This is a genomic window from Mycobacterium sp. JS623 (assembly GCF_000328565.1).
Taxonomy (GTDB): domain Bacteria; phylum Actinomycetota; class Actinomycetes; order Mycobacteriales; family Mycobacteriaceae; genus Mycobacterium.
The window spans coordinates 5,392,699-5,508,041 of sequence record NC_019966.1 but is presented as its reverse complement, the minus strand read 5'-3'; the positions used below and the strand labels follow the sequence as shown (position 1 = coordinate 5,508,041).

At 65.0% G+C, this 115,343-nt stretch carries 89 protein-coding genes, 3 pseudogenes and 1 riboswitch (2 of these 93 only partly in view); of the genes and pseudogenes, 57 read left to right on the top strand and 35 right to left on the bottom strand.

Going from position 1 to position 115,343, the window contains the following annotated elements; genetic code table 11:
• The 3 genes in view from MYCSM_RS26670 to MYCSM_RS26660 are tightly spaced (at most 2 nt apart) and all read left to right on the top strand, a layout consistent with a single transcriptional unit that may run on beyond the window.
• Window positions 1–388: the final stretch of an MCE family protein gene (locus tag MYCSM_RS26670; protein WP_015309287.1), read on the top strand. The gene continues 935 nt to the left of window position 1, outside the view; only the last 388 of its 1,323 coding nucleotides appear in the window; the start codon falls outside the window, past its left edge; its stop codon occupies window positions 386–388.
• Entirely contained in the window at window positions 385–1,506 is a 1,122-nt protein-coding gene (locus MYCSM_RS26665; protein WP_041312726.1) for an MCE family protein, read from the top strand. Before MYCSM_RS26670 ends, MYCSM_RS26665 begins: the two co-directional genes overlap by 4 nt.
• Window positions 1,507–1,508: 2 nt before the next feature.
• Window positions 1,509–2,927 carry an MCE family protein gene (locus MYCSM_RS26660; RefSeq protein ID WP_041315054.1) on the top strand — a complete coding sequence of 473 codons (1,419 nt, stop codon included), beginning with the start codon at window positions 1,509–1,511 and terminating at the stop codon, window positions 2,925–2,927.
• Window positions 2,928–2,996: 69 nt separating this feature from the next.
• Here MYCSM_RS26660 and MYCSM_RS26655 read toward each other — a convergent pair whose 3' ends face one another.
• Window positions 2,997–3,446, bottom strand: coding sequence for a nuclear transport factor 2 family protein (locus tag MYCSM_RS26655; protein WP_015309284.1), 450 nt, complete (start codon window positions 3,444–3,446; stop codon window positions 2,997–2,999).
• Between the two features lie 61 nt (window positions 3,447–3,507).
• Between MYCSM_RS26655 and MYCSM_RS26650 the strand changes: the two genes are divergently transcribed.
• From MYCSM_RS26650 to MYCSM_RS26625, 6 genes are all read left to right on the top strand, one after another.
• A complete protein-coding gene (locus tag MYCSM_RS26650) occupies window positions 3,508–3,954 on the top strand; it encodes an SRPBCC family protein (RefSeq protein ID WP_015309283.1) in 447 nt (148 codons plus the stop codon).
• A 115-nt stretch (window positions 3,955–4,069) separates the two neighbouring features.
• Window positions 4,070–6,640, top strand: coding sequence for a helix-turn-helix transcriptional regulator (locus MYCSM_RS26645; RefSeq protein WP_015309282.1), 2,571 nt, complete (start codon window positions 4,070–4,072; stop codon window positions 6,638–6,640).
• Between the two features lie 91 nt (window positions 6,641–6,731).
• Window positions 6,732–6,950, top strand: a complete 219-nt coding sequence (locus MYCSM_RS26640) for a hypothetical protein (protein ID WP_015309281.1) — start codon at window positions 6,732–6,734, stop codon at window positions 6,948–6,950.
• A 784-nt stretch (window positions 6,951–7,734) separates the two neighbouring features.
• Window positions 7,735–8,148, top strand: coding sequence for an ABC transporter ATP-binding protein (locus MYCSM_RS38925; RefSeq protein WP_335337518.1), 414 nt, complete (start codon window positions 7,735–7,737; stop codon window positions 8,146–8,148).
• 37 nt (window positions 8,149–8,185) lie between these two features.
• Window positions 8,186–8,665 (top strand): hypothetical protein, encoded by a 480-nt coding sequence (locus tag MYCSM_RS38920; protein ID WP_335337499.1) that lies wholly within the window; start codon window positions 8,186–8,188, stop codon window positions 8,663–8,665.
• A gap of 10 nt (window positions 8,666–8,675) precedes the next feature.
• A complete protein-coding gene (locus MYCSM_RS26625; RefSeq protein ID WP_015309279.1) occupies window positions 8,676–9,068 on the top strand; it encodes a hypothetical protein in 393 nt (130 codons plus the stop codon).
• A gap of 106 nt (window positions 9,069–9,174) precedes the next feature.
• Here the strand turns inward: MYCSM_RS26625 and MYCSM_RS26620 are convergent, their stop codons facing one another.
• From MYCSM_RS26620 to MYCSM_RS26605, 4 genes are read right to left on the bottom strand one after another with little or no spacing between them, the layout of a single operon-like run.
• Window positions 9,175–12,357 carry an AAA family ATPase gene (locus MYCSM_RS26620; protein ID WP_015309278.1) on the bottom strand — a complete coding sequence of 1,061 codons (3,183 nt, stop codon included), beginning with the start codon at window positions 12,355–12,357 and terminating at the stop codon, window positions 9,175–9,177.
• Window positions 12,354–15,536: an AAA family ATPase gene (locus tag MYCSM_RS26615; protein ID WP_015309277.1), complete on the bottom strand. Its 3,183-nt coding sequence runs from the start codon at window positions 15,534–15,536 to the stop codon at window positions 12,354–12,356. Before MYCSM_RS26615 ends, MYCSM_RS26620 begins: the two co-directional genes overlap by 4 nt.
• The gene (locus tag MYCSM_RS26610; RefSeq protein ID WP_015309276.1) at window positions 15,533–18,718 is read right to left on the bottom strand and encodes an AAA family ATPase; all 3,186 of its coding nucleotides are present in this window, start codon (window positions 18,716–18,718) and stop codon (window positions 15,533–15,535) included. Before MYCSM_RS26610 ends, MYCSM_RS26615 begins: the two co-directional genes overlap by 4 nt.
• Window positions 18,715–21,909 carry an ATP-binding protein gene (locus MYCSM_RS26605; protein WP_015309275.1) on the bottom strand — a complete coding sequence of 1,065 codons (3,195 nt, stop codon included), beginning with the start codon at window positions 21,907–21,909 and terminating at the stop codon, window positions 18,715–18,717. The genes MYCSM_RS26610 and MYCSM_RS26605 overlap by 4 nt, the downstream gene beginning before the upstream one ends.
• Window positions 21,910–22,056: 147 nt before the next feature.
• On the opposite strand from MYCSM_RS26605, the pseudogene MYCSM_RS26600 reads away from it, so the two are divergent.
• The 11 genes and pseudogenes from MYCSM_RS26600 to MYCSM_RS26555 all read left to right on the top strand — a co-directional run.
• Window positions 22,057–22,531 (top strand): annotated as a pseudogene (locus MYCSM_RS26600) (CoA transferase); the annotation flags it as partial.
• A gap of 302 nt (window positions 22,532–22,833) precedes the next feature.
• Window positions 22,834–23,022, top strand: coding sequence for a hypothetical protein (locus MYCSM_RS26595; RefSeq protein ID WP_015309274.1), 189 nt, complete (start codon window positions 22,834–22,836; stop codon window positions 23,020–23,022).
• A 51-nt stretch (window positions 23,023–23,073) separates the two neighbouring features.
• Window positions 23,074–25,608: pseudogene (locus MYCSM_RS39150) on the top strand (type I polyketide synthase); the annotation flags it as partial.
• Window positions 25,606–30,558 (top strand): SDR family NAD(P)-dependent oxidoreductase, encoded by a 4,953-nt coding sequence (locus MYCSM_RS26590; RefSeq protein WP_442928544.1) that lies wholly within the window; start codon window positions 25,606–25,608, stop codon window positions 30,556–30,558. The pseudogene MYCSM_RS39150 and the gene MYCSM_RS26590, both read left to right, overlap by 3 nt.
• A complete protein-coding gene (locus tag MYCSM_RS26585; RefSeq protein WP_015309272.1) occupies window positions 30,551–36,226 on the top strand; it encodes an amino acid adenylation domain-containing protein in 5,676 nt (1,891 codons plus the stop codon). Before MYCSM_RS26590 ends, MYCSM_RS26585 begins: the two co-directional genes overlap by 8 nt.
• Window positions 36,223–37,443, top strand: a complete 1,221-nt coding sequence (locus MYCSM_RS26580) for an FAD-dependent monooxygenase (protein WP_015309271.1) — start codon at window positions 36,223–36,225, stop codon at window positions 37,441–37,443. Before MYCSM_RS26585 ends, MYCSM_RS26580 begins: the two co-directional genes overlap by 4 nt.
• A 59-nt stretch (window positions 37,444–37,502) precedes the next feature.
• A complete protein-coding gene (locus MYCSM_RS26575; RefSeq protein ID WP_198344970.1) occupies window positions 37,503–39,758 on the top strand; it encodes an MMPL family transporter in 2,256 nt (751 codons plus the stop codon).
• On the top strand, window positions 39,746–40,696 hold the full coding sequence (locus tag MYCSM_RS26570) for an SDR family NAD(P)-dependent oxidoreductase (protein ID WP_015309269.1): 951 nt from the start codon (window positions 39,746–39,748) through the stop codon (window positions 40,694–40,696). Before MYCSM_RS26575 ends, MYCSM_RS26570 begins: the two co-directional genes overlap by 13 nt.
• Before the next feature lie 110 nt (window positions 40,697–40,806).
• A complete protein-coding gene (locus tag MYCSM_RS26565; protein ID WP_198344969.1) occupies window positions 40,807–42,183 on the top strand; it encodes a cytochrome P450 in 1,377 nt (458 codons plus the stop codon).
• A 39-nt stretch (window positions 42,184–42,222) separates the two neighbouring features.
• Entirely contained in the window at window positions 42,223–43,017 is a 795-nt protein-coding gene (locus MYCSM_RS26560) for a phthiotriol/phenolphthiotriol dimycocerosates methyltransferase (RefSeq protein WP_232425668.1), read from the top strand.
• Complete coding sequence (locus tag MYCSM_RS26555; protein WP_015309266.1) at window positions 43,014–44,549, top strand: flavin-containing monooxygenase; 1,536 nt, start codon at window positions 43,014–43,016, stop codon at window positions 44,547–44,549. Before MYCSM_RS26560 ends, MYCSM_RS26555 begins: the two co-directional genes overlap by 4 nt.
• 14 nt (window positions 44,550–44,563) lie before the next feature.
• On the opposite strand, the gene MYCSM_RS26550 is transcribed toward MYCSM_RS26555, so the two are convergent.
• Window positions 44,564–45,304 carry a methyltransferase domain-containing protein gene (locus MYCSM_RS26550; protein ID WP_083906349.1) on the bottom strand — a complete coding sequence of 247 codons (741 nt, stop codon included), beginning with the start codon at window positions 45,302–45,304 and terminating at the stop codon, window positions 44,564–44,566.
• Window positions 45,305–45,994: 690 nt separating this feature from the next.
• A complete protein-coding gene (locus MYCSM_RS26545; protein WP_051073948.1) occupies window positions 45,995–49,207 on the bottom strand; it encodes an adenylate/guanylate cyclase domain-containing protein in 3,213 nt (1,070 codons plus the stop codon).
• 124 nt (window positions 49,208–49,331) lie between these two features.
• Here MYCSM_RS26545 and MYCSM_RS26540 point away from each other — a divergent pair, with 124 nt between their 5' ends.
• The 4 genes from MYCSM_RS26540 to MYCSM_RS35365 all read left to right on the top strand — a co-directional run bounded on the left by MYCSM_RS26540 (window position 49,332) and on the right by MYCSM_RS35365 (window position 53,874).
• Complete coding sequence (locus tag MYCSM_RS26540; RefSeq protein ID WP_015309263.1) at window positions 49,332–50,411, top strand: CaiB/BaiF CoA transferase family protein; 1,080 nt, start codon at window positions 49,332–49,334, stop codon at window positions 50,409–50,411.
• A 59-nt stretch (window positions 50,412–50,470) separates the two neighbouring features.
• Entirely contained in the window at window positions 50,471–50,914 is a 444-nt protein-coding gene (locus tag MYCSM_RS26535; RefSeq protein WP_015309262.1) for an SRPBCC family protein, read from the top strand.
• A gap of 10 nt (window positions 50,915–50,924) precedes the next feature.
• The gene (locus MYCSM_RS26530; protein ID WP_015309261.1) at window positions 50,925–51,383 is read left to right on the top strand and encodes an SRPBCC family protein; all 459 of its coding nucleotides are present in this window, start codon (window positions 50,925–50,927) and stop codon (window positions 51,381–51,383) included.
• An 847-nt stretch (window positions 51,384–52,230) separates the two neighbouring features.
• Complete coding sequence (locus MYCSM_RS35365) at window positions 52,231–53,874, top strand: PE-PPE domain-containing protein (RefSeq protein WP_157681400.1); 1,644 nt, start codon at window positions 52,231–52,233, stop codon at window positions 53,872–53,874.
• 107 nt (window positions 53,875–53,981) lie between these two features.
• Here the strand turns inward: MYCSM_RS35365 and MYCSM_RS26520 are convergent, their stop codons facing one another.
• On the bottom strand, window positions 53,982–55,154 hold the full coding sequence (locus tag MYCSM_RS26520; RefSeq protein WP_015309259.1) for a pyridoxal phosphate-dependent aminotransferase: 1,173 nt from the start codon (window positions 55,152–55,154) through the stop codon (window positions 53,982–53,984).
• Window positions 55,155–55,256: 102 nt separating this feature from the next.
• On the opposite strand from MYCSM_RS26520, the gene MYCSM_RS26515 reads away from it, so the two are divergent.
• The 3 genes from MYCSM_RS26515 to MYCSM_RS26505 all read left to right on the top strand — a co-directional run bounded on the left by MYCSM_RS26515 (window position 55,257) and on the right by MYCSM_RS26505 (window position 60,031).
• A complete protein-coding gene (locus tag MYCSM_RS26515; RefSeq protein ID WP_015307294.1) occupies window positions 55,257–56,465 on the top strand; it encodes an IS30 family transposase in 1,209 nt (402 codons plus the stop codon).
• A gap of 182 nt (window positions 56,466–56,647) precedes the next feature.
• Window positions 56,648–57,859: an acetyl-CoA C-acetyltransferase gene (locus MYCSM_RS26510; RefSeq protein WP_015309258.1), complete on the top strand. Its 1,212-nt coding sequence runs from the start codon at window positions 56,648–56,650 to the stop codon at window positions 57,857–57,859.
• A gap of 9 nt (window positions 57,860–57,868) precedes the next feature.
• Window positions 57,869–60,031: a 3-hydroxyacyl-CoA dehydrogenase NAD-binding domain-containing protein gene (locus tag MYCSM_RS26505; protein ID WP_015309257.1), complete on the top strand. Its 2,163-nt coding sequence runs from the start codon at window positions 57,869–57,871 to the stop codon at window positions 60,029–60,031.
• Between the two features lie 162 nt (window positions 60,032–60,193).
• Here the strand turns inward: MYCSM_RS26505 and MYCSM_RS38460 are convergent, their stop codons facing one another.
• Entirely contained in the window at window positions 60,194–61,216 is a 1,023-nt protein-coding gene (locus tag MYCSM_RS38460) for an esterase/lipase family protein (protein WP_232425666.1), read from the bottom strand.
• A 148-nt stretch (window positions 61,217–61,364) separates the two neighbouring features.
• On the opposite strand from MYCSM_RS38460, the gene MYCSM_RS38455 reads away from it, so the two are divergent.
• Window positions 61,365–61,811, top strand: coding sequence for a hypothetical protein (locus MYCSM_RS38455; protein WP_041312717.1), 447 nt, complete (start codon window positions 61,365–61,367; stop codon window positions 61,809–61,811).
• Between the two features lie 102 nt (window positions 61,812–61,913).
• Here the strand turns inward: MYCSM_RS38455 and MYCSM_RS26490 are convergent, their stop codons facing one another.
• Window positions 61,914–63,266 (bottom strand): glycoside hydrolase family 27 protein, encoded by a 1,353-nt coding sequence (locus MYCSM_RS26490; RefSeq protein WP_015309255.1) that lies wholly within the window; start codon window positions 63,264–63,266, stop codon window positions 61,914–61,916.
• Window positions 63,267–63,441: 175 nt separating this feature from the next.
• Here MYCSM_RS26490 and MYCSM_RS26485 point away from each other — a divergent pair, with 175 nt between their 5' ends.
• Window positions 63,442–64,941 (top strand): class I adenylate-forming enzyme family protein, encoded by a 1,500-nt coding sequence (locus MYCSM_RS26485; protein ID WP_015309254.1) that lies wholly within the window; start codon window positions 63,442–63,444, stop codon window positions 64,939–64,941.
• On the opposite strand, the gene MYCSM_RS26480 is transcribed toward MYCSM_RS26485, so the two are convergent.
• From MYCSM_RS26480 to MYCSM_RS26465, 4 genes are all read right to left on the bottom strand, one after another.
• Entirely contained in the window at window positions 64,892–65,509 is a 618-nt protein-coding gene (locus MYCSM_RS26480) for a class I SAM-dependent methyltransferase (protein ID WP_015309253.1), read from the bottom strand. The two genes, MYCSM_RS26485 and MYCSM_RS26480, sit on opposite strands and share 50 nt — an antisense overlap.
• 4 nt (window positions 65,510–65,513) lie before the next feature.
• Window positions 65,514–65,939, bottom strand: coding sequence for a pyridoxamine 5'-phosphate oxidase family protein (locus MYCSM_RS26475; RefSeq protein WP_015309252.1), 426 nt, complete (start codon window positions 65,937–65,939; stop codon window positions 65,514–65,516).
• A gap of 47 nt (window positions 65,940–65,986) precedes the next feature.
• Window positions 65,987–66,208: a hypothetical protein gene (locus tag MYCSM_RS26470; RefSeq protein ID WP_015309251.1), complete on the bottom strand. Its 222-nt coding sequence runs from the start codon at window positions 66,206–66,208 to the stop codon at window positions 65,987–65,989.
• A 109-nt stretch (window positions 66,209–66,317) separates the two neighbouring features.
• Window positions 66,318–67,682, bottom strand: coding sequence for a phenylacetate--CoA ligase family protein (locus MYCSM_RS26465; RefSeq protein ID WP_015309250.1), 1,365 nt, complete (start codon window positions 67,680–67,682; stop codon window positions 66,318–66,320).
• Between the two features lie 264 nt (window positions 67,683–67,946).
• Here MYCSM_RS26465 and MYCSM_RS26460 point away from each other — a divergent pair, with 264 nt between their 5' ends.
• From MYCSM_RS26460 to MYCSM_RS26445, 4 genes are all read left to right on the top strand, one after another.
• The gene (locus MYCSM_RS26460) at window positions 67,947–68,936 is read left to right on the top strand and encodes an LLM class F420-dependent oxidoreductase (RefSeq protein ID WP_041315030.1); all 990 of its coding nucleotides are present in this window, start codon (window positions 67,947–67,949) and stop codon (window positions 68,934–68,936) included.
• Window positions 68,937–68,998: 62 nt separating this feature from the next.
• Entirely contained in the window at window positions 68,999–70,036 is a 1,038-nt protein-coding gene (locus tag MYCSM_RS38450) for a type VII secretion target (protein ID WP_015309248.1), read from the top strand.
• A gap of 9 nt (window positions 70,037–70,045) precedes the next feature.
• Window positions 70,046–70,474, top strand: a complete 429-nt coding sequence (locus tag MYCSM_RS26450) for a hypothetical protein (RefSeq protein WP_015309247.1) — start codon at window positions 70,046–70,048, stop codon at window positions 70,472–70,474.
• A 245-nt stretch (window positions 70,475–70,719) separates the two neighbouring features.
• Window positions 70,720–71,052: a hypothetical protein gene (locus MYCSM_RS26445; protein WP_015309246.1), complete on the top strand. Its 333-nt coding sequence runs from the start codon at window positions 70,720–70,722 to the stop codon at window positions 71,050–71,052.
• Between the two features lie 46 nt (window positions 71,053–71,098).
• On the opposite strand, the gene MYCSM_RS26440 is transcribed toward MYCSM_RS26445, so the two are convergent.
• Window positions 71,099–71,920 carry an NAD(P)H-binding protein gene (locus MYCSM_RS26440; RefSeq protein ID WP_015309245.1) on the bottom strand — a complete coding sequence of 274 codons (822 nt, stop codon included), beginning with the start codon at window positions 71,918–71,920 and terminating at the stop codon, window positions 71,099–71,101.
• Between the two features lie 85 nt (window positions 71,921–72,005).
• Between MYCSM_RS26440 and MYCSM_RS26435 the strand changes: the two genes are divergently transcribed.
• The gene (locus MYCSM_RS26435) at window positions 72,006–72,350 is read left to right on the top strand and encodes a cupin domain-containing protein (RefSeq protein WP_015309244.1); all 345 of its coding nucleotides are present in this window, start codon (window positions 72,006–72,008) and stop codon (window positions 72,348–72,350) included.
• On the opposite strand, the gene MYCSM_RS36260 is transcribed toward MYCSM_RS26435, so the two are convergent.
• Genes MYCSM_RS36260 through MYCSM_RS26420 form a run of 4 tightly spaced genes read right to left on the bottom strand, consistent with a single transcriptional unit; the run spans window position 72,347 to window position 77,929 of the window.
• Window positions 72,347–72,496 (bottom strand): hypothetical protein, encoded by a 150-nt coding sequence (locus MYCSM_RS36260; RefSeq protein ID WP_015309243.1) that lies wholly within the window; start codon window positions 72,494–72,496, stop codon window positions 72,347–72,349. The two genes, MYCSM_RS26435 and MYCSM_RS36260, sit on opposite strands and share 4 nt — an antisense overlap.
• The gene (locus tag MYCSM_RS26430; protein WP_015309242.1) at window positions 72,493–74,142 is read right to left on the bottom strand and encodes a DNA repair helicase XPB; all 1,650 of its coding nucleotides are present in this window, start codon (window positions 74,140–74,142) and stop codon (window positions 72,493–72,495) included. Before MYCSM_RS26430 ends, MYCSM_RS36260 begins: the two co-directional genes overlap by 4 nt.
• A 37-nt stretch (window positions 74,143–74,179) precedes the next feature.
• Window positions 74,180–75,625 (bottom strand): alpha/beta hydrolase, encoded by a 1,446-nt coding sequence (locus MYCSM_RS26425; RefSeq protein ID WP_015309241.1) that lies wholly within the window; start codon window positions 75,623–75,625, stop codon window positions 74,180–74,182.
• Between the two features lie 48 nt (window positions 75,626–75,673).
• A complete protein-coding gene (locus MYCSM_RS26420; RefSeq protein WP_015309240.1) occupies window positions 75,674–77,929 on the bottom strand; it encodes a helicase-associated domain-containing protein in 2,256 nt (751 codons plus the stop codon).
• A gap of 65 nt (window positions 77,930–77,994) precedes the next feature.
• Between MYCSM_RS26420 and MYCSM_RS26415 the strand changes: the two genes are divergently transcribed.
• From MYCSM_RS26415 to MYCSM_RS26400, 4 genes are read left to right on the top strand one after another with little or no spacing between them, the layout of a single operon-like run.
• Complete coding sequence (locus MYCSM_RS26415) at window positions 77,995–78,186, top strand: hypothetical protein (protein WP_015309239.1); 192 nt, start codon at window positions 77,995–77,997, stop codon at window positions 78,184–78,186.
• A gap of 56 nt (window positions 78,187–78,242) precedes the next feature.
• Window positions 78,243–78,668, top strand: a complete 426-nt coding sequence (moaC, locus tag MYCSM_RS26410) for a cyclic pyranopterin monophosphate synthase MoaC (protein WP_015309238.1) — start codon at window positions 78,243–78,245, stop codon at window positions 78,666–78,668.
• A gap of 25 nt (window positions 78,669–78,693) precedes the next feature.
• A complete protein-coding gene (locus MYCSM_RS26405) occupies window positions 78,694–79,176 on the top strand; it encodes a MogA/MoaB family molybdenum cofactor biosynthesis protein (protein WP_015309237.1) in 483 nt (160 codons plus the stop codon).
• Window positions 79,173–79,601: a molybdenum cofactor biosynthesis protein MoaE gene (locus tag MYCSM_RS26400; RefSeq protein WP_015309236.1), complete on the top strand. Its 429-nt coding sequence runs from the start codon at window positions 79,173–79,175 to the stop codon at window positions 79,599–79,601. Before MYCSM_RS26405 ends, MYCSM_RS26400 begins: the two co-directional genes overlap by 4 nt.
• A 4-nt stretch (window positions 79,602–79,605) precedes the next feature.
• Here the strand turns inward: MYCSM_RS26400 and MYCSM_RS26395 are convergent, their stop codons facing one another.
• The 4 genes from MYCSM_RS26395 to MYCSM_RS26380 all read right to left on the bottom strand — a co-directional run bounded on the left by MYCSM_RS26395 (window position 79,606) and on the right by MYCSM_RS26380 (window position 82,984).
• Window positions 79,606–80,832, bottom strand: coding sequence for a transglycosylase family protein (locus MYCSM_RS26395; RefSeq protein WP_015309235.1), 1,227 nt, complete (start codon window positions 80,830–80,832; stop codon window positions 79,606–79,608).
• A 9-nt stretch (window positions 80,833–80,841) separates the two neighbouring features.
• Window positions 80,842–81,017: riboswitch (cyclic di-AMP (ydaO/yuaA leader) on the bottom strand.
• 248 nt (window positions 81,018–81,265) lie between these two features.
• Window positions 81,266–81,520: a MoaD/ThiS family protein gene (locus tag MYCSM_RS26390; protein ID WP_015309234.1), complete on the bottom strand. Its 255-nt coding sequence runs from the start codon at window positions 81,518–81,520 to the stop codon at window positions 81,266–81,268.
• 1 nt (window position 81,521) lies between these two features.
• Entirely contained in the window at window positions 81,522–82,583 is a 1,062-nt protein-coding gene (moaA, locus tag MYCSM_RS26385) for a GTP 3',8-cyclase MoaA (protein ID WP_015309233.1), read from the bottom strand.
• Window positions 82,580–82,984, bottom strand: coding sequence for a YccF domain-containing protein (locus MYCSM_RS26380; protein WP_015309232.1), 405 nt, complete (start codon window positions 82,982–82,984; stop codon window positions 82,580–82,582). The genes moaA and MYCSM_RS26380 overlap by 4 nt, the downstream gene beginning before the upstream one ends.
• A gap of 156 nt (window positions 82,985–83,140) precedes the next feature.
• Between MYCSM_RS26380 and MYCSM_RS26375 the strand changes: the two genes are divergently transcribed.
• Window positions 83,141–83,551, top strand: a complete 411-nt coding sequence (locus tag MYCSM_RS26375) for a cold-shock protein (RefSeq protein WP_041312711.1) — start codon at window positions 83,141–83,143, stop codon at window positions 83,549–83,551.
• Between the two features lie 29 nt (window positions 83,552–83,580).
• Window positions 83,581–84,585 (top strand): glutathione S-transferase family protein, encoded by a 1,005-nt coding sequence (locus MYCSM_RS26370; protein ID WP_015309230.1) that lies wholly within the window; start codon window positions 83,581–83,583, stop codon window positions 84,583–84,585.
• Here MYCSM_RS26370 and MYCSM_RS26365 read toward each other — a convergent pair.
• Window positions 84,582–85,064, bottom strand: coding sequence for a DUF2771 domain-containing protein (locus tag MYCSM_RS26365; RefSeq protein WP_015309229.1), 483 nt, complete (start codon window positions 85,062–85,064; stop codon window positions 84,582–84,584). The genes MYCSM_RS26370 and MYCSM_RS26365 overlap by 4 nt on opposite strands.
• The gene (locus MYCSM_RS26360; RefSeq protein ID WP_232425664.1) at window positions 85,061–86,659 is read right to left on the bottom strand and encodes an MFS transporter; all 1,599 of its coding nucleotides are present in this window, start codon (window positions 86,657–86,659) and stop codon (window positions 85,061–85,063) included. Before MYCSM_RS26360 ends, MYCSM_RS26365 begins: the two co-directional genes overlap by 4 nt.
• A 183-nt stretch (window positions 86,660–86,842) precedes the next feature.
• On the opposite strand from MYCSM_RS26360, the gene MYCSM_RS26355 reads away from it, so the two are divergent.
• Window positions 86,843–87,607, top strand: coding sequence for a DUF3027 domain-containing protein (locus MYCSM_RS26355; RefSeq protein ID WP_015309227.1), 765 nt, complete (start codon window positions 86,843–86,845; stop codon window positions 87,605–87,607).
• Here the strand turns inward: MYCSM_RS26355 and MYCSM_RS26350 are convergent.
• Both MYCSM_RS26350 and MYCSM_RS26345 read right to left on the bottom strand, forming a co-directional pair.
• Window positions 87,604–88,058: pseudogene (locus tag MYCSM_RS26350) on the bottom strand (SRPBCC family protein). The gene MYCSM_RS26355 and the pseudogene MYCSM_RS26350 overlap by 4 nt on opposite strands.
• 21 nt (window positions 88,059–88,079) lie before the next feature.
• Entirely contained in the window at window positions 88,080–88,319 is a 240-nt protein-coding gene (locus MYCSM_RS26345) for a DUF2530 domain-containing protein (protein WP_015309226.1), read from the bottom strand.
• Window positions 88,320–88,407: 88 nt separating this feature from the next.
• Between MYCSM_RS26345 and MYCSM_RS26340 the strand changes: the two genes are divergently transcribed.
• From MYCSM_RS26340 to MYCSM_RS26325, 4 genes are all read left to right on the top strand, one after another.
• A complete protein-coding gene (locus tag MYCSM_RS26340) occupies window positions 88,408–88,839 on the top strand; it encodes a MarR family winged helix-turn-helix transcriptional regulator (protein WP_015309225.1) in 432 nt (143 codons plus the stop codon).
• Window positions 88,836–89,654, top strand: coding sequence for a TrmH family RNA methyltransferase (locus MYCSM_RS26335; protein WP_015309224.1), 819 nt, complete (start codon window positions 88,836–88,838; stop codon window positions 89,652–89,654). The genes MYCSM_RS26340 and MYCSM_RS26335 overlap by 4 nt, the downstream gene beginning before the upstream one ends.
• Before the next feature lie 75 nt (window positions 89,655–89,729).
• Window positions 89,730–92,348 (top strand): LuxR C-terminal-related transcriptional regulator, encoded by a 2,619-nt coding sequence (locus MYCSM_RS26330; protein ID WP_041312706.1) that lies wholly within the window; start codon window positions 89,730–89,732, stop codon window positions 92,346–92,348.
• Window positions 92,349–92,399: 51 nt separating this feature from the next.
• Window positions 92,400–92,654, top strand: coding sequence for a DUF2537 domain-containing protein (locus tag MYCSM_RS26325; protein ID WP_083906432.1), 255 nt, complete (start codon window positions 92,400–92,402; stop codon window positions 92,652–92,654).
• Here the strand turns inward: MYCSM_RS26325 and MYCSM_RS26320 are convergent.
• The 3 genes from MYCSM_RS26320 to serC form a co-directional block, all read right to left on the bottom strand.
• A complete protein-coding gene (locus MYCSM_RS26320) occupies window positions 92,644–93,447 on the bottom strand; it encodes a TIGR03620 family F420-dependent LLM class oxidoreductase (RefSeq protein WP_015309221.1) in 804 nt (267 codons plus the stop codon). The two genes, MYCSM_RS26325 and MYCSM_RS26320, sit on opposite strands and share 11 nt — an antisense overlap.
• A gap of 42 nt (window positions 93,448–93,489) precedes the next feature.
• Complete coding sequence (gene sepH / locus MYCSM_RS26315) at window positions 93,490–94,272, bottom strand: septation protein SepH (RefSeq protein WP_015309220.1); 783 nt, start codon at window positions 94,270–94,272, stop codon at window positions 93,490–93,492.
• A gap of 89 nt (window positions 94,273–94,361) precedes the next feature.
• Window positions 94,362–95,474, bottom strand: coding sequence for a phosphoserine transaminase (gene serC / locus MYCSM_RS26310; RefSeq protein ID WP_015309219.1), 1,113 nt, complete (start codon window positions 95,472–95,474; stop codon window positions 94,362–94,364).
• Window positions 95,475–95,621: 147 nt separating this feature from the next.
• On the opposite strand from serC, the gene MYCSM_RS26305 reads away from it, so the two are divergent.
• From MYCSM_RS26305 to MYCSM_RS26285, 5 genes are all read left to right on the top strand, one after another.
• Window positions 95,622–96,146 carry a CAP domain-containing protein gene (locus MYCSM_RS26305; RefSeq protein ID WP_015309218.1) on the top strand — a complete coding sequence of 175 codons (525 nt, stop codon included), beginning with the start codon at window positions 95,622–95,624 and terminating at the stop codon, window positions 96,144–96,146.
• A 212-nt stretch (window positions 96,147–96,358) separates the two neighbouring features.
• Entirely contained in the window at window positions 96,359–97,375 is a 1,017-nt protein-coding gene (locus MYCSM_RS26300; protein ID WP_015309217.1) for an AurF N-oxygenase family protein, read from the top strand.
• A gap of 7 nt (window positions 97,376–97,382) precedes the next feature.
• Window positions 97,383–99,038 (top strand): FAD-dependent oxidoreductase, encoded by a 1,656-nt coding sequence (locus tag MYCSM_RS26295; RefSeq protein WP_015309216.1) that lies wholly within the window; start codon window positions 97,383–97,385, stop codon window positions 99,036–99,038.
• A 109-nt stretch (window positions 99,039–99,147) separates the two neighbouring features.
• Entirely contained in the window at window positions 99,148–99,888 is a 741-nt protein-coding gene (locus MYCSM_RS26290) for an LpqN/LpqT family lipoprotein (RefSeq protein ID WP_015309215.1), read from the top strand.
• Window positions 99,889–99,905: 17 nt separating this feature from the next.
• Window positions 99,906–100,307 (top strand): hypothetical protein, encoded by a 402-nt coding sequence (locus MYCSM_RS26285; protein ID WP_015309214.1) that lies wholly within the window; start codon window positions 99,906–99,908, stop codon window positions 100,305–100,307.
• Here the strand turns inward: MYCSM_RS26285 and MYCSM_RS26280 are convergent.
• From MYCSM_RS26280 to MYCSM_RS26260, 5 genes are all read right to left on the bottom strand, one after another.
• Complete coding sequence (locus tag MYCSM_RS26280) at window positions 100,297–103,311, bottom strand: AfsR/SARP family transcriptional regulator (protein WP_015309213.1); 3,015 nt, start codon at window positions 103,309–103,311, stop codon at window positions 100,297–100,299. The two genes, MYCSM_RS26285 and MYCSM_RS26280, sit on opposite strands and share 11 nt — an antisense overlap.
• A 171-nt stretch (window positions 103,312–103,482) precedes the next feature.
• Window positions 103,483–103,785: a TM2 domain-containing protein gene (locus MYCSM_RS36255; protein ID WP_232425663.1), complete on the bottom strand. Its 303-nt coding sequence runs from the start codon at window positions 103,783–103,785 to the stop codon at window positions 103,483–103,485.
• A gap of 98 nt (window positions 103,786–103,883) precedes the next feature.
• Window positions 103,884–104,333: a VOC family protein gene (locus tag MYCSM_RS26270; protein WP_041315013.1), complete on the bottom strand. Its 450-nt coding sequence runs from the start codon at window positions 104,331–104,333 to the stop codon at window positions 103,884–103,886.
• A 40-nt stretch (window positions 104,334–104,373) separates the two neighbouring features.
• Entirely contained in the window at window positions 104,374–104,988 is a 615-nt protein-coding gene (locus MYCSM_RS26265) for a maleylpyruvate isomerase N-terminal domain-containing protein (protein ID WP_015309210.1), read from the bottom strand.
• Complete coding sequence (locus tag MYCSM_RS26260; RefSeq protein ID WP_015309209.1) at window positions 104,985–106,112, bottom strand: citrate synthase 2; 1,128 nt, start codon at window positions 106,110–106,112, stop codon at window positions 104,985–104,987. The genes MYCSM_RS26265 and MYCSM_RS26260 overlap by 4 nt, the downstream gene beginning before the upstream one ends.
• Window positions 106,113–106,228: 116 nt before the next feature.
• On the opposite strand from MYCSM_RS26260, the gene pdxH reads away from it, so the two are divergent.
• The 7 genes from pdxH to MYCSM_RS26225 form a co-directional block, all read left to right on the top strand.
• On the top strand, window positions 106,229–106,885 hold the full coding sequence (gene pdxH / locus MYCSM_RS26255; protein WP_015309208.1) for a pyridoxamine 5'-phosphate oxidase: 657 nt from the start codon (window positions 106,229–106,231) through the stop codon (window positions 106,883–106,885).
• Window positions 106,885–108,177, top strand: coding sequence for an MFS transporter (locus tag MYCSM_RS26250; protein ID WP_015309207.1), 1,293 nt, complete (start codon window positions 106,885–106,887; stop codon window positions 108,175–108,177). Before pdxH ends, MYCSM_RS26250 begins: the two co-directional genes overlap by 1 nt.
• A 60-nt stretch (window positions 108,178–108,237) precedes the next feature.
• Window positions 108,238–108,900, top strand: coding sequence for a TetR family transcriptional regulator (locus tag MYCSM_RS26245; RefSeq protein WP_015309206.1), 663 nt, complete (start codon window positions 108,238–108,240; stop codon window positions 108,898–108,900).
• A gap of 95 nt (window positions 108,901–108,995) precedes the next feature.
• Window positions 108,996–110,303 carry a citrate synthase gene (locus MYCSM_RS26240; protein ID WP_015309205.1) on the top strand — a complete coding sequence of 436 codons (1,308 nt, stop codon included), beginning with the start codon at window positions 108,996–108,998 and terminating at the stop codon, window positions 110,301–110,303.
• A 140-nt stretch (window positions 110,304–110,443) separates the two neighbouring features.
• A complete protein-coding gene (locus tag MYCSM_RS26235) occupies window positions 110,444–111,898 on the top strand; it encodes a DHA2 family efflux MFS transporter permease subunit (RefSeq protein ID WP_015309204.1) in 1,455 nt (484 codons plus the stop codon).
• Window positions 111,888–112,307: a MarR family winged helix-turn-helix transcriptional regulator gene (locus MYCSM_RS26230; protein ID WP_015309203.1), complete on the top strand. Its 420-nt coding sequence runs from the start codon at window positions 111,888–111,890 to the stop codon at window positions 112,305–112,307. The genes MYCSM_RS26235 and MYCSM_RS26230 overlap by 11 nt, the downstream gene beginning before the upstream one ends.
• 48 nt (window positions 112,308–112,355) lie before the next feature.
• A protein-coding gene (locus tag MYCSM_RS26225; protein WP_015309202.1) for an adenylate/guanylate cyclase domain-containing protein crosses the window boundary here: on the top strand, window positions 112,356–115,343 show its 5' portion. 153 nt of this gene lie beyond the right edge of the window; 2,988 of the gene's 3,141 nt are visible here — the first part of the coding sequence; its start codon is at window positions 112,356–112,358; the stop codon falls past the right edge of the window.

Sequence of the window (115,343 nt, the reverse complement as noted above, 5' to 3'; positions counted from 1 at the left end):
CTTGGCACCGGTCAACTTCGCCGACACCGTCCAATTCATCTGCAGCGCAATCCAGGCCGCGTCGCGAGAGAACTGGGAGAGATCGTCGAAGCTGTGCGTCCAGTATCTCGCGCCGATCATCAAGAACCGCCAGTACAACTTCCCGCCGCTCGGCACCAACCCGTTCGTGGGTGCCTCGGCGCGGCCGAACGAGATCACCTACAGCGAAGACCGTCTGAATCCGCACTTGCCACCGCAGACCCCGCCAGGTGTCCCAGTACCGGCAAACAACCCGGCAGAACCACTGGCGGCAGAAGCGGCCATCGGAGACCTGCCGCCGGAGGCGATGCCCACCGACCCCTCCGAGGGCTTGCAGGGCCTGATGGTGCCGCCTGGGGGTTCTCCGTGAGGCGCATGCTGACCGCGGCGCTGATCGTCGCCTGCCTGTCCGCGATTCCTGGCTGTGAGTGGCGCGGACTCAACTCATTGTCCCTGCCGGGGACCGAAGGCTCCGGCGACGGCTCGTACACCATCCAAGCGCAGCTACCTGATGTCGTTGTGATTCAACAGAACACCCGGGTGCGGGTCGCAGATGTCAACGTCGGCAACGTCACCAAGATCGAGGTGCAGGACTGGCATGCGCTGGTGACCATGCGCATCAACAAAGATGTCCATCTGCCTGCGAACAGCACCGCGAAGATCGGGCAGACCAGCTTGCTGGGGTCCATGCACATCGAACTGGCTCCGCCCACCGACGAGGCGCCGCAGGGTGAGCTCAAGAACGGTTCGGTGATTCCGCTCGCCAGAGCCGATACCTATCCGACCACCGAGCAGACGTTGGCGTCGGTGTCGGTTCTGCTCAACGGCGGCGGGCTTGGTCAGCTTCAGGAGATCAACCAGTCGTTCGCCAAGGCCCTGGCCGGCCGTGAGAACGACATGCGCAGCCTGCTGAATCAGTTGGACACCTTCATCTCTCAGCTCAACGCCCAGACCGACGACATCATCGCGGCCACTGAACATCTCAACTCGTTGGCCGGGCAGGTCGCCGCGAAGGATCAGACTGTCGACAGGGCGCTCACCACGATCCCGCAGGCGCTGGCGGTGCTGTCGGATTCACGCACCAAGTTGGCCAATGCGATCGACGCGCTCGGCAAGTTCAGCGCGATCGCCACGTCGACGGTGAACCAGACCAAGGCATCGTTCGTGAACAACCTGCGCAACATGGCGCCGGTATTCAGGGAACTGGCCAACGCCGGGCCCGCGCTCACGAAGGGGCTGGACTTCCTATCTACGTACCCGTGGGTGAAGAGCACGCTCGCCAACTGGTTCCGCGGCGACTTCGCCAACATCACCCTCGTCATCGACCTGACGCTGAGCCGGATCGACAGCAGCTTGTTCACCGGAACGCGCTGGGAAGGTGATCTCACCGACCTCGAAATTCAATGGGGCCGCACCATCGGGCAGATGCCCAGCCCGTACACCGCGGGCAATCCGCTGATCGCGCCATATCGGTGGGGGGCGTACTAGTGCTGCGGCGTCTGACTCGGCAGGTATGGATACAACTGGCGACCATGGCGGCAATCACCGTCATCGCCGTCGGCGTGATGGCGTTCGGTTTCGTGAAAGTCCCCGCGTTGTTCGGGATCGGGCGATACACGGTGACGGTCGACCTGCCCGCGTCGGGTGGTTTGTACCCGACGTCCGTGGTGACTTATCGCGGCACCGAGATCGGCAGGGTCAAGTCGATCGAGACGACCCGCGACGGCGTTCAAGCGGTCCTGACACTCAACTCCGACACTCCGGTTCCGTCAGACGTTTCCGCGGCGGTCCACAGCCGCTCCGCCGTCGGTGAACAGTTCCTCGAACTGACCCCGAAGTCCGCCAACTCACAGAAGCTACGCGACGGCGATGTCATTCCCGTTGGCAGGGTGCAGATTCCGGCCGATATCGGAAACCTGCTCGACGCGACGAACAGGGCACTGCAGGCGATTCCGCCAGACAATCTGCGGACGGTCGTCGACGAAGCGGATAAGGCCGTTGGCGGTCTGGGGCCTGAGCTGTCGCGCATCGTGGACGGATCGACGGCGCTGGCAATCGAGAGCGGGAAGTCTGTCGATCAAATCAGCCAGCTGATCGATCAGTCTCCGCCTGTGTTGAATTCTCAAGTGCAGACGGCGGATTCGATCGCGACGTGGGCGCAGCGGATGGCGTCGATCACGCGCCAATTCAAGGCACAGGACGCGGCGTTCGCTGATCTACTCAACGTCGGAAGCCCTGCGCTGGAAGAAGGCAGGGCGCTGTTCGACCGGGTGGCGCCCGCGCTGCCGGTCCTGCTCGCGAATCTGGTCAGCCTCGGCGATATCGCGGTGACTTACCGCAACGACCTCGAGCAATTGCTGGTGCTTTTCCCGCAGGGCACCGCGGTCATGTCGGCGATCGCCGTCGCCGATTCCGGTGTCAAACAGGCGTATCGGGGCATCTACCTCGACTTCAACCTGAACCTCAACCTGCCGCCGCCTTGCAACACTGGTTTCCTGCCCGTGCGGCAGCAGCGATCGCCCTCGGACCAGGATTATCCCGAGCGGCCCGCCGGCGAGTTGTACTGCCGCATTCCACAGGATTCGGACATGAATGTTCGTGGCGTGCGCAATATTCCGTGCGAGACGGAACCGGACAAGCGCGCGCCTACGGTGGAGTTGTGCGAAAGCGACGAGCAGTATGTCCCGCTCAACGACGGCCTCAACTGGAAGGGTGACCCCAACGCGACGCTGTCGGGTCAGGGCATACCGCAGTACGCGCCACCGCCACAGCCACCGGTGGCCGCCGTTCCGTATGACCCCGCGACGGGTGACTACATCGGTCCGGACGGAAAGCGTTACACGCGGTCCGATTTGGCGCACCCGGGCAACAAGACGTGGCAGTCGATGCTGATGCCGCCATCACCCTAGCGCTTGCCCTTGCATTCACTCTGCGCTATGGGCGGTGCGTACTCGCGCTTTGTCGCCCTCCGCGCAGAGTCAATGAATTTTAGCCATCGTCGAGTCGGGTGCGCTCCAGTCGGTCGACACGAAGCGGTGGCGGATCAGCCAGTCGTCGCTGACAGGCACGAACACGTCGCGATACCGGCCGTAGTGATCGAGGCCGATCTCGGTGACGACCGTGAAGTAGCAGGTGATCCGCGCCTCGTCCGGTTGTACGTCGGTGAACCGGATGTTCGTCACGTTGTGGCGCACGATGCGCTTGACACGCGGTGTTTGCGCGGGCGTGTTCGGGGCTGAGACGACCCCGCCGAGCAGCTCGACGATCGCGGCGCGACCACGCACCGGGTCGCTGCCGCGCAGCTCGAGCTCGCCGTCCTCGCAGAAAGTTTCGGCGAGCTCGTCGAGGCGCGCCCCGTCACCCGACCAGTTGTAGCGGGCCAGTGTGTCCCTGATGCGTTCGCGCGCCACCAGCTCCCAAAGCTCCATGTGTCGAACGGTAAACCTGGGGGCACCCCCGCCCGAAGGGTAGGGGGACTATGGTCGCGCCATGGCTACCAGCGATTCCCGTGAAGTTGTGATCGAGGCCAGTCCGGAGGAGATTCTCGACGTGATCGCCGACGTCGAATCGACGCCGACGTGGTCCCCGCAGTACCAGAGCTGCGAGATTCTGAACGCTTACGACGATGGGAGACCACGCCAGGTCAAGATGAAAATCAAGACGGCGGGCATCAGCGACGAGCAGGTGGTCGAGTACACGTGGACAGCGAACAAAGTGAGCTGGACGCTCGTCAGCGCCGGCCAGTTGAAGGCTCAGGACGCGTCCTACACGCTGATCCCCGACGGGGAAAAGACCAAGGTCGAATTCGACATCACCGTCGACCTGTCGGTGCCGCTGCCGGGGTTCATTCTCAAGCGGGCGATGAAGGGTGGCGTGGAAACCGCCACCGACGGCCTGCGCAAGCAGGTGCTCAAGGTCAAAAAGGGTGGCAGGTAGTTCCCTGCGCACCTGTCTAGCAGCGAACTATCCGCTTTTCACGTCCCGCCGCTAGCTGGGCTCCTAGGCTTCTTGCGTGCGCTTGTCGTGGCCGTTAATTGGACGGACGGAGGAGATGGGGGCCGTCGAGGCCGCCATCTCGTCATCGACTGTCTCCGGCATTCTGGTTTGCGGATCTGCAGGCGTCGGGAAGAGTCGGATCGCCCGTGAGGCGTTGTCGGCTGCGGCTTCGGAAGGCTACGAGACCCGCTGGACGGTAGGCACCGCTTCAGCGCGGGACATTCCGCTCGGGGCGTTTACTGCGTGGGCACCATCGGGCGTCACGGACACGATTCAATTGCTGCAAGGCGTCATCGAGTCGCTGACTTCCACGTCTGCATCCAAAGCGGTAGTCCTGGGCGTCGATGACGTCCATCTGCTCGACGACCTTTCGACGTTCGTCGTGCATCAGATTGTGCAGCGCGGGTCGGCGAAGGTGATACTCACTGCTCGGGACACTGCGCCGATTCCGGTGGCCATACGGGAGCTATGGAAAGCCGGCCAGTTCGACAGGCTCGACCTAAAGCAATTGTCGCTCGACGAAACTTCTGCGTTGCTGTCAGCAGCGTTGGGCGGTTCGGTGGATTCGGTTGCTGCCGAGCGGCTTTGGAGGCTAACCCGAGGAAACGTCCTTTATCTGCGCAACATCGTCGAGCAAGAAGTTGCCGACGGCAGAATCGCGCGCGAAGACGGGCTGTGGCGGTGGATTGGTGATCCGATTATGCCGCCCGGGCTGGTTGAGCTGATCGAGTCCCGTATCGGTGACTTGCCGGCGCCGGTCAGCGATGTGATCGATGTGCTGGCTGTCGCGGAACCGATCGACCTCGCGGCGTTGACCCGGATCACCGACAGGGCAGCAGTCGAGGAAGCCGAAATCCGCGACTTAATCACGGTTGAACCGGCAGGTGCAGGCATCGAAGTGCGGGTGGCGCATCCGCTTTACGGCCAGGTGCGCCGCAGACGAGTGGCGCACACCCGGCTACGACGGTTACGGGGATTGGTCGCCACCGAACTCGCCGCATCCGCTGAGCATGACGAGATCCGAGTCATCGTCCGCCGCGCGACGTTGAGTCTGGACTCCGACCTTGCACCCGATGCCGACCTGCTGGTCCGCGCAGCGCATGGTGCCGTATGGCTCGGGGACCTCTCGCTCGCGGATCGACTAGCGGAAGCGGCACAACGCGCCGGCGCGGGACCAGAACCGAACTTTGTTCGCGCACACGCGTTGTCATGGTCAGGAAGGGGCGAGGATGCCGAGGCGGTCTTCGCGGACATCGACACCAGTCGGTTGACCGATCACGAGCGTGCCAGGTTCGCGTTCCTGCGGTGCAGCAACATGCTGTGGGCGCTCGGTGATCCGGCGCGCGCGAAAGAACTGATAGACGATGCATCGCGTTACACCCCGCCGCGCGCACGTGGGTACATCGACGCGTTCCTTACCATCTACTGGTTCGCAATGGATCAGCCGCAGACTGCCATTCAGGCTTCGAAATCTCTTGCGTTGACGGATATTCCGGTCGTTGGCGCCGAAATCGCATGGGTGCTTGCACAGATATCCGCTGACGCGGGGACCACCACCGAAGCCCTGGCTGACGCCAAAGCGGGCCATGGTGTCGCGGCTCGCACTCTCGACGCTCCACACATGAGATTCAACATCGCCGACGCCGAGATAGGAGCGCTGCTGCTTTCTGGCCGAGTTGCCGATGCCCTCGAAGTTGCCGAACGAACGCAGCAGCAGGCGGCCAATCTTCCCGGCGCCGCCCAACTCCTCGGTGCTGCCATAGCCGGCCGGGCAGCGCTTGGCGCGGGGGATCTGCACAGCGCATGCTCGTTGCTCGAGCACGCAGCCGACGGACTGTCGGCAACCCATCCCGGCGGCTTTGGTTACCGCTATCGCATACCTCATGCGACAGCACTCGCCGTTCGCGGACTGACTGACGAGGCGGCCGCCGTACTGGCCGCGCTCGAGAACGTGCCGCGCCGATTCCGTTCACTGGACCACGAGATGAGCCTCGCCCGAGCGTGGGTGGCCGCGGGTCAAGGCGCGGTCAGCGAAGCCATCAATACACTGCTGTCGGCTGCCGAGAGAGCCAAGGAATCGGGTCGATTCGCGGCAGAAGTGCTGTGTCTGCAAACCGCCACCCAGTTCGGCGACCGCACCACGGCACCCCGGCTGCGGCAACTCGAATCGATCGTCGAAGGCCCACGTGCCGGCTTGGCGGCGCGCTTCGCTGAGGCCCTTCGTGAGGGTAGTCCCGCTGACTTATTCTCCGTGTCAATGGAATTCGAGCGGATGGGCGATCTCGTCGCCGCGGTGGATTCGGCCGCCCACGCCGCCCTCGCGTATCGGCGCCAAGACAAGCGAGGATCGGCACTGAAATGCTCCGCACGTGCAGACGAACTTGCAGCCAAATCCGGCGCGTGCACACCGGCACTTCGTCAGGCGAGCGAAAGTTTGCCGCTCACCGACCGAGAAGCCGAAGTCGTGATGCTCATCGGCGAGGGATTATCGAACCGCGCCGTCGCGGAGCGACTGACCCTTTCGATCCGAACCGTCGAGAGTCACATCTACCGGGCAATGATGAAGACCGGAACCACCAGCCGCGACGAACTCGCCGCCCTGATGCCGCGGGTGCGAACAGAGTGAAGTACGCCCGCGCGGGCGTTCGTTGTCGCGTTGACGATTTCAGTATCGGCCTACTGAGTCGACTCGACGACAACAGACGCATGCTGGTCCGATGGACAATGAACTCAGCGAGCGTGAGCGTGCGTTACGCCGGCTGCCGTTACCGTATGCGCTGGCATTGAGGTGCCGCGACGCAGGCGTCGCGAGAGACGAGATCTCCCAGTACGTCAAAGTCGAGCAAGCTGCCCTGGACGGCTTCTTCCGCATCGCCGAGGCCAAACTCCTTGCGGTGCAAAAGACACTAAGCGGTGGCGCCAACACCCGTCGCTGATTCGAAGCGGCCGCCCTGTCTGTTCGGCTCGCCGGAGTGGCACGGGCAGATCAACCGTCAGACCAGGTTTCCGGCGGTAACGGGGAGTCGTCGGTATACGGCAACCGAAGACGGAACGCCCAACACGGGACCGCTCTGTCACTGAAAATCGCATTTCGCGCGCCGCCCACATCCGGATTGGGCGGGCCGCGGCAGTCTGAGCTGGGCAAGTAGGTACTCGCAACGATGACTAGGTACCTCTGCGCCGAGATCGGTCGAGATTGCAGTGGTGCGGTACTGCGGGCGTCGAAACTGACGCGGCTGATGATTAATCGGTCACAACGTCAGAAGAGGGGGCCCAAAGTGTCCGATCTAGATACGGCAGCCGCCCATCAGCCGGCATTGACCGAAAAGCGCGAGCAGGTTGAGGCAGAGGTGACTCAGCCACTCGTTGTCATCACAGAGCAACAACTTGCATTCAGCACGGCGGCGGCTGTGCCATTGCCGATGACGAAGCCCAGGCGTGGGCTGATTGACGCCGTGCGCGCGCTGTTTGCGCGTTCGTCTCAGGTCGCACAGCCGACGGCGGAACATGTTCCACCCCGGTTCTATCCACCGCGGCGCGACGAGTTTCTCGAGGACGCTGCCATGGAACGTGAAATGCACAGACTATGACCGCGGTTGCCTCGGCACCGATTGACGTGCTGCGGCTCGAAGGCGTCACCAAGAAATACCGCACGGGCGACGAGGAGGTGCAGGTCCTTCCGACTTCGACTTCACTTTGAAGGCAGGCGAATTCGTCGTCGTGACCGGTCCGTCGGGGGCCGGCAATTCGACCCTTCTTCATATTGCGGGCGGCCTGGACGCGCCGGATTCCGGTCGCGTGGCCGTGGCCGGTCGAAACGTGTGGACAATGAGCACCGGCGCGCGCGCCGCATTGCGGCGGCGCAAACTCGGATTCGTTTTCCAATTCTTCAATCTGGTTCCGATGTTGACGGCGGTGGAGAACGTGTCGTTGCCGCTGGTGCTCGACGGGGTTGCGGCCCGAAAAGCAGACGCGCGCGCCGAGGAGCTACTGCAACGGGTGGGGCTCGGCGACCGCGTCCGGCACCGGCCGGCTGAACGTTCCGGGGGACAGATGCAGCGGGTTGCCGTGGCGCGCGCTGGTGGCCCAGCCGGCAATCGTCCTCGCCGACGAACCAACCGGAAACCTGGATAGCCACTTGTCGACCGAGGTCTTGGGACACTTGCGTTCGTTGTCAAACGAAGAGAACACGGCGGTCGTCATGGTGACCCACGACCGGGACGCGGCGAGTTACGGCACCCGCGAGCTGCATCTCGTCGACGGGCGTGCGGTCGATGCGGAAGCCGTCCCCCTACTGCGTGCCGATGTTCAGCGCTACGCGCTGTTGTTCGGTATCTCTGCGGCGGTACTCGCCGAAAGCACCAGCCTGGCCATCGGATCACAGAGCATGCAGCTGCTCGGCGCCAACCAGGTTGCAGCGCAGAAGGCCGACCGGCTGCCCGCGTCCCTGCTGATCGCCACTCAATCGGTACTCGATCAGCGCGACGGCCAGTCGCCGACGCTACCTTCCATTTGGTTGTCGGCGCGGCTGAGGGACGCAGCGTATCGTCCCGGTGGCGGTCGACGATCTCTTCAGGAACGTTGTCCCGCCTTGTCATTGGCGTTACGCCGGGGGATGGTAGAGCCGAGGGCTATACGAGCCGACCGGTGAGAACAACTGGATGTGGCGGGGCTTGGGCGAAGGCGAAGTTGGCCTGAGCGAGGTGGCCGCGAGCCGGCTAGGAGTGGCCACGGGCGACTCGGTCGAGCTGACTACCGTCGACGGACCGAAGCGATACCGGGTGGCCGGCACCTTTCGTCCGCGGATGATCAATGACACCGCAGTGGGGGATATCGTCCTGGTCTCCGAAGCGTTGGCGCGCAAGGATTGGCCAGCCGTCCGCGATCAGGGTGCGGTGGCCTATCCGTCGAGCGACGAAGCGACCGCTCAGAGTGCCGACTTCCTCAACATCGGCGCTGGATTATCGGTGTACGACGACAAAGAGTGGTACGCGGCGGCCACGAGTGGGATCAGCCGCACCAGAACCGATTTTGCGGGCGATGACTCGGCCTGAATCCAGGCCCACTCGCAACAGGAGATCCATGTCACCGCACTCGGCACGGAATTTGGCATTGGCCCGCAGCTCGGTACCGCATGGCCCGCACGCCACGCCACCGCCGTCATGCCGAGTCGCCCTCGAGCATCGCGTTGGCCGAATCGATGTGTCCTTCGTAGCTAAGCGATTCCGCCATCGTGCGATAGCGACTCGCCAAGTCTCGGTACGCGACTTTGTCGCCGTGCGCCCCTGCTAGCAGCGCGCGTAGCCGCAGCAGTGTGATCTCGAGCATCGCCGAACTTTGATCGGCATGTAAGGCCGCCACCCAGTCGATCATCACTTGGGCTTCGGCAAGGTCACGCTCGCCGCCGCGCTCGAGCAGCGTCTCGACGAAAAGTCCAGTGCCGCAAACGCCATACCCGACTCGTCCTGCTCGGTGCAGATCGGCTACGGATTTGCGCATCACCGATATGGCAGCGTCACGGTCGCCGCACCTGGCTTTCTCGCGGGACATCACCAGGTCGGTAACGGGGACCAGGGAGGGTGCTTGTTCGCGCTGCCACTCGCGGGCGCGCGCCATCAGCTCCAGCCCGCGGTCCCGGTCGGCGGCGGCCTCCTGATACAGCAGCAAGCCGCCCAACCCGTACTCGGCATAGAACACTGCGTGGTCGTTGCACGCGCTTAGGGCAGTCTGTACCGTCGCCTCGATCTCATGAAGCATGGCGTCATCGGGCCGAAGCACCCCGTAGAGGACCCCACCGTAGGACCAGGTCAGGACAAGCGCGAGGGTTGCCGGGTCGCTGTTTCGGGCCATCGAGACGGCGTCGTGGAGGTCCTGTTGCCATCCGCGACGACCCAGCCACCACTTAGCAATGCCGCGAAATGTCAACGCGACCGCCAGCGGTGATCCGATGCCGAAGCCGGCGCCGGTGGCGCGGTCACCGGCGGCCAGGTCGACGACGGCCTGCGACCACCGCAAGAGCTCATCGAATTCACCGGCCTCGAACTTCATGGCGAACGCAACGAATGCCAATCCGATGGTCAAGGTCGGTTCGCCGATCGATTCGAGAAGGGCGATCTGTTCTGATGCCAGTCGCGACCCCTCACGCGTGCGCTGAGCGAAGAGGAGCTCGGTGACGAGCCCGCCCATGCCGATGGCCAGCGAAACCTTGTCCCCGGCCGCGCCGCATAACTCCCGCAGCTCGTCGAAGCGGCCTTGGCTTTGTTGAATCGCTTGGTGGCCTTGCCAGTCGGTGGCGCACAGCATGGTGCGGGGGGCGATGCGCATTGACAATTGGCCAGGGTCGTCGTTGGGCAGCGCGTCGGCGATGCGGCGTGCTCGCTCCCAGCTGAGTCTGGCGGCGCGGACATCGCGGTTGGTTGACCAGGCACCGGCGCGCATGTGCCAGTCGTAGGCCGTGTGCAGCTCGCTGGCAGCCTCGAGATGTTCCGCGATTAGCGCCGCGTTCTCGTCCACCGACCCCGGGTCGCACTGTTGCATCGCGGCGGCCAGGCGCCGGTGCAGCTCGGCGCGATCGGATTTCAGCTGCGATTCGTAGGCCACCGCGCGAATCAGGGGGTGTCTGAAGGTGTATTCGGCATTCGGAGTGAACCGCACCTGATCAATCAGCTCGGTGGTGAGCAATTCCTCGACCGCATCATTTCCCAACGCGCTGAGCAGTTCCGCGTCGAAGCGGGCTCCGATCACCGACGCCGCGTGCAGCGTCCGCTTGGCTGGGGCGCTCAGCCGGTCGATGCGCGCCTCGATGGCGGCCTGTACCGTGGCAGGCACGCTGAGCTCAGTGACATCCACCCGACAGACATACTTACCGTGAGTGCCGGCCAGCGCCCCGCGTTGCACCAGCTCGCGCACGATCTCCTCGGCAAAAAACGGGTTCCCGGCCGCCCGCTCGGCGATGACCGACGCCAGTTCAGCGACCGAGTGATCGGCCCCCAGCAGCTCCCCAAGCAGTACGGCGGTGTCCGAATCATCCAGGGGGGCAAGAGCTATCGTCTGGGCGCCGTGCGTCCTTGTGAGTGTCCCCTCATATTCGGGTCGATACGTGATTAGCACCATCGACGGAGTGCGCGGAATCACCGACAGCAACGCGGCCAGCACCGACTCGCTGATCGCATCGATCCAGTGGGCATCCTCGATGATGTAGAGCGCCGGTTGGGTGCGCGCCAGCACCGCGGCGTTGATCAGTGCAGTCAACCGGCGGCGCCGCGCGTCAGCGTCGATCTGGGGCAGAGGCACATTAGGCTCGGCGATACCGAGCAGATCATTCAACAGCAGCAGATCGTCTGGGTCTGCATCGATAACTTGTTGCCGGGCGCGAGCGCGGGCGGCTTCGCCGTCAACGCCAAGCACGCCGGTAGCCGCGCGCAGCAGGCGCGCCGCTGCATAGAACGGGATGTCGCGGGCATGTGATTCGCAGAAGGCCCAATAGACCTCGACCCCACGATCGGCTGCGGCAGCGGCGACCTCCCGCGCGATCCGACTCTTGCCGATGCCCGGAGGTCCCACCACATTCACGACACCACCGCGCCCACCGGTCGCGCGGTCGACGAAGGTATCGAGCGCCGCCATTTCCCAGCGCCGACCGACCAGGCTGGCCTCGGCGCGTCCGACCGGGCCAGTGCGCGGGGCGATTGCCAATAGCCGACGCGCGCGCACGGGTTCGTCGGCTCCCTTGATGTGCACCGACTCTGGTTCGGCCAGCTGCACGGTGTGCTCGACCAGCTGCGCGGTGGACTCCGACACCATCACCCCCCCTGGCGGTGCCACCGATTCCATCCGCTGGGCAAATCCGACTGTCTCGCCGATCGCGGCGAATCTCGGTGAGCCCGAACCGACCTCACCGACGATCACCCGACCCGAATTCAGGCCCACGCGTAACCGAAGAGACAAACCGTCGCTTTGCTGCACCTCGGCAGCTAGCCGGGCGGTCTCATCCTGGATCGCCAGGGCGGCAAGACAAGCCCGAAAAGCGTGGTCCTCCAGTGCTGTTGGGGCGCCGAAGAGCGCCATTACACCGTCGCCGGTGTATTCCACGGTCCCGCCGTATCGACGCGCCACCGCCGCCGAGTGCTCCACGACCTCGGTCATGATTTCGCGCAACCGCTCGATATCCACCGTCGCCGCAATGTCCATCGAGCGCACCACGTCGGCGAACAACACCGTCACCTGTTTGTACTTCGCCGTCTCGCCCGAAACCTTAGTCGGGGCACCGCACTCGTCGCAGAATTTTGCGTTCTCTCGCAGTCGGGTGCCGCACGATGCGCACGCTACAGCCGCGGCCGTCATCCCGACCCGCCCTCGGCCATCGACTCAGCCCAGGCGATGTGTCCTTCGTAGCCAAGCGATTCCGCCATCGCGCGATAGCTGATCAGCAATTCTCGGTGGTCGGCATCGTCGCCGCGGGCCCGGGCCATCAGCGTGCGCAACCGTAGCAGCGTAATGTCGCGCATCGCCGATCCCGTATCGGTAGGTAGCCCGGCGAGTCGGTCGATCGCATTCTGGGCTTCACCTACGTCGCCGTCGGCGTCACGCTGCAGCAGCGACTCCACCAAAATGCTGCCGGCCAACACGCAATACCCGAACCGTCCGGCCTCGTGCAGTTCGTCGGCGGCTTTGCGCGCCATGGCGATAGCACCGTCGCGGTCACCGCGCCTGGCCCTCTCGGGCGCGACCACCAACTCGGCGACCGGAGCTAGCGAGGGGGCACGTTCGTGCTGCCACTCGCGTATCTGAATCATCAGTTCCGACCCGCGATCACGGTCGGCCACGGTGTCCCGACAGAGCAGAGCGTTACCCAGCGCCATCTTGACTAGGCCAAGTGCCGTATCGTTGCCGAATCCTTGGGCGATCTGCACCGCCTCCTCGATTGCGTGCACGACGTAGTCGTCGGGCCGTCGCACTCCGTTGGGTATTTCGAGACCGAAGGTCCAAGAGACAACGAAGGCGAGCGTTGCAGGATCACTGCGTCGCGCTAACGCGACGGCGTCGTCGAAGTCCTGCCGCCACCCGGAACGACCCAGCCAACACCGGGCAACGCCGCGAAATGCCACCGCGGCCGCCAGCGGGGATCCCAGACCGAAGCCCGCGCCCTTGGCGGGGTCGCCCCCGGCCAGGTCAATGATGGTCTGCGACCACCGCAAGATTTCTCCGAAATCACCGACACTGCACCAGTTGAGAAACGCCGGGATCGCCAACCCCATGGTCAACGTCGGATCGCCGATCGACTCGAGCAACGTCATTTGTTCCGATGCCAGCTGCGCCCCCTCACGCGAACGCCCGGCGTAGAGGAGCTCGGCGACCCGGCCGGTCATGCCGATGGCGAGCGAGACCTTATCTCCGGCCGCGCTGCACAACTCCCGCAGCTCCGCGAAGCGGCCCCAACCTTCCTGAATTGCTTGCCAGTCCGTGGCGCACAGCATGATTCGCGGGGCTATGCGCATTGACAGCTTGTCGGAATCGTCGTCGGGTAATTGGTCCGCGATCCGTTGTGCGCGTTTCCAGCTGACCCGAGCGGCGCCGACATCGCGATTGATTGCCCACGCGGCGGCGCGCATGTGCCAGCCATAGGCCGCGTGCAATTCGCCGGCGGCCTCGAGATGTTCGGCTACTAGGGCAGCATTCTCCTCAACGGCCTCTGATTCAGACTGTTCGATTGCGTCGGCGAGGTGCCGGTGCCATTGCGCGCGATCGGATTTCAACTGGGTTTCGTAGGCCACTGCACGGATCAGCGGGTGGCAAAACGCGTACTCGGCGTGCGGGGCGAACCGCACCTGTTCGACCAGTTCGCCGCTGAGCAGTTCGTCGACCACTGCATCGATGCCCACCGCGGCGAGCAGATCGGTTCCGAAGCGGGCCCCAATCACCGACGCCGCGTTCAACGTCTGCTTGCCGCGGTCACTGAGTCGGTCGATGCGCGCCGCGATGGCCGCTTCTACCGTCGCAGGCACGGCGATGTCGGCGGCGTTCCCGTGACACGCATAAATGCCGCGGCTGCCCGTCAGCACGCCGCGCTGGGCCAACTCGCGCACCATCTCCTCGGCGAAAAAGGGGTTCCCGGCGGCGCGTTCTGCGATGATCGCGCCTAGCGCTCCGACCGACGGATCCGGACCCAGTAGCTCAGCCAGTAATGCCGCCGCGTCCGAATCTCCCAGGGGAGCAAGCACTATCGACTGGGCGCCGCGCACCCGCGTCAGCATTCCCTCGTAGTCGGGGCGAGACGTGATCAACACCATCGATGGAGCGCGCGGGATCACAGCGAGGAAGTCAGCCAGCATCGACTCGCTGACCGCGTCTATCCAGTGCGCGTCTTCGATGATGAACAGCGTCGGTTCGGTGCGCGCCAGCCACGCGGCGTTGATCAGCGCGGTCAACCGGCGGCGCCGTGCATCCGGGTTGATCTCGGGCAGCGCCACATTCGGCTCGGCGATGCCCAATAGATCGTCAAGCAGCAGCAGATCCAGCGGATCGGCATCAACGGGCATGCGAGCTCGCACCCGTTTACGGGCAGTTTCGTTGTCGAGATCAGCAACCCCGCTGCCCGAGCGGAGCAGCCGCGTCGCGACATGGAACGGGACGTCACGGGCATGCGACTCGCAGAAAGTCCAGAACACGTCGACGCCGCGACCTGCTGCGGCCGCCGCGGCCTCGCGGGCCACCCGGCTCTTGCCAATGCCCGCCGGCCCAACCACATTCACCACGCCGCCGCGACCAGCGACCGTACGGTCGATGATGGCGTCCAATGCGGCCATTTCCCAGCGCCTACCGATCAGGTTCGCCTCGGCACGACCTATCACGCAATCACGTTGGCCAATCGCGAGCAGTCGGCGCGTGAGCACCGGTTCGTCGGTGCCCTTGATGTGCAGCCACTCCGGTTCGGCCAGCATCGCGCTGTGTTCGACCAGCCGCGCGGTCGACTCCGAAAGCATCACCGCGCCGGGGGGCGCCGCGGCTTCCATCCGCTGGGCCATCCCGACGTGCTGGCCGGTCGCGCGGTAGCCCAGCGCCCCTGAACCGATCTCACCGACGATCACCCGGCCCGAATCGAGGCCCACCCGAAGCTGAAGAGACACGTCATCGCGCCGCGCTACCTCAGCCGCTAGCCGGGCGACCTCTTGCTGGATGGCCAGTGCGGCGAGGCAGGCACGAAAAGCGTGGTCCTCCAGGGCAATTGGGGCGCCGAACAGTGCCATTATGCCGTCGCCGTTGTATTCCACGGTCCCGCCGTAACGCCTGGCCATCGCCGCCGAGCGCTCGACGACCTCTGTCATGATGTCGCGCAACCGTTCCATATCGAGATCGGCCGCGATGTCCATCGACCGCACCACATCGGCGAACAGCACCGTCACCTGCTTGTATTCCGCGGCGTCACCCGAAACCGATGTGGGAGCACCGCAGTCGTCGCAGAACTTGGCGCTTTCCCGCAAGGCAGTGCCACATGAGCCGCATGCTACGTCTACCGCTGTCATCCGACGCCACCCTCGATCATGGCCGCGGCCCGGGCGATATGTCCTTCGAAGCCAAGCGATTCCGCCATGGCGCGATAGCGACGCACAAAGTCCCAGTAGGCAACGTCGTTGCCGCGGGCCCGGGCGAGCAGTCCACGCAGCCGCATTAGCGTGATCTCGATCATCGCCGAACCGTCGTGTCCCGGCAGGTTCGCCAACCTGTCAATCGCCGCTTCGGCTTCGGCCAGGTCGCCCTCGGTGTCACGCTCCAGCAGCGTCTCCACCCAAACGCCGATGCCCCAAACGGCATAGGCGAGCTGCCCTCCCTTGTGCAGTTCGTCGACGGATTGGCGCATCACCAGAATGGCAGCATCGCGGTCGCCGTGCCCGGCCATCTCCCGTGCGACCCACAAGTCGGCGAGTGGCACCAGGAAGGGGCCACGCTCGCGAACTAACTCGCGGAATTGCACGATCAGCTCCAACCCACGGTGACGGTCGGCCGCGTCGTCCTGGCTCAGCAGCGCAATACCGAGCGTGAACTTGGCCAAGCTTAGTGCTACCCAGTTGCTGGATCGCGCCATCTGCACCGCCTCCTCGCTCCCGCACGCCAGGGAGTCATCGGCCCGAAGCACCCCGTACTGCATCGCGAAACCGTAGGCCCAGGTGACGACAGGGGCGAAGGTTGCCGGGTCGCTGTTTCGGGCCATCGCGACGGCGTCGTGAAGGTCTTGGCGCCATCCGGGACGGCCCAGCCACGCCCTCGCGATGCCGCGCCACGCCAACGCGACGGCCAGCGGTGATCCCATACCGAAGCCGGCGCCCTTGGCGGGATCGCCCACGGCCAGGTCGATGACGGTCTGTGACCAGCGCAAGATCTCGCCGAATTCACCGACATCGAACCAGTTGCAGAACGCTACGAACGCCAACCCCATGGTCAGGGTGGGATCGCCGATCGACTCGAGCAGCGCCATCTGTTCGGATGCGAGCCGCGACCCCTCACGCGCGCGCCCAGCGTAAAGGAGCTCGCTGGCCAGCCCAGACATGGCGACGGCCAGCGAGACCTTGTCCCCGGCCGCGCTGCACAACTCCCGCAGCTCCTCGAAGCGACCCCGGCTTTCTTCGACTGCTGGGCCAAACGCGACGGTGGCGCACAGCATGGTGCGGGGGGCAATGCGCATCGGCAATTGAGCGGGGTCGTCGACGGGTAGCGCGTCGGCGACCTTCTGAGCTCGCTCCCAACTGAGCCGGGCCGCGTCGATGTCGCGGTTCGTCGCCCAGGTCGCGGCGCGCATGCGCCAGCTATAGGCCTCGCGCAGTTCGCCCGCTGCTTCGAGGTGTTCGGCGATCAGCGCCGCGTTGTCCTCCACCAACCCGGGCGCACGCTCTTGGATTGCGGCGGCTAGGCGCCGGTGCCACTGGGCGCGATCGGATTTCAGCTGCGATTCGTAGGCCACCGCGTGGATCAGCGGGTGGCGGAAGGCGTACTCCGCGCTTGGGGTGAAGCGCACCTGATCGATCAGCTCCGCGCCCATCAGCTCGCCGAGCACCGCATCGATGCCCAGTGCGGCGAGCAGCTCCGCTTCGAAGCGCGCTCCGATTACCGCCGCCGCGGTCAGCGTCTGCTTGGCTGGGGCCGCGAGGCGGTCGATGCGCGCCTCGATGGCGGCCTGCACGGTCGCCGGCACCGCGATGTCGGCGGCGTCCACGCCACAGACATACCCGCCGCGCTCGCCGGCCAGCGCGCCGCGCTGGGCTAGCTCGCGCACCATCTCCTCGGCGAAGAACGGGTTCCCGGCGGCCCGGTCGGCGACGGTCGCCGCCAACGTGCCGACCGAGGGATCCGAACCCACCAGCTCACCGATCAGCGCCCCGGTGTCCGAATCAGTCAGGGGGGCAAGCGCTATCGCGTGCGCGCCGCGCACCCGCGTCAGGGCTCCGTCGTATTCGGGGCGGTAGGTGATCAGCACCATGGCTGGAGTACGCGGGATGACGGTTAGCAAGTCGGCGATCAGCGACTCGCTGACCGCATCGATCCAATGCGCATCCTCGATGATGAACAAGGCCGGTGCGGTGCGCGCTAGTGCCGTCGTGTTGATCAGGGCGGTCAACCGGCGCCGCCGTGCGTCCGGATCGATCTGGGGCAGCGGCATATTGGGGTCGGCGATGCCCAGCAGGTCATCGAGCAGCAGCAAATCCTGCGGATCGGTGTCGGGCGGCATACCCGCCCGCAACTGTGTGCGAGCGGCTTCGCCGTCGAGGTCGGCCACCCCGATGCCGGTGCGCAGTAACCGCGTCACCGCGTAGAACGGGATGTCGGTGGCGTGGGATTCGCAGAAGGCCCAATACACCTCGACCCCGCGGCGGGCGGCAACTGCCGCGACCTCTCGTGCTATGCGGCTCTTGCCGATGCCCGGCGGTCCCTCCACGTTCACCACATCACCGCGGCCGCCAATCGCGCGGTCCACGATGGCGTCCAAAGCCGCCATCTCCCAGCGGCGACCAACCAGACTGGCCTCAGCCCGCCCGGGCAGACCATCGCGGGGGTTGATAGCCACCAACTGGTGTGCGCGCACCGGCTCGTCGGTCCCCTTGATGTGCACCCATTCCGGTTCCGCCAGCCTCACACTGTGCCTGACCAGTCCAGCGGTTGAATCCGAGAGCATCACGCCGCCCGCAGGTGCCGCGGATTCCATTCGTTGGGCAAATCCGACCGGCTCGCCGGTCGCGGCGTATCCCAGCGTCCCCGAACCGATCTCTCCGGCGATCACCTGACCCGAGTCGAGGCCGACCCGCAGCCGGAGATCGACGCCATCGCGGTACCGGACCTCGGCAGCTAGCCGGTTCGCCTCCTCCTGGATGTCGATGGCAGCCAGGCAGGCGCGAAAAGCATGGTCCTCCAGAGCAACTGGGGCGCCGAACAGTGCCATTATGCCGTCGCCGTTGTATTCCACGGTCCCGCCGTAACGCCTGGCCATAGCTGCCGAGCGCTCGACGACCTCTGTCATGATGTCGCGCAACCGCTCCATATCGAGGTTGGCCGCGATGTCCATCGACCGCACCACGTCGGCGAACAGCACGGTCACTTGCTTGTACTTTGGCGTGTCGGCCAACGCAATAGCTGGGGTACCGCACTCGTCGCAGAATTTGGCACTTTCCCGCAGCGTTGTGCCGCATGAGGCGCAACATAGGTCCAGCGCCGTCATCGGGCCCCACCCTTGATCATGGCCTCGGCCCAGGCGATGTGTCCTTCGTAGCCAAGCGCTTTCGCCATGTCGCAATAGCGGATCCCCAAGTCCTGGAAGGCAACAGCGACGCCGGCGGCCCGGGCTAGCAGCGCCCGCAGCCGCAGCAGTGTGATCTCGCGAATCGCTGAAGCTTCATCTGCGTGCTGGTCCTCCAGCAAGTCGATTGCCCGTTCAGCTTCGGCGATGTCGCTCTCGGTGCCGCGCTCAAGCAGCGTCTCCACCAGAACGCCGGTGCCGAAAACGCCGTACCCGAACCGTCCCGCCTGGTGCAGCTCGTCCACCGCTTGGCGCATCACCGCGAGGGCAGCATCGCGATCACCGCCCCTGGCCCGCTCCCGGCCGGCCCACAAGTCGACGATCGGGACTGTCTGAAGACCAATGTGTTTGCGCACCCAGAAATCGCGGGCCTGCACTATCAGCTCCAGCCCGCGATGACGGTCGGTCGCGGCGTCCCGACTCAGCAACCCGGTACCCAACCCGTACTCGACCACGCTCAATACGACATCGTCTCTGGCCCCTTGGGCGGCCTGCACCGCCTCCTCTAGGGTGCACACCGCGGAGTCATCGGCCCGTAGCGCCCCGTACTGGATCGCGACACCGTAGGTCCAGGCGACGACGGCGGCGAAGGTTGTGGGGGTGCTGTTTCGGGCCATCGCGACGGCGTCGTGGAAGTCTTGGCGCCATTCGGGTCGGCCCAGCCAATACCGAGCAACGCCGCGCCATGCCAGCGCAAACGCCAGCGGCGATCCCACGCCGCCGCCGGCGCCCTTCGCGGGGTCACCGGCGGCCAGGTCGATGATGGTCTGCGATCGCCGCAGGATCTCGCCGAATTCACCGACCTCGAACCAGTTGCCGAACGCTATGAACGCCAATGCCATGGTCGGGGTGGGATCGCCGATCGACTCCAGCAACGCCATCTGTTCGGATGCCACCCGCGACCCCTCACGCGGTCGCCCGGAGTAGAGGAGCTCGGTGGCCAGGCCGGTCATCCCGATGGCCAGCGAGACCTTGTCCCCGGCCGCATCGCACAACTCCCGCAGCTCGGCGAACCGGCCCCGGCTGTCCTGGACTGCTCGGTCTTGCCAGTCGGTGGCACACAGCATGGTGCGGGGGGCGATGCGCATCGACAACTGATCGGGGTCGTCGGCAGGCAGCGCGTCGGCGATCCGGCGTGCCCGCTCCCAGCTGACCCGGGCAGCATCGCGATCGCGGTTGGTGGACCACGAGCCGGCGCGCATGTGCCAGCCGTACGCGGCAGTCAGGTCACCGGCGGCCTCCACGTGTTCGGCGATCAGCGCAGCGTTCTCCTCCACCGCCCCCGGGGCACGGCCTTGGATCGCGTCGGCCAGGCGCCGGTGCCATTGGGCGCGATCGGATTTCAGCTGTGATTCGTAGGCCACCGCGCGGATCAGCGGGTGGCGGAAGGCGTACTCCGGGGTCGGGGTGAACCGCACCTGGTCGATCAGCTCTGCGTCAAGCAACTCATCAATCACCGCATCGATCCCCAATGCGGCCAGCAGTCCGGCCTCGAAGCGGGCGCCGATCACCGACGCCGCGTTCAACGTTCTTTTGGCCCGGGCGCTGAGCCGATCGATGCGTGCTTCGATGGCAGCCTGCACCGTGGCCGGCACGCTCACCTCGGCGGCATCCACTCCGCAGACGTAGCGACCGCGTTGGCCAGCCAGCACGTCCCGTTGCGCCAACTCCCGTACCATCTCTTCTGCAAAAAATGGGTTCCCTGCGGCCCGCTCGGCGATGACCGCCGACAGCTCGGCGACCGACCGATCCGCACCCAGCAACTCACCCAGCAACGCGGCAACCTCCGAATCACCAAGTGGGGCAAGGGCTATCGTCTGGACGCCATGCACCCGCGTCAACGCTCCCTCATACTCGGGGCGAGTGGTGACCAGCACCATCGATCGGGTGTTGGGAATGATGGTGAGAAGTTCGGCCAGCATCGACTCGCTGACTGCGTCGATCCAGTGTGCATCCTCGATGACGAACAGCGCGGGTTGGCTGCGGGCCAGCACCATGGTGTTGATCAGTGCGGTCAACCGGCGACGCCGCGCGTCGGGATCGATCTGGGGCAGCGTCACATCGGGATCAGCAATGCCAAGCAGATCGTCGAGCAGCAACAGATCCTGTGGGTCGGCATCGGCTGGCGCGTCGACCCGCACCCGCGCGCGGGCGGCTTGGCCGGCAAGGTCGGCGACGCCCGCGACGGCGCGCAGCAGCCGCGTCACGGCGTAGAACGAGATGTTGCTTGCGTGGGATTCGCAGAAGGCCCAGAACACCTCGGCTCCGTGGCTGGCGGCCAGCGCCGCGGTTTCGCGGGCAACTCGGGACTTGCCGATGCCCGGCGGTCCTACCACGTTCACGACAGCGCCCTGGCCAGCGATCGCGCGGTCCAGGATGGCGTCGACGGCCGCGAGCTCCCAGTCTCGCCCGATCAGGGTTGTCTCGGGCTGCCCCATCAGGCCATCGCGCGGGTCGATCGCCAGCAGTCTGCGCACCCGGATTGGTTCGTCGCTCCCCTTGATGTGCACGAACTCGGGTTCAGCCATCATCACGATGTGCTCGACCAGTTGTGCCGTGGACTCTGAGAGCATCACGCCGCCGGGCGGCGCGACCGATTCGATGCGCTGCGCCATCCCGACCTGCTCGCCCGTCGCGGCATAACCCAATGACCCCGAACCGATCTCGCCGGCGATCACCCGGCCCGAATTGAGGCCTACTCGCAGCTGTAGCGCGACGCCGTCGTGGCGGGCCACGTCGGCGGCTAAGCGGCCCGCTTCCTCTTGGATGGCCATGGCGGCTAGGCATGCGCGAAATGCGTGATCTTCCAACGCTATCGGAGCGCCGAAGATCGCCATCACACCGTCGCCGTGGTACTCCACGGTCCCGCCGTAGTGGCGCAGCACCGCCGCGGAGCGCTCAACCAAGTCGGTCATGATTTCGCGCAGCCGCTCGATGTCCAGCGCGGCGGCGATATCCATCGAGCGCACCACATCGGCGAACAACAAGGTCACCTGTTTGTACTCCGCCGCCTCGACCGCGGCTGTCAGCTGCGACCCGCAGGTGCTGCAGTATCGGGCGCCCTGTTGTGGCGCAGCCCCACACGACCGGCAAACGTCCGTCGCCGGCAGCATCGCGTCCCCCGCCGATTCGTCGGCCCATACTGACTGGCTGATTCGGCAAGCGTATGGCTTCTGACTGCGGCCCTCGGGGAAAACGGACGAAATTGACGCGCGCGACGCTTCCGGGCGCAAACACGTTTCCGCGGTTGACTAGGGCCGCTGCGTTACGTTGCACCGGGGAGCAACAATGGCCCCCTTGCCGGGGTGAAAGTACTCGAACTCGGCGGCATCGGCCCGGGCCCGCACGCCGCGATGGTGCTGGCGGACCTCGGCGCCGACGTGGTGCGGGTGCGCAGGCCCGGCGGCCTGCAGATCCCGGCCGAAAACCTGGACCTTCTTCATCGCGACAAGCGCATCGTCGATCTCGACGTGAAAAGCGAGCCCGACAAGCTGTTGGCGCTGGCGGCCAACCTCGGCGGCGGGTCGATGTTCGTGCTGCTCGGCATCGTCGCCGCGCCCTACGAGCGGGAACGGTCCGGAATGGGAACCAGCTCGACGCGGCGGCTTCCCCGAAGTGCACAAACTTTTCGCGGAGAAGTTTGCGAGCAAGACCCGCGACGAATGGACCGAGATTTTCGCGGGCACCGACGCGTGCGTCACACCCGTACTCACCTGCCGTGAAGGAGCGCAGAATCCCGTCGACAGGGTCGGCAAAAAGAAGCGCGATGCTGCCGACGGCTCGGTTATTTAGAGGACCAGCATCTACGACTTGTCGGCCCAGCCACCCAGGCAGCACCCACCGCTACACGGATCTCGCCGTCTGACAGGCAAGCAGTAGATCGGGTTCCGACGCGTGCCGACTAAGTAGTACCGCTCTCGGCCGCGCGAGATTGCAGTAGTGCACCACTGCTCGCGTCGTACCCAATTCGAGTGACGCTTTCATGACGTAAACAAAGCGCGCTATCACCACCTTCCACCGCGATGGAGGTGAAAGAAATGACGAACATCCCTCTGCATGCGACCGGCCACGCTTGGGCTAAGGACAGCACCCTGCTGCGCGTCGACCGCGAACGCGGCATCGGCTGGGTTGCGACGCATTACGACGGGAACCTGCGCGTCATCCAGCGAGTCCGGGGATCAGACGAGGAAGTGCACCGCGCAACGGCGCGTTGGGCACAGGGCTAGGGGAGAGTCATGGCGTTGAACGTTGTCGAGTCGAATTTCGGACACACACCCAGTGAGCCGATCGCCGTTCTCGGGATGGGATGCCGCTTTCCGGGCGGTGTTAGCTCGCCGGATGACCTGTGGCAGTTGATATCTGAGGGACGCGAAGCCGTCTCGGCGTTTCCCGCCGACCGAGGGTGGAACCTCAATGCCCTGTTAGCACCAGATCCCGAGGCGCCAGGCGCCACGTACGTGCGAGCAGGCTCATTTGTGGACAATGTCGGAGATTTCGACCCGGGATTCTTCGGCATTGCTCCTCGCGAGGCCCAAGCAATGGATCCCCAGCAGCGGCTGCTGCTGGAGGTGACTTGGGAGGCGCTGGAGCGCGCGATGATCGACCCGGGTTCTCTGCACGGCAGCGATACGGGCGTGTTCGTCGGCGTTGGCGGCCAGGAGTACGGCCCCCGGATCCACGAAGATAGCGAAGGATTCGCGGGCTATCTGGCGACGGGCACCAGCCCCTGCGTCGCATCCGGCCGGGTGGCATACACACTCGGGCTGCAGGGTCCTGCGCTGACGGTCGACACGGGCTGCTCGTCTTCTCTAGTTGCACTGCATCTTGCCGTGCGCTCGTTGCGGTCAGGTGAATGTGAGCTGGCGGTCGCGGGCGGTGCAACCGTGGTGTGCTCACCAAGCATCTTCGTCGGCTTCGCAAGGCAGGGCGCGCTGTCCGAGGACGGCCGATGTAAGCCGTTTGCCGCGGCGGCGGACGGGTTCGGTGTCGCCGAAGGCGCCGGCGTGTTGGTGCTGGCCCGACTGTCGCGCGCGCGCATCCTCGGCTATCCAGTCCTCGCGCTCATCCGTGGCACTGCCGTCGGACAGGACGGAGCCTCCGAAGTGCTGTCCGCCCCCAGCGGTCCGGCCCAGCAGCGGGCGATTCAACAAGCTCTGATCGACGCCGGCTTGACCGCGGGAGATGTCGACGTGGTTGAGGCGCATGGCACCGGCACGAGGATTGGCGACCCGATCGAAGCGAAAGCTCTGCAGGCGACATACGGCGACGTCCACTCAGTGACGCGGCCAGTGCTGATCGGCTCGGTCAAGTCGAACATCGGTCATACACAGCACGCGGCGGGTGTCGCCGGGATGATCAAGGCCATCCATTCGATTCGGCACGGCGTGGTGCCCGCGACGTTGCATATGGATTCGCCGACACCCCAAGTGAATTGGTCATCCGGGACAATCAAGATTGTCGAAAGCGCCTGTGCATGGCCTGACCAGCCGGGCCAGCCTCGGCGCGTAGCCGTCTCGTCGTACGGCATCAGCGGAACGAACGCCCACGTGATATTGGAGCAGGCGCCAACAGCGGTTAGAACCGTGCCATCAAGGTCCGCTCGTCCGCCGGTGATGCCGTGGGTGTTGTCCGCGAAGTCGGCCTCGGCACTGGCCGAACAGGGAGCCCGGCTGGTTCGATTCGTCGAACAGCACCCCGAACTCGAGCCCAACGATGTGGCGTATTCGCTGGCCACCACCCGCGCACTTTTCGACCACCGTGCGGCTGCGGTAGGCGCCGATCGTAACGAGTTACTGAACGGCTTGGCCGCGATCGCATCCCGCGAGCCTGCACCGAACGTGGCCACGGGAAAGGCAGCTGCTACCGGGCGAGTGGTCTTCGTGTTCCCCGGCCAGGGTTCGCAATGGGAGGGAATGGCAGTCGAACTGTTGGACTCCGCGCCGGCGTTTGCCGACGAGATGCGGCTCTGTGATGCCGCCTTCGCCGAGTTCGTTGACTGGTCGCTAATGGAGGCCGTGCGGGGTGGTGCCGGCGCCCTGAGTCTCGACCGGGTCGATGTGGTGCAGCCCGTGCTGTTCGCGGTGATGGTGTCGCTGGCCGCGCAGTGGCGAGCGCTGGGTATCCATCCCGAGGCCGTCCTCGGTCATTCGCAAGGCGAAATTGCGGCGGCCTACGTCGCAGGAGCCCTGTCCCTGCGAGACGCCGCGAAGGTAATCACATTGCGTAGCAAGGCGATCACGGCAATCGCGGGAACCGGCGGCATGGTGTCGATCGCATGGCCCGCTGAACGCATTCACGCACTGGTCCAACCATGGGTCGGATCGATCTCCATAGCCGCGCAAAACGGTCCTTCCTCGACCGTCATCACCGGCAACGCAGCAGCCTTAAACGAGTTGATGGTCGTATGCGAGCGAGACGCGGTGCCCGCCAACCGGATTCCCGTCGACTATGCCTCACATTCCGCTGACGTCGACACTCTGCGGGAGACATTGCTCGAGTCACTGTCGGGGCTGCAGCCGCGGACCTGCGATATCGAATTCATTTCCGCGGTCACGGGCGCGGGACTGGACGCCAGGATCCTCGATGGCGACTACTGGTTCGCGAACCTCCGGCAACCGGTGCTGTTCGAACAGGCCGTACGATGGTCGCGCGAACACGGTTATCGCACGTTCGTCGAGTCCAGTCCGCATCCGGTGTTGACTGCGGGCATCGAGGAATCCTTGGAGGACTGCGACGCCGAACACTGCGTGATTGGCACACTTCGGCGCAACGACGGCGGCATGCGGCGATTCCTGCTGTCGGCCGCCGAAATGCGCGTACACGGAGGATCGTCCGACTGGGCAAGCATGTTCGACGACCTCGGCGCGCACCGTGTCGAGCTGCCAACCTACGCCTTCCAGCGAAAGCGCTATTGGATGAGCTCGGGCGCCGGGTCCGCCGACGCGAAGACCCTCGGTGTCACCGCCGCGGGGCATCCGATGCTCGGCGCGCTTGTGCCACAGGCGGAATCGGGCAGCATCATCTTGACGGGCAGGCTGTCGCTCGCGACCCATCCGTGGTTGGGCGATCATCGGGTCCGCGGGGTCGCGTTGATGCCGGGTTCGGCGATGGTGGAGCTAGCGCTACACGCGGGTGATCGTGTGGGATGTCCCAGGATCGATGAACTCGTCCTGCGTGCCCCGTTGATCGTCGGCGAACACGGCGGTGTAGTAGTGCAGGTCGTCGTCGGCGCGTGGCAGGAAACGGGCGAACGTCCGGTGCGGATCTACTCGCGGATCGACAACGACGGGACCGATCGGACGTGGACGCTGAACGCCGAAGGCATTCTCTCTGACCCCCCTTACGCCAACATCGAACAGGCGGTCGCGGAATGGCCACCGGCGGGTGCGGAACCGGTCGACGTTGCCGAGGCCTATCCGATGCTCGCGGAGCGTGGATACGAATACGGTCCGGCGTTCCGTGGTCTGCGTGCGGTATGGCGCCGCGGCGACGAGGTGTTCGTGGAGGCCGCGTTGCCTGAACAAGCGAAAGCCGACGCGAATCAGTTCGGTCTGCATCCAGTGCTGCTCGACGCGATCCTGCACGGTGTCGGTGCAAGCGGCGTACTCACAGAGTCGGAGCTGACCAGATTGCCATTCGAATGGGAAGGCGTCTCGCTGCATGTGGTCGGCGCAACGCAGCTCCGTGCCAGGGTCACGCTTGTCGACCTCGACACGATATCCATTACTGTCATGGACAGCGGTGGAGGCATGGTGGCCAGCGTCGATTCGCTTGCCCTGCGCGGTGTTTCGCCAAGTCAATTGCGCGTGAGCACAACTGCCGACGACGAATTGTATGGAGTGGACTGGGTCACGCTTGCCGCCGGTGAAGCCACGGACACCACCATTGCGGAAGATGTAACCGTATTGCGTTGTCCGACAACGACTGGGAACACCTCAGCGCTCCTCGAGGAGACGCGGGATGCGCTGGCACTCGTGCTCGAGCGAACGCAGCATTGGCTGGCGGACGTTGACCGTGACGAGAAGGCACGACTGGTGGTGCTCACTCGCAGGGCGATCGCGGTCGACTCATCGGAAGATGTCGTGGATCTCGGCCAAGCCTCGGTGTGGGGGCTGTTGCGCAGCGCGCAGTCCGAGAATCCTGGGCAGATACTTCTTGTTGACGTCGACGACTGGGCCTGTGCAGACATTGCGGTCGCCGAATCGACCCGCCGTGACGAATCGCAACTCGCCGTTCGCGATGGCGTGTGCTTTGCCCCGCGCCTGGTGCACGCTGCTGCGGACCGAATCGGAGGCGCAGAACTCATCGGGGGAACAAGTTGGCGACTCGCCGTCCTCGACAACGGAACACTGGACCCGCGCAACTTCAATCTTCGCCCGTGGCCCGAATCCGAGCGTGTGCTGGCACCCGGCGAAGTGCGTATTGGATTGCGATGCGCGGGCGTGAACTTCCGGGATGTCTTGATATCACTGGGTCTATACTCCGACGCAGAGGCCACCGTCGGCAGCGAGGGCTCCGGCGTCGTGCTTGAGGTCGCAGAGGGTGTGGTCGGGTTCGCTCGAGGTGATCGAGTGATGGGCCTGTTCGACGGGGCGGGGCCTGTTGTAGTCGCCGACCATCGGACGATCGCGCACATTCCCGCAGGGTGGTCCTATGCACAGGCAGCGGCGGTACCTGCGGCCTTCCTCACCGCGTATTACACGTTGGCAGATTTGGGTCGCGTACGCGCGGGTGAGCGGCTGCTCGTGCATGCCGCCACCGGCGGGGTTGGTATGGCTGCAGTGCAGTTAGCTCTGCACTGGGGCCTCGAGGTCTTTGCAACTGCAAGCCCAGGAAAGTGGGAGATCCTGCGCGGCATGGGATTCGAGGCGGACCACATAGCGAACTCGCGTGCGGTGGATTTCGAACAGAAATTCTCTGCGACCACCGGCGGGCAAGGCGTGGACATCGTACTTGATTCACTCACAGGGGAATTCGTCGACTCTTCGCTGCGACTGTTGCCGCGCGGCGGACGATTCATCGAGATGGGCAAGAGTGACGTCCGGGATGCAGACGAGGTAGCGGCGCGCCATCCGGGTGTTCGGTACCGAGCGTTCGATCTAGCCGAAGCCGGTCTCGACCGTGCGCAGGACATACTCGGCGAATTGGTCAGCCTGTTCGAGGCGGGCGAGCTGCGGCCGATTCCGGTGCATTGCTGGGACATTAGACACGCGTCGGATGCCTATCGATACCTCAGTCGCGCCCGCCATGTCGGCAAGCTGGTGTTGACCGTACCCAGGCCACTCGACCCGGAAGGCACTGTGCTGATCACGGGCGGCACCGGTGTACTGGGCATGCTCCTCGCGCGGCATCTGGTGGCTCGTCACGGTGTACGCAATCTGCTGCTGATCAGCCGCAGGGGACGTGCTACTGACGGTGCTGCCGCCTTTGAGTCGGAGCTCACCGAGCTCGGTGCGTCCGTACATATCGCGTCGTGTGATGCGGCGGACAGAGTTGCGTTGCAGCGACTTCTCGCTGGTATCCCCGACGATCATCCGTTGACCGCTGTTATTCACGCCGCTGGGGTGCTCGATGACGCCATGCTCGGTACGCAGACGCCACGCCATCTTGAGTCGGTGTTGCGGCCGAAGATCGATGCGGGTTGGAACCTGCACGAACTGACCCGCTCCGCGGACTTGTCGGCGTTCGTGGTGTTCTCGTCCGCGGCCAGTGTTCTGGGGTCCCGCGGTCAGGCCAATTACGCTGCGGCAAATGCGTTCCTGGATGCACTCGCACACCATCGTCGACAGCAAGGGTTGCCGGGTATTTCCATGGCGTGGGGCTGGTGGGCGCAAACCACCGGGATGACAGGCCATCTCGACGACCACGATCGCGCGCGAATGTCTCGAAGCGGATTCGTCCCGATGTCTTCGGACGAGGGACTCGCACACTTTGACGCGGCACTCCTGCAAGCGCGCTCGTTCGTCGTGCCGGCTCATCTCAACCTTGCCGCGGTTCGTTCCGATTCGGCGTTGACGGGCTTGCCGACAGTGTTCCGTGGTTTGATCCGCGGGGTACGGCGCAGCGCGGAATCTGTCGCAGTCGAATCCTCTTCGGATCTCCGGCAGCGGCTCGCAGCGATGAGCCCATCCGAACAGGAACGCGAACTTCTGGGCCTCGTGCGTGCACACGCCGCCGCAGTTCTCGGGTACGACTCCCAGGACGCGGTCGAAGCCGACGAGGAGTTCAAGAACCTCGGCTTCGATTCACTAGGCGCCGTCGAATTCAGGAATCGATTCAAATCAGCGACCGGTTTGAAGCTGCCTGCCAAAGCCGTGTTCGATCATCCGACGCCATCAGCGTTGGCCAGACACCTGGTCAGTGCACTTGGCGCCAATCAGATCACCCAGCCGACAGAAGAGCGAAGTAATGGAGATGTGGAACAGGAATACTGGCCGGTGACGGGTTATCAGCGCGACATTCTCGCGGTCAGCGCGCGCTATCCGGACCTGCCCGTCGCGCAGGCCGTCGCCTACACCCGCCTGGATGGCACCGTGGATTTAGACCGGATGAAAGAGTGCCTGCGCCGAACACATCTGCGGAACGACGCGGTGCGACTGCGTTTTGAGATTCGAGACGACGAGTTCGTTCAGCGCGTCGGTGCCGAGGTGCCCGAACTCGAGTTCGTGGACTTCACCGGTGAGGTGGACCCTGAGGCGGCGTGCCGGTGCTGGATCGACGAGGCGGGCGAAGAGGTGTTGCCGCTGAACGGGTCGCTAGTACGTGTCGCTGTCCTCGTCGATCGGACCGATTCCTTCATTTTGTACGGGTGCTTCCACCACGCCGTTGGGGACGGGTGGAGCGTCAATCTCGCGATGGGTCAGCTCTCTTACGAATATCAATCGGAAATCGCGGCCCGCGGTACGGACGACATCACGATGCCGAGCTATCTCGACTTCGTGCGCACAGAGCGTCACTACCGCCACTCGCCGGACTGGGTGGCCGATCGCGAATACTTCGTCGAGGAATTCCGTGACGTGGAGCCTGCTCTATTCGCCCGTAGCGGATCGATGCGTAGTCGCACTCGCCACCGACACGCCCTGAACGTGAATCCTGAGATGGCTGAGCGCATTAGAGCCACCGGCCATTCAATATTCGCCTTCACCGCTGCTGCGGTCGGCGAGTATCTGCGTCGAGTACACCGTGGCCGTGACATCGTGATCGGCGTCCCGTTTCTCAACCGTTCATCCGATGCCGAACTCGGCACCGTCGGTTGCATGGTGAACATTCTGCCGTTGCGAATTGTGGGGGACGACAACGCGTCAATGTCCGACCTCGCCGACCGTGTCCGGCAGCGGGTGTGGGATCTACGGGGCCGACAGAGATTCGCCTACGGTGATATCGTCTCCGCGGTTCAGGAGGGTGACGGGGCATCCTCGCCAATGTTCGACGTCACGTACTCGTATCAGACAATTCCTGACGACAAACGCGCACTGGCGTTATGGAAAAGATCGACTGTGCTTGCGTCGGGGTACTCACTCGATGCGGTCAACATCTCCGTTCGTGACAATGAACGAGACGGTTCGCTCGACGTGGACGTCTTCTATGCCGACGATGTCTTCGATGCGAACTACCGGTTCGCCGATGCCATGCGTCATGTCTTGACCTTGATCCGAAAAGCGCTTGACGCGCCAGATATGCAAGTCGGCGAACTTGACATGCTGTCCGAGGCGGATCGAACTCAGCTGACCACGTTCTCCTCCGGAGCGCCGATCGATGCTTGATTTCGCGTTGGACATGACGGTCGACCGATTGGCCGCCGACATTTCTGGCGATCGCATTGCGGTCGTTTCGGAGAGCGGGACTCTGCGCTATTCGGACTTCGACGCCGCGGTGAACCACGTCGCGGAAGTGCTGCGCGCCAAGGGTGTTTGTCGTGACGATTGCGTCGCCGTGATCGTGCCAAGGTCACCGGAGCTTCTAGTCGCGATACACGGAATCCTCCGCGCCGGAGCCGCATATGTGCCCATCGATCCGGAATACCCGCTACTGCGGATTCGTACGGTCATCGAAGACTGCGGTGCGCGTGTCGTCGTAGCCAGGACCGATTTCGCCGAAATCGTCGACGAGCTTGGTGCCAGTCGCGTCGAACCGACCACTGCCGGAGCGGATCTCGTCGAACCAGTCGCGTCGCCCGGCGACTTGGCCTACGTCATATACACGTCGGGCTCGACCGGCCAACCGAAGGGAGTCATGGTCGAGCACCGGTCGGTGGTGAACCGCCTCCGGTGGATGCAGCGGCAGTACCCGCTTGACGCCGACGATGTGATCCTGCAGAAGACGTCGGTGACGTTCGACGTTTCCGTGTGGGAATTGCTGTGGTGGGCGATGGCGGGCGCGCGTGTCGCCATGATCGAACCCGGTGCAGAGCGCGATCCGCGCAAGATCGTCGCCGCAATTCAGAGCCATGGGGTCACTGTGATGCATTTCGTGCCGTCGATGCTCGGCTCATTCCTCGATCAGCTGGAATCGCAACCTGACTCGATCCACCGGCTGACGTCGTTGCGCATGGTGTTCTGTAGCGGGGAAGCGCTTACTCCGGCGTTGGTCGAGCGGTTCAATCGGGTCTTCGGCGTCATCGGGGTGCCGCAGCTGGTGAATCTCTACGGGCCAACTGAGGCGACGGTGGACGTGAGTTACTTCGACTGCCCGTCGGCCGGCACGGTCGATGTAGTCCCGATCGGAAAGCCGATCGACAACACCACCCTGCTGGTTCTCGACGAGCGCAGGAGCCCTTGCCCTGTGGGGGTGGCCGGTGAGTTGAATATCGGCGGCGTGTGCCTGGCCCGCGGTTATCGTGGCCGACCCGATTTGACGGCGGATTCCTTCATCGACGACCAACGCGTGCCGGGCGGTCGACTGTATCGAACCGGTGATCTCGCCCGCTGGCGGTCGGACGGAAACCTTGAGTTCTTGGGCCGCATCGACGATGAAGTCAAGGTGCGTGGCAACCGAGTAAGCCTCGGAGAAGTCCAAGCCACGATGGAGTCGTGTCCGGGGGTGCGCTCGGCGGTCGCGATAGCCGAACCATCGGATAATCATGGCTCCAACCTGATCGGTTACTTCGTAGGAGATTTCGTTTCCCTCACTGCGCTCCGCGATCACCTCGCACGGCGGTTACCCGGGTACATGATTCCCACCAGCTTCGTCGAATTGACTGAGCTCCCGCTCACGACAAGCGGAAAGGTGAATCGTCGGGCGCTGGCCCGACCGGTCACGCGGGATCGCTCGGCCGTCGCGCCGCGTACTCCGGCCGAGGCGGCGTTGGTGGACGTGTTCGGGTCGGTTCTCAACGTCGACTGTGTGGGTGTGCACGACAACTTCTTCACCATAGGCGGAGATTCGATCCTTGCCCTCGCCGTACGGAGCGAGGCAGAAAAGCGCGGGATAGCTTTCGATATCGAGGAGCTTTTCGCCCGACCTACGGTCGCCGAACTGGCAGAGTCGAATTCGCGACTGACGGCGGCAGAGCCGCAGGGCATCACGGACTCGTTCGCAATGCTCCCTCTAATTGATCGCGCGTCGCTGCACGATGCCGAGGATGCGTTTCCAGCAACCGGGTTGCAACTCGGCATGCTATTTCACAGTATCGAGCGTGCCGAATCGACGATGTATAAGGACGTCTTCCGATACCGCGTAGCGATGCCCTGGTACGAACAGCAGTTCACCGACGCGTTTGATCGGCTGGTCCAGCGGCACCCCGCGCTACGGTCGTCATTTGAACTGAAGCAACATTCGGTGCCGTTGCAAGTCGTCAGGTCAACAGTGCCGCGAGCTTTCGACGCTGTGATCGGAGCAAGCGATGTAGATGTCAAAGACTATATGGCTGCCGGGCACCGGAAAACGTATGACATCAGCTCAGGCCCGCTCTACAGCCTGCGCGCCTTTGTACGCGAAGATGGCATCGACCTTGCCTTCGCATTCCATCATGCACTTCTAGACGGCTGGAGTGTCGTGAACCTCATCGGCGAGCTACTGCAGGACTATCTGGTCAGCGTCGGTCTCGACGTGCGACCGATCAACACCGAACCGTACTCGTCCGCCATCCTCGCCGAGTATGTCCGTGCTGAGATGGAGGCACTCGAAAACCCTGCCGCACAGGAATTCTGGCGTGCTGCACTGTCCGAATCGTGTGCAACGTCGCTGGAATCTTACGTTGTTTACGAAGCGCCCACGACTGTCCCTCCGATTGTGACGGTCCTGATTCCTCAGTGGTTAGAGGATGCTGCTCGAAAGCTTGCGACCGCTAGTGATATACCGATCAAGTCGCTGTTGCTCTCTGTGCATTGCATTGCTCTACAGAGGATTTCGGGTGAAGCGGACGTCACGACTGGGGTGGTCACCCACGGTCGCCCTGGCCGTGTCGGGGCCGAAGCGGCCGCAGGATTGTTTCTTAACACCATTCCGATCCGGCTCAACGGCGCTCAGGCGACATGCCTGGAGACCGTCGAACACATTGCCCGATTCGAGCGTGCGAGCCACCGATATCGACGTTATCCGTTGCAGGCGATGCAATCTGATGCGGGCCGTACACTCTTCAAAACGGCGTTCAATTTCGTTAACTACCATCACTTCGCTGCGTTGGCGAGAGCCACCGGGGTCGAACTGCTCGACTTCGAGAGCTACGAGCAGACAAACTTCGCTCTGCTCGCGACCGCAGGCATCGACCCGCGAAGGGGGCGGCTGTTCCTACGCGTCAATGGTGATCCGGTAAGCGTCACAGCCGCGCAAGCGCGCGAATACGCGATCGCGTTTACGGGTGTGCTGGCGGAAATCGTACGCTCACCCGACCGGGCCCTCGATGTACGCGCCAACGAGGTGGCTGCTCCTGACGTCACGCAGCTTGTCGCCCAGCAGGCGGCGGAAGAACCCGATTCGGTTGCGCTGGTTGATGATAGCCGAACATGGACCTATGCCGAATTGGACGGCCGCGCAGATCGAATCGCCGCCGGACTGCTTGCCGCCGGTATGCCGCCAGGAGCGCGCGTCGGCGTGATGCTGGATCGTTCGCCTGAGCTCATCGCAACGGTCCTAGGTGTTCTGAAGGCGGGGGCAGCCGTCGTACCGCTTGATGTGAGTTATCCGAATGCCCGAATCGACGCAATGATCCGGCAGGCGAGGCCATTCCGCGTTATCTCTGACATTTCCGAGGTCCGACAGCTGGTAGAAACACCTGAGGCAGGCGTGCTGCCGGCGATCGATCCGAACAGCGCGGCATATGTTTTGTTCACATCCGGCTCGACCGGTGCGCCGAAGGGCGTCTCAATGCCCCACCGCGCGCTGGCCAATCTGATTACATGGCAGAATAGGCAAACGTCCGGTGCGGTCGGTAGTTCGACCCTGCAGTTCGCGCCGCTGTCGTTCGACGTGTCGTTCCAAGAGATCTTCTCGACCCTGTGTGGTGGCGGCACCTTGCGGTTGGTGTCGGAAGCGCAGCGCAAGGATTCGGTGGCGCTGGTGCGTTTAGTCGCCGACGAAGGAATTGAGCGCGTCTTCCTTCCGTTCGTCGCATTGCAGGCGTTCGCCGAGGCGGCCTGTTCCACCTGCACGTGGCCAGCATCGCTGCGGGTGCTGATCTCGTCGGGCGAGCAACTGCGAGTGACACCGGAGATCCGCCGGTTGTGCACCCGGTTACCAGGTGTGCTACTGGAGAACCAATACGGCCCGACCGAAACGCATGTTGCCGCCAGCTACCCAATGACCGGTTCGCCGGACGAATTTCCAATGCTGCCGCCGATCGGCACCGCGATCGAGGGCGCGACGCTTGCGGTCATCGGGCCGGACCTACGGCCGCTGTCACCGGGGAACAAGGGCGAAATCTGCATCGGCGGACGTTGTGTCGCTTCGGGTTACGAGGGGCAGCCCGATCTGACTGCAGAGCGGTTCGTTCGGGTCGGTGATCCCCCCGTCACGATGTACCGAACCGGAGACGTCGGCCGAGAGCTACCCAGCGGCGACATCGTTTGTCTCGGGCGTATCGATACTCAAGTGAAAGTACGCGGCTTTCGCGTCGAATGCGCTGAAGTCGAGATCGTGATCAAGCGCCTGTACGCCGACGTGATTCGCGCGGCCGCGGTCGTTGCTCGCCGACTTCACACCGTTGATTCCGTGCTGGTGGCCTACCTCGTAGGCGACAGCGACGCGGTCACTGCCAATGGCATTCGATCACGGTTACGCAGTGTGCTCCCGGAGCATATGATTCCGGACCGCTTCGTCTGGCTCGATGAACTCCCGCTCACCCCTAGCGGCAAGCGTGACGACAAGACGCTGCGTGAATTGCCTTTGTCGCATGACGCCAACGAAACCGAGGGCACACCGCCGCGCAACGGACGGGAGCGGGCGATCGCGGACATCATGGCGGAGTTTGCTGGCGCTGCAAGTTTCGCCGCGGACACCAACTTCTTCGATGCGGGTGGCACATCGATTGGCGCGATGCGGGTGATAATGGCGATCTCGCGCTCCTGGGGCGTGGAGATTCCGCTCGACGCGTTTGTCGCCGCCCCGACCGCGGCCGATCTTGCCCGGTTGGTGACGACCGGTGCCGTCTTCCGGGCGTTCGATCCACTTGTCGCGCTGCGCAGCTCGGGTGATCGTCCACCCCTGTTCCTGATCCACCCGATCGGCGGGAATGTCTTGTGTTACCTGAACCTTGCCAAGCACCTTCCGGCCGATCTGCCGATCTATGCGTTGCAGGCGGCAGGCGCAGAGCCTGGAGCAAAACCGCTTCGCACGATGAGCGACTTGGCCGTATCGTACATCGCGGCCATTCGTAGAGTGCGGCCGGAAGGGCCATACAACATCGGTGGATGGTCCTTCGGGGGTTACGTCGCGGCCGAGATGGCTCGGCAGCTGGCTGACGACGAACTGGCACGTCTGATCCTGATCGACACGATCGTGCTCACTGACAGCCCGCGGCCTGTGATCGCTGACAGGGACCTGATCATCTGGTTCTTCATGGAATTGCTGTCGCAAGCGCGGGGTTCTGATGCGTCGAAACTGGTGGGCAGGTATGACGGAATGGATTGTGACGCGTTGTTCGATTCGTTCCTCGGGCAGGCGATCGAGGCAAAGATCGTTCCAGCTGAGAGCTCGCCGCAATTGATCCGAAGGCTCTACGACATTTTCCACGCCAACTACGAGGCAACGATGAATTATCGCCATACGCGGTTGGATCGCGACATCACACTGCTGAAGTCGACCGAGCAGTTGCCGACGGTCGCTGCCGATGTTCACCGCATCGTCGGCAGCAGCTTCACGAGCCCAACCAATGGCTGGGAGCGGTTGATGCCCCGCAGCCTGAGCGTCATCGACGTCGCAGGCGATCACCTATCGATGATGTCCGAACCCAATGTCATTGACGTCGCGTCGAAACTGGAAGCGGCGTTGAGATGAACACGCCGAAGGTAACGATCGTCGGTGCAGGAATCGGCGGGCTGACAGCAGCAATTGCGCTGCGCACCAAAGGCATCGACGTTGAAGTCTACGAAGCCCAGGCGCAGCGGCGGCCCACTGGGACGGGCCTGGGCCTGGCGAGTAACGCCACCAAAGTCCTCCGTTCCCTAGGTATCGATTTGACCACGGGTGACTACGGGCGAGTTCTGGAATGCTTCGAGCTACGCACCGCCCGTGGGAAATTGATTCGCTCGCTGCCAGTTTCATCGATGACCGCCGAACTCGGCGATCCGGTGGTCAGCATTCACCGCAACGATCTGATGCGAACGTTGCAGGCGGCGGCTGCCGACCCGCCTGTCCGGTACGGCGCCGAGGTAGTCAAGGTCGAAATCGGCGATGGAGGAGTCAGAGCCACCTGTACCGACGGCCGAGTCATCGACGCCAATCTACTGATCGGCGCTGACGGCATCCGGTCTATCGTTCGGGCCACACTCTGCGGTGAGTCACAACCGACCGAGTACGGCTACGTCTGCTCGCTTGCCACTACACCGTTCAGCCATCCGCAGATGGTGCGCGGATACTGTGGCCACTACTGGGGTCGGGGGCAGCGGTTCGGACTGATCGACATCGGTGGGGGAAACGCCTATTGGTGGGCAACGAAGAATATGCCCGCCGCCCGGGCTCACGAGTGGCGCGGTGGAAAGTGGGAGATACTCGCCTCCTTCGAGGGGTGGGCACCTGAAGTTGTGGCGGTGATCGAGCGAACACCAACACACGAGATTGTCAGCGTGCCCGCGCAGGATCGGCCATTTCTCAACCGTTGGGGCAACGGCCCTATCACCTTGATTGGCGACGCGGCACACCCGATGCTCACCAGCATCGGTCAAGGTGCCAGCTCTGCTATCGAGGATGGATATGTGCTTGCCGAGGCTCTGGCCGCAGTTCCTGATCCCGTTGCGGCGCTGAGGCATTACGAAGACACACGCCGTGCGCGTACCCGCATGTTGGTAAGGACTTCACGTCGGCTGAGTCGCCTCGAGCAGGTCGAGAGCCCAGTGCTCCGAGCAGTGCGAAACATCGGGGCGCGTGGTGTCCCGACTCGAATCCTCAAGCGACGCATCATCCGTCCGATGCAGTTCGATCTGGGGTGTCCTGATGACCCTCGCCGAACGGTGGAGCTTGATCACCGACCAGATTTCGCTTGTCCAAGGAGGTGATTTCATTGGACGTTCTCGCGCGGTGGCTTGCTAGGTACGCAGGCTGGATAGTCGCGGTGGTGTCGGTTTTGTTCGTGCTGTTCGGGCTTTACTCTGCACATCTGAATAGCCGGCTCAGCGGTGGTGGCTGGACGGTGCCAGGCTCAGAAGAGGCGCGGGCTGAGCAGGCGCAGGATGCAGGCTTCATCGGGCGTGGATCATCGAGCGTCGCGCTGCTGGTGCACGACGACAGGTTCAGTGCGCCCTCAGCGGAATTCGAAGACCGTGTCGCGGGTGTGATCCGGCAGGTCACTGCCGATCCGCGACTGCAGATCCGCAGTCAGCCCGATTGGCGTTCGCTGACAGGGCCGCAAAAGGATGAGGCCCTTGGCCGCGACGCAAGGACAACACTCACAACACTGGAGCTCGGCATCGACGACGACACGGCCAAACGGGTTCTTCCCGAGGTCGAACGCGGACTGTCTGTCTTCAACGAAGCAGGGTTGCGCGTACATCTGGTGGGGCAGGCGGCCTCCGTCGGTGCAGTCAACGAGGTTGGCGCGGCTGCTCTCAGCCGAATCGAACTGATCCTGTTGCCCCTCGTGATCGCTATCCTGTTGGTCCTGTATCGAAGTGTCGCCGCGGCGCTGGTCTCGCTGGCTGTGAGCGTGACCGCAATCGTCATAGCGATGGGTGTAATGACCTGGGTCGCTGGCGTTGCCGAACTGACCGTCGCTGCCCAGACCATCGCAACGATGCTGGGCCTCGGTGTCACCGTCGACTATTCCCTTGTCATGATCCGCCGGTTCATCGACGAACTGAGGGTTCTGGATCGAGCTGCCGCGCTCGCGAACACCATGCGAACCGCTGGACGCACCGTGGCTGCCTCGGGAGCCACAGTCGCTGCCGCACTGACGACGCTGCTCATCGTCAACTTGCCGTTGATCCGTTCGATGGCGGTGACGGCGGTCATCGTTGTCGTGGTGGCGGTCATCACTTGCCTTATTGCGCTACCCGCGGTGTTGTACCTGCTCGGTTCTCGCGCGACCGCATGGCGCGTGCCGTGGCTGCCGTCCAGCCGGGATCCAGCACGCCGACGGTGGGAACGAGTTGCCCGAACCATCATGGCCAGACCAGTTGCCGCGCTGGCGATCACGTCTATCGCACTTCTAGGCCTGGCGGTGCCAGCGCTTGGGCTGCAGACGGGTGGCGCCGACGCTTCGGCTTTGCCGAAGAGCTCGTCGGTCCGCCAGGGCAACGATCTGGTCGAGGAGCAGTACGGGAAGAACGCCGTCGACCCAATACTGGTTGTTATCGAAGCCGAGCGACCGTTCTCCGGCACAAAGGATTTCGCACGCCTGGAAGCTATGACCACTAGCTTGGGTCAGCTGGACCACGTCGTGCGAGTTGCCTCGCCGGTTCCTCTCCTGCATACGGTGATGCCGGCCGATCCGTTCGCCGCGATCGAGCCTACCAACTTCCAACTTCTGCCAGCGGATTCCCGGACGCTCATCAATCGCTTCGTGTCGGCCGACCGCAACACTATTGCCGTCGACGTATTTTCGAACGAGGGTGCTGGCGACTCGAATGTCGCAACACTCCTTGGCGAGGTTCGCACTGTCGCCAAGCACACCGCTGCTCCGGGGTGGCACATATCAGTCGGCGGTACGGCCGCCATCGTATTGTCAGCCAGCCAACATATTTCGGATGCCAGTCCCATTGTCATCGCCATCATGCTTGTGACCATCTACCTACTGCTCGTGCTGGCACTGCGCTCGTTGTTGTTGCCATGCAAGGCGATCGCGCTCAATCTGCTCTCCGTCGGCGCATCCGTCGGCGCTGTCGTACTCATATTCCAACACGGCTTTCTCGCGGGCACTGTCGGCATAGAGTCGGTCGGGCCGATACAGAACTTTGTACCCATACTTCTTGTCACCGTGTTGTTCAGCCTCAGCACGGATTACGAGGTATTCCTGCTGAGCCGCGTCCGGGAACGCTACGAGCTGACCGGCGATAATACCGAGAGCGTTACCTACGGGCTCGTGGAAACCGCGCCGCTGATTTCAGGGGCGGCACTGCTGATGGTCACGATATTCGCTGCGTTCGTGGCCGTTCCGATGGTGACGGTACAGCAAACGGGGCTGGCAGCGGCAATCGCTATCGCGATTGATGCCACAGTCGTCCGACTCGTCATGGTCCCGGCCGCCATGCGCCTGATGGGGCGCTGGAACTGGTGGCTGCCTCGTTGGATGACTCCATACCGCGGTAGGCATCGTCGCGGGCCTTCTTGTGCACCAAGCCATTTTGACGAAGTAGGTGCGCAATGCGTTCCCTGACTTTGACGCCTGCGCGACCGAAGTCTGTCGTTGTCACCGGAGCATCGACCGGGTTGGGAAGAGCTGCGGCTATCCACCTCAGTGGGCTCGGCTATCGCGTATTCGCTGGTGTGCGAACCGAATCAAGCGGCACCGAACTCTCTCGACTCTCGCCTTCCGCGGGGGAGCTCATCCCGGTCATGCTCGACGTCACCGATGCAGCGTCCATCGCGCAGGCTGGCGAACTCGTTGACCGCCGGTGTAGCGACACCGCACTGTGGGCCGTCGTGAACAACGCCGGCATCGCCATCAGCGCGCCGCTGGAATGCGTTCCGATAGATGTTGTGCGCAAGCAGCTCGAAACGAATGTTATTGGTGCTCTGGCCGTTACACAGCGTTTCCTACCCTTGTTGCGGGCATCGAAGGGCAGGATCGTCAACGTCAGCTCCGGTGTTGGCAACATCGCGCCACCGTTTCTCGGAGCGTATGCGGCATCTCAATTCGCCAAGGAAGGCCTCAGCGATACGCTACGGCGCGAGCTGCGTCCATTAGGGGTATCCGTTTCGGTCATCCAGCCAGGTGCAGTCAACACGCCGATCTGGCACAAGACGCACAGATATGCAGAGCAGATTCTTGCGATGGCTCCCGCGGAAATCGTGGAGGCTTACCACACGCGCTTTATCGAGTTCTTGAACGCCAACGAGGCGCGCGCACAAGAAAGCAAGACCACGACCGCAGACTTCGCCGAGGCCGTCGCCGAGGCGTTAGCGGCCAAGCACCCAAGGACCCGATACCGCGTAGGCATCGACTCGTGGACGAGCGCCCTCGTGCGTCGCTTCGTGCCGGATCGAATGATGGATGTTCTGATGGCAATCGGCATCAGCAGGTCGACGAGATCCGCGTCGTCGCACCCGGTCATCCGAAAAATCGGCGACATGGTGAAAGCGGGTGACCGGTGATGGCTACTGTAACCGCCACCCAATATGTCGAGGATGCACGTCGGCGGACGGCAGGCGTTGCCCGCGTAGTGGCAGCGGCAGCTGCTCGTAGGCTGCTGAATAGGAATGCCGTGCCGTCCGGCCTTGCGCCTGCGCCGGATCATACTGGGCTGCAATCGATTCCGGGCGACAAAGGCATCCCGATTCTCGGCCATACGGTCACAGCGGCGGCGCTCGGAAACGAGTTCTTGGAGCACCGCCTAGAAACCTACGGTGAAGTCTCTTGGTCGAGTGGGCTTGGGATGCCGATCGTCCTGGCGTTTGGACCCGAAGCGACGCAGGAAGTGTTCGCCAATAAGGAAAAGGCCTTCTCCCAGAAGGGTGCGGAGTTCTTCTTGGGCCGCTTCTTCAAGGGTGGATTGATGTTCCTGGACGCCGAGGAACACCATTTCCATCGTCGGATCATGCAGGAAGCATTCACGCGGGAGCGGCTGAGCGGCTACCTGAATTCGATGGACCTGATCGGCCGGGACGCCGCGGCGGCGCTTGCGTCCGACGAGTTGCTCATCTACCCCTTCCTTAAACGCACTCTTCTCGATATTGCGACGGCAGTGTTCATGGGCGACGAACCCGGCCCGCAAAGCCAGATGATGGCGAAGGCTTTCACCGACTGTTTACGCGCCTCCACGGCCGTGGTTCGTTTTCCGGTTCCTGGTTCGCGTTGGTCGGCGGGCGTGCGAGGCAGACGCGTACTCGAGCAGTATTTCCACTCCCGGTTGCACGCGAAACGGGAGTCCAGCGGCGACGATCTGTTCGCGACTCTGTGCCGTATCCGCGACGAGGACGGCAACCAGTTCACCGACGAAGACGTCGTCAATCACTTGATCTTTCTCATGATGGCCTCCACCGACACCTGCTCGACCACGGCGACGGCAGTCTTGCACCAGTTGGCACTCCATCCAGAGTGGCAGCACCGCGTTCGAGCTGAGTCGGTCAATGAGATCGGGAGGGGCCCACTCGATCTGGATGCGCTGAGCCGCATGCACTCGCTCGGGATGGTCATCAACGAATCGCTGCGGCTGCTGGCTCCGGTTCCCGGGGCGATCCGAAAAACTCTGGCGGACACCGCGATTCGGGGCTACTTCGTGCCCAAAGACACCATGGTCGTCAGTGTCATGTGGCTCAATCACTATTGGCCCAGCATGTGGACGAACCCACATGCATTCGATCCTGAGCGCTTCAGCGAAACACGGCGTGAGGACAGGTCACACCGTCTTGCCTTCGTGCCGTTCGGTGCGGGCGCACACAAATGCATCGGTACTCATTTCGCGGCGATGCTGGTCAAGGTCTTGGTCCACTATTTGCTTTTCGACCATCGAATCGAACTGCGTCCCGGCTACACGTTGGAATGGAGTAAGAACGCAGCGCCGGCGCCCCTCGACGGTCTCCCGATGCGCATTCGCCGGGTCGACGGCTCGGACTTTAAACACATGTCTGTTTCACAATGAATTGGAGGGGTCCCCATGGAATTCACATACTTCTTGGGTATGAATCGGTTCGTCTCGAAGTTGTTCTATCGCACCCAAACTCGCTTAGTTGCCGCCGATGATGTGGTCTTCCTCAACGTTGGCTACGAGGAAGATCCGCCGATGGCCGTCCCGCTGGCGGAGTCCGACGAGCCGAACCGGTTCCACATCCAGCTCTACCATCGCGTAGCGACCCAGTCCGACTTGAGGGGCAAGCGCGTACTGGAAGTCGGTTGCGGTCACGGCGGCGGGGCCTCCTACCTCATGCGCACCTTGCACCCGGTCTCCTACACCGGGCTGGACCGAAACAGGGCTGGCATAGCGTTTTGCCGGAAAGCACACAATCTCGCGGGCGTGGACTTCGTGCACGGCGACGCCGAGAGGCTGCCTTTCCCTGACCAATCCTTCGATGCGGTGATCAATATCGAATCTTCGGGCGCCTATCCTCACTTCTCGCGTTTCCTCACGGAGGTTGCGCGCGTCCTCCGACCGGGAGGCGACTTCCTGTACGCCGATCTTCGGCCTAGTGAAAGCGTCGCCGATTGGGAGGCGGCGCTCGCCGGCGCTCCCATGCGGATGCTCTCCTCCGAGAACATCAATACGCAGGTCCTGCTCGGCATGGAGATGAATACTCAGCGAATAATGGAGCTGATCGACCGAGTGCCGAAATATCTGCGCGGCGTCTCCCGCCAATTCGTCGGTATCCAAGGCTCGCCGTTCTACCGCGCGATGCAAGGCGGGAAGTACTCGTTCCGGATGTACCGCTTCAGCTGGGTCGAAGCGTCCGATCTTGCGCGGATCATTTCAGCATCGTGAAAGCCCCACCACCTGACTATCACACCCTGATCGTCGGTGCCGGGTTCTCCGGCATCGGCACCGCGGTTACTCTCGACAAGGCCGGCCTGCACGACTACCTGATCATCGAGGCAGGTGGCGAACCCGGTGGCACCTGGTACTGGAACACGTATCCCGGTATTGCCGTTGACATTCCATCGTTCTCGTATCAGTTCTCGTTCGAACAAAGCTCCAACTGGTCGCGGACCTACGCCACCGGCAGTGAGGTGAAGGCCTACGCGGAACACTGTGTCGACAAATACGGACTGAGACCCCACATTCGGTTCAACACCAAGGTGCTCGGCGCCGACTTCGACGACGAGTCGGATTGCTGGCGCGTTCGGATCGAACCCGAGCGCGTCATTACGGCGCGATTCCTCGTCAACGCGTGTGGGATAACGATCATGCCCAAGATTCCAGACATCGATGGTGTCGACTCATTTTCAGGTCCGACCATGCACACCGCGCGGTGGGACCACGACGAGGATCTGACCGGCAAGCGCGTCGCTATCATCGGAACTGGCGCATCCGCTGTGCAGGTCATTCCCGCCATCGCACCAATCGTCGAGCGCCTCACCGTTTTTCAGCGCACACCGATCTGGTGCTTTCCCAAGTTGGACATTCCGCTTTCCGGCGCTGCGCGCTGGGCGATGCGATTACCCTGGGGCAGGGCTATCCAGCGGTTCATCAGTCAGGTCTACGTCGAGTTGACGTTTGCGCTTGCGGCGCAGTACTTCACGGTCAACCCGATGGCCAAGTATTCATTGAAGGCTGGTCACGCGTATCTGCGTAGGCAGGTCGATGACCCATTGGTTCGCGACAAGCTCACGCCGCGTTACGCCCCGGGCTGCAAGCGGCCCGGCTTTCACAACACGTACTTGTCGACCTTCAACCGCGACAACGTCGAGTTGGTCACCGAGCCGATCGACACGATCCTCGGGTCAGGTGTGGCGACTGCCGACGGTGATACCCATGAGGTCGACGTGCTGATCCTGGCAACGGGTTTCGGTGGATGGAGCGACGTGTTGACGTACCCGGTCAATGGGGCCGGGGGTCGATCCTTGAGCCGGTTCTGGGATGACCATCGGAGACAGGCTTATGAGGGCGTGAGCATCCCGGGATTCCCGAACTTCTTCACCGTGTTCGGGCCGTACGGCTTTGTCGGGTCGTCCTACTTCGCGCTGATCGAGTCGCAAACGCACCACATCGTCCGGTGCCTGAAGCACGCCTCCCGCAGGCGCGCCAGCCGGATCGAAGTGAGCCAAGAAGCCAATGATCGCTACTTCGCGGAGATGATGCGAAAGCGCCATCGCCAGATCTTCTGGCAGCACAGCTGCCAGTTCGCGAACAGCTACTACTTCGACAACAACGGCGATGTGCCGTTGCGGCCCGCCAACACCATCGCCGCGTACTGGCGCAGCCACCGCTTCCCACTCGCCGACTACTGCTTTACCGGCAGACAGAGATTTGCTTCTAAGCCCCGCAGCCTTCAGGGGGAAGCCCTGCCCCCGTAGGGCGGGGTGTGGTTTCAGCTCGCGTGTTTGCCGTGCACCCACTGCAGGTGGCCGACAGTTTTGGTATGCACGCCCAAGAAGCCGTCGTCCTCGAGAAGGTCACCGAGTTCGTCGTCGCCGAAGAACCGGGCACCTACGCTGGGGAACAACCACGAGTACCGGCTCGCGTGGTCCGAGATGGGCACGAGCAAGGCCAGTCGCCCGCCGGGCCGCAGCACCCGCCCGAATTCGGCTACCGCTGACGCGGGATCGGGCACCAATTGCAATACGGCGATCGACAAGACCGCATCGACGGTGTCGTCGCGCAGTGGCAGTCGCTGAGCATCCGCCCGCAAAAACCCGACGTTGGGCCTGGAGTAGGCGCGAACCGCCCGCGCCAGCATCGGCTCAGCAATGTCCAGGCCCAGGGCGAGTCCATAGGAGCCGGCCGCGTCAGCCAGCGACGCGGTCACGTTTCCGGGTCCGCAGCCTACGTCCAGCGCCACCCCGCCGTGCGGAATGTTCAGCCACTCGGTGGGATGCTGCGTTGCGCTGAGCAGCTTTCGCATCAGCACCTGCGCGTAGTCGAAAAACAACGAACCCAGCGACGACGCATACACCTTTTGAATCGGCCCGGTGTTCTTCGGCACGTCGGTGGAGCGGCCACCCAGCAGATCGAGATAGCCCTTGCTGACGTCAGGAGGTGTCGGCGGCTCGGCGACCAATTCGAGCGCCCTGCTCAGCGCTGAAGGCATCGTGGTGGTCATGCGACGCATCCTGCTGCGGGTCTGAACAGCATGCGAGAGGCGTCGACGCGGGAGGATCCAAATGCGCTGCGTGGTGACGCGGCTGCCATGAGGAGCACGCCCGGCACGTGGTCGAGCGGATGGTCGAAGAAGAAGGGGTCGCCGGGATCAACACGCGCAAATCCGTGTGACACTCCCCGGTCCGCCGAAACGTCCGGGATGTCAATCGCGCGTCGGGGAACAACCCCGGGCTCAATCGGTGCGAGTAGCGTCATCGTTGCCCCCTTCGCTCGTTTCGCGCACTGCCCAACCCCGACGCACGATCCATATATGCCCGCGCCGGGTACTGTGCGGCGCTCCGCTCGGTAGCGCTTTCTGCGATAGGCATCGTCACTCGCATTCGGCTAAGCGAGCCCAGTAGTGCCCTACTGCAATTTCGCCCGTCTTGGCGCGGTGCTACTTAGTCGTCGTCGCCTTGTCTGGCAGTCTCCCGCGCGGCGTGCACCTCGGCGAGTAGGACTTGATATCGCAAATTCCATAGCGGCACTGACGGTGAGCAGGATCGTCGCGATACAGGAGGCGGACCACGTCGGCCAACAGAACCGTCACCTGCTTGTACTCGGCAGGCTTGGGCGACACGGCGATTCGGGTGCCTCATTGAGAACTTGTTGTTGTCTCGTAGTTCGGCGCAACAGGCTGCCCAGATCGATGCGGCCGCGGTCATGTCATCGTCGCGGCGATCGCCATATGCCCTTCGAACCCAAGGGATTCCGCCATCGCGCGATAGCGATTCACCAAGTCCCGGTACGCGTCCTCGTCGCCGCGGGCGCGGGCCAGCAGGGCGCGCGCCCGCAGCAGCGTGATGTCGCGCAGTACCAACCCCTCGTCTGGCGGCAGCTTCGTCGCACGGTCGATCGCAATCTGGGCTTCGGCCATGTCAGCTTCGCTGCCACGCGCCAGGAGCATCTCCACCAGGAAGGCGGTGCCCGGAGCGCCGTACATCAGCTGTCCCGTTTCGACGAGATCGTTCAGAGCTTTCCGAATCATGGGTATTGCACCGTCGAGGTCACCGTGCCGGAACCTCTCAATTGCGTAAGCCGCCTCGATGCCCGGTAGCTCGCTACGGTAGAACCGCCCGTGCAGGCACATGTCGTGCACCTGCTCCATCAGTTCGAGTCCACGCTGCCGGTCGGCATCGGCATCACGTTGTGCCAGCGCGACCCCCAGCACGTACTTGGCGAGGCCCACGGCGGTGTCGTCACCCGATCGTTCGGCGATCTGCAGCGTCTCGTCGAGTTCGCCCACCGTGGTGTCATCGGCCAGGAGTACTCCATGCGTAGTCGCCCAGCCGTGTTTCCCATAGACGACCAGGGCGCGGGTGGCAGGGTCGCTACCCCGGGCCATCGCGACGGCGTCGTCGAGGTCCTGACGCCACCCGTCGTGGCCCAGCCAGAATCGAGCCACGCCGCGCCACATCAGCGCGCCCGCCAACGGGGATCCGAGGACAAGGTTGCCCTTGGTGGGGTCACCATCGGCCCAATCGATGACGGTCTGCGACCACCGCAGTACGTCGGCGATGTCGCCGCTTCGGTATTTGATGATCATCGCCTGGAACCCCGCCCCAACGGTTAGGGCAGGATCGCCGATCGACTCGAGCAGCGCCATCTGTTCGGCCGCGAGCCGCGATGCGTCGCGGAAACGGCCTTGCATCATGTGACTCATCACGATGCCGGTCATGCCCAGGGCCAAGGAGGCCTTGTCGCCGGCGAGCGTGCACAACTCACGCAGCTCCTCGAAGTGGCCGGCGATGTGCGCATCGACTCGCCAGCCGGCACCGCAGAGCATGGTTCGGGGCGCGATACGCATCGAGATAGTCCCCGGGTCATCGTCGGGTAACGCGTCGGCTATCTGGCGAGCTCGTTCCCAACTGACACGCGCCGCGGGGATGTCACGGTGGGTCGACCAGCCTGCGGCACGCATGTGCCAGCTGTATGCAGCGTGGCGCTCGCCGGCGGCCTCCAAATGCTCGGCGATCAGCACCGCATTTGGGTCAGCGGACACCGGATCACGCTCTTCGATGGCAGTGGCCAGCCGCCGATGCAGCTGCGCACGATCGGATTTGAGCTGTGATTCGTAGGCCACCGCGCGGATCAAGGGGTGCCGGAAGGCGTATTCGTCGTCCGGGGAATACCTGATCTGGTCGATGAGTTCGGCCGTCATCAGTTCGTCGACAACCGAATCGATCTCCAGCGCGGTGAGCAGCTCGGCACCGAAGCGCGCTCCGATCACCGACGCGGCGTTCAGCGTCCGCTTGGCTCGGCTGTTCAGGCGATCGATGCGCGCCGCGATAGTCGCCTGCACAGTCGCGGGCACGCCCACCTCGGTGGCGTCCGACCGGCAGATGTAGCCACCGTGTTCGCCGGTCAGCGCGCCGCGCTGCACTAACTCGCGCACCATTTCCTCGGCGAAAAATGGGTTTCCGGCGGCACGGTCGGCGACGATCGCCGCAAGGTCGCCGACCGAGGAATGCGACCCCAACAGCTGAGCGAGCAGCGCCGCGGTTTCCGAATCGCCCAGCGGGGTAAGCGCTATCGTCTGCGCGCCGGCAAGCCGGATCAACGCTCCCTGGTATTCGGGCCGGGCTGTGATCAGCACCATCGACGGGGTGCGCGGAACGACGGCGAGCAGGTCGGCGATCATTGACTCGCTGGCCGCATCGATCCAGTGCGCGTCCTCGAGGATGAACAGCGCCGGTCGGGCACGCGCCAGCCACATGGTGTTGATCAGCCCGGTCAGCCGGCGCCGCCGCGCATCGGGGTCGATGGCAGGCAGCGGAATATCGGGGTCGGCGATGCCCAACAGATCATCCAGCAACAGCAGATCCTGCGGGTCGGCATCCGGCGGCGCAGCAGCGCGCACCCGCGCGCGGGCGGCTTCGCCGTCGACGTCGGCCACCCCGCTGCCTGCCCGCAGCAGTTCCGTCACCACCCCGAAGGGCATGTCGCGCGCATGGGATTCGCAGAAGGCCCAGAACACCTCGACTCCGCGACTGGCCGCGGTTGCCGCGGCTTCGCGGGCCACCCGGGACTTGCCGATACCCGGCGCGCCCACCACAGTCACCACGCCACCGCGGCCACCAATCGTGCGGTCCAAGCTCTCCTCGAGGGCCGCCCGCTCCCAGCGCCGGCCGACCAGGCAGGCCTCGGTGCGCGCGACGAGCCTGTGGCGCGGCGGGATTGCCACCAGCTGGCGGGCGCACACCGGTTCGTTGGCTCCTTTGATGTGCACCCATTCCGGTTCGGCCAGCACGGCGATGTGCTCGACCAGTCGTGCGGTCGGCTCGGACAGCATCACCCCGCCCGGGGGGGCCACTGATTCCATCCGCTGCGCCAACCCGACGTGCTCGCCAGTCGCGGCGTAACCCAATGACCCCGAACCGATCTCACCGGCGATCACTCGTCCCGAGTTGAGGCCTACCCGCAGCTGCAGCGCGACGCCGTCGTGGCGGGCCACGTCGGCAGCTAATCGGCTTGCTTGTTCTTGGATGGCCATGGCAGCTAGGCATGCGCGAAAAGCGTGATCTTCCAACGCCATCGGAGCGCCGAAGATCGCCATCACACCGTCGCCGTGGTACTCCACAGTGCCGCCGTAGCGGCGCAGCACCGCCGCGGAGCGCTCCACCAAATCGGTCATGATTTCGCGCAGCCGCTCGATATCCAGCGCGGCTGCGATGTCCATCGAGCGCACTACATCGGCGAACAGCAATGTCACCTGCTTGTACTCCGCCGCCTCGACCGCAGCCGCCAACTGTGACCCGCATGCGCCGCAGTATCGGGCGCCCTCTTGCGGCGCCGCTCCACACGACCGGCAAACCTCCGTCGCCGGCGCCTTTGCATCCCCCGCCGATTCGTCGGCCCAAACTGACTGACTGATTCGGCAAGCGTATGGCTTCCCGCCGCGCCCTTTGGGCAAAAATGACGATATTGACGCGTGCGACGCTTCCGGGCGCAAACACGTATCAACGGGTTGACTAGGGCCGCTGAGTTACGTTGCACCGGTGACCCAAAACGGACCCCTTGCCGGGGTAAAAGTACTCGAACTCGGCGGCATCGGCCCGGGTCCGCACGCCGCGATGGTGCTCGCGGACCTCGGTGCCGACGTGGTGCGGGTGCGCAGGCCAGGCGGCCTGCAGATGCCGGCGGAAAACCTCGACCTACTGCATCGCGGCAAGCGCATCGTCGATCTCGACGTGAAAAGCGAGCCGGGCAAGCTGCTGGAGTTGGCTGCCAAGGCCGACGTATTGCTCGACGGATTCCGGCCCGGCACCTGCGAGCGGCTCGGCATCGGGCCCGACGAATGTGCGGCCGTCAACCCGCGGCTGATCTACGCGCGGATCACGGGATGGGGCCAGGACGGGCCGTATGCGAAGGTCGCCGGCCACGACATCAACTATTTGTCGCAAACGGGGGCGCTGTCGGCGATCGGCTACCGCGACCGGCCGCCGGTCGCGCCGCTGAACCTGGTCGCCGACTTCGGCGGCGGATCGATGTTCGTGCTGCTCGGCATCGTCGCCGCGCTGTACGAGCGTGAACGGTCCGGAAAAGGCCAGGTGATCGACGCCGCGATGGTCGACGGAGTATCGATCCTGGCGCAGATGGCATGGACGATGAAGGCGACCGGCTCGCTGAATGACGAGCGCGAATCGTTCATGCTCGACGGCGGCGCGCCGTTCTACCGCACATACGAAACCGCCGACGGCAAGTACATGGCCGTTGGCGCGATCGAGCCCCAGTTCTTCGCGCAACTGCTCGCCGGCCTCGGTTTGACGACGGACGACGTGCCGAACCAGCTCGACGCGGCGGCTTTCCCCGCAGTGCACGAACTTTTCGCGGACAAGTTTGCGGGCAAGACCCGCGACGAATGGACGGAGATCTTCGCGGGCACCGACGCATGCGTCACACCCGTGCTCACCTGGCGTGAAGCAGCGCAGAATGAACACCTCAGGGCGCGCTCAACACTGGTGACATCCAATGATGTTGATCAGGCTGCACCTGCTCCGCGGTTCTCGCGCACTCCATCCGGCCCGGTGGGTTCACCGCCGCAATCGACCACTCCGATCGACGAAATCGACTGGTGAGACAAATTAGCTGCGAATTGGGCTGCGCGAGGCTTACGAGTTAGCTAGACTTTGCCAACATGGCTGTCCGAGCATCGAGAGAAGTCGTCTTCGAGGCCACGCCCGAAGCGATTCTGGACGCGCTCGCCGACATCGATTCGGTGCCGACGTGGTCGTCGGTTCATAAACACGCCGAGGTTCTCGATCGGCATCCCGACGGCAAGCCGCGTCACGTCAGGGCAACCTTCAAGATCATGGGCATCACCGACAAAGAGGTGCTCGAGTACAACTGGGGTCCCCGCTGGATGGTGTGGGATGCCAAGGACACCTTTCAACAGCGGGGCCAGCACGTCGAGTACAACCTCACGCCCGAAGGTGAAGAGAAGACGCGGGTGCGGTTCGACATCATCCTCGACCTCGCCGCGCCGATCCCCGACTTCCTGATCAAACGCGCGAAGAAGATCGTGCTGGACGTCGCAACCGAGAGTCTGCGCAAGCAGGTCATGGAGAAATACGCGTCGTAGGGTTCGCGTCATGGCCGTCCGAACATCACGCAAGCTCGTGATCGAGGCGCCGCCGGAAGCCATCATGGATGCGCTGGCCGACGTGGAGGCCCTGCTGTCGTACACACCCGCCTACCGGCGCGTGGAGATCCTGGACAGATATGACGACGGCCGCCCGCACCACGTTCGGCTAGCGGTCAAGGTGCTCGGTCGCGTCGATGAGGAGCTTCTCGAATTTCGTTGGGGGCCAGACTGGTTGGTATGGGACGCGGCGCAGACCAAACAACAGTATGCCCAACACGTCGAGTACACGCTGCGGCCCGATCACGTCGGGACGTCCACCACCGTCACTGTCGACGTCACCGTCGAGCCTGATTCACTCATTCCGGATTACTTCATCAAGCGAGCCGGCAAGACGATCATCGATGCGGCGAACGAGGGCCTGCGACAACGGGTACTGCGGGGCAAGGCTTCCGATCAACCCGAGTAGATCGGAATAGGCGGCTTCACGCCTGCGGTTGCGCGCAATATGCCAGCGGGAATCTTCTTGTTTCCCAACCCGCAAGCTGTACCCACCACCCTTCGCTGGCACGGTCTGGCGGCGTCAATCCCCCAGTGGGTGAGGTCTATTCACCCTGCGCGGCGATGGGCAACACTCGAACCGTCAAATTCGCTGCGGCACTATTTGATTTTGCTGATGAATCAGCAGGATGAGAGCCACATGTGCTGAGCTCTACGCGAAACTGTTTGAGCCAGTGGGCATGACGCGACGGTCAGTATTATAGGTAGTGGCGCCAACAGCACTGAAAGTGGTTGCTACGCATCGTGATAGGCAATATGCGGCATTTCGCACCAAGTAACGCATGCGGTGTTGGCTAGGAGGTAAATCCGGAGGTCAGCCGGGTGAGGACGTTGCCGAGTGCAGGCGATGGCGTTCGCACAACGGCTGGCCTGAGTCGCGCCCACGGGGATTTCGGCGAAGAGCGGTATTTCACTAGCACTCAGAATGTTTAGCGTTTGCTGTGATCGGACTTCCCATTGAGCTTCGCTATGATCTCGGCTGCAGTTTGTGATCTTGGCCATAGACGCCTAAGCTCGCCCGCGGGGGGTCCTACAGCTAATTTGCACGAGGGGGCTGGGGCCAGGTGAAGCACGCAGTTAGATATCAACGGCCAAGTTTCGGCTACCGACAATCGCGAATAGTCGACGGTTCGTTGTCGGCTAGGACGTCAACACCGTCCGCTTGCCCACGGGGTCGGATGCGTCGAGCGGTGCATGTGCTCCTGGTTGCCATGGCAGCCGTCGGGTCTGCGCTTCTCCTGGGCGTCAATCAGACGATGACAGCGGTCGTCGCGCTGAGTGCTACGTACATCGTGAAGGGCACCAACAGCGCCTTCAACCAGATCCCGGACAGCGCATACCCCGCGTTCGCCCAGAAGTACGACAACGCCGTGGGCGCCCCTACGCCCGACCCGATCATCCTCGTTCCCTATCCGGCCACGTTCTGGCCGGTCACGCCGCCCGGCTTTATCTTTTCTCCGACATACGACCAATCGGTCGCCACCGGAGTGCGGAATCTTGAAGGCACCCCGACGTCGCCCGGTCTTCGTCCGCTGAACTCGACCAGCACGGACACACTCTGGGGCTACTCCCAAGGCGCGACAGTGGTGACGCAATACAAGCGGGACTGGAACGCCGCTTTCCCCAGCAATCCAGGCGCCGTACATCCGATCTACGTATTGGTCGCGAACCCGAACAGGCCTAACGGAGGCATCCTCGAGCGCGGGGTGGCGTTCGGAACCATCCCGATTCTCGGCCTCACATTCAGTGGCGCCACGCCGACTCAGACGGCGGGCGTGCCCAACTGCAACTGTGCGAACGATCCCAACGCCACCATCACGACATACGACATCGCACGGCAATACGACGGCATCTCCGACGCCCCGGTCAATCCGCTTAATCCGGTCGCGGATCTCAACGCGGCTATGGGTTTCTACTACCTGCACGGGCAGTACCCCAACGCGGACCCAACAACGGCCATCGATCAAGGTACCTACGGCGACACGCATTACTACTTGATTCCGACGTACCCCTTGCCGCTACTCATGCCGCTGGAATCGATCCCGGTCATCGGCTTCCCGCTGGCCGATACTTTGGATCCGCCGCTGCGCGTCATCGTCGAGTCGGCCTACGATCGCAATACCTCACCCGGTGTGCCAACGCCTGCCAATCCGCTGTACTTCCCCAACCCGGCGACATTTGCCACCGACCTTTTAATTGCGGTTCCGACAGGACTGGACAACGGAATCGGGGACTTCACGGGAAGTCGTCCTTTCGGAACCACACGGCCAGGTCCGTACGGCGTCGGCGGTTCAGCGACGATCGGCCTTGACGGCAAGCCGATGCCGCCACCCAGCAGTCCAACTGCGGGCACCAGTCCGACGATCCCTGTGCTGTTCGGTTCGCCCGGTGGCGGGTTCTTGGGTCTGCTCCCGGCAAGCATGCTGGCGAGCCCGACCGCATCGACCGGTGCGGGTATCGGGTCAGCCCTGGATCCGATGAATGCCCTGTCGAGTCCCGCCTCGGCTGCTGGCCAACCGCCGGCCGGAGCCGCAGCGGTCGACCGTGCGACCGCCTGGACGAACCGCACGCCGGCTACCACGGATCCCACCTCCTCGGCGACTCCGCAAAACAGCGCAAGCCCATTACCCGGGATAAGCGTGACAAACGTTGGCACGCAACCGCCGAATGACCCGCAGCCATCCACTTCGAACCCCGGCCCGCGCCTCAACGTATTGAGGAGCTCGCTCGGCGCGCCGAGCCCGCAGCCACGGACTAGCTCGTCCACCGGGTCGCAGGCCACGAACAACCCAATTGGGACTGCTCTCTCCAGCGTGACGAATTCGGTTGCCGGCGTGGCGAAGTCGATCAGCTCCACGCTTGGCGGGCTCTCGAAAGCCGCCGAGGAAGGCTCGAAGTAGCGCTCGCCCTGTGGCTTCGAGTCATTAGGCGCTCTACAGCTTCGCTGATAGTTGCTGGACTCGGGGCAGCGGGACTTTGCTCGATGTCGCACCATCGTCACAGAAGCTCAGTGCCGACGCAGCACACCGAGCCGCCGGATTGCCTCATCGAGCGTTTCATCGCGCTTGCAGAAGGCAAAGCGCACCAAGTGATTCCATGCGTCGGCGTGCTCGGCACCCGGATCGCAGAACGCGGACATCGGGATCGCCGCCACCCCAGCGCGTTCCGGCAATTGCGCGCAGAACTCCGTGCTGTCGTGATACCCGAGCGGTCGCGGATCGGCGCACAAGAAGTAGGTGCCGAAGCTGTCGTGCACCTCGAACCCCAGCTCGGCCAACGCCGACCCGAGCTTGTCGCGCTTGGCCTGCAAGGAGTCCCGCAGCGCGGCCACCCATGCCTCCTCGGTGTTGAGCGCATGGGCGACGGCCGGTTGAAACGGCGCACCACCGACGTAGGAGAGGTACTGTTTGGCGGCCCGCACGCCGGCCATGAGATCGGCTGCGCCGCAGGCCCATCCGATCTTCCAGCCAGTGCAATTGAACATCTTGGCCGCGCTGGAGATCGTGACCGTTCGGTTTTTCATACCCGGATAGTTGGCTAGTGGGGTGTGGCGGTGCCCGTCGAATACCAGATGCTCGTAGACCTCGTCGGTGATCACCAGCAGGTCGGCGTCTACCGCAAGTCTCGCGAGCGCCTTCAGTTCACCCTCGGAGGCCACCATGCCGGTCGGGTTGTGCGGCGAGTTGACGATCAGCGCCTTCGTTTTCGGCGTCACCGCATTGCGCAACCCGTCGACGTCGATCTTGAAACCGCGGCCGTTCTGAACCAGCGGCACCGCGCGCCGCTCGCAGCCGGCCATCGCAATGACGGGGGAGTAGGAGTCGTAGAACGGCTCGATCAGAAGAACTTCGGAGCCCGGTTCGACGAGCCCGAGCACGGCTGAGGCGACGGCCTCGGTGGCGCCGACGGTCACCAGCACCTCGGTGTCGGGGTCGTACTCCGTGCCGAAGTGGCGCTTGCGTTGAGCGGCGATCGCCTCGCGTAGTGGAGCGATGCCGAGGCCGGGCGGGTACTGGTTGACCCCCTCGGCGATCGCGTTCTCCGCGACCTTGAGCATCGCGGGCGGCCCATCCTCATCAGGGAAGCCCTGACCGAGATTCACGGCGCCGATGCGAGCAGCCAGCGCCGACATCTCCGCGAAGATCGTGACCGCATAGGGCTCGAGGCGCCGCACCGTCATGGTCGTCGAGCCTACGGCGTTGCCGAACGTGGGTTACCCGCACGGAAATCCATGGCAGATTCATACGTTCAGTGCAACATTCCTTGATTTGGGGGGTTGCACATGCCGAGTGGTTATCCGCATCCGCGCTGGGTGCGACGGGCGTTGTTCGACCGGGTGTGTGTGGGTGAGCCGTTGGAAGTGGCGGCGCGAGCGATGGGCGTGTCGACGACGGCGGCGGGCCTGTGGTGGCGTCAGGCTGGCGCTATGTCATTGCAGCACGGACAGAACGCCGAACGGACTCACGGTCTGGTCGAACCCGGTGATCCGGACCGGCCGGGCGGGCGCGGTCATCGCCTCAACCTCGATGAGCGCATCGCGATCATGCGTGGCCTCGACGCCGGGCTGTCCTACGCCGAGATTGGTCGCCGCATCGGCCGTGACCGCAGTGTGGTGTGGCGCGAAGTAGGTAAAAACAGCAACGCCGACGGCGACTACCACGCTCGGATGGCCCATAGCCGCGGCGCCGAGAAGCTCAAGCGTCCCAAAGCGTTCCGTCTGGATAACCCCCAATTGTGCGCCAAGGTCACAAGGTGGATGGACGACGGGTGGAGCCCCAAGCTGATCGCCGACGTATTGGCTCGCGATCACCCCGATGACAGGCTGGCACGGGTGAGTCACGAAACTCTCTACCAGTGCCTCTACGTCCAAGGCCGCGGCCAGCTGCGCGCCGATCTGCACAGGCGGCTGTCGACCAAACGGGCGGCGCGCAAACCCCGCGGCCACACCGAACGACGCGGCAAGTTCAATGACGTGATCACCATCAGCAAGCGTCCCCCCGAAGCTGACGACCGCGCCGTGCCCGGGCACTGGGAGGGCGACCTGATCCTTGGGACCCGAGGGACAAGTGCGATCGGCACCCTGGTCGAGCGCAGCACCCGGTTCACCATCCTGCTGCACCTGCCCGACGATCACACCGCTGAATCGGTGGCCACCGCGATGATCGAAGCGATGAACGACCTGCCGGCCCATCTGCGGCGCACCATCACCTGGGACCGCGGCAGCGAGATGGCCAACTGGCAAGACATCGCACTGCAACTGCAGGCCCCGGTCTACTTCTGCGACCCCCACTCACCGTGGCAGCGCGGCTCCAACGAGAACACCAACCGGCTACTGCGGTTCTGGTTCGAGAAGAGCACCGACCTCAGCGTGCACACCAAGGCCGACCTCCAACGCATCCAGGACACCCTCAACACACGACCCCGACCCACCCTGGACCTCGACACCCCCGCCGACCGCCTCAACACACTCATCACCCAAGCAGCAGCATGAACCCCGACGTTGCACTGATCACTTGACTTTGAGCATCGATTTGTGTGGGGGTAACCCACGTTCGCGCTGCTGAGCGGGCACCCAACCAACAGGTTGGTTTAGCCTGTTAGGCTGGCCGGGCAGAGGACTACCGCCCACATGGGCTGGGCTCCCATAACCCCATCTGAACAGGAAGAATCTTCATGTCTGAAGAAGCCTTCATCTACGAGGCCATCCGTACGCCTCGCGGCAAGCAGCGCAATGGATCGCTGAACGAGGTCAAGCCGCTGAACCTGGTCGTCGGCCTGGTCGACGAGCTGCGTCGGCGCTACCCGGATCTGGACGAGACGCTGATCAGCGACATGATCCTTGGCGTCGTCTCGCCGGTCGGGGATCAGGGCGGCGACATCGCCCGCACCGCGGTGCTGGCCGCGGGCCTGCCCGAGACCACCGGCGGCGTGCAGCTCAACCGCTTCTGCGCGTCTGGCCTTGAGGCCGTAAACACCGCCGCGCAGAAGGTCCGCTCCGGCTGGGACGACCTGGTGCTGGCCGGCGGTGTCGAGTCGATGAGCCGCGTCCCGATGGGCTCCGACGGCGGCGCGTGGGCGACCGACCCCGAGACCAATTACCAGATCGGCTTCGTGCCGCAGGGCATCGGCGCCGACCTGATCGCCACCATCGAGGGCTTCGACCGCGAGGACGTCGACCGCTACGCGCTGCGCAGCCAGGAGAAGGCCGCCGCGGCATGGTCGGGCGGCTACTTCGCCAAGTCGGTGGTTCCGGTGCGCGATCAGAACGGCTTGACGATCCTCGACCACGACGAGCACATGCGTCCCGACACCACACTCGAGGGCCTGGGCAAGCTGAAGACCGCGTTCGACGGCATCGGCGAGATGGGTGGCTTCGACGACGTGGCGCTGCAGAAGTACCACTGGGTCGAAAAGATCAACCACGTCCACACCGGCGGTAACAGCTCCGGCATCGTCGATGGCGCCGCGCTGGTGCTCGTCGGCAGCGAAAAAGCCGGCACCTCACAAAATTTGACGCCCCGCGCGCGCATCGTGGCCACCGCCACCAGCGGCGCCGATCCCGTCATCATGCTGACCGGTCCGACGCCTGCCACCCGCAAGGTGCTCGACCGCGCAGGCCTCACGGTCGACGACATCGACCTGTTCGAGCTGAACGAGGCGTTCGCCTCGGTGGTGCTGAAGTTCCAGAAGGACCTGAACATCCCCGACGAGAAGCTCAACGTCAACGGTGGCGCCATCGCGATGGGCCACCCGCTGGGCGCCACCGGCGCCATGATCACCGGAACCATGGTCGACGAGCTCGAGCGCCGCAATGCCCGTCGCGCGCTGATCACGCTGTGCATCGGCGGCGGCATGGGTGTCGCGACCATCATCGAGCGAGTTTAAGGAAAAGGCATGGCAGAGAACACCATTCAGTGGGACAAGGATGCCGACGGCATCGTCACCCTGACGCTCGATGACCCGACAGGGTCGGCGAACGTAATGAACGAGCACTACAGCGAGTCTATGCACAATGCGGTCGAACGCCTTGCCGCGGAGAAGGATTCGATCACCGGCGTCGTCATCACCAGCGCCAAGAAGACCTTCTTCGCGGGCGGTGACCTCAAGGGAATGATCAACCTCGGCCCGGAGAACGCCGGCGAGGCGTTCGACACCGTCGAGAACGTCAAGCGCGACCTGCGCGCCCTCGAGACGCTCGGCAAGCCGGTCGTGGCCGCCATCAACGGCGCCGCGCTCGGCGGGGGCCTCGAGATCGCGCTCGCGTGTCATCACCGCATCGCTGCCGACGTCAAGGGCCTTGTCGTCGGTCTGCCCGAGGTGACGCTGGGCCTGCTGCCCGGCGGCGGCGGCGTCACCCGCACCGTGCGGATGTTCGGCATCCAGAACGCCTTCATGAACATCCTCAGCCAGGGCACCCGGTTCAAGCCTGCCCAGGCCAAGGAGATCGGTCTGGTCGACGAGCTGGTGGGCTCGGTCGAGGAGTTGGTGCCGAGGGCCAAGGCTTGGATTAAAGAGGAGCTCAAGGACAATCCGGACCGTGTCTTCGTGCAGCCGTGGGATGCCAAGGGCTACAAGATGCCCGGCGGCACCCCGTCGTCGCCGGCGCTGGCGGGCATCCTGCCGTCGTTTCCCGCGCTGCTGCGCAAGCAGCTCAAGGGTGCGCCGATGCCGGCGCCGCGCGCCATCCTGGACGCGGCCGTCGAGGGTGCGCAGGTGGACTTCGACACCGCCAGCCGCATCGAGAGTCGCTACTTCACCCAGCTGGTCACCGGCCAGGTCGCCAAGAACATGATTCAGGCGTTCTTCTTCGACCTGCAGCACATCAATGGTGGCGGTAGCAGGCCCGACGGCATCGCCCCGGTGAAGATCAACAAGATCGGCGTGCTTGGTGCGGGCATGATGGGTGCCGGTATCGCTTACGTGTCGGCCAAGGCAGGCTACGACGTGGTGCTCAAGGATGTCAGCATCGAGGCCGCCGAGAAAGGCAAGAACTACTCGGAAAAGCTTGAGGCCAAGGCACTTCAGCGTGGCAAGACCACCGAGGAGAAGTCCAAGGCGCTGCTTGACCGGATCACGCCGACGGCCGACGCCGCGGACTTCGCGGGTGTCGACTTCGTGATCGAGGCCGTGTTCGAGAGCCAGGAACTTAAGCACAGGGTATTCCAGGAGATCCAGGACATCGTCGAGCCCAACGCACTGCTCGGCTCGAACACCTCCACGCTGCCGATCACCGGTCTGGCGACCGGCGTGAAGCGCCAGGAGGACTTCATCGGGATCCACTTCTTCTCACCCGTCGACAAGATGCCGCTGGTGGAAATCATCAAGGGCGAGAAGACATCTGACGAGGCGCTGGCCCGTGTGTTCGACTACACACTGGCCATCGGCAAGACCCCGATCGTCGTCAACGACAGCCGCGGCTTCTTCACCTCGCGTGTCATCGGCACCTTCGTGAACGAGGCGCTGGCCATGCTCGGTGAGGGTGTGGAACCGGCGTCGATCGAGCACGCGGGGTCGCAGGCCGGCTACCCGGCACCGCCACTGCAGCTGTCCGACGAGCTGAACCTCGAGCTGATGCACAAGATCGCCACCGCCAGCCGCAAGGGCATCGAGGACGCCGGCGGCAAGTACGAGGCGCACCCTGCCGAGGCGGTCGTCGAGAAGATGATCGAGATCGGTCGGCCCAGCCGTTTGAAGGGCGCCGGCTTCTACGAGTACACCGACGGTAAGCGGACCCAGCTGTGGCCCGGGCTGCGCGAGACGTTCAAGTCGGGGAGTGCCGAGATTCCGTTGCAGGACATGATCGACCGGATGCTGTTCGCCGAGGCGCTCGAGACGCAGAAGTGCCTCGACGAGGGCGTGCTCACCTCGACTGCCGACGCGAACATCGGCTCGATCATGGGGATCGGCTTCCCGCCGTACACCGGTGGTTCGGCGCAGTTCATCGTCGGCTACCAGGGCCCGGCCGGCACCGGCAAGGACGCCTTCGTGGCGCGCGCCAAGGAACTGGCCGCCCGCTATGGCGATCGCTTCACCCCGCCCTCGTCACTGTCCAGCTAGCAGTAGAAGCAAGGCCCCCGGGGCACTGTCGGATGTCGCCGCCGAAGCGGCTCCGCGGCGTCTCGGGGGCTTTCGCTTTGTCCAGTGGCTGAATAGTGCAGTGAGGGCTGTCGATTGCCAAGAACCACGACCGTGAGTGCAATCTTGCACGACTGCGACTTGCTATGCGACCAACGCTTCGTTCTGCTGCAACGGATTGGCCGCCTGATTGCTCGCCAGCGCGTCCAGAACGATGGACCACACCTGCGGGCTCAACACCACGCCAAGGTGCCCGGCGGGAAGGTTCGGATACAGGTCCTGAAGTACGACGTTCGTCACGGCTGGGCCGTCGAGCAACTGTTGCGTGTACGGGGTGACGATCTCGTCGTTCTTCGAGATGATCGTGGTGTACAGGACACCGGGGCGGGTGTCGCCGTTGCCGTACACCTCCTGCTGGAAGGCGTTACCCAGCGACTGCTGCTCCAGGGCCGGCCCCACCGCATTCGCGAACGCGATGACCAGCGGTCCCAGAATCGGCAAGCCCTGCAGCCCGATCAGGCCGCTGGCATCTGTGCCGTGATTGCTCGGTGCGATACCGATGAGCTGCGAGACCTTGTCGGCGCCGTCGAGGTTGTTGATGTAGTACGCGGGAAGGATTCCGCCGCCCTGCGAATGGCCGATGAGGATCACCTTGGGCGCGCCGGTTTCCTCGAGGACCTTGTTCACCTCGTCGGACAGCTGCTGCGCGGACTGCCTGATATCGTCCGTCGCCTGGATCGGGAAATTCGGATCGTTCGTGACGTTGCCGTAGTTGAAGGTGTAGACCTTGTAGCCGGCATTCGCGAGCACGGGCGCTCCCACACCCCAATTCTCGCCCTGGGTGGCAATCGTGCCGTTGATCAGAATGATCGGCAGCGGATGCTCGGGAGTGACCGTGATCGACGGATCATTTGCACCGGGTGGCGGTTTCTGCGGATTGAAGAAGGAAAGCCCGTCGATGAGCCCGTAGTTGACGGGGAAGGGTCCTGTGCTGGCGGTGGCTGGTGCTCCGATCAGCGATCGGCTCACCGCCGCAGCCGCATTGGCGACAGCGGTCGCCAATGCATACGGCGCTCCGAAGAAACTGTGCGGTCCGAAGATCTGCGCGGTGGTGTCCGCCAAGGTCCACACCGCCGACATCGCGACGACGCCCACGTCGGATACCAAGCCGACGACTTCCCGAGGCTGCGGGAGTCTGATCGTGTTGCCGCCAGATGTCGTGCTCGGGACTGCAGGCGCGATTGAGGCCAATTTCGCGGCCACCGGCTGTGAGTCAGTCGGTGGTGTAGATACAACAGCTGCTCGCTGACTTGTCGTGCTGGTCGTCGAGGGCTCCGAGTCGTCGGCGGCAGGCTTCGCCAGCGTTGCGGGCTTTGTTGACGCGATGGTCGAGCCGGGTTGGTGTGAACTTTGGCGGGTGTGCCGCTGTGGCGGATCATCGGAGCCCGAAGCCGCATCCGTCTTCTTCGCGGCCGCGTTGCTGTCGTCAGCTTGCGACGTCGATTCAGCAGTGGTGCCGGCTTTCTCCGCGGACAGTTTCGGCCCGTCGGCTTTCTCCGCAGACAGTTTCGGGCCGTCGGGTTTCTCCGCAGACAGTTTCGGGCCGTCGGGCTTCGACGGGTTCGAAGCCGGTGACCCCGCCGAAGTCGAAGTGTCCCCTGAGGGCGACGGATCGTCGGCCTTGGCGATACCGCTGCTCAATCCGACCGCGACCCAGGCCGACAGGACGAAGGCGGCCACCGTTAACCGCAACCACCAATAGAAGGACCTCGTGGACACTCGCAGACCTCCCCGTCCGGTAGGCATGCAATGTATCCAGATCAGGGTCGGGGTTGTCCCGATATTGGCAATGCTCGTTGTCGGCTCAGCGACAGGTCGGCGAGATCCGCAGCATCGCGACGTCGTGTGGCGCGACGGTGCGGGCGATCGCGCCGGTCGTCGTGGTGTCGGTGTGCGTCCACAAGTCGCGCACTGCGTAGCATGGCGCGTCGCGCAGTCCGGCGATCGATGCACTAGTGGTGATGTCTGCGGGTTGGTCGGCGGCGTTGAACAGCGCGACCGCCACGGCGTCGTCCGACAGCGGCTTCACCAGGACTCTGTTGTCCCGCGGTAACGCCTTTGCCTGCGCGGTCAATGGGTCCTGGTCCACAGCGATCACATCGCGGTTGGTCAGGATCGCGCGCGTCTGATCGCTCATCGTCCGGACGTCGTTGCCCGCCAGCAGCGGCGCCGCCAGCATTGCCCACAACGAAAAGTGCGCGCGCTGTTCGGATTCGGTCAAACTGGGCTGAGCGTTGGCGCGCCACGACACCTCGGCGTTGGACAGCGCAAGCTTCGCACGCACCTTCTGCAGACGCTCGGGTGTCAGGTCGTCCTCCGACACGAGAATGCGGCTGAGGTCGAGGTGATTGACGAAGAAGTCACTCCACGACAATCCCACGACAAGCATGTCGGGGTCATTGAAATACTCTGCGCGGCTTCGCGAGACCACCGGCGAGGAGGCGCGAAACTCGTCGGGCACGCCCAAATAGGTGCCGGTGAGGAACGCGTCGGAGCTGTCCAACGGCGGCAGCGTGTTTCGCCACACCGGAACCAGGTCGGTGGTGTTGCGGGCCATGTCGGCGATGCCCGACCAGTCGTAGCCTGTTCCGGCATGGTGATTGTTGGAACTGTTCGGATTGATGCTGTAGAAGATGCGACGACCGGTGGCGCGCAATGCATTTCGCATCGCAGTGAAGAGCTTGACCTGATTGGCGTGGTCCGCATCGGGGTGGCACCAGTCGTACTTCAGGTAGTCGACGCCCCACGCTGCGAACGTCCTGGCGTCGGTGTCCTCGTGGCCTGCGCTGGCGATCCGGGGATCCTGCCCGCAGGTCTCGTCGTAGGGGCTGGCATACAGGCCGAGCAGCATGCCCCGGTCATGGACGTAGCGAGCCAATGCCGCGATGCCGTGCGGAAACGTCTTCGGATCGGCGCGCAGTTTGTCGTCGGGTCCGCGCGTCGGTGCCGCCCAACCCGCGTCGAGGTTGACGTAGCGGTAACCCGCGTCGCGCATGCCGGACGAGACCATCGCGTCGACGGTGGCCTTGACCGTGTCTTCGGTCAGCGGGATACCGGAGTTCCACGAGTTCCACCCCATCGGCGGCGTGAGCCGCTGCGGTGCACCCGCATCGATGTGGGCGGCGCAGCCGGCGATGCCCGCGCTCGCCAAGCTCATTGCGACGAGGATCGAACACAGCCGTACGCCCACCGGCCGAGGATCGCCGACCAGGGTGTGCGTACGCTGTCAGCGCCCTGCGTGGCCGCTGAATGCGCTCAAGATTGCACTCAAGGCTACGGACTCGCATGCACAACAACCCTCATTGCAAAATCGGTGGAGAGGGCGTAGCAGAATGAGGCTCGTGCCCGAAAGGTTTACCGAAACATTCGCGGCAGGGCTGGCGAGCTACGGCGAGCAGCCGTGTATCGAGTTCGAAGGCCGCTGGTATTCCGGTGCCGATATCACCGGATACGCCGACGCCATCGCCTCCCTGCTCGACGAATCCGGTGTGCCCGCCGGCGCACCCGTCGGGCTGGTCGTTCGCAACCGGCTGCCGCATGCCGCCGCGATCATCGGCTTCTTGGCTGCCGGCCGACCCGTCTCGATGATCTATTCGTTCCAGTCGCCCGACGCGATCGGTCGCGACATCGAAAAGCTGAACCTGTCCGCGATCGTCGCCGACCGCGAGGACTGGGCCGACGAAGTGGTCGACGCCGCGAAGCGCGCAGGCAGCGCAGGCATCGCGATCTCGTCGTCGCAGCCGGGCGTCGCAGCGGTCGACGGGCTCGAACATCGCGACAGCAGCCGTCAGCACGCCGAGGTCGAACCCGGTGTGGCCCTTCAGATTTTAACCAGCGGCACCACTGGCCCGCCAAAGCGCCAGGACATCAAGACCTCCGTGCTGGAGCGAACCGTCTTCAGCGTGACGAGCGGCGAGAAGGACGCGCCGGGCGCCCCGCCGGAGTTCGCCTACTGGCAGTTCGGCGGCATCGGGGTATGCCAACTCGTCGCCGGTGTCCACAACGCCCGACGCATTGTGATGCTCGAGCGCTTCACTGTCGACGGCTTCGTCAACGCCATCAAGACCCACCGCATCAAGCGCTCCGGCGTGCAGCCTGCGGTCGTCCGCATGCTGCTCGACGCCGACGTACCCAAGCAGGATCTTGCGTCACTCGAATTTCTGATCAGCGCGTCGGGACCGCTCGACCCTCAAACCCGCGACGAGTTCGAGAAGCACTTCGAGATTCCGATCCGGTTAGCCTATGGCGCAACGGAATTCGCAGGCTCATTGTGCGCGTGGACACCGGCCGACGTCGTGCAGTTCGGTGACGCCAAGCGCGACAGCGTCGGCAGGCCGCTGCCCGACACCCGGGTGCGCGTCGTCGACCCGGACACCGGAGCCGAGCTGCCCGTCGGCGAGCAAGGGTTGTTGGAGGCCAGGGTCGCACCGATCAGCCCGGATTGGATCCGCACCACCGACATCGCCTCGATTGACGTCGACGGCTTCGTCACCCTGCACGGCAGGGCCGACGGTGCCATCAACCGCGGTGGCTTCAAGATCCTGCCGGAAACCGTTCGACGCGTGTTGATCTCGCATCCGGCCGTGCGGGACGCCTGCGTGGTGGGCGTACCCGACAAGCGGCTGGGGCAGGTGCCGTTCGCGGCCATCGAAGCAACGCCAGGCGTGCCGGTTCCAACCGCAGACGAGCTCAAAGACCTTGTCCGCCAAGCATTGCCGGTGTACAACGTGCCGGTCGACTTCGCTATCGTCGACGAACTACCGCGCAACCCCGCGCTGAAAGTCAGCCTGCCCGCCGTCGCCGCTCTTTACGAACTGCGCGCGAACAGGTAGTAGCGCGCCTGGAACCTGTCCCTGACGACAGTCCTGGTTCGTCTTCGGCAGACAGCAGCTGCCACCGCTGGCTGAACCGCTGTTCGACTTCGGCCGGCGCGATTCCACGCACCGGGAACGAACCCGGCGGGAACGCCACGATGAGAAGTCGGGCATCCGGTGCCGCCAGTGCCGTGACCTCGCGGACATAGGCGTCGCGGTCGTCGTCGCTCATGCCATGCAGGCAGCCATTGTCGACGATCAGCGTGAAATCCTTGCCTACGCCCTCGGAGGACAGCCGCGTTGCATCGGCGTGCACGAAGTCGACCGCCACATTTTTCGCTGCCGCCTTCGCCCGTGCCTTGTCCAACGCCGTCGGCACGAAGTCCGCCCCGGTGACCCGCCAGCCGTGCTCCGCGAGATAAATCGACGAATCGCCTGTGCCGCAACCGATGTCGAGCGCGGGTCCGGTCGGCAGAGCGTCTTCGCCCTCGACCAGATTCCGCAGACTTGTCGCTAACGGATGCTCATTCCACGGCGTGAACCCGAACCGGTACATGAGCTTGAACAGCAGGTGCTTCGACGACATGACGTCACATTGAGCCGAGGTCAGCTGACAGCCAGTGCTCCGGTTTCATGAAGATGGCCACGCCGTCTCCGTGTTCCCGGCGGGCGAACTCGAGGTAGGCATCGACCTTGTCGGGCGGCATGTAGCGCTTGACCATCTCGACGAGTTGCTCGTCGGTGGCCGGTTCGATGCGGCTGACCGGGCCGTCGACCGCGACGTAGCGGACAGTCGGTTCGAGCCGCTGGACCATCAGCGTGAATTCACCCTGGGTCTCGATTAGCCGGTGCTTGCGTGAGCCGCTTCCGGTGTGCACCCATGCCTCGCCACCGGGCGTGTACTGGTACCAGATGGGGACCGTCAGTGGTCCACGTTTGTCGCCCGCGCTCACCGACAGCGCGGCGATGTGCGGCTCGGCCAGAAACTGTTCGCGTTCTTCCTTGGAGAGGGCCATGCGGCCCAGGCTAGTCGCGCGTTATGACAAGGCCTCGAGAGGAAGCGTCAGCACCAGGCCCTTGAGAAGAAGGCGAGCGCGACGATGCCGATCGCCAGTGCGGCTTGCGTCTGCCCCATCGAAGCCGTGCTGACGATGCCCGCGAGCGCGCAAATAGCGATGAGCGCCAGGAGCGTGTTCTTGACCCAATGGATGCCGTCGACCGAGCCTCCGGCGCCTACTGGCCTGACCTTGGGCCCAGGTACCGGACGCCCGTTATGACTGAACACTGAGCCTCCTCTGTGCGCCAGCTCACATTCTATCGCTGGTGTGAGGCACACCATAGCTCATGATCAGCCTTCGCTGGTTAATTCCGAATGTCGTTTGGGTCCCGCTTGCCTACAGCGCAATGAAACGCTTGAGTTTGCCGCTGGCCCGGTTGCGGGGAATGCGGTCGACAGGCTTGATTTTGACACTCGGATTCGGCAGCCCGCACCGCTGCAGCGCCGCCGCCACTGACGTCGCCAAGTTGTCGATGTCCGGACGGCCCACGGCAAGGATGTCGGCGCCGCGAGTGGTCTGCATGACCTGGTATTCGGAAACGTGTGGATCAGTCCCGAGGACATGGCGGAAAGCGATGGCGGGCACCGTAATCGAGCCGTAGCAGAAGTCGTCGTCGCGCCGCCCGCCGATGGCGGCGACTCGTGCGAACGCGCTGCCGCATTCGCACGGGCCTTTGAGCACCTTGACGTCGTCACCGAGGTCGTAGCGGATGAATGGGAACGTCCGATTCGCCAACCCGGTGGCCAGAGTGCGCGCGGCCGGCTCGTCGGGACCGACCGGCGCGCCGTTCTCATCGACCCGTTCGAGCACCACCTCGTCCTCGCAGATGTGCAGGCCGTCGCCGATACCGCAACCGACGGCCTGCACGCCGATCTCGGTGGATCCCCACAGGTTGTGGACCGGCGCCTGCCACGCGTCGGCGATCGCCTGGCGGTCTTCGTCGAGGAGTGGCTCGGAGTTGGTGCTCACCCGCACCGGCTGGCAGTCCAGATCGCCGTCAAGCACCGCGCGGGCGAGTCGGCCGATCACGGACGGGTAGCCGACCAGGTGCGTCGGCCGGGCGGCTGCCACCGCGGAAAGCACTTCGTCGAACGGCGCTCCCGCCGGAATGACGACTGTTTGCATGCCCGCCACGGTCGGCACGTCAAAGAGGGGCGTGCTGGCATGCGGCGGGGCGCCCGCCTCGAGGACCGCCATCCGTGTGGGGCCCGGGTGCGGGGCACGTCGCTCCGCCTGCGCTTGGGTCCGCCATGCCAGGCAGGCCGCGGACACGTACAACTGCCAGTTCCAGACGTAGACGCCGCGCACCCCGCTGGAGCCGCCGGAGCTGAATATCTGGTAGCCGTCGGGCGTGTACGAATACCATTCCTGTTCTGCCAGAATGCGTTCCGCGCGATCGCGGTTGAGCCTGCGGTCGGTGACGATGTCGTCCCAGTTGTCCTGCGAGTCGGCCTTCGTCATCACCGGCACCGACGCCAAGTCGGCGACAGTGACCGAGCTCAGCTCGAGGGCGCGTAGGCGGCGGGCGTGAAACGGCGACCGTTGGCGTGCGAACGACAACAGCGCGCGCAGTTGATGTTCCCGGTACTGCTCAATCTGATCGGAGGTCCAGGCGAGTCGCGCGGTGTGGTCGACGAGCGCAGCCTGGACCGCGCTCAGATGGACCGCGCGCATGCGCTCGTACTTGGCTCGGGCCGTCATCGCGTCCTACGTTGATCCTGATTTGACGTTTCCGTAAATCAGCATAGGGCGAGCCTGGCCGATGTTTGCCGATTACCGGCACACCAACTTGTGTGTCTCCTGTCGAGCAGGCCGGTTACGTGCCGCGACGTCATCGAGCCGCACCTCGGGGGCATCGACGAGGTCAACCGCTCGTTCCTCGCGCTCGTGGCAGCCTGCGACCCCGATGGTTGCCTGGCAGGGCTGGCAGGCCCCGCCGCCGATAGCGGCATAGAGTCGAGACTCATGCGCTTTGGCTTCTTCATTCCGCAGGGTTGGCGGCTCGACCTCGTCGACATTCCCACCGAAAAACACTGGCAGGTGATGCGCGACCTTGCTGCCTACGCTGACGGCAGCGCATGGGACTCCGTGTGGGTCTACGACCACTTCCACACGGTCCCGGTGCCCACCCGCGAGGCCACCCACGAGGCGTGGTCGCTGATGTCGGCCTACGCGGCGACCACATCGCGGGTCAAGCTCGGTCAGATGTGCACGGCCATGGGCTACCGCAACCCGGTCTATCTCGCCAAGGTGTCCGCCACCGCCGACATCATCTCCGGCGGCCGGGTCCAGATGGGCATCGGCGGCGGCTGGTACGAGCACGAGTGGAAGGCCTACGGCTACGGCTTCCCGTCGGCGGGCGCCCGACTCGGCATGCTCGACGAGGGCGTGCAGATCATGCGCGATGCGTGGCGCAAGGGCGAAGTCAGCCTCAACGGCAAGCACTATCAGGTCGACGGCGCGATCGTCGAGCCAAAGCCCTTACAGGAGGGTGGTCTTCCGCTGTGGATCGCCGGCGGCGGCGAGAAGGTGACGCTGCGAATCGCCGCCAAGTTCGCGCAGTACACCAACTTCACCTCCGAGCCCGAGGGGTTCGCGCACAAGTCGAGAGTGCTGTCGGACCATTGCCGCGATGTGGGCACCGATTACGACGCGATCGTGCGGTCGGCCAACTTCAACGCCGTTGTCGGCGAATCGGACGCCGACATTGGTGACCGCGTGGCGCGCGTGCGGGCCAGGATGGTCTCGGTGGCACCCGACGCCGCCGTGGACCCGATGCTGGCAACGGTGACGTCACCGGACTCGGCGAGTGGCACTCCCGAGCAGATCGTGGAGAAGCTGACGCGGATGCGCGAACTCGGTTGCGAGTACGCCATCCTCAACTTCCCGGAGGCCGCCTATGACCGCTCGGGCATCGAACTGTTCGAACGTGAGGTCATCCCCGCGCTGACCTGAAATTGATGCGCGGAAGCCATTCGCTGCGCTGTTAGCCTCACTGAGGAAAGGGTGGCGAGCGCATGGGGATCTACGACGTTGTCGAAAACGTCTGCGACTTCGTCACGGACGCGGCGGGCAGGGTCCGCAGCGCCGCACAAGTCGTCGAGTTCGTCGCAAAGCGGGCCACCCTCGCTGACATCGCAGACGTCGCGAAAAGCGTCGGGAAGTCGGCGTCGCCGCTAGATGTCGCGCCGACGTCGGTTCTGGTCGGCGGCCAGAAAGTGATTCAGGGCATGGTGCGGACCACCGGCGATGGTGATCCCCAGTCGGGCGAGGCATTCGGCGACGGGTCGCGCGCTTTCGACGATGCCAAGCAGAGCCTCGCTGATGCGCACACGAATTCGTCGTGGGACGGCGGACCCGCCCCCGCGGCATATGAGCGACGCGTCGGCGAACAGGAGAACAGGGTGGCCACGCTCGCTGATGCTGACAGCCGGATCGCGTCCATCGTGAGCCGCGAGGCCGGCGAACTCGTCGAGACCCGCCGCACGCTCAACGGGTTGCACGACTGGCTGGCTGAATACGGCGAGTACACGCAGACCCTCGGTGTCATCCCAGAAGTGGGCAAGGCCATCCAGATGCAAGCCGAGATGCTGGCTGTGGGAATGGCTTTGAAGGATGCGTCGGCGAAGATGTGGGAAATGCACAACAACGCCAACACCAATGCCGCTGCGGTACGTGAAGCGCTTGCGATGTATCAGCAGGTGAGTACGGCTGCAACGCAGCAGGATTCGATCGGGGACGGTCAAGACAGGCGAATCGCCGCGTCCACTATCCGTAGTGTGGCTTCGCACCAGGACGAGGCGGCGCGCGGCATCAGTTCGGCGGTCTCGGCGGTGCAGAGCGTTGGCGAGAACATGACGAAGACCCACGGCCTGGTCTGTGCCGTGACAAGCGCTGCGGTGGCGGCGGCAGAAACTGAACGCGCGACGGCCGGCAACCGCACAGCAGGCGTCAGCATCGAACTCGCCGGGAAGCTCCGCAACGCCGCCGAGAAGTACGATGAGACCGACCTGGCCGAGAAGGCCAAGCTCGACGATCAGCTGCCACCTCCCTGAGGAAGAGCCGTGACGGACGACGAAAATTACTCAGCGTTGGAGGCGTTCGACGAATACGTTCCCGCGCCGGAAGACGGTGCGGAACAAGAACTTTCGTCACCGCTGTACACCGTCACCAATCCAGCTCGGACCGTGTCGGTCACGGTGTGCCTGGACGGCAGAGTCGATCATGTCGAACTTGCACCCAATGTGACGGACATGACGGAACGGGAACTGGCCGAGGAGATCACTGTCATCGCGGATCTGGCGCGCCAGAAGGCCCGGTCGCAACTGCATACGTTGATCGTCGAAGGAGTGCGCGTGATGGGTTATGACCCTGCGATCATGCGCGACGGATTGCGGCGCGAACTGGATATGCCGACACCGGAGGAGGCGGCGGCATCGGCGGCGGAAGTTTTCGCATCCCGATACGTCTCTGACGAGAACGGAGACCGTTGAGCGGCACACCGCAGGATGCCAGGCGAGATTGCAGTTATCGCGGAAAATATCGAGTGTCCATCACGATAACTGCAATCTCGGCGCGCAGAATCTCGCCGAGGTCCACCACGCACCCTGCCGGCCCGCAGTCCTCACTGGGGGGCCCGATCCGAAGTGAATAAGGGGTAACGCGCAGCCAACGAAACTTAACGGCCCGGTGAACCTGTGGAGTCGCTGACGTTTCAAACCTCTGTGAGGATCTGTACGTGTTATCGATTCCACGCGAGGTCGACCTAGAACCCCACCGTCCGGTGTGGGTGCCCCGGCCGCACCTCGTCCGGCAGCGCGCTGACACCTGGGCTCGGCCGGCGCATCCCGCCGATATCGCGCAGGCGCGGCTTTTCGACGCCGTTCTACTAGGCGAAATCGCCGAGTTGGAGGCGCTTGTCGCCTCGATGGAAAAGCGTTGGCGCAGGCGTTGTGAACGTGGCATCGATGATCCGAATCGGCCTCCGGATAACTTGGTGCGGATGCGCGGCCGCGTCGCCGAGGCCCAGGAGTTGCTCGACGCGTTGCGTGACCGGTTCCCGTCGGAATGAGCAAACCACCGCCACGCGACCGAGATCCGCTCACCGTGAATCAAACTCACGGAGTCCACACGCCGGTGGCGGCCGCCTCACGGGCGTAGTCGGCGAAGTCTTTCGGCTCGCGGCCGAGTGCGCGTTGCACGCCGTCGGCGAGCTGCGCCTTGCTGCCGAGCACTTCGGTGAACAGATGGCTCAGCAGCCAGATGAAGTCTTGCGGCAGAACGTATTCCGTGAGCATCGCGGTGTAGTCCTCGATCGGCACCGAGACGAAATTGATGTGCCGGCCCGCAGCCGCCCCGATCTCCGCCACCGCGTCGCCGAAGCTGAGCAGGCGTGGACCGGTCAGCTCGTAGAGTTGGCCGACGTGGCGGTCGTCGGTCAACGCCGCCACCACCACGTCGGCGATGTCATCGGCGTCGACGAACGGTTCCTGCACCTGATCGACCGGCAGTGAGACCGTGCCCGCGAGCACCTCGTCGAGCCACGCGCCCTCGTCGAAGTTCTGTGCGAAGAACGCGCACCGCACGATCGTCCACTCCAGTCCGGAGGCCATCACGACGCGCTCGGCCTTCTCGGCCTCGGCTTCGTTGCGCCCGGACAGCAGCACGAGTCGGCGGACGCCGGCGGCCTTGGCCAGCTCGGTCAGCCTGCCGATGGCGTCGACCGAACCCGGGACGGCCAGGTCCGGGTAGTAGGTGATGTAGACCCTGTCGACGCCGGCCAGCGCCGACGCCCAGGTCCGGGGGGTGTCCCAGTCGAATGGGATGTCGGCCGACCGTGAGCCGTGCCGGACTGCGACGCCACGCTGTGCCAGTTGATCGACTACGCGCGTTCCCGTCTTGCCGGTGCTGCCGATGACGAGAATGGTGTTGTTGGTCATGCCTCGAATTCAACGGCCCGGATTCGAGACGATCCATGGCCAGGACGCTCAATGGAATGTTCAATCGTCTGGAAGGGGATGGGCGATGGAGAAGATCTCACTCACTGCACTTGCCCGGCAGCACCTGGAGTCTGCGCGTGCGGCCAGTAGCGGACGCAGCGCCCACACCGTCTATGGCGGCCACGAACATGCACTACGCCAGACGCTGATGGCCATGATCGCCGGCAGCACCATGGACGATCACGAGAGTCCGGGTGAGGCGACGCTCGAGGTGCTGCAGGGCAGGGTGCGCGTGACGAACTCCGCATCAGGTTGGGATGGGTCGCCGGGCGACCTGATCGTGCTGCCTCGGGAGCGACACGGCTTACATGCCGTTGAGGACTCGGTCGTGCTACTGACTGTCTCGAAACCCGTTGGGCCGCATACCTAGTCTGCCGAGTGTGCAGTTTCGTACGCTATGAAGTCTCTCCAGCCGAGGTTCATCACCTCGCGCAGCCCCAGCACCCGCACGTACGCGTCGCGGGCCGCCTCCAAATCCGGCACGGTCAGGATCGGCATGACGCGCCGAACGGTCATATCGCCGGACCCAATAGATCGTCGGCGTCCTTGATGACGTAGCCGTAGCCCTGCTCGGCCAGGAACCGCTGCCGGTGCGCGGCATACTCCGCGTCGAGGCTGTCGCGCGACACCACTGAATAGAACATCGCGCCGCCGCCGTCGTGTTTAGGACGCAGCAGCCGTCCCAACCGCTGCGCCTCCTCCTGCCTGGACCCGAAGGTGCCCGAAACCTGCACTGCCACAGACGCTTCCGGCAAGTCAATGGAGAAGTTCGCCACCTTCGACACCACCAGGGTGGAGATCTCGCCGCGGCGGAACGCGTCGAACAAGGCCTCGCGTTCGGCGGTCTTCGTCGAGCCCTGAATCACCGGGGCGTTGAGTTCCTGGCCCAACTCGTCGAGCTGGTCGAGGTACGCGCCGATCACCAACGTCTGTTCGCCTTGGTGTTTGTCCAGGATCGACTTCACCACCGCGATCTTGGTGTGCACCGTGGAGCACAGCTTGTAGCGCTCGTCGGGTTCGGCGACGGCATAGAGCATGCGCTCGTTGTCGGTCATCGTCACGCGGACTTCGATGCATTCGGCGGGCGCGATCCAGCCCTGGGCCTCGATGTCTTTCCAGGGCGCGTCATAGCGCTTGGGGCCAATGAGCGAGAACACGTCGCCCTCGCGGCCGTCCTCGCGGATCAGCGTGGCGGTCAACCCGAGACGCCGGCGCGACTGCAGGTCCGCTGTCATCCGGAACACCGGTGCGGGCAGCAGGTGCACCTCGTCGTAGATGATCAGGCCCCAGTCGCGGCTGTCGAACAGCTCGAGGTGGCGGTACTCGCCCTTGGTGCGGCGGGTGATCACCTGGTACGTCGCAATCGTGACGGGCCGGATCTCCTTCTTCTCCCCCGAGTACTCGCCGATCTCCTCCTCGGTCAGCGACGTCCGGTTGATCAGCTCGCGCTTCCACTGCCTGCCGGCGACGGTGTTGGTCACCAGGATCAGCGTGGTCGCGCCGGCCTTGGCCATCGCTGCCGCGCCGACGAGCGTCTTGCCCGCACCGCACGGCAACACCACCACGCCAGAGCCGCCCTCCCAGAACGAGTCCGCGGCCATCTCCTGGTAGTCGCGCAGGTGCCAGTTCTCCTGATCAAGGGAGATCGGGTGCTTTTCACCGTCAACGTACCCAGCCAAATCTTCTGCGGGCCAACCGATTTTGAGCAGCATCTGCTTGACGCGGCCGCGCTCGCTGTTGTGCACGATGACGGTGTCGTCGTCGATGCGCGCACCCAGCATCGGCGCGATCTTCTTGTTGCGGAGCACCTCTTCGAGCACCGCGCGATCGAAGCTGACCAACGTCAGGCCGTGCGCCGGGTGCTTCACCAGCTGCAGGCGCCCGTAGCGGGCCATCACGTCGACGATGTCGACCAGCAGCGGCTGCGGCACCGCGTAGCGGGAGAAGCTCACCAGCGCGTCGACCACCTGCTCGGCGTCGTGGCCCGCCGCGCGTGCGTTCCACAGCGCCAGCGGAGTGATCCGGTAGGTGTGAACGTGCTCGGGCGCGCGCTCCAGCTCGGCGAACGGAGCGATCGCGGCGCGCGCCGCGCCGGCCTGCTCATGGTCGACTTCGAGCAGCACCGTCTTGTCGGACTGCACGATCAGGGGGCCGTCGGTCATTTTGTCCATTATCCGGATGACGCCGACGTGCCGCCGTTCAGTGGGTCGCTGCCTGGGCCGGCGCGCCCGCCGGCGCGGCCGCGCCGCCCCCTCCGGGCAGCGCAATCTGGGGCACACCGGGCGTGCCGACCTGGCCGGCCAGCCACGGCAGCGAGTCCTTGAACACGTCCATTGCGAACGGCCAGTCGTGTTTACCCGGCGACGCGACGACCGCGCATGCGATGCCGTTGGCCTTGCCCACCTTGCACAGGGAGTTGGCGGCGTCGGTCTGATCACCGGGATTGCCCGCGGCGTCCTGACCGCCGAGGCCGACCGCATTCGGATTGCCATACCCGCCTTTGCGCGGCGTCGGGGCGTCCGACGAGATCGCGAACCAGCCCGCCACGCCCTGGTAAGGGCCGTGCTTGTCGATCACCGTGGTGGGGTCGTAGACCGCCCACTTGGCGGCGTCGCCGCCGTAGATGCGGGCGATGGTCTGCTCCTTGGTTCCGGCGTTGGGTCCCATGTCGCCGGCGACGTCGACGAACGTGCTGAACAACCCCGGGTGCATCACGGTCAGATCCACAGCGCAGGTGCCGCCCATCGACCAGCCGACAACGCCCCAGTGGCTGCCCTGGACGCCGAAAGTGGTTGACACGTATGGCGGTACGTCCTTGGTCAGATGGTCGGCGACATTGCCGCGCGGCCCGTTGACGCATTCGGTGTCGTTGTTGAATGACCCGCCGACGTCGACGAAAACGAACACTGGCGCATTACCGCCATGCTCGGCGGCGAAGCGGTCGATCGGGGCGATCGCGTTACCGGTGCGCGGCCAGTCCGACGGGGTGTTGAACTCACCGGCGATCATCATCACCACCGGCAGCTTGGGCGCATTCGCGGCGAACCACGCCGGCGGCAGGTATACGAGTTCGGTGCGGTGTTTGAATCCTGACGCGTCGGCGGGAATCGTCACCGGCACCAGCGCGCCGTGCGGCGGAGCGCCCTTGCCGCGCATTGCCATCACGGTAGTCAGATCGGTTTCGTCGGGCAGCGGCCCCGCGGTCAACTCGTTCCAGGCAGCCTGAACCGTCGGGAAGTAGCCGACCCACAGGTTCACCGCAACCCCCGCGCTGAGCAGACACAGCGGAATGGCCAGCAGCGACACGGTCCGGCGCCGCCACCGGCTGCTGCGCCAACCGAGTACCGCGACGGCCACCGCAAGGCCGGTCAGGCCGACCCAGATCCACAGCGACGACGGCGCCGGATCGCCCGCCATGCCCTGCGAGTCGATGTACCAATGTGTCCACGCCGCCGCGATCAGGCCGACGGCGATCGCCACCGGCAGCCACACCATGCGCCACTTCCGCGACCGCCAACCGATCGCCAGCACCAGCACCACAGCGGCCACCGCCCACACAGTCGGCGGCAGCCACCCGTGCAACAAGGACAGGCCGTGCCGATAGCCGGCCGGTGCCGCTGGTGCCTCGGTTAACAGCGTTGTCACACAGACATATTCACCAACGGTCCTGTGAACCAGCTGTGTCGTAGCTAGCTATCCGGCGTCTGCGGCCACCACCGAAGTGACGCGGTGGATCGCGAATTCGCGAACCCGGCCCGATGCTGGGTCGTACGCCGTCAGCTGGCCGCCACGGACGTTGATCGGTGCCACCACCCGCTGCGTCGCCACTCCTGCCGGGTCCACGTAGCCGATCACCACCGAGGACTGGTGGTGCGCGGCCTCCTGCAACTGCGTGATGGCGACGGCGGGGTCGAGGCGCATGTTCCCGAACGGCGCCGATGCGACCTTTCGCAGCACCGCGACGATGGCGCCAAGGGTCTGGCTGGTTGGCGTCGGCGGGCGATGCGCGCGGCGCCGTCCCGGCGGTGCGGGCACGCGGGCGCCGCGTGCGCGGAGGTCGACGATCGTGCCGGTCGAGTCCTCAGCGGCGGGGGCGAAATTGGAACCGCGTAGCGTGGCGAGCACCTCGGAGATCGGCGCCTGAGACACCGCCACGGTCGGCGCGAGCAGCCGCATCTCCAACTGGTCGGCCGCGGGCGTCGCAACGGCCTGTGCGAGCAGGGCCGGGTCCTCACATCGCACAAACGACTGCGCCATGCCGACCCGCAGTTGTCCGTGCCTGCGCGCAACGTCATCGATCAGATACGTCAAGCCTTGCGGCACAGGTGTTTTCGAGTGCTTGCTAAACAATGCGTGTAACTCGCTTGCGGTCCGGCCGGTGTCGAGAGCACGCCGGATCGACGCCTCTGTCACCCGGTACACCATCGCCGCGCCTGCCGATTCCACCGTCGCCACCGCAGCCAGTTGTTCGGCCAGATCGCGTTCGAGTGGTCCCGGCACGATGACCGTCAGGTCGGCCTGCAGCAGGAAGTGGTCGATGGGTGCGGGCAGCACCTCGTCCATCGTGGCGATGACATCGTCGGCCGACTGTTCGGCCAGCAGCTTGCGCGCAGGCGACGCGATCGCACCGCGGCCGACCACACCCAAGGCATGCGCCTCGGTCAGCAGGTCGCCGACGGGGCCGGGTTGCAGCCGCGCGGCCCAGCGGGGACGCCGCCACGTCATCGCGCGGGACGCCGAGGTGGCGTCGACGCCGGATCCCGCGGGTAGGTCGGTCAGCACGTCGAGCAGCAGCCGCCGGTCGAGCGGGGCAGCCGTTGAGAACAGCGAATCCGACAGCGCCGCATAGGGTTTGCCGTCGGGGCCACGGCCACCGACCAGGCTCGGCCTGCCCGGCAGGTCCAGCCACGTCGACGCCAGCAGGTGCCATTTAGAGGCTGTCGGCGATTCGATGAACCTGTCGGCGGCCACCGTCGGGGCCCAATACGGGCCGACGGCGCCGTCGTGCGGATCGGGTTCTGGCATCCCTGCGGCGATAAGTCCCGCGGCCGCCGACACCTCGAGGATCAGCCCGAGTCGGGTTTCGTCGATGCCGGTCACCTTGGTCATTCGTTTGACGTCGCGCACGCCCAACCCACCACTGCGAAGCTCGGGAACCGGTGTGGCGCCGAGGGTTTCGAGCACCAGCTCGACCTCGCGCAGCAGATCGATGGCCGCGCCGGCGGCCACCGCGTCGACGTCGGCGGCGGAGGTGGTCGACGCCGTCGGATCGGGTGGCGTCAGATGCGTCGGCCCCGGCTGCTCGCCGCGCATCACCTGACCGACCAGCCGCGGCAGGATCACGGTTTCGTCGTCGACCTGACGCAGCAGCCCGGCGGCCAGCAGCCGCTGCACGGGCCGGTCCGGCGGAGTGCCCGGCGCGGCGTCGCGGGTGCGGCCCATCGGCGAACCCTCCAGCAGCCGCTGCAACAACTCGCGCTGCGGGCCGTCGAGCGCCTCGATCCGGGCGGCGATATCCGTCTGCTCGTCCCCGTCCTCCAAAACGGCCTGCCCGGGATACCACGGCAGGCCCGCGGACGCCTCGGCTGCCACGCGTACGGTGTCGCCGCCCCACACCAGAGCGCGCGCGCGAAGGTCGTCGACGGCCGCGGTAACGGTGTCCTGGCTCGCGCGGTCCCCGATCAGGGCTAGCAGCTTGGACAGTGGGACCGCCGCGGTGTCCGCATGCAGGACGAGTAACCCGTCGAGCACCGCGAGCCGCAGGAAATCCAACCCGTCGGTGGCGGCCTTTACCGACTGCCGGGCCTGGGCGCGCGCCGCCAGCGCCGCGATGGTGCCCGGCGGTGGCTGGGTCAGGTCGGGCCGCAGCTCCAGCAGCCGGATCAGCCGCTCGTCGTCGAGCTCGGCCAACCAGGCGCCCAGCGGGACGCCCGGAGAAGTTTCGGTCATTGCTGACCAGCGTAAAGGACCCTGCCGGTGTCGCCACTGGTCGCGGCGCCTGCCACAATGTCCACGTGGCTGACAACAAGGGCAAGAAACAGTACGTCGACCCGGGCTGGCCCGCGGTCAACGGCGATGACGATCACGCGGTCAGCGAGCTGGCCACGGACCGCACCGGCGCGCTGTCGCCATTCGGTGAGCTGGTGTTTCCGCAGCCTGCCGACGAGCTTCCGTACGTACATCCAGTCACGGTGGTCAACAAGTAGCGGTGACCGACTCCGCGCGTCGCTTATCGCACCTCGACGAGTCAGGCGCGGCGCACATGGTCGACGTCACGGGTAAGGACGCCACCAAGCGCACCGCCGTCGCCGCAGGAACCTTTCATACGACCGCTGAGGTGGTCGCGCTGATCGCATCGGGCGGGCTGCCCAAGGGCGACGCCGTGGCCACCGCCCGCATCGCCGGCATCATGGCCGCCAAGCGCACCAGCGACCTCATCCCGCTTTGCCACCCGCTGGCGCTCACGGGTGTCGACGTCGACTTCGAGATCGGCGACGACCGCATCGGTATCACCGCGACCGTGCGCACCACCGACCGCACCGGCGTCGAGATGGAAGCGCTGACCGCCGTCAGCGTCGCCGCGCTCACGCTCTTCGACATGATCAAAGCCGTCGATCCCGCAGCCCGCATCGGCGACATCCGGGTGCTGCGCAAAGAGGGCGGCAAGACGGGGTCGTGGACGAGGTGATGAGCGCTTGCGCGAAGAACCGACGATGACGACGCGGACGGGCCGGGTGGTGATCGCGTCCACGCGCGCCGCGGCCGGCGTATACGAGGACCGCACCGGACCGATCATCGTCGACTGGCTCAACGGGCAGGGCATCACGACGCCGGCACCCGTCGTAGTCCCCGACGGTGCCGACGTGAGCCGCGCGCTGTCCGCCGCGATCGGTGAAAACGTCGATGTAGTAATCACTTCCGGCGGCACCGGCATTTCGCCGACGGACTCCACACCGGAAGCCACCGCCGACATCGTCGACTATCAGATCCCCGGCCTTGCCGATGCGATCCGGCGCTCAGGCCTGCCGCACGTGCCGACCTCGGTGCTCTCACGCGGCATATGCGGCGTCAGCGGCCGCACGTTGATCGTGAACCTGCCCGGCTCCACCGGGGGCGTCAAGGACGGCCTCGGGGTGCTCGACGACGTCCTCGAGCACGCGCTCGACCAACTCAGGGGTAAGGACCACACCCGATGACCGCCGTCGTCTTACGCGTCGATCTGACCGAGCAGCCGATCGAGCTGTCGGACTACGAGGCGCTGGTGTCACACGAATCTGCCGGAGCCGTAGTCGGATTCGCGGGTGTGGTCCGCGATCATGACGGCGGCCGCACCGTGACCCGGCTGGAGTATTCCGCGCACCCCTCGGCGCAGCAGACTCTGGCCGACGTGGCCGCCGAGATCGCGGCCGACTGTCACGGTGTGCGCGCCATCGCGGTCAGTCACCGCATCGGCACGCTGCAGATCGGCGACGCGGCCCTGGTGGCTGCCGTCGCTGCCGACCATCGGGCAGCCGCATTCGAGACGTGCGCGCGACTGGTCGACACGGTCAAGGCGCGGCTACCGGTGTGGAAGCACCAATTCTTCGCCGACGGCTCCGACGAGTGGGTGAACTCGGCGTGATCGCCTAAGCGGGCGGCAGGATCGGTGCGCCCGGTGCCGGTGGCGGGACAGGTGCGCCGGGTGCGGGCGGGGCGGCCGGATCGACCGGGGCCGCCGGGCCGACCGGCACGTTGGGGCCAGGACCCTGCTCCGGGTATGGCGTGTTCATCCCGCGCTGGGACAGCCCCATGATCAACGCTTCCTTGCCGCTGATGTCATGGTTCTGGACGGCCTGCCACAAGTCCTTCAGGTAGCTGACGTTCGGGCCGTCGTTGCCGTTCACGCTCGGATCCATCGTCGAGCCGGGCGGCGGGGCGTCCGGGCTCGCCAGGTGCGGGACACCGTCGGGCAGCGTCGGCAGGGCCGCAGCGGGATCGGTGGTCGCCTGGTTCGCGATGTCATACGCCTGGCCCGGAATGTTGACCGCGTTGAGCGGGGCCAGTGGGTCCGGTGCGGGTGCCGCAACGGCCCCCGGCGCGGGCGGCGCCGGGGGAGCCGGTGGGGCGGGCGGGAGCGGCGGCAGTACAGGGTCGAGCGGCGCCGGGGCGTGCAGGGCCCACAGGTCCGGCTGGGCGGCGGGTGCCGGGGCGTCAGCGTGGTCCCAGTTGTCAGCGAGCGCGACGTTGTCGACCACCGGCGGCGGTGCATCGACCGGCGGCGGAGGGGGCAGCGGCGCCTCCAGTGAAGCGTCGACGATCGGGGCCTGCTCGGGCGCGGGCAGGGGCGCGTCCACCGGCGCGGCGGGCGGCGCATCGGGCACCGGAGCCGACAACTCGTCAATCGGCGCGGCCTCCGGCGGCGGCGGGGGAACGACCGGATCCGGCGCAGGCAGTTCGCCGTTGACGTCGGGGTTGTCGAGCGGCTGCGGCGCGACAACATTGCGCGGCGTCGCACCGGACAGCGGGCCACCGCAGACGGGCCATGCACCCTTGCCCTGCGTGGCGAGCACGCGCTCGGCGACCGCGATCTGCTCTTCCTTGGTGGCCATGTGCGCCGACGGGGCGTACTGGCCGCCGCCGTGTGAGGCCCAGGTGCTCTGCGTGAACTGCAGCCCACCCTGATAGCCGTTTCCGGTGTTGATGGCCCAGTTATTGCCAGATTCGCACTTGGCTACCTGGTCCCATTCGCCGTCGGTGGCGGCGCCAGCTTGCCCGGCGAGGGCAAGGCTTCCGCCGCCGATGACCGCGCCGGTGAAGGCGATCTTGGCGACGCTTACTGCAGATGAAGTGGGCTTGCGGTGCCGTCCACTCATAGGTGCGTTAGGTCCTCTCTTATTCGCGCCTACGAGGTCAGCTGTCGGGTTCGGGCTGGAGAGGTTGCCCGGCCGTGTTGGACACGGCTTCACCCCAAGGGGCCGCAAGCGGCTCCTGGTCCTGTGTATTTCGGTGGACCGGTGGGTCCCCCGCCTCCATCCAAGTTGTTCGTCGTTGTCCCGTGTCCAACGGATGGAGCTCGGCGCTATCGGACACGGCAGGCCAAACGATTACGGGTCGATGGCTTGGGACTGAACGCTAACGGGTCGCGTTGACGACGTCACCTTTTAACGGGCTCGGCGATTCGGCGTCAAGCTAATTCTAAAAAGGCTCTAAATCCCCAGGACGCCAACGCATTTCCGCAGGTGCGCTTTCACAGGTAACGGTCCGTGGTCATCTTGTGACCATTCCGTTATGTGATGCAAATCACTCTTATCCGCCGGCGAATGGGGGAAGAACATCGACGGTTTGAGCGTCGCTCAACGTCAATCCCAAGTCCCGCACCGCAATTCCGTCGCAAAGATACGAGCATCGGCTCAGCACGTTCGCGAGCTCGGCACTGCGTTCGCCGAGATTTTGCACCAGCGCGCCGACGGTAGTGCCCGGCGCGACGCCGATGATTTCGTCGTCGAAGCCAGCAGCGGCACGCGCGGCCGCGAAGTAGCGGACGGTCACCTTCGCCGCCATCTCAGCCGCCGATCGCGCTCATCGGGCGGTCCGGCTGCACGAAGTCCGGGTCGTTGATGCCGTGGCCCGCCGCTTTGACCCACATGGTGGCCCGCCAGGCCACCGCCAGTGCGTCATCGTCGGCGCCGGAACGCAACAGGCGCCGCAGGTCGGTCTCGTGCTGGGCAAACAGGCAGTTGCGGACCTGACCGTCGGCGGTCAACCGCGTGCGGTCGCAGGCCGCGCAGAACGCATGCGAGACCGAGGCGATGATGCCGACCTTGCCCACGACGGCGTGGCCGTCAACGACCTCCCACAGCTCTGCGGGCGCCGATCCGCGCGGCGCCTGATCGGGTCGCAGGTCGAAACGTCGGCGCAGGGCGGCCAGCACGTCGTCGGCGGCGATCGCCCGGCCGCGCTTCCATTCGTGGCCTGCGTCAAGTGGCATCTGCTCGATGATGCGCAGCTGGTAGCCGTTGTCGATGCAGAACGCAAGCAGCGCGACGGCGTCGTCGAGGCCGGTGACCGGATCCAGCACGGCGTTGACCTTCACCGGGCTCAGCCCGGCTGCCTTTGCGGCCGCGAGTCCTTTTATTACGTCGGGCAGGCGGTCGCGGCGGGTGATGTGGGCGAAGCGTGCGGCGTCGACGGTATCGAGGGAGACGTTGATCCGGTCCAGGCCGGCCGCCTTGAGCTTGGCGGCCCGCTTGTCGAGCCCAATGCCGTTGGTGGTCAACGTGATCTCGGGCCGCGGCCGAAGCGCGGCGGTGGCGGCGACGACGTCCTCGAGGTGCTTGGCCACCAAAGGCTCACCGCCGGTGAACCGAACGCTGGTGATGCCGAGCCTGGTGACTGCGATGCGCAACAGCCGGGCCAGCTCGTCGGTGCGCAAGAGCTGCTCGCCCGGCAGCCAGTCCAGGCCCTCGGCCGGCATGCAGTAGGTGCAGCGCAGATTGCAGCGGTCGGTCAGCGAAACGCGCAGATCCGTCGCGACGCGGCCGAAGGTGTCGACCATCGGTCCGTCGATCGGCATCCCCCGCACGGGACGCTGCACCGACGGCACGCCGAGCTCGGTGATGGTCATGCGGCCGCTCGCATCGGGGTGTGGAGGGAATCGACCGGCACGATCTCCTTGCCGAGCGGGAACAGCGACACCGGGACCAGCTTCAGGTTGGCCAGCGCCAGTGGAATGCCGATGATCGTGATCGCCATCGCCACTGCGGTGATCACGTGGCCGATGGCCAGCCAGATGCCGAACAGGATGACCCAGATGACGTTGCCGATCAGCGCGCCGGGTCGCGGGCCTGGCTTGTCGACGATGGTGTTGCCGAACGGCCACAGCGCATAGAGCGCGATGCGCAGCGCGGCGAACCCGAACGGGATCGTGATGATCAAGACGAAGCAGATCAGCGCGGCAACCAGGTAGCCCAACGCCAGCCAGAGGCCGCCGAAGACCAACCAAATAATGTTCAGGATCAGCCGCATCTTTCCTCCAGCAGTGGTTTCAGACTACCGAGTAAAGGGGGTGCTCGGTTCTGCGGCGTCCGAGTAGGATCACCTAAACGCGTCCCGGCGCAGGCGGGGCGCTTTCGTATGTACTCCTATGTAGTCGTTTTCGTTAGAGACAAGCGGGTGAGACCAGTGCCGACCGGCCGGGTTAAGTGGTACGACGCCGAGAAGGGCTTCGGCTTTCTGTCGCAAGAAGACGGTGAGGACGTCTACGTCCGGTCCTCTGCGCTGCCCACTGGTGTCGAGGGCCTGAAGGCCGGTCAGCGCGTCGAGTTCGGCGTGGCCGCCGGCCGGCGGGGCCCGCAGGCGTTGAGCCTGAAGCTCATCGACCCTCCGCCCAGCCTGACGCGGACTCGTCGCGAGGCGGCGGCCGCCGAGCACAAGCACACCCCGGATGAGTTGCACGGCATGGTCGAAGACATGATCACGCTGCTCGAAGGCACGGTGCAGCCGGAGCTGCGCAAGGGTCGCTACCCCGACCGCAAGGTCGCCCGCCGGGTCTCCGAGGTCGTCAAGGCCGTCGCACGCGAACTCGACGCCTGACTTCTACTCGGCGGGGGAACACTGAAGGCATGGCATACGTCGCAGGCGGCGGTGAGTTCAACCGCGACACCAACTACATCACCACCCGCATCACAGCTGACGGGCGCGACGGCTACCCCGTCGAACCAGACCGGTATCGACTCGTCGTCGCGCGCGCCTGCCCGTGGGCCAACCGCACCATCATCGTGCGACGCCTGCTGGGCCTGGAAGACGTGCTCTCCATTGGCTTTTGCGGTCCGACGCACGACGACGACAGCTGGACGTTCGACCTTGACCCGGGCGGTGTCGATCCCGTACTGAGGATCCCGCGGCTCAAGGACGCGTACCTCAAGCGTTTCCCTGATTACGAGAAGGGCATCACGGTGCCCGCGATCGTCGAGGTGGTGACGGGTGAGGTCGTCACCAATGACTTCGCACAGATCACGCTGGACTTCTCCACGCAGTGGGCCAAGTTCCATCGCGAAGGCGCGCCGCAGCTGTACCCCGAAGGGCTGCGCGACGAGATCGACGAGGTCGCCCAGCGCATCTACACCGAGGTCAACAACGGCGTGTACCGCTGCGGCTTTGCGGGGTCGCAGGAGGCTTACGACAAGGCCTACGACCGGTTGTTCACCGCGCTCGACTGGCTTTCCGATCGGTTGTCGAACCAGCGCTATCTGGTCGGCGACACCATCACCGAGGCCGACGTCAGGCTGTTCACGACGCTGGCCCGCTTCGATCCCGTCTACCACGGCCACTTCAAGTGCAACCGCCAGAAGCTCGCGGAGATGCCGGTCCTATGGGCCTACGCGCGGGATCTGTTCCAGACACCTGGCTTCGGCGACACCATCGATTTCGTGCAGATCAAGCAGCACTACTACATCGTGCACAAGGACATCAACCCGACCCAGATCGTGCCGAAAGGGCCCGATCTATCCAATTGGTTGACGCCACACGGCCGGGAAGCGTTGGGCGGCAGTCCCTTTGGGGACGGCACACCACCTGGCCCGACGCGCGAGGGTGAGCGGGTGCCGGACGGGCACGGCGCGGGCTAGGGCCAGACCGTCCGCACCGACCACTCCGCGTGTGGCACCGGAAACTCGTTGCCCGCCTCATCGCGCACCAGTGTCGGCAGCTGCACGGCGATGCCGAACAATCTGCCGCGGTGTGGATCCACGGCGGGGATGGTGACCGCCAGTTTCGTCTCCGGCCGGAATTCGGAGACGACATCGCCCCCCTCATACGACCGAACCAAAACCCATGGTGCGCGGGCGATTTCGGTCGGCACCGACAACTGCACGGCATGACGCTGGTCGACGCGCAATTCGCCGGCGGCCTTGGGAGTTTCGCACTCGGTGGGGTTCAGCACCTCGCAGTACCGGTATGGTCCCACCCTTACCAGCTGGCCATCCGAATAGGCGCTGATCTCGGGATGTTTCGGCCGCGGGTCTTGCACGAGGCGCCAGACCAGCACACCGGTGAGGACAGACGCGACGATCGCGACGATCGCCAGCGCGGCGACAACGCGTTTCACTCCGGCGCCACCGCCGCCCGATCCGGCCTGCCGCCCTCTTGCTCCGCAAGCACCGGACGGTTGCCGCCAAAGCCGGGTATCAGCGACTCGCCGAAGTAGCTCACCACGGTCTGCGCCAGCCCGACGATCAGGATCGCGGTGATCGCCGTGAAACCCACCCACAGATCGGTGTAGACCAGAACGCCGGTCGCGCCGCCCGCCACCCAGGCCAACTGCAGCAACGACTCTGAGCGGCCGAACGCCGACGCGCGGGACTTCTCCGGCAGATCGTCCTGCAGCGACGCGTCGAGTGAGGCCTTCGCGATCGCCGCGGCCGCAGAGGTGATCAGTGTGGCCAGCGCCGCCACCATCAGCTTGCCGGTCAATGCGGTCGCAAAGGCGAACGTCGTGACCGCGATTGTGCAGCGCACGACCAGCAGCGCCGGGTAGCCGAGCTTCAACCGCGCCGCAGTGAAGTTGCCCGCGAAGTTGCCGATCGCCGCGGCTGCGCCGATCACCCCGAGGATGCGCAACTGCTCCCAGCCGCCGGCGTCATGCGACTTCGCTACGAACGCGGGATACAGGAACAGGAACCCGACCATCACCTTGATGGTGCAGTTACCCCACAGTGCAGCAATAATGTTGCGGCCCAAAGGTTGTCGCGGCTCGGCCGAAGTCTTGTGCTGTTCGGGATGACGCCGCAACTCCCCGCTGCGGCCGTGATATGACAGCGTGGTCGGCACCTCACCCGCAGTCACCTCGACCCACTTGGGGATCCGCATCGACAATGCCGCGCCGACGAGGGTGACCGCGACGATGACGTAGAGCGCGCCGGGCAGGTGCACCACCCCGAGCAGATACTCCGCGCCCGCAGCGATCGCTCCGCCGACCATCGTGCCGCCCAGCAACCCGAACGTCGTCAGCCGCGAGTTCACCCGCACCAGGTCGATCGTCGGCGGCAGCACACGCGGGGTGACCGCGCTGCGCAGCACGCTAAAAGACTTGGACAGCACCATCATTCCGAGTGCGCACGGATATAGCACCCACGACGGGTAGCTGCCGGTGAGGCCGTCGTAGTTGGCGACCAGCACCATCGCGAGCGCGGTCCGCAAGCCGAACGATGCGGCCAGCGCAACGCGGCGGCCGTGCTGCAGCCGGTCCAGCGCGGGGCCGATCAGGGGGGCGATCACCGCGAACGGGGCGATGGTGATCAACAGGTACAGCGCGACCTTGCCCTTGCTCTCCCCGGAAGCGGCGGCGAAGAACAACGTGTTGGCCAATGCGACGGCCATCGCCGCGTCGACGGCGAAGTTGGCCACCACCGGCCACGTCAGTGCGGTCAGGCCGGACTTATCCGCACCGTCGGCCGTGGCCGCGCGGTGCACCAAACCGTACATTTTCGAACCCATTTCGCGGCTGCGCTGCGCGGCCGCGCGGGTGACGGTGATCCTCTCACCCGCGCCCGAGCCCACGGTGGGCGGCGGCGCCGACGGATGCTCGCGGCCGGAGCGGTCATCGAGCGGGGGCAGCCACCGGTTGGCACTGGGCGCCGACGACGAGCGTCGCGGGCGTCGATAGCCGACGCCCACGTCGGGGTCGCTGGGGTAGTTCGCCATCCCGGGATGCTCCCCGTCGGCATCGGAAGGCGGACGCGGCGGGTAATAACGGTCTTCACGCCGACCCCGCGGGTCTCCGTGATCACGCCGCGATCCGGTCACGCCACGATTCTCCCCCATCGAGGCGGTAGCGGGCGTGCAGGTGACCGGTGTGGCTCCAGGTTCGCGGGTCAGGCACTATTGATGGCGATGGACAGCGTGGACACCGACGATCGCCCGGACCTGGAGGCGGTGCTGATGGGCGCCGTCGAGCAGGCGCGCGCGGCGATCGTCGAGTTCAGTGGCGAGGACACCCTGGGGGAGTACCTCGGGGCCAGCTTTGAGGACCCGACGTCCGCCACGCATCGGTTCCTGGCCGATATGCCTGGCTACAAAGGCTGGCAGTGGGCCGTCGTGGTCGCCGCCTGCCCGGGCGCCCACCACGCGACCATCAGCGAAGTCGTGTTGGTCCCCGGCCCGACCGCGTTGCTGGCGCCCAAGTGGGTGCCGTGGGAGGAGCGCATCAAGCCGGGTGACCTGAGTCCCGGGGACCTGCTCGCGCCGGCCACCAACGACCCCAGACTGGTGCCCGGGTATACGGCAAGCGGCGATCCGTTGGTGGATGAGGTCGCGGTCGAGCTCGGGCTTGGCCGCCGTCAGGTGCTCAGCGAGTTCGGCCGCAGTGATGCCGCACAACGCTGGCACGACGGTGATTTCGGTCCGGGATCGGCGATGGCCAGGTCCTCCCGCCGGGTGTGCCGAGACTGCGGCTTCTACATTCCGCTGGCCGGGGCGCTCGGCACGATGTTCGGTGTGTGCGCCAACGAGCTCGCCGCTGACGGGCATGTCGTCGAATCCGAATACGGTTGCGGCGCACACTCGGACACGCCGCAACCACCTGGCACAGGTTCTCCGTTGTACGACCCGTTCGATGATGGCGTGCTCGAGGTAGTCGAGCCCGAAAGCTAGCGCTCCGCAGCCGCTTTGATGCGCGACAGCGTCGCGTTCATCCCCTCGACCAGTTCGCGTTCGAAATTCGGCACACCGCCCATCAACGCGTTCACGCTCATGTTCGAAAACGCCGTCACACCGCTCTCGGCGTGTCGGGATTCCACCAGGCGCGTGCCGGTCTCGGTCGGTTCCAGCTCGTAGCTCCAGATCGTGTGATTGATCGGCACCCGAAACGCCAGCTTCTTTTCTGGAATCACCTCGGTGAGGACGCTTGTCGTCGGCCACCAGAAAAACCGGCCGCGACGGTTGAAGTTGATCGTCATGGTGCCTTGTCGCACCCGGCCCAGCGCCTCCTCACCCGGCACTGTGGACTCCACTGCGGCATCCGGCTGAGATCGGACACCAACGCCCACACCTTGTCGACCGGTGCGTCGATGTCGATCTCTGCTTGCAACAGCGGCGCTGCCATTTACCCCTCCTCGATCCGAATTCAGCTGAGCCCGCTCTGGGCTCCTCGCGAACCACGGCGCACAGCGCGACGTTGCCACAGCATGATCGACGTGCCGAGAGCGCCGACGGCTAGGCCCGCGATGGCGAACGGCCTCCACTCCTGCAGGCCGGACACGCTGAACGCCAGCACCACCGCGACGAGCCAACCCGCCGTGATCACCACGATGACCGGCCATGGCTTCAGCAAGATGGCCGGCAATGCGGGCGGTTCCGGTGCCACGCTGACAACGTAGCCGATTACTCCGGCGTCAGAAATGCACGCGGGTTTTTCGAAGATTTCTTGAGACCCGCTAGGTACTCTTTGCTTCGTGAAAGACGTCGACGCCCGGCTTGCGAGCGATCTGTCGCTGGCAGTGATCCGGCTGGCTCGCCAATTGCGGTTTCGGCGCCCGGATTCCCCCGTCTCACTCTCGCAGCTGTCGGCCCTGTCGACGCTTGCCAAGGAGGGCCCGATGACGCCCGGCGCGTTAGCCACGCGCGAACGCGTGCGTCCACCGTCAATGACGCGGGTCATCGCGTCGCTGTGCGAGCTCGGCTTCGTCGACCGTGATGCCGATCCGGCAGACGGCCGTCAGGTGCTGGTTTCGGTATCGCGGGCAGGCACCAATCTGATCGAGGCCGAGCGCCGAGCCAGCCAGGAATGGCTGAAACAGCGCCTCGACCGCCTCGAGCCCGACCAGCGCAACACGCTGATGGCCGCCGCCGATCTGATGACGGGCATGGTCGACGAAAGCGCGTGAGCCCCAACGTAATCGACGTGGTCGACCCTGCGGACCCGAGGCTTGACGACTTTCGCGATCTCAACAGCGTGGACCGAAGGCCCGATCTGCCCAGCGGAAAGGGCTTGGTGATCGCTGAGGGCGTGCTGGTGGTGCAGCGCATGCTGGCGTCCCGTTTTCGGCCAAGGGCAATGCTGGGCACCGACCGGCGGCTGGCCGAACTCGGCGACGACCTGGTTGGCGTCGACGCGCCGTACTACCGGGTCGATGCCGGCCTGATGGCCGAGGTCGTCGGGTTTCATCTCAACCGCGGCGTGCTGGCATCCGCGTCGCGCGCGCCCGACCTGTCCGTCGCGCAGGTGCTCGAGGGCGCACGCACGGTCGCGGTGCTCGAGGGTGTCAACGACCACGAAAACCTGGGGTCGATCTTCCGCAACGCCGCCGGTCTCGGCGTGGACGCGGTGATCTTCGGTTTGGGCTGCGCCGACCCGCTGTACCGGCGTGCCGTTCGGGTGTCGATGGGACATGCGCTGCTGGTGCCGTATGCGGGGGCGGCGGCCTGGCCGGGCGACCTTCACATCCTGCGGGACAACGATTTTCGGTTACTTGCGATGACGCCCGATCCGTCGGCGCACACGCTGGCGGAGGCGATGGCGGAGATGGCCGACGCTAAGGTCGCTTTCCTCGTCGGCGCGGAGGGCCCGGGATTGACCGAAACGGTGATGCGGGTCAGCGATATGCGAGTCCGGGTTCCGATGTCGCGCGGTACCGATTCACTCAACGTCGCGACCGCCGCCGCCCTCGCGTTCTACGAACGGGCCAGGCTCGTGCCGTGATCGACGACTGGCGCGCGACATCGCTGTGGTCTTCAGATCCGCACGGCAAACAGGCCGCGCTCGTACGCTAGATGGGTGCGTTTGACGTGGCCGCTCACCGGCAGGTCCGAGGAAATGCGACGAATCGGAGACGCGATCGCGGATCCGGATACCTGCGGCGTGCTCATATCCGGTTCGGCAGGCGTGGGAAAGAGCCGAATTGCACACGAAGCCATCAACGCGGCGACCGCGAAGGGATATGCGGTCCGTTGGGTGGTCGGCACCTCCTCGTCGCGAGCAGTGCCGCTGGGCGCCTTCGCCGCGTGGACAGAATCGACAACCGCCGAGCACCCCGAGCTACTTCAACTCGTCCGCGGCGTCATCGAATCGCTGACTTCTCCGGCGCCGCACACACCAGTCCTGCTCGCCGTTGACGACGTCCATCTGCTCGACGATCTGTCGACTTTCGTTGTACAGCAGATTGTCCAGCGGCGGGGGGCCAAGGTCGTCCTCACGTATCGCCATGGGGAACCCGTTCCCGAACAGATTCGTGACATCTGGCGGACGGCACCCTTCGATCGGCTGGATTTGCAGCCGCTGTCCAAGACGGAATCGACCGAACTGGTTTCGGCAGCGCTCGGCGCCTCGGTGCATCCGCATGCCGCGCAATCCCTTTGGGAGCTAACGCGGGGCAACGTCCTGTATCTGCGAAACATCGTCGACCGGCAGGTCGCCGACCAGCGACTAGTGCAGCACGACGGATTATGGCGATGGGCCGGTGACCCCGTTGTGCCGCCGGGACTAGTCGAGCTGATCGAGTCGCTGATCGGAACCCTGCCAGCCTCGGTCAGCGACGTCATCGACGTGCTCGCCGTTAGTGAGCCGCTTTCGCTGCGCGCGCTCACCAGCATCACCGACCGCGCCGCGGTCGAAGAGGCTGATGTCCGCGGCCTCATCATGTTCGAACGCCTTGATCACCGCGTCGACGTCCGCCTCGCGCATCCCCTGTATGGCGAGGTGCGCCGAACGCGCGTGGCACATACCAGAATGCGGCGGCTGCGCGGGTTGGTGGCCGCCGAACTCGCGGCCTCTGACGACCGCGACGATATTCGCGTTGTGGTGCGACGTGCGACGTTGGCGATCGATTCCGACCTCGCGCCGGATCCGGCCCTGCTGACGCGCGCTGCGCAGGGTGCGGTGTGGCTGGCGGACATGCCTCTTGCCGAGCACCTGGCCAGTGCTGCTGCTCATGCCGGAGCGGGCGTTGAGGCGAATCTCGTTCGTGCGCATGCTCTTACCTGGCTGAGCCGCGGTGCTGAGGCCGACGACGTGCTGGCAGCAAGCTTGCGTGGCGAGATCACGAAGGACGACTGGGGCCGGCTGGTGTTCATGCGTGTGCAGAACATGCTTTTCACCCTTGGTGATCCTGTCGGGGCAGAGCAGCTCATCGACGATGCGTCGCACACCTCGCCGATGCCGAACCGGGCCTGCATCGATGCGATCCAGACGGTGTACTGGTCGTTGACGGGCAACCCGGTCACGGCGACAACATCGTTCCGAAAGCTCCACGTCGACGAGCTTCCAGCGATCGTCGGAGCAAGCACGGCGATGGCGTACTGCGTGGCGGCCGGAGCCTGCGGCCGAACCGCTGAAGCCGTCGCGGCGGCGGGCGCTGCATATGCCTTCGCTCAGCGCTCACCGGATGCCGCCCAGATGCGGTTCGTGATCGCCGACGGGCACATCGGCGCGTTGCTGCACGCTGGTCGCATAGCTGACGCGTGCGACGTCGCGGAGCCACTGCTCAAGCAAGCGGCTGACTTACCCGGTTCGCAGCTGCTGAGCAACGGCCTGGCTGGGGTGGCTGCCGCTGGCGCGGGCAAGCTCGACAAGGCATGCATTCTGCTGGAACCGACCGTGAATGCATTGTCTGGAACCACCGTTGGATGGGCTTACCGGTACGGGCTTCCGTACACGATCGCGCTCGCTATGCGCGGGTTGGCAAGCCAAGCGCGTGATTCGTTGACCGCGCTGGAGAAGCAGCGCCACCCGAGCTGGCGATACCTGGACTTCGAGCTTGCGCTGGCCAACGCATGGGTTGCCGCGGCTGAGGGCGCCGTCAAGGAAGCGATCGGCACCGTGCTGTCCGCAGCGCAAACCGCCCGAGCCAGTGGGCAATTCGCCGCAGAAGTGGCTTGCCTTCAGGCGGCTACGCAATTCGGTGACCGCAGCCCGGCAGCTCGTCTGCATGTGTTGAAAACGATGGTCGAAGGACCACGCGTGGCAGCAGCCGCTCGGTTCGCCGGTGCGCTGCACGACGGCGATCCGGCGGAATTGAACGGTGTCTCCGAAGATTTCGAACAGATGGGAGACATGGTCGCGGCCCTCGACGCGACCGCACATGCTGCCCTGGAATTTCGCAGGCAGGGAATGCGGGGTTCCGCGCTCGGGTGCTCGAACCGAGCGGCTGTGATCGCGCAGGAGTGCGGCGGTGCCAGCACGCCCGCTCTCCTGCTGGCCGCCGACCCCTTGCCACTGACGGCGCGCCAACGGGAGATTGTCGCGCTGCTGCGCCGCGGGTTGTCGACCAAGGAGGTCGCGCAGCGCTTGACCCTGTCGCGGCGCACGGTCGAGGGCCACATCTACCGGGCCATGCTGAACACCGGGGCCGCCAGCCGTGCGGACCTGGAGAGGATGCTGTGGCGGCACGAGGACTGAGCCCCGACACGCTAGATTGGCGCCGTGACCGACGACTCCACCCCGTGGGCGATGGGTTTGACCGTGGCCGCTTTCGTCGCGGCTGTCACCGCCGCCGCGGTCGTCGTGCTCAGCCTGGGCTTGACCCGCGTGCATCCGCTGCTGGCCGTCGGACTGAACCTGGTCGCCGTCGGCGGCCTGGCCCCGACCGTGTGGGGCTGGCGCAAGCTGCCGGTCTGGCGGTGGTTTGTGCTCGGCTCCGGCGTTGGCGTCGCAGGCGCATGGCTCGCGCTGATTGCGATGGGCCTTGACGGGCTCATCGGATGAGTGCTTCGGCCAATCTTGCCTGCCACGCCTGCTCGTCGTCGGCGCCGAGCATCCGCACCACCACCTGATCGGCGCCTGCGGCGCGGTACTCCGCGACCCGCGTTGCAATCGAATCGATGTCGCCCCACGCGGCGATGCCGTCGAGCAGTCGATCACTCACGTCACCGATGTCGGCCTCAGAAAAGCCCTGCCGCAGCAGGTTTCGTCGGTATCCACCCACGTTCGTCAGGAAGCCCAGCGGGGTGGCGGCCGCCTGTCGTGCCGTCTCGCGATCCGTCGTCGGCAGCACCATCACCAACACCGCCAGAGTCTTGTCCGCGCCAAGCGCGGCGCGCGCATCGCCCACGTATGACGGCGTCACCAGAAACGGGTATGCACCGCTGGCCCGGTCCCGTGCGAGCGCCAGCATGTTGGGGCCCAGCGCGGCCAGCACCCGCGAGTCAGCGGCGACGCCGGCCTCGTCCAGTGCATCGAGGTAGCCGTTGAGTGTGTTCAGAGGTCGTGCCCCGTGTGCACCGCCGAGACCCACGATGAAGCGGCCCGGGTGCTCGCGCTGCAGTGATCGATACATCGCGATGACATCCGCAGCGGGCACGGAGTCGACGGGGATGATGCCCGTGGCGACGGGAATGTGCGTCGTTGCCCGAACCGCCGCATCGAGCATCGGCAGATTGCCGGATCGCCACAGCGTCGAGAAGCCAAGGGCCTCAATGCGTTGCGCCTCGTCGGCGACCACAGCCGGGTCGTCGGTGTACGGGTAGCTGCTTGCGAGGCCGATCGGTCCCAAGGTCATGAGGTCGACGCTAGGACCTCAACGACGCTTTAGGTCAAGCGCTCAGCGCTGACCGCTCGATCGCACGCCGAGCAACACGTCCTCCCACGCCGGGACGGCCGGCTTGCCCTTGCGAGCGCGCGGCTTCGGTGCAGGTGGCGGTTCAGGCGCGGCGAGCTCTTCGATGGGCAGCGCTGGTTCTGGCTCCGGCTCGTCGTACGCGAGCTCCGCAACCGGGGCCAGCGGCCGCAGCGGGCGGGCGAAGTCGGGATCGATCAGCTCGCACGCCGCATCGTCGAACGCGGTCACGGTGCCGCCGTGCGCCCCCGGCGTGTAACGGAAGTGCGCGACGAGGTCGGACAGGCCGGCCTTCCAACCCATCTGCACGGTCCAGCGGCCGTCCTCGTTGCGCCACGCGTCCCAGTTGGTGCTCTCCGGATCGAGACCGCGCGCCACCAATGCCGAAGTCACCGTCTCCAACAACGTCAGAACCGACGGTCCGTCAGGCAGCACGGGGTGCGCGGCGGTTGCCAGCTCGGCCGCGCGCGAACGCTCGAGCAGCACTGGGTTGGCAAACCGCTGGACGCGGTCGATGTCGACGCCGGCGGCCGACGCCACCTGTTCGACGGACGCGCCTGCCCGGATCTTGGCCTGAATGTCCTTGGGACGCAGCACGCTTTGGACCTCGGTGTCGTTTTGGGGTGGACTTGATCCGACCGTGTCGCCGCGCACGGCCGCGCGCAGCCGATCATCGGGGCGCAGCAGGAACTTCTCGCCGAGGCCTTCGGCCTCGCAGATGATTCGTTTGCCATCGATGTCGAGACCGACGACCTTGAGTTCCCGCATTTAGACCTCCTCCGGACCGAATCCCAAGCCCGATTACGGGGACCCTACTGCGTTACCGCTCCGTTACCGCGCAGACACGCCCGGGCAGGTCAGAGCCGTTCCACCACCCAGTCGATGCATTGGGTGAGCGCGGTGACGTCGTCAGGCTCGACGGCGGGAAACATCCCGACGCGCAGTTGGTTGCGACCGAGTTTGCGGTAGGGCTCAGTGTCGACGATGCCGTTGGCCCGCAATATCGACGCGACGGCTCCAGCATCTACGGAGTCGGAGAAGTCGACGGTGCCGACCACCTGTGACCGCAGCTCCGGATCAGCGACAAAAGGCGTTGCGAATTTCGACGCCTCAGCCCAGGAGTACAGCCGCTGCGACGAGTCCGCGGTTCGCTTGACGGCCCAATCCAGCCCGCCATTGCCCAGCAACCAGTCGATCTGCTCGGCAAGCAGGATCAGCGTGGCGATCGCAGGGGTGTTGTAGGTCTGGTTCTTGGTGCTGTTGTCGATCGCGATCGGCAGCGAAAGGAAGTCGGGCACCCAGCGGCCCGAGCCGGCGATCGCCTCGACACGGGCCAGCGCCGCGGGAGACATGATCGCGACCCACAGCCCTCCGTCGCCTGCGAAGTTCTTCTGCGGCGCGAAGTAGTAGGCGTCGACATCGGTGATGTCGACGGGCAGACCGCCTGCGGCCGACGTCGCGTCGATCGCGATCAACGCGTCACCCGATCCGTCGGGCCGCTGCACGGGGACCGCGACACCGGTCGAGGTTTCGTTGTGCGCCCACGCGATCAGATCGACAGAAGGATCCGACTGCGGTTTCGGTGCGGTGCCGGGGTCGGCCTTGATGATGATCGGCTCCCCGACGAACGGGTTCTTCACGACGCACGAGGCGAACTTCGAACTGAACTCGCCGTAGGTCAGGTGCAGCGAGCGCTCGTCGATCAGCCCGAACGCCGCGGCATCCCAGAACGCCGTCGAGCCGCCGTTGCCGAGGATGACCTCGTAACCCTCAGGGAGCGAGAATAATTGGCGCAGTCCGTCGCGGACGCGACCGACGAGATTCTTGACGGGAGCCTGCCGGTGCGAGGTGCCGAACAGCTCGCCTGCGGCGGCGAGTGCCTGCAGTTGTTCCGGCCGCACCTTGGACGGGCCGCAGCCGAATCGTCCGTCGGCGGGTTTGAGATCGGCGGGAATCGTCAGTTCGGCCATGGGCTCAAGAGTAATGACCGGACCAGCACGCTTTCTGCCGGGAGGGTTGGCCCGAGCGCAGCATCGGCAGGAGTTTGCTGACGGGTTTGCCGAGAAAAGTGTGAACACCCCTGCGGCCGCTGCCATCCGTGACCATACTGTGACCTGATGGGTATGGAAAAAGCTACGGCGTTGCTGACTGCATGTGCAGCGGCGATCACGCTCTCCGGTTCGGTGCCCGCCGCCGCTCCGGCGCTAGCTGACGGCGGAGTCGGCAGTCTCCGCACGCCCATCGGCGGCGACGAAGGTGCCGCGGTGCTGAACCAGATCAACGCCACCCGCGCGGCGAACGGTTGTGGCCCCGTTGCCCCCAATCCGCAGCTGACTGCGTCCGCAGCGCGGCAGGCCAACGACATGCTGGCGAACGGAGTGCAGGGCCACACCGGTTCGGACGGCTCCTCACCCGCCCAACGCGTCATGGACGCGGGTTACGTGTCGTATGCGAACCTCGGAGAAATCGTGTTCTGGAGCACCGGGCCCGGCGCCGGCACCCCTGCCGCAGCGGTCGCTTGGTGGATGAACAGCCCTCGTCACCGCGCGATCGTCACTGACTGCGGATTCACGGATGCGGGATTCTCGGCGGTGAGCAATGGCGACAAGTTCACCGCGGCGGGGGATTTCGGGAAGACGTAGGCAGCGTCCATCCGTTCGAGTCGTGGATGTAGTCCTCGCTGCCGGCTGGCTTCAGCTCGACCATCGAGTGTGGCCTCCGTCACATGTCCGATGTGCAGGGCCGACGCGCCACATCGCAGAAGTGGGGCTGTTCAATATGCGATACCTGCGGTACCGTCGTTGGACATTAGGGCTCAAATGTAAACCTCATGGGGAGACCTGGAAGGCTGAAAATGGCTCGCACAAGGCTGGTCCGCCGGTGGCGTCGCAACATGGAGGTAAGCGACGACACCGAGTACGTGGAGATGCTCACCACACTGTCCGAGGGGTCGGTGCGGCGCAACTTCAATCCGTACACGGACATCGACTGGAATTCGCCGGAGTTCGCGGTGTTCCCGAACGACCCTCGCTGGGTGCTCCCCGCGACCGATCCGCTGGGCCGCCACCCCTGGTACCAGGCGCAGACGCTGGAACGGCAGATCGAAATCGGCATGTGGCGCCAGGCCAACGTCGCCAAGGTGGGCCTGCACTTCGAGTCGATCCTGATTCGTGGCCTGATGGAGTACTCGTTCTGGACGCCCAACGGCTCACCGGAGTATCGGTACTGCCTGCACGAGGCGGTCGAAGAGTGCAACCACACGATGATGTTCCAGGAGATGGTCAACCGCATCGGCGCCGATGTGCCGGGCATGCCGCGCCTGCTGAAGTGGGTGCAGCCGTTGATCCCGTTGGTCGCACGGCCGCTGCCGATCCCGTTCTGGTTCGGCATTCTCGCAGGCGAGGAACCCATCGACCACACGCAGAAAAACGTTCTGCGCGAAGGCAAGTCGCTGCATCCGATCATGGAAAAGGTGATGGCGATCCACGTGGCCGAGGAGGCCCGCCACATCTCCTTCGCTCATGAATATCTGCGCAAGCGCATCCCGGCGCTGCCGCGGCGCAAGCGGTTCTGGCTGTCGATCTACGTGCCGATCGTGATGCGTGTGCTGTGCTCGGCGATCATCGTGCCGCCGAAGGCGTTCTGGAGGGAATTCGACATTCCGCGCTCGGTGCGCAAGGAAGTGTTCTTCCGCTCACCGGAGTCCCGGCAGATGCTGCGCGATATGTTCGGTGACGTCCGGATGCTCTGCAAGGACACCGGCCTGAACAACCCGATCGCGAGGCTCGTGTGGCGGATCTGCAAAATCGACGGCCGGCCCAGTCGCTACCGCAGCGAACCGCAGCGGCAGCACGTGGTGGCAGCCGCGTAGGACCTTCATGCCGCACGTAATCACCCAGTCGTGCTGTAGCGACGGGTCCTGTGTCTACGCCTGCCCGGTGAACTGCATTCATCCGTCACCGGACGAGCCGGGCTTCGCCACCGCCGAGATGCTCTACATCGACCCGGCGGCGTGCGTGGATTGCGGAGCGTGTGTGAGCGCGTGCCCGGTCGGGGCGATCGCACCGGCCACCAAGCTGGAGCCCGAGCAGCTGCCGTTCGTCGAGCTGAACGCTGCGTTCTACCCGAAGCGCGAAACCAAGCTGCCGCCGACGTCGAAGCTGGCGCCCGTCATCGAGGCGCCATACGTCGAGGCGCGCGACGGCGGGCCCCTGACGGTGGCGATCGTCGGATCCGGACCCGCGGCCATGTACGCAGCCGACGAACTGCTCACCCAGCAGGGCGTGCGGGTCAATGTTTTCGAACGGCTGCCGACGCCGTACGGCTTGGTGCGGGCCGGGGTCGCCCCGGACCACCAGAGCACCAAGCGGGTGACGAAGCTGTTCGACCGGATCGCCGGGCGGCAGGCGTTCCGGTTCTATCTCAACGTCGAGGTGGGATCGGACCTGACGCACGCCGAATTGCTCGAGCATCATCACGCGGTGCTGTACGCGAGCGGCGCGCCCAACGACCGTCGACTCGACATCGACGGGATGGGGCTGCCGGGTACCGGCAGCGCAACCGAGGTCGTGGCGTGGATCAACGGCCATCCCGAATACACCGATCTGCCAATAGATTTGGGCCACGAGCGGGTAGTGATCATTGGCAACGGCAATGTCGCGCTCGACGTCGCGCGCATCCTGACCACCGACCCGGACGCGCTGGCCCGCACCGACATCTCCGGTCACGCGCTGGCCGCGTTGCGGGCGTCGAAGGTCACCGAGGTCGTCATCGCGGCCCGGCGCGGGCCCGCCGATTCGGCGTTCACGCTGCCGGAGCTGATCGGGCTGACGTCGACGTGCGACGTGGTGCTCGACACGGCCGACCAAGATCTGGTCCTGCGCGATCTGGCGGCGGCGTCAGATCCGTTGACGCGCAACAAACTCGAGATCCTTTCCAAGCTCGGCGATGCATCAGCGCCCGCGACGCGGCCCCGCATCCGGCTCGCCTACCACCTGACGCCGAAACGCGTTGTCGGAAAGGCGCGCGCCGAAGGTGTCGAATTCACCGTGACGAATACCGACGAGGTTCGCACGGTCTCGGGCGGCTTGGTGCTGACCTCGATTGGCTACCGCGGCAAGCCCATTCGCGGGCTGCCGTTCGACGAATCCGCAGCGGTGGTGCCGAACGACGGCGGCCGCGTCATCGGGGCGCCGGGAAGCTACGTCGCAGGCTGGATAAAACGCGGCCCGACCGGTTTCATCGGAACCAACAAATCATGCGCGGCCCAGACCGTGCACAACCTTGTCGCCGACTACAACCGCGGCGTGCTGGCCGACCCTGCCGGCAAGGCACTCGACAAATTGGTGCGCAGCCGACGGCCCGACGTGATCGACGGCGCGGGGTGGAAGGCGATCGACGCCGCGGAAATCGCTCGCGGGGCGGGGGTACGGCCGCGCGACAAATTCACCGCGGTCACCGACATGCTCGCGGCCGCGGCGGCGTCGCCCGCGCCTACTGTGCGGCAGAGGTTGCTCGCCCGACTGTTCCGCTGAGCCATTCCAACCTACGGCGCTGCCGGCTTCAATCAGATTCCAATCCATCGCCTCTACGGTGTGCCAGCGGACGTGTCCGACGTCCGCTGGACACCGACGAGGAGGCACGATGCAGATGCAGCGCCGGCACATGGTCGCCGCATTCACCGCAGTCTGTTTGACCGCAACGCTCTCAGCGTGCGGGGGTGGTAGCAAAGACAACGCTTCGGCCACCACAACGCACAGCTCGAGCAGCAGTGCATTGGCGACTGCGACGTCAACCAAAGCGGCGGCGCCGACCGGCAAGCTGCAACCCCGGGGGCTGGACGCGGCAGGCGCGGGCGCGGCGAACCCCACTATCGCCGACTACATCCGCGATCAGCACATCACCGAAACTCCGGTGCACGAAGGGGAACCGGGTGCTCCACAGGTCAACATCCAGCTGCCCGACGGCTGGCAGAGCGCCGGCGAGGACACCCCCGAATACGCCTACGGCGCGCTTGTCTACACCGGCCCGGAGGCGCAGGGCGCCAATTACACGCCGAACATCATCGCGCTGCTTTCCAAGCTGGACGGTCCCGCCGATCCCGACAAACTGTTGCAGCTGGCGGGTGGTGAGATGAAGAACCTGCCGGGCTTCGTTCCGGCTGGCGACGAGACGGCGACGGTGTCCGGGTTCCCGGCGTACCGGATTGCAGGCGAGTACGACCTGCAGGGCATCAAGGCCGCGTCCGGTCAGGAGACGGTGGTGATCCAAGGACCCGGCGGCCTCTACGTCCTGCAGATGAACGCGACCAGCAACGAAGACCAGAGCAAGCCGCTGTTCGATGCGCTCGAGGCCATCGACAAATCCATCACCATCACCACCTGACGGGCGGACGCAACAAGATGTCGAGCGCCCCTCCGCACACCAAGGCCTATCTACTGAAGAGCCGCGGGAACTCCTGGTGGGTCAACGTCGAACTGGAGCTTACGGATACGACCTTGCGCTGCGTCGCCTCCGAGTATTCCAAATGGGTTGACGAGGAACTCGGTCTGACCGATTACCAGGAGAGGCTCGCGGCGGGTGAACCGGTGGTGATCTTCGAATTCGATCGCGGCCAACTCGCGATCAAGTGGCTGCGCCAGTTCTACCGCGGCGGTTTCCAAATCAGTCAGGGTGATTCCCGTCAGTGGCTGGTATCTCTGGTCTATCCAAGCGGTTTCGGCAATGTGCTCGACTTGATGACGGACCGCGCGGTGTGGCGGCAATGGCGCGAGGCGCTGCCCGAAGCCGCAGCTAAGGCTTGAACGCAGCCATTCGTTCGGCGATCAGCCGGTCTTCGCCGTGTTCACCGGTGGCGTCGGCCAAATGTTTGGCCCGCCATAGCAATTCGCGCGCGCTGTCGAGTCGGCCATGGTGAGCTTCGATGTCGGCCAGCAGGGCAAGGAACGTCGGGTGCATCGCCACGGACCCGTCGCTGGCGAACACCTCGAATGCCTCGAACGCGACAGCAGGGTCGGCGTCGCCGGTATCGAGGGTTTGCGCCCATACCCGGATGATCCTGGCGCATGCCGCCCACTGCTGGCCGCCTGCTGCGCAGAACTCGCGGTCGACTTCGTCGGCCAGCTCCGCGGTACCCTCGACGACTCCGCGAATCGCCGCGCATTCTATGAATGTGAGCTTGGCGGCCAGGATGTTGAACACGTCGCCCCTGCTTTGTGCGAGTTCCCTTGCCAATCGGAGGTATTCGCTCATGGCGTCGTCGTCGCCGCGGATTGCTTCTGCCAAGGCCATCCAGCAGTAGACGCGTGGATGAAAGAAGTGCAGCGGATCGGTGACCGTCTCCGGCGGTGGAAACGTGCTCATCATGTGCTTGCCCGTGGCGATGAGTGCCTCGGCGTCACCGCGTAAGGAGTAGACCATCGCGTGCGCGAAGTCGCTGGCGATACCGATGTCGGGGTCCCCGGATTTCTCGTACTGCTCGCGCAGCCCGGTGGCGATGACGAAGGTCTCCTCGATGCGTCCATACGCGCACAGCATCATGCACTGAAGGGCCATCGCCCCGTAGAAGCTTCGGCCCTTGACTTCGCTGCCGATCTCGAATGCGCGCTGCACCGCGTCGGAGGCGGCCTTGCTGGCCTGGCCTTCGAGAATGCCCTTCGCCCCGGCAAGGTGCAGCCATAGCGTGGCCTGCCGTTCCAGGTGTTCTGGTTTGGCCGGCAGCCTGTCGGAAACCTGCAGCGCGTGTTCGGCCAGCCCGGCGATGTCGTCGTACGCCGACCGATTCAGCGCTCGTTGGATGACGGTTTCGTGGATGTCCAGCGCTGTCTCGGCATTCAGCTCAGCGCCCGCTCGCCAGGCGTGATCCGCCGCGGCGATGCTGTCCTCGTATGCGGCGGTTGCGACGGCGGCCGCGCGGGTGGTTGCCACCGCGGCGTGCACGCTGGTGCGATCGGTGGTGGCCAGCTGCGCGAGCAGTCCGTCGCGGACCAGACCGTGACTGAACCGGTAAGCCCCGGGACGCTCGACCGATTCGTCGATTAGGCCGGTGTCGTACGCAGGCCGAAGCCGGGCCTGGACAGCCGAAATCGACAGGTCGACGATGTCGGCGAGTTCGGCTACGTCGAACTCGGGGCCGACCACGGCTGCCGCGCTCAGCACACGTCGAGCCGTGTCTTCGAGAACCCCCAGTCGCCGGCCGACCACGCCGACCACCGCCTCCGGCGGACCGGTCGCGGTGTCGAGCGTCCTTGCGAGCTCTTTGATGTAGAACGGGTTGCCACCGGACTGGCGCCACACCTCGTCCCGCACGGCCGCAGAGGTCGGCTCGCCGACGATCGCGTCGACGAGGCGCCCGGCGGCCGTGCGGTCGATGCCGCGTAGATGCACGGTGGCGATGTCGTTTGATCTGAGCAGGCGCTCGAACGATTGCCGTTTCATCGGTCGGTCCGCACCGAAGTATGTCCAATTGCCGATGATCTGGATGGGCACGCGCGGAAACTCCGCGGCCAGCAGCGCCAGCGCGTCAATCGACGCCTCGTCGGCCACGTGCAGGTCATCGAGAACGAGCAGCAGCGGTTGAATCGCCGAAAGCTTTTGCAGTGCAATGACAATGCCCTCGATCAAAGCAAAGCCCGTAGCGGGCACGCCAACCCCCGAACCGATCTCGTCGGCGTGTCCCCACTCCGGAACCAGCGCATCGACGACGCCGGGCGCAGCGCGGCGCACCTCCCGGCGGCCGGTCTCGCCAAGGGCGGTGCCAAGCTGTCGCAGCAGCTGAATCCACGTCCAGAGCTGCGGCAGCGTGATGCCGGTCGGGTGACCGGCCCACGCGACGGTGATGCCGCTCCCGTGGGCCTGGTCGGCGGCGGCCTGCGCCAGCGATGTCTTGCCGATTCCGCTTTCACCAGTCATCAGTGTCATTCCGCCGATGCAGGCGCTCGCCCTGCGCACGGCGGTCGTGACAATACTCATCTCCGAATCCCGGCCGACGAAGAGCGCAAGGGGTGCGTCGGGTTCGGTATGGAGTTGGCAGCCAGCGGGCTCGGCAAGCAGGTCTGCCGAGCCATCGGTGATCTTCTGAAAAAGGGTCTGCAGGCCTTCTCCCGGCCGCGTCCCGATTTCCCGGTCGAGGGTGGCGCGGGCGCGGTCGAACGCACGCAGCGCGTCCGCCGTCCGGCCCGACCGATAAAGGGCCAGCATCAGATGTCCCCACAGCCGCTCCTGCAGCGGGTGCTGTGCCACCGCGGCCTCGATTTCCGGAATCAGGTCACCGGCGACACCGAGCATCAACTCGGCATCGAATCGCGCTTCTATCGCGGTAGTCCGCAGCTCGGCGAAGCGCAGCACGTCGGGGGCAGCGAAATCACGGAAGGCGAACTCGCCGAAGGGATCTCCGTGCCACAACGCAAGAGCCTCGTTGAGTGCGCCTGCCGCACCGGCGGGGTCGTTGCGGATCAACGCGGCCCTGCCGGCCGAAACCAGCTCTTCGAACCGGTGCAGATCGATCCAGTCGCCCTGCAGCAGGTTCAGCTGGTAGCCGTAGGGGCGCGATTCGAGCCGTTGGCGCTGGGCGTCGCTGGTCGTGTTCAGGATCTTGCGCAGGTTGGCCACGTAGGAGCGCAACGACACCAACGCCTTCGCCGGCGGTTCCTCCTCCCACACGCAATCGATGAGCCGGCCATTGCCGACCACCGTGCCGTGATTGGCCAGCAGTACCGCCAAGACGCATCTTTGCTTGGGTCCGCCGAGCGGTGCGGTCGCGCCTTCGACACGGGCCTCCACAGCGCCCGACAGGTAATACTCGACCATCTCACCCGACCCTCAGCGATGTTTCAGTTTGCCGAGACGATACATGTGGTCGGCGGATTCGGCTGGTCAGCTGATTCGCTGGGAGGCGGCCGTCTCAACGCTGTGTGCGCCAAGGCATTACCGCGGTTCTGGTCGGGTGTCGTGTCCTGCTCGATGTTGGATGCAGCGAGCTCAACCGCGCAGGGTTTGTCCCTGCGCGTCGGGTACCTTGCCCGCCAGAATGAAGATGGCGTCGACCAGCGGCCAGATCCCGCCGATTCCGAGGGTCAGCCAGGTCACGGCTACCTGAGCGATTCCGATGGTGGTGTAGCCCAGATAGAACCGGCCGACCCCGAAGCTGCCAAGGAAGATTCCAAGCAACCCGGCGGTCAGCTTGCTCTTGTCCGACAGCGGCCTGCCTGCGGCGTCAACTGCGTGCACCGGTTGCTGAATTTGACCAGGAGCGTTCACCTGGTGTGGTTGTGGCGTTGTCATACCGGCGATCATGCAGACCGGCGCTTGGAGTTCGGTTGGAGGCAGGATTGGAAATGTCTTGCCGGGCGCGCGAACTCGCCGCACGCCCGGCATAACGCCTAGCCCTGCTTCATCGCCTCCGCGATTTCCTCCGGGCTGACCTCGCGCACCGGCTGACCCAGTGACCACTGGTGCCCGAACGGATCGCGGACGATGCCGTAGCGGTCACCCCAGAACTGGTCTTCCAGGGGTGCGACGATCGTGGCTCCGGCGTCGACGGCCTTCTGGAACTTCGATTCGACATCCGTGACGGTGAGGTGGATGGTGACCGGCGTGCCACCGAGGGCTGCAGGCGTCGACGACTTGCCGTCGTTGTACTCGGGGAAGTCGTCGTTGAGCATCACCGTGGATCCATTGATCTGTAGCGCTGCGTGCACCAGCTTTCCGTCGGGGCCCGGGACTCGGCCCAGTTCAACGGCATCGAACGCCTTGGTATAGAAGTCGATGGCAGCGGCCGCGCCGTCGACGCAGAGGTGTGGGGACAGGGAGGGTTGTACTTCGATTGCCATGCCGCCCATGCAACCACTCGCCACCGACAAATAGGTGAACTCAGACAACCGAGAAGGAGCGCGGCAACTCGTCGCGCCCAGTCAACGCCAGCAGCGCCGTCTCGCCCTGCCCCTGCGCTGAGGCGATGCGAGCCGCCAACACCGTCGCCTCTTCGAGCACCTCAACCGGCTGCGTATACGAAATGCCAACGGCGCGAGCAATATCCAGCCCATGCACCGCCAGCTCGAACGTTCGCGTCGGCAAATAGGTGTGCAACCGGATGCCCGCTCCGCCGATCACCGTGATGAGCGGATCACCCGCGTCGGCGAGATCATCAAGGACCCGCGCCACCAACGAGTCGACCGTCGCCGCTGGATCCTCACCGAGGTCCCGGCCCGCCTGCCTGCCTCGTTCGAGGACACCCTCCAGCGCGAGTCCGAGCGCCGCGGGGTTCACCCTGACGTAGTACTCCTGCGGCGTGTGGATGTCCTCGGTCGATGCGGGCTGAAGCAGATAGGTGCTGACGGTGATGAGCGAGCGCGACGCGTGCCCCACCAGTGCGCGTAGATCCCACTCGCCGAGGCCGGGCCCGTCCCAGCAGTCGGCCGGCAGGTCGTGCACCAACGCGGCGAAACTTCGTGCCGCCGAAGCGAATATCTCGACCGGATCAGTCACGACTTGGCGACGTGGTCCCAACCCTCGACCGACTCGGGGCCGCGCGGGCTGGGGCCGACGTAGATCGCGGCCGGGCGGACCAGCTTGCCGAGCCGCTTCTGCTCCAGAATGTGCGCACACCAGCCCGCGGTGCGGCCGCAGGTGAACATCGCGGGCATCATCTTCGTCGGCACCTGCGCGAAGTCGAGGATCACCGCGGCCCAGAACTCGACGTTGGTCTCGATGGCACGATCCGGCCGGCGCTCCCGAAGCTCGGCCAAAGCTGCCTGCTCCAGCGCGGCGGCAACCTCGTAGCGCGGCGCCTCCAGTCGCTTGGCCGTCGCCCGCAACACCCGCGCCCGCGGATCCTCGGCACGGTAGACACGGTGGCCGAAGCCCATCAGCTTCTCTTTGCGATCCAGGATGCCCTTGACGACCGCGCGTGCGTCGCCGGTCTTTTCGGCCTCTTCGATCATCGGGATCACTCGGGCAGGGGCGCCGCCGTGCAGCGGGCCGCTCATCGCGCCGATGGCCCCCGAAAGCGCCGCTGCCACATCGGCACCGGTCGAGGCGATCACCCGGGCCGTGAACGTCGACGCGTTCATGCCGTGCTCGGCGGCGGTCACCCAGTAGGCGTCGATCGCCTCGACGTGCTTGGGATCAGGGTCGCCCTGCCAGCGCGTCATGAATCGTTGTGTGACGGTGGAGCATTGGTCGATGGTGCGCTGCGGAACCGCCGGCTGATAGATGCCGCGGGCGGACTGCGCGACGTATGACAGCGCCATCACCGATGCGCGGGCCAGCTGATCGCGGGCCGTCTGGTCGTCGATGTCGAGCAGCGGCGGGTAGCCCCAGATGGGCGCAAGCATCGCGAGTCCGGCCTGCACGTCGACGCGGACATCGCCGCTGTGGATCGGCAGCGGGAACGGTTCGGCGGGCGGCAAGCTGTGCCCGAACTTGCCGTCGACCAGCAGCGCCCACACATCGCCGAACGTGACCTGACGATTGACCAAATCCTCGATGTCGACACCGCGATACCGCAGCGCACCGCCGTCTTTGTCCGGCTCGGCGATCTCGGTGGTGAAGGCGACGACCCCTTCGAGCCCCTCAACGAAGTCTTCCGGTACCCCTGACGTCGTAGTCATGGGCAGATTCTTGCACTCGGGTTGTCGCCGCTGTCTACCGGTCGGTAACAAGAGGGCGAACACGCGGGGCGTAGCGTTGTCGCGTGGCCACACGTGACGAGGAATACCTGGCCAGAATGCGTGTCGAGTACGGTGCTCTCGAGAAGGACGGTAGCCCCGACCTTGATGCGGACTGGCTCGCCGACGGCTGGGTTGCGCTGCTGCGCAAGTGGTTAGGTGACGCCGAGGACGCCGGCGTCGCGGAGCCGAACGCAATGGTCGTCGGGACTGTCGACGAGCGGGGAAGGCCGGTGACCCGCAGCGTGTTGTGCAAGAGCGTGGACGAATCCGGCATCTCCTTCTACACCAACTACGACTCCGCCAAGGGTGAGCAGCTCGCGGCGACGCCGTACGCGTCGGCGACGTTCCCCTGGTTTCTGCTCGGCCGCCAGGTCCATGTGCGTGGCCCGGTGACCAAGGTGTCCGCCGAGGCGACGGCCGCGTACTGGCGCAACCGGCCACGCGGATCGCAGCTCGGCGCGTGGGCGTCGCAGCAGTCAAAACCGATTGCATCGCGGGCGGCGCTGCTGGAACAGTTGGCCGCTGTGACTCAGCGATTCGCCGACATGGACGAGGTGCCAGTGCCGCCGAACTGGGGCGGCTACCTGATCGCACCGGAGGTCGTGGAGTTCTGGCAGGGCCGGGAAAACCGGGTGCACAACAGGATTCGGGTAGTCACGGACACCGAACTACCGGTGGCGGTGCATACCCGCATCGAGCGGCTCCAGCCGTAGTGCGAAGGTTCTTCGCCGATACCACACCGCTGAAAACACCGGACTTCCGGCGGTTGTGGCTGTCCGGCATTGTCACGGTCATCGGCGGCAACCTGACCATCTTCGCGGTGCCGGTTCAGCTTTACGCGCTCACGCAGAACTCGGCGTACGTCGGGCTGTCCGGTTTGTTCGCCTTGGTCCCGCTGATCGTGTTCGGCCTTCTCGGCGGAGCGTGGGCCGATGCGATGGACCGTCGCACGTTGTTGATCATCGCCTCGATCGGCTTGGCGCTGGCGTCGGTGTTGCTGTGGATGCAGGCCGCGCTGGCGCTGAACAACGTCTGGGTGGTGCTGTGCCTGCTGTCGGTGCAACAGGCGTTCTATGCGATCAACAGCCCGACCCGCTCGGCGGCGATTCCTCGGATGATTCCCGGCGACCAGTTGGCCGCCGCCAACTCGCTGAACTTCACGGTGTTCCAGTTCGGCGCGATCGTCGGGCCGCTACTGGCCGGCGTGATGTTGCGCTGGGTCGACCTGTCGACGCTCTATCTGATCGACGCGATCACGTGCATCGCGCCGATTTGGGCGACGTGTCGGCTCGCTCCGATGCCACCTACCAACGGCGCCAACGGCTCGTCGGGATACGGGGCGTTTTTCGGAACGGTCCGCTCGGTTCTCGAGGGCTTCCGCTACCTGGCCGGAAACCAGGTCGTGCTGATGTCGTTCGTCGTCGACCTGATCGCGATGATCCTCGGCATGCCCCGCGCGCTGTTCCCGCAAATGGCGCATGAAAGCTTCGGGGGACCGGTCGAGGGCGGTACCACGATGGCGCTGCTGGCGGCCGCGATGTCGGCGGGTGCGGTCGCGGGCGGGGTGTTCTCCGGCTGGTTTCCCCGCATTCAGCGTCAGGGCCTGGCCGTGGTGGTGTCGATTTTGGTGTGGGGTGCGGCGATGATCGGGTTCGGTGTCGCCGGTGGATTTGCACGCGGCCACGCAGGGGCGTTGCTCTGGATTGCGTTGGCGTTCTTGGCTATTGGCGGCGCGGCCGACATGGTGTCGGCGGCGTTCCGCTCGACGATTCTGCAGCAGGCCGCTTCCGACGATTTGCGCGGCCGACTGCAGGGGGTGTTCACCGTGGTCGTCGCGGGCGGCCCCCGGCTGGCCGACGCGGTGCACGGGGCGGCCGCGGCGATGGTGGGGACGACGGTCGCAGCGGCCGGTGGTGGCGGGCTGGTGCTGGTCGGCGTGCTGATCGCCGCGGCGGCGGTACCGGCGTTCGTCCGCTATCGGGTGACTGAGGGCGACAAAGTGTGACCAGCGCCAACTGTCTGGCTTCGCCACTTTCTCAGAAATTTAATGCCCCGCGGAGTTAGCATGCCCTTCGTGGCTGATGTCAGGGGGGAGCCGGCCCTCGGTCTGCGGGAACGCAAGAAGCAGCGCACCCGCGCAACCCTGCTCGATGCCGCCGTCGAACTATGCGACCGGCAGGGGTTCGAGCGCACCACCGTCGATCAGATCGCTGCCATTGCGGAAGTCTCGCCGCGCACATTCAGTCGCTACTTCGCAACAAAGGACGCCATCGCGTTCGCTCTCATCGACGACGCAATCGAACTCGCCGCGCTCGAATTGTCGCGCCAGCCCCGCGACTTGAATCATTTCGAGGCATTGCGCCGCTCGTATGTCTCGATGTACACCGCTACGAAGTCCGCACCGCCCGGGGCGCTGTCCGAGGACCGAATGATGTGCATCGTGCGGATCATCATGAGTTCGCCGACGTTGAAGCAGGCTGCGCTCGAGTACCGGCCCAATGCGGTCAACATCGAGCTGGCCAAGCGGCTGGGCGTCGACCTCGGAGATCGGCGGCTGCGGCTGATCTCCGGGATGTGGGGGTCGGTCATCGTGACTGCGCTCGGCGACCTTTCCGAGCCGGGCGTCGACTGGGACAACGTCGGCGGCGTCGACGGCGTCGTCTCCAGGTTGGAGGCGACATTCGCCGAGTTCATGGAAGAAATCCAGAACGCAGCACAGCGCGCGTAGCGAACTGCGTGACCCCACGCGGGCACGACTGCTGGAATGGGACTACCTTTTGTAGGACAGACTTCCGTATTGCCGGCAGCGACGAAGGGATTCCCGTGGCCGATAACTCATCCAATGGTGGCGAGCACGCGAGCCTGACGTACCCGGGCGGCGAGCTTGATTTGGACATCGTCAGTGCCACCGAGGGGGCCGACGGCATCGCGCTGGGTTCGCTGCTGGCCAAGAGCGGCTACACCACATTCGACGAAGGCTTCGTCAACACGGCCTCGACCAAGAGCGCGATCACATACATCGACGGCGACGCCGGCATTCTGCGCTACCGCGGATACCCGATCGAGCAGCTGGCCGAGAAGTCGAACTTCATCGAGGTCAGCTATCTCCTGATCTACGGCGAGCTGCCCACCAAGGAGCAGCTGGAGAAGTTCACCACCCAGATCCAGCGGCACACCCTGCTGCACGAGGACCTCAAGCGGTTCTTCGACGGCTTCCCGCGCAACGCGCACCCGATGCCGGTGGTGTCCAGCGCAGTCAACGCACTGTCCGCGTACTACCAGGACTCGCTGGACCCGTTCGATGACGAGCAGGTCGAGCTGTCCACGATCCGGCTGCTGGCCAAGCTGCCGACCATCGCGGCGTACGCGTACAAGAAGTCGGTCGGCCAGCCGTTCCTGTACCCCGACAACTCGCTGAGCCTGGTGGAGAACTTCCTGCGGATGACGTTCGGCTTCCCCGCCGAGCCGTATGCGGTCGATCCCGAGATCGTGCGGGCCCTTGATCTGTTGCTGATTCTGCACGCCGACCACGAGCAGAACTGCTCGACGTCGACGGTGCGTTTGGTCGGCTCCTCGCAGGCGAACCTGTTCACGTCGATCTCCGGTGGCATCAACGCGCTTTGGGGTCCGCTGCACGGCGGCGCCAACCAGGCCGTGCTGGAGATGCTCGAGAAGATCCGCCAGTCCGAGGGCGATGTGCAGGACTTCGTCAAGAGGGTCAAGAACAAGGAAGACGGCGTCAAGCTGATGGGCTTCGGCCACCGGGTCTACAAGAACTACGACCCGCGGGCGCGCATCGTCAAGGAGCAGGCTGACAAGATACTCGGCAAGCTCGGCGGCGACGACGAGCTGCTGGACATCGCCAAGGCGCTGGAAGAGGTCGCGCTGACCGACGACTACTTCGTCGAGCGCAAGCTGTACCCGAACGTCGACTTCTACACCGGCGTGATCTACCGCGCGATGGGCTTCCCGACGCGGATGTTCACCGTGCTGTTCTCGGTCGGCCGGCTTCCGGGCTGGATCGCCCATTGGCGCGAGATGCACGAGGACGGCAGCGGCAAGATCGGCCGTCCGCGCCAGATCTACACCGGCTACACGGAGCGCGACTACAAGGCGCTTGACGGCCGCTAGTTTTCCGCCTCCGCCGAACGTGGATTACCCGCACGTTCGGAGCACCCGAAGCGTGGCACAAGCCCACACTCGACGTCGTGCGACGCAATTCACGGCACCCTCGCTTGCATCGCGAACAGTTGTAGTTTCACAATCGTTGTGTGAATGAAACTGTCGTCCGATCACTGAGCGCTCGGCGCAAGGGCATCATCCTGGTGTCCTGCTGCCTGAGCCTGCTGATCGTGTCGATGGACGCGACCATCGTCAACGTCGCCATTCCCAACATCCGCGCCGACCTGCGCGCAACAGCGTCGCAGCTGCAGTGGGTGATCGACATCTACACGCTGGTGCTGGCCTCGCTGCTGCTGCTCTCCGGCGCCACCGCTGACCGCTTCGGACGCAGGCGTACCTTCCAGATCGGGCTGACGGTGTTCGCGCTCGGCTCGCTGCTCTGCAGCCTGTCGCCCAACATCGAGGTCTTGATTCTTGCGCGCATGCTGCAGGCCGTCGGCGGTTCGATGCTGAACCCGGTCGCGATGTCGATCATCACGCAGGTGTTCACCGGCCGAGTCGAGCGCGCGCGGGCAATCGGGGTGTGGGGCGGCGTGGTCGGCATCTCGATGGCGTTGGGTCCGATGGTCGGCGGCCTGCTCATCGAACTGGTCAATTGGCGCGCGGTGTTCTGGATCAACCTGCCGATCTGCGCGCTGGCAATCGTGCTGACGGCCATCTTCGTGCCCGAGTCCCGGTCAATCACCATGCGCGACGTCGATCCCGTCGGCCAGGGCCTTGGCATGGCGTTCTTGTTCGGGCTTGTCTATGTGCTCATCGAGGGCCCGGTGAGGGGCTGGGCCGACGTGCGCATCGTCATCGTCGGCGTCGTCGCGGCGCTGGCGTTCATCGCGTTTCTGCGCTACGAGTCGCGCCGCCACGATCCGTTCATCGATCTGCGCTTCTTCCGCAGCATCCCGTTCGCGTCGGCGACGATGATCGCGGTGTGCGCCTTCGCTTCATGGGGCGCCTTCCTGTTCATGATCTCGCTGTACCTTCAGGTCGAGCGGGGCTTCTCGGCGATGCACACCGGGCTTCTCTATTTGCCGATAGCCGTTGGCGCGCTGGTCCTTTCGCCGCTGTCGGGCCGGCTCGTCGGCCGGTTCGGTGCGCGACCCTCGCTGCTGATCGCGGGCACGCTGATCACCGCGGCGACGCTGCTGCTCACTCGGCTGACGATAACCACCGCGGTGTGGCAGCTGCTGGTGATCTTCGCGGTCTTCGGCGTCGGCTTCTCGATGGTCAACGCGCCCATCACCAACGCGGCCGTGAGCGGCATGCCGACCGACAGGGCAGGCGCCGCCTCTGCGGTCGCTTCGACCAGCCGGCAGGTGGGCGTGAGTGTCGGTGTGGCGCTGTGTGGTTCGGTGTTGGGCTCGGCGTTGTCGACGACGGGCGCGGACTTCGCGGTTGCGGCCCGGCCGCTGTGGTTGGTGTGCGCGGGACTGGGTGTGGCGATCCTCGTCATGGGTCTGTTCTCGACGTCGCAGCGTGCGTTGCGCTCGGCCGCCCGGTTGGCACCGTTGATCGCAGGGCCCCGGTTGGAGGACGCAGATGTCAAGTAATGCTCTGGCCGACGAGGTTTGGCGGGCGATGGCCGCGCTGGTGCACGACAACCGCGACGGCTGGAAGCGGGCGGTCGTCGAACAGTCCGGGCTGCCATTCAGCAGGATTCGCGTCCTCAAACGGCTGATTCGCCAATCGATGACGGTCAAGCAGTTGGCGCACGCCGCGACGATGGATGCTCCCGCGACGACGGTCGCCGTCAATGACCTCGAGGAGCGCGGGCTGGTGGTCCGTGAAACCGATCCGAACAACCGTCGGTGCAAGGTCGTCTCTTTGACCGATGCCGGCCGCGACGTGGTCGCCAAGATCGATGCGGTCGAGGATCCGGCGCCCCACGCCTTGTCCGCCCTCGACCATGCCCAGCTCAAAGCGCTGAAGGCGATCCTCGACGAGGTCGTACCGAAGTAATCGTGCCATTTCATAGCCTCGCTACTGCGTCGGCGGCACGATTGAGGCGTGGCGACACCGTGCGGAACCTGCGGCGCCGAGCCACGCGCGGGCGCCCGATTCTGTGACGCCTGCGGTTCGCCCTTCGCAACCGCCGACAGCCATGCTGAATACAAGCAAGTGACCGTACTGTTCGCCGACGTCGTCCATTCGATGGACATTGCGGCCACACTGGGCGCCGAACGACTGCGCGAAATCATGGGGGAGCTGTTCAACCGGTGTTCGGCGATCGTCCAACGTTATGGCGGCACGGTCGACAAGTTCACCGGGGACGGAATCATGGCGGTGTTCGGCGCGCCGGTCGCTCTCGAGGACCACGCTTTACGCGCCTGCAGGGCGGCCCTGGATATTCAGAAGGACGTCAAGAACCTCGACACCGAGGTTGAGCATCGTGACCACGTCAAGTTGCAGCTGCGCGTGGGACTGAACTCCGGCGGGGTTATCACCGGCGAGATCGGTTCTGGCCCCTTGACCTACACCGCCGTCGGCGAGCAGGTCGGGATGGCGCAGCGCATGGAGTCGGTCGCGCCGGCCGGCGGGGTGATGTTGACCGAGTCGACCGCGAGGTTGGTCGAGAAGAATGCCGTGTTAGGAGAACCGGAGTTCGTTCTTGTCAAAGGTGCGCAGGAGCCGTTACCGACGCGCCGTCTGCTCGCCATATCCGCAGCACGGAGAACGGCGCGAATCGAGACAACATTCGTCGGTCGGGAGTGGGAGATGGAGGCCCTCGGCGGACTTCTCGACCGAGCAGCCAACGGTCACGGAAGTGTTGTCGGCGTTGTCGGGCCGCCCGGCATCGGCAAGAGTCGTATGACCCGTGAAATCACCTCGCGCGCGCGCGATCTGGGCTTCGATGTGTTCACCACTTACTGCGAGTCGCACACCACTGACGTTCCATTTCACGCCGCGGCCGGCCTGCTACGGGCTGCCACAGGTTCAACCGGTTTGACTCCCGAGGCGGCGCGGTCGCTGGTGCGGGCGCGGTATTCGGATTCAGACGAAGAGGATCTCCGCCTCCTGGAGGATTTAGTGGGCATCGCTGACCCCGCGACTGAACTGCCTCAGATCGATCCCGATGCGCGCCGGCGCCGGATGGCCGCAATGATCAATACGGCCGTCCTCGCCAGAAACTCACCGACGGTCTATGTGATTGAGGACGCACACTGGGTCGACGGAGTCAGCGAAGCGATGCTCGTGGATTTCTTGGCCGTCGTGCCTCGAACGCGGTCAATCGTACTCATCACTTACCGACCGGAATATGGTGGCGCACTTGCTCATGCGCCACGATCGCAGACCATCGCCCTTGAGCCGTTGGACGATACGCAGATGGCGCAGCTGAGTACTGAACTGCTCGGCAACGACAGGTCGGTGACGGGGCTGGCGGGGCTCGTCGCCGACCGGGCTGGCGGCAATCCGTTCTTTGCCGAGGAGATCGTTCGCGACCTCACTGAGAGGGATGTGTTGATCGGCGGCCGCGGCTGCTATCTGTGCGTCGCGCCCGCACGCGATGTCAGCGTGCCCAGCTCATTGCAAGCGGTGATAGCTGCGCGCATCGACCGCCTCGACCCGGGAGCGAAGCGCACATTGAATGCTGCGGCCGTGATCGGGTCGCAATTCGACGCAGAAATGCTGGCGGCGCTGGAGGTCGAGCTCGTTGTGCACGATCTAATCGTTGCTGAACTGATCGATCAAACAGCGTTCGGGTCTCGATCCGAATTTGCCTTCAGGCATCCGCTGATCCGCGCGGTCGCATACGAGTCGCAGTTGAAATCGGACCGAGCGCAGCTGCACCGGCGGCTAGCCGCCGCAATCCAGCACGAAGATCAGAATGCGGCCTTGATCGCCGAGCATCTCGAGGCGGCCGGTGAGCTGGTCGACGCATACGAGTGGCATATGCGGGCAGGCGAATGGTCGATCAACCGCGACAACGCCGCGGCGCAGCTCAGCTGGGAACGGGCGGTCCAGGTGGCCGAGGCGCTGCCCGCCAACCATCCAAATCGCCTGCAGATGCGCATTGCGCCACGAAGCCTGCTGTGCAGCACGGCATTTCGTCGTTTTCATCCAGACTTATCGACACGCTTCGACGAACTACGCAAGCTCTGCAACGAGGCGGGAGACAAAGCATCTCTTGCCATTGGCATGGCGGGCCTGACGATGGAGCATGTCCTGCACGGACGAATCTTTGACGCGTCTCGGCAGGCTTCGGAACAAATGGCGATTGTCGAGTCAATCGGCGACCCGACGTTGACAGTGGGCCTGACCATCCCGGCGTGTGTCGCCAAGTTGCAGGCGAACGAGATGACGGATGTCTTGCGATGGACAGAAAGAGCAATCGGGCTGGCTGCCGGCGACATCCCAACCGCGGGATTCATGGTGGGATCTCCGATGGGCAATTGTTTGGCGTTTCGCGGTTTCGCTCGCAGCACGGTGGGTCTCGACGGGTGGCGAAAAGACCTCGATGAAGCGGTGGCGATGACGCGCACAGCCGACGCCGCCTCTCTGGCAGTCGCCGCTGCCTACAAGTATGTGGCTGTCGGTCGCGGAGTGCTGTTGATTGATGACGCTGCATTGGCGGAAATCAATGAAGCCTTTCAGCTCGCCGAGCGGTCGAGTGAGGACCTGCCGTTGGTGCTCGTGCGAATGTCATTGGGCATCGCGCTGGTACACCGCGGCTCTGCTGCAGATCGTGCACGCGGGATTGCCATGCTCGCCGAGCTACGCGATACCTGCGTCAAGGAACGCTACGCCATGAACATCGTGTCGGGCTTGGAATTGTTCGTCGCTCGAGAAACGGCCGCCCAGGATATCGACCGAGCGGTAGATCAAGCGCGTGCCGCCACGGACGAATTGTTCAACTCGGGTAACTTCATCAACTGCGACACAGCCACAGGGATTTTCGTTGAGTTGCTGCTCGCGCGTGGTACGCCGGATGACCGGGTGGAGGCTGAAGCTGCGGTCCACAGGTTGTCAGGTCTCGAGGTCGGTCACGCCTGGGCC

Coding starts and splice junctions, on each gene's coding strand:
- MYCSM_RS26520 (WP_015309259.1), bottom strand. CDS start 55,154: ATGACGGTGCGGCGCCTCGAGCCCTATGCGGTCACGATCTTCGCGGAG.
- MYCSM_RS36260 (WP_015309243.1), bottom strand. CDS start 72,496: ATGACCGTTCGGCGCGTCATGCCGATCCTGACCGTGCCGGATTTGGAG.
- MYCSM_RS26405 (WP_015309237.1), top strand. CDS start 78,694: ATGACGACGCGGACGGGCCGGGTGGTGATCGCGTCCACGCGCGCCGCG.
- MYCSM_RS26460 (WP_041315030.1), top strand. CDS start 67,947: ATGCGCTTTGGCTTCTTCATTCCGCAGGGTTGGCGGCTCGACCTCGTC.
- MYCSM_RS26580 (WP_015309271.1), top strand. CDS start 36,223: ATGAACACGCCGAAGGTAACGATCGTCGGTGCAGGAATCGGCGGGCTG.
- MYCSM_RS26325 (WP_083906432.1), top strand. CDS start 92,400: ATGGGTTTGACCGTGGCCGCTTTCGTCGCGGCTGTCACCGCCGCCGCG.
- MYCSM_RS26280 (WP_015309213.1), bottom strand. CDS start 103,311: ATGGTCGAGTATTACCTGTCGGGCGCTGTGGAGGCCCGTGTCGAAGGC.
- MYCSM_RS26390 (WP_015309234.1), bottom strand. CDS start 81,520: ATGGCGGCGAAGGTGACCGTCCGCTACTTCGCGGCCGCGCGTGCCGCT.
- MYCSM_RS38450 (WP_015309248.1), top strand. CDS start 68,999: ATGGGGATCTACGACGTTGTCGAAAACGTCTGCGACTTCGTCACGGAC.
- MYCSM_RS26260 (WP_015309209.1), bottom strand. CDS start 106,112: ATGACTACGACGTCAGGGGTACCGGAAGACTTCGTTGAGGGGCTCGAA.
- MYCSM_RS26285 (WP_015309214.1), top strand. CDS start 99,906: ATGTCGAGCGCCCCTCCGCACACCAAGGCCTATCTACTGAAGAGCCGC.
- MYCSM_RS26300 (WP_015309217.1), top strand. CDS start 96,359: ATGGCTCGCACAAGGCTGGTCCGCCGGTGGCGTCGCAACATGGAGGTA.
- MYCSM_RS26655 (WP_015309284.1), bottom strand. CDS start 3,446: ATGGAGCTTTGGGAGCTGGTGGCGCGCGAACGCATCAGGGACACACTG.
- pdxH (WP_015309208.1), top strand. CDS start 106,229: ATGCGTGTCGAGTACGGTGCTCTCGAGAAGGACGGTAGCCCCGACCTT.
- MYCSM_RS26320 (WP_015309221.1), bottom strand. CDS start 93,447: ATGACCTTGGGACCGATCGGCCTCGCAAGCAGCTACCCGTACACCGAC.
- serC (WP_015309219.1), bottom strand. CDS start 95,474: ATGGCCGAACTGACGATTCCCGCCGATCTCAAACCCGCCGACGGACGA.
- MYCSM_RS26485 (WP_015309254.1), top strand. CDS start 63,442: ATGAGGCTCGTGCCCGAAAGGTTTACCGAAACATTCGCGGCAGGGCTG.
- MYCSM_RS26290 (WP_015309215.1), top strand. CDS start 99,148: ATGCAGATGCAGCGCCGGCACATGGTCGCCGCATTCACCGCAGTCTGT.
- MYCSM_RS26420 (WP_015309240.1), bottom strand. CDS start 77,929: ATGACCGAAACTTCTCCGGGCGTCCCGCTGGGCGCCTGGTTGGCCGAG.
- MYCSM_RS35365 (WP_157681400.1), top strand. CDS start 52,231: ATGACAGCGGTCGTCGCGCTGAGTGCTACGTACATCGTGAAGGGCACC.
- MYCSM_RS26480 (WP_015309253.1), bottom strand. CDS start 65,509: ATGTCGTCGAAGCACCTGCTGTTCAAGCTCATGTACCGGTTCGGGTTC.
- MYCSM_RS26395 (WP_015309235.1), bottom strand. CDS start 80,832: ATGAGTGGACGGCACCGCAAGCCCACTTCATCTGCAGTAAGCGTCGCC.
- MYCSM_RS26475 (WP_015309252.1), bottom strand. CDS start 65,939: ATGGCCCTCTCCAAGGAAGAACGCGAACAGTTTCTGGCCGAGCCGCAC.
- MYCSM_RS26370 (WP_015309230.1), top strand. CDS start 83,581: ATGGCATACGTCGCAGGCGGCGGTGAGTTCAACCGCGACACCAACTAC.
- MYCSM_RS26535 (WP_015309262.1), top strand. CDS start 50,471: ATGGCTGTCCGAGCATCGAGAGAAGTCGTCTTCGAGGCCACGCCCGAA.
- MYCSM_RS26620 (WP_015309278.1), bottom strand. CDS start 12,357: ATGACGGCCGCGGCTGTAGCGTGCGCATCGTGCGGCACCCGACTGCGA.
- MYCSM_RS36255 (WP_232425663.1), bottom strand. CDS start 103,785: ATGACAACGCCACAACCACACCAGGTGAACGCTCCTGGTCAAATTCAG.
- MYCSM_RS26400 (WP_015309236.1), top strand. CDS start 79,173: ATGACCGCCGTCGTCTTACGCGTCGATCTGACCGAGCAGCCGATCGAG.
- MYCSM_RS26610 (WP_015309276.1), bottom strand. CDS start 18,718: ATGACGGCGCTGGACCTATGTTGCGCCTCATGCGGCACAACGCTGCGG.
- MYCSM_RS26355 (WP_015309227.1), top strand. CDS start 86,843: ATGGCGATGGACAGCGTGGACACCGACGATCGCCCGGACCTGGAGGCG.
- MYCSM_RS26435 (WP_015309244.1), top strand. CDS start 72,006: ATGGAGAAGATCTCACTCACTGCACTTGCCCGGCAGCACCTGGAGTCT.
- MYCSM_RS26590 (WP_442928544.1), top strand. CDS start 25,606: ATGCGCGTACACGGAGGATCGTCCGACTGGGCAAGCATGTTCGACGAC.
- MYCSM_RS26380 (WP_015309232.1), bottom strand. CDS start 82,984: ATGCGGCTGATCCTGAACATTATTTGGTTGGTCTTCGGCGGCCTCTGG.
- MYCSM_RS26510 (WP_015309258.1), top strand. CDS start 56,648: ATGTCTGAAGAAGCCTTCATCTACGAGGCCATCCGTACGCCTCGCGGC.
- MYCSM_RS26560 (WP_232425668.1), top strand. CDS start 42,223: ATGAATCGGTTCGTCTCGAAGTTGTTCTATCGCACCCAAACTCGCTTA.
- MYCSM_RS26505 (WP_015309257.1), top strand. CDS start 57,869: ATGGCAGAGAACACCATTCAGTGGGACAAGGATGCCGACGGCATCGTC.
- MYCSM_RS26430 (WP_015309242.1), bottom strand. CDS start 74,142: ATGACCGACGGCCCCCTGATCGTGCAGTCCGACAAGACGGTGCTGCTC.
- MYCSM_RS26615 (WP_015309277.1), bottom strand. CDS start 15,536: ATGACAGCGGTAGACGTAGCATGCGGCTCATGTGGCACTGCCTTGCGG.
- MYCSM_RS26625 (WP_015309279.1), top strand. CDS start 8,676: ATGTGGCGGGGCTTGGGCGAAGGCGAAGTTGGCCTGAGCGAGGTGGCC.
- MYCSM_RS26605 (WP_015309275.1), bottom strand. CDS start 21,909: ATGCTGCCGGCGACGGACGTTTGCCGGTCGTGTGGGGCTGCGCCACAA.
- MYCSM_RS26645 (WP_015309282.1), top strand. CDS start 4,070: ATGGGGGCCGTCGAGGCCGCCATCTCGTCATCGACTGTCTCCGGCATT.
- MYCSM_RS26490 (WP_015309255.1), bottom strand. CDS start 63,266: ATGAGCTTGGCGAGCGCGGGCATCGCCGGCTGCGCCGCCCACATCGAT.
- MYCSM_RS26570 (WP_015309269.1), top strand. CDS start 39,746: ATGCGTTCCCTGACTTTGACGCCTGCGCGACCGAAGTCTGTCGTTGTC.
- MYCSM_RS26440 (WP_015309245.1), bottom strand. CDS start 71,920: ATGACCAACAACACCATTCTCGTCATCGGCAGCACCGGCAAGACGGGA.
- MYCSM_RS26550 (WP_083906349.1), bottom strand. CDS start 45,304: ATGCGTCGCATGACCACCACGATGCCTTCAGCGCTGAGCAGGGCGCTC.
- MYCSM_RS26270 (WP_041315013.1), bottom strand. CDS start 104,333: ATGGCAATCGAAGTACAACCCTCCCTGTCCCCACACCTCTGCGTCGAC.
- MYCSM_RS26230 (WP_015309203.1), top strand. CDS start 111,888: ATGTCAAGTAATGCTCTGGCCGACGAGGTTTGGCGGGCGATGGCCGCG.
- MYCSM_RS26595 (WP_015309274.1), top strand. CDS start 22,834: ATGACGAACATCCCTCTGCATGCGACCGGCCACGCTTGGGCTAAGGAC.
- MYCSM_RS26650 (WP_015309283.1), top strand. CDS start 3,508: ATGGCTACCAGCGATTCCCGTGAAGTTGTGATCGAGGCCAGTCCGGAG.
- MYCSM_RS26305 (WP_015309218.1), top strand. CDS start 95,622: ATGGGTATGGAAAAAGCTACGGCGTTGCTGACTGCATGTGCAGCGGCG.
- MYCSM_RS26515 (WP_015307294.1), top strand. CDS start 55,257: ATGCCGAGTGGTTATCCGCATCCGCGCTGGGTGCGACGGGCGTTGTTC.
- MYCSM_RS26360 (WP_232425664.1), bottom strand. CDS start 86,659: ATGGCGAACTACCCCAGCGACCCCGACGTGGGCGTCGGCTATCGACGC.
- MYCSM_RS26530 (WP_015309261.1), top strand. CDS start 50,925: ATGGCCGTCCGAACATCACGCAAGCTCGTGATCGAGGCGCCGCCGGAA.
- MYCSM_RS26295 (WP_015309216.1), top strand. CDS start 97,383: ATGCCGCACGTAATCACCCAGTCGTGCTGTAGCGACGGGTCCTGTGTC.
- MYCSM_RS26640 (WP_015309281.1), top strand. CDS start 6,732: ATGGACAATGAACTCAGCGAGCGTGAGCGTGCGTTACGCCGGCTGCCG.
- sepH (WP_015309220.1), bottom strand. CDS start 94,272: ATGCGGGAACTCAAGGTCGTCGGTCTCGACATCGATGGCAAACGAATC.
- moaC (WP_015309238.1), top strand. CDS start 78,243: ATGGTCGACGTCACGGGTAAGGACGCCACCAAGCGCACCGCCGTCGCC.
- MYCSM_RS26245 (WP_015309206.1), top strand. CDS start 108,238: ATGCCCTTCGTGGCTGATGTCAGGGGGGAGCCGGCCCTCGGTCTGCGG.
- moaA (WP_015309233.1), bottom strand. CDS start 82,583: ATGACCATCACCGAGCTCGGCGTGCCGTCGGTGCAGCGTCCCGTGCGG.
- MYCSM_RS26585 (WP_015309272.1), top strand. CDS start 30,551: ATGCTTGATTTCGCGTTGGACATGACGGTCGACCGATTGGCCGCCGAC.
- MYCSM_RS26465 (WP_015309250.1), bottom strand. CDS start 67,682: ATGACGGCCCGAGCCAAGTACGAGCGCATGCGCGCGGTCCATCTGAGC.